Origin of the sequence: Paracoccus sp. Z118 (assembly GCF_019061185.1) — a bacterium.
GTDB lineage: Bacteria > Pseudomonadota > Alphaproteobacteria > Rhodobacterales > Rhodobacteraceae > Paracoccus.
Genome location: NZ_JAHQZU010000002.1, coordinates 1 through 109,450, shown reverse-complemented (window position 1 = coordinate 109,450; position 109,450 = coordinate 1). Strand labels below are relative to the sequence as shown.

118 protein-coding genes and 1 tRNA gene (1 of these 119 cut by a window edge) are annotated in these 109,450 nt (G+C 69.2%); 69 read left to right on the top strand and 50 right to left on the bottom strand.

Going from position 1 to position 109,450, the window contains the following annotated elements; genetic code table 11:
- The 3 genes in view from KTN05_RS02080 to KTN05_RS02070 are tightly spaced (at most 1 nt apart) and all read left to right on the top strand, a layout consistent with a single transcriptional unit that may run on beyond the window.
- Positions 1–86: the 3' portion of a PaaI family thioesterase gene (locus KTN05_RS02080; protein WP_254367914.1), read on the top strand. It extends 367 nt beyond the left edge of the window; the window shows 86 of its 453 coding nt (coding positions 368–453); the start codon falls outside the window, past its left edge; the stop codon is at positions 84–86.
- 1 nt (position 87) lies between these two features.
- On the top strand, positions 88–591 hold the full coding sequence (locus KTN05_RS02075; RefSeq protein ID WP_217327715.1) for a PaaI family thioesterase: 504 nt from the start codon (positions 88–90) through the stop codon (positions 589–591).
- Positions 584–1,915 carry an MATE family efflux transporter gene (locus KTN05_RS02070; RefSeq protein WP_371823251.1) on the top strand — a complete coding sequence of 444 codons (1,332 nt, stop codon included), beginning with the start codon at positions 584–586 and terminating at the stop codon, positions 1,913–1,915. The genes KTN05_RS02075 and KTN05_RS02070 overlap by 8 nt, the downstream gene beginning before the upstream one ends.
- Positions 1,916–1,935: 20 nt before the next feature.
- On the opposite strand, the gene KTN05_RS02065 is transcribed toward KTN05_RS02070, so the two are convergent.
- A complete protein-coding gene (locus tag KTN05_RS02065; RefSeq protein WP_217327714.1) occupies positions 1,936–2,250 on the bottom strand; it encodes a DUF1476 domain-containing protein in 315 nt (104 codons plus the stop codon).
- A gap of 167 nt (positions 2,251–2,417) precedes the next feature.
- Between KTN05_RS02065 and purC the strand changes: the two genes are divergently transcribed.
- The 5 genes from purC to ccrA all read left to right on the top strand — a co-directional run bounded on the left by purC (position 2,418) and on the right by ccrA (position 8,068).
- Positions 2,418–3,176, top strand: a complete 759-nt coding sequence (gene purC / locus KTN05_RS02060) for a phosphoribosylaminoimidazolesuccinocarboxamide synthase (protein ID WP_217327713.1) — start codon at positions 2,418–2,420, stop codon at positions 3,174–3,176.
- A gap of 10 nt (positions 3,177–3,186) precedes the next feature.
- Positions 3,187–3,426 (top strand): phosphoribosylformylglycinamidine synthase subunit PurS, encoded by a 240-nt coding sequence (gene purS / locus KTN05_RS02055; RefSeq protein ID WP_217327712.1) that lies wholly within the window; start codon positions 3,187–3,189, stop codon positions 3,424–3,426.
- Between the two features lie 60 nt (positions 3,427–3,486).
- Positions 3,487–4,311 (top strand): formate dehydrogenase accessory sulfurtransferase FdhD, encoded by an 825-nt coding sequence (gene fdhD, locus KTN05_RS02050; protein ID WP_217327711.1) that lies wholly within the window; start codon positions 3,487–3,489, stop codon positions 4,309–4,311.
- 57 nt (positions 4,312–4,368) lie between these two features.
- Entirely contained in the window at positions 4,369–6,651 is a 2,283-nt protein-coding gene (gene rnr / locus KTN05_RS02045; RefSeq protein ID WP_217327710.1) for a ribonuclease R, read from the top strand.
- A 127-nt stretch (positions 6,652–6,778) separates the two neighbouring features.
- The gene (gene ccrA / locus KTN05_RS02040; protein ID WP_217327709.1) at positions 6,779–8,068 is read left to right on the top strand and encodes a crotonyl-CoA carboxylase/reductase; all 1,290 of its coding nucleotides are present in this window, start codon (positions 6,779–6,781) and stop codon (positions 8,066–8,068) included.
- Positions 8,069–8,109: 41 nt separating this feature from the next.
- Here ccrA and KTN05_RS02035 read toward each other — a convergent pair whose 3' ends face one another.
- Positions 8,110–8,373: a hypothetical protein gene (locus KTN05_RS02035; RefSeq protein WP_217327708.1), complete on the bottom strand. Its 264-nt coding sequence runs from the start codon at positions 8,371–8,373 to the stop codon at positions 8,110–8,112.
- 120 nt (positions 8,374–8,493) lie between these two features.
- On the opposite strand from KTN05_RS02035, the gene KTN05_RS02030 reads away from it, so the two are divergent.
- Positions 8,494–10,053, top strand: a complete 1,560-nt coding sequence (locus tag KTN05_RS02030; protein WP_217327707.1) for an ATP-dependent RecD-like DNA helicase — start codon at positions 8,494–8,496, stop codon at positions 10,051–10,053.
- 80 nt (positions 10,054–10,133) lie between these two features.
- Here the strand turns inward: KTN05_RS02030 and KTN05_RS02025 are convergent, their stop codons facing one another.
- The 3 genes from KTN05_RS02025 to KTN05_RS02015 all read right to left on the bottom strand — a co-directional run bounded on the left by KTN05_RS02025 (position 10,134) and on the right by KTN05_RS02015 (position 13,409).
- A complete protein-coding gene (locus tag KTN05_RS02025; RefSeq protein ID WP_217327706.1) occupies positions 10,134–10,523 on the bottom strand; it encodes an SUF system Fe-S cluster assembly protein in 390 nt (129 codons plus the stop codon).
- 163 nt (positions 10,524–10,686) lie between these two features.
- Positions 10,687–11,442, bottom strand: a complete 756-nt coding sequence (locus tag KTN05_RS02020) for a MipA/OmpV family protein (RefSeq protein ID WP_217327705.1) — start codon at positions 11,440–11,442, stop codon at positions 10,687–10,689.
- A gap of 119 nt (positions 11,443–11,561) precedes the next feature.
- Complete coding sequence (locus KTN05_RS02015) at positions 11,562–13,409, bottom strand: ABC-F family ATP-binding cassette domain-containing protein (RefSeq protein ID WP_217327704.1); 1,848 nt, start codon at positions 13,407–13,409, stop codon at positions 11,562–11,564.
- 209 nt (positions 13,410–13,618) lie between these two features.
- Between KTN05_RS02015 and KTN05_RS02010 the strand changes: the two genes are divergently transcribed.
- The 8 genes from KTN05_RS02010 (at position 13,619) to KTN05_RS01975 (ending at position 21,316) form a co-directional block, all read left to right on the top strand.
- Positions 13,619–13,825, top strand: a complete 207-nt coding sequence (locus KTN05_RS02010; protein ID WP_217327703.1) for a cold-shock protein — start codon at positions 13,619–13,621, stop codon at positions 13,823–13,825.
- Between the two features lie 261 nt (positions 13,826–14,086).
- Positions 14,087–14,509 (top strand): nucleoside-diphosphate kinase, encoded by a 423-nt coding sequence (ndk, locus tag KTN05_RS02005; protein ID WP_217327702.1) that lies wholly within the window; start codon positions 14,087–14,089, stop codon positions 14,507–14,509.
- A 172-nt stretch (positions 14,510–14,681) separates the two neighbouring features.
- Complete coding sequence (fabD, locus tag KTN05_RS02000; protein ID WP_217327701.1) at positions 14,682–15,608, top strand: ACP S-malonyltransferase; 927 nt, start codon at positions 14,682–14,684, stop codon at positions 15,606–15,608.
- A 60-nt stretch (positions 15,609–15,668) separates the two neighbouring features.
- A complete protein-coding gene (gene fabG, locus KTN05_RS01995; protein WP_217327700.1) occupies positions 15,669–16,406 on the top strand; it encodes a 3-oxoacyl-[acyl-carrier-protein] reductase in 738 nt (245 codons plus the stop codon).
- Positions 16,407–16,579: 173 nt separating this feature from the next.
- Complete coding sequence (locus KTN05_RS01990) at positions 16,580–16,816, top strand: acyl carrier protein (RefSeq protein WP_217327699.1); 237 nt, start codon at positions 16,580–16,582, stop codon at positions 16,814–16,816.
- Between the two features lie 149 nt (positions 16,817–16,965).
- Positions 16,966–17,439, top strand: a complete 474-nt coding sequence (gene dps, locus KTN05_RS01985; protein ID WP_217327698.1) for a DNA starvation/stationary phase protection protein Dps — start codon at positions 16,966–16,968, stop codon at positions 17,437–17,439.
- Positions 17,440–17,498: 59 nt separating this feature from the next.
- Positions 17,499–20,969, top strand: a complete 3,471-nt coding sequence (gene dnaE / locus KTN05_RS01980) for a DNA polymerase III subunit alpha (protein WP_217327697.1) — start codon at positions 17,499–17,501, stop codon at positions 20,967–20,969.
- A gap of 71 nt (positions 20,970–21,040) precedes the next feature.
- Positions 21,041–21,316 (top strand): hypothetical protein, encoded by a 276-nt coding sequence (locus KTN05_RS01975; RefSeq protein ID WP_217327696.1) that lies wholly within the window; start codon positions 21,041–21,043, stop codon positions 21,314–21,316.
- 6 nt (positions 21,317–21,322) lie between these two features.
- On the opposite strand, the gene KTN05_RS01970 is transcribed toward KTN05_RS01975, so the two are convergent.
- The gene (locus KTN05_RS01970) at positions 21,323–22,570 is read right to left on the bottom strand and encodes an AI-2E family transporter (protein WP_217327695.1); all 1,248 of its coding nucleotides are present in this window, start codon (positions 22,568–22,570) and stop codon (positions 21,323–21,325) included.
- A 147-nt stretch (positions 22,571–22,717) separates the two neighbouring features.
- Complete coding sequence (gene ilvC, locus KTN05_RS01965; RefSeq protein WP_217327694.1) at positions 22,718–23,740, bottom strand: ketol-acid reductoisomerase; 1,023 nt, start codon at positions 23,738–23,740, stop codon at positions 22,718–22,720.
- 123 nt (positions 23,741–23,863) lie between these two features.
- Here ilvC and KTN05_RS01960 point away from each other — a divergent pair, with 123 nt between their 5' ends.
- Both KTN05_RS01960 and KTN05_RS01955 read left to right on the top strand, forming a co-directional pair.
- A complete protein-coding gene (locus KTN05_RS01960; protein WP_217327693.1) occupies positions 23,864–24,319 on the top strand; it encodes an Lrp/AsnC family transcriptional regulator in 456 nt (151 codons plus the stop codon).
- Positions 24,316–24,771 (top strand): Lrp/AsnC family transcriptional regulator, encoded by a 456-nt coding sequence (locus KTN05_RS01955; RefSeq protein ID WP_217327692.1) that lies wholly within the window; start codon positions 24,316–24,318, stop codon positions 24,769–24,771. The genes KTN05_RS01960 and KTN05_RS01955 overlap by 4 nt, the downstream gene beginning before the upstream one ends.
- Before the next feature lie 131 nt (positions 24,772–24,902).
- Here KTN05_RS01955 and KTN05_RS01950 read toward each other — a convergent pair whose 3' ends face one another.
- From KTN05_RS01950 to KTN05_RS01940, 3 genes are read right to left on the bottom strand one after another with little or no spacing between them, the layout of a single operon-like run.
- Positions 24,903–26,093: a UbiH/UbiF family hydroxylase gene (locus tag KTN05_RS01950; RefSeq protein WP_217327691.1), complete on the bottom strand. Its 1,191-nt coding sequence runs from the start codon at positions 26,091–26,093 to the stop codon at positions 24,903–24,905.
- Positions 26,094–26,099: 6 nt separating this feature from the next.
- Entirely contained in the window at positions 26,100–26,351 is a 252-nt protein-coding gene (locus KTN05_RS01945; RefSeq protein WP_217327690.1) for a hypothetical protein, read from the bottom strand.
- A gap of 29 nt (positions 26,352–26,380) precedes the next feature.
- The gene (locus KTN05_RS01940; RefSeq protein WP_217327689.1) at positions 26,381–27,103 is read right to left on the bottom strand and encodes a pyrimidine 5'-nucleotidase; all 723 of its coding nucleotides are present in this window, start codon (positions 27,101–27,103) and stop codon (positions 26,381–26,383) included.
- A 64-nt stretch (positions 27,104–27,167) separates the two neighbouring features.
- Here KTN05_RS01940 and KTN05_RS01935 point away from each other — a divergent pair, with 64 nt between their 5' ends.
- The 5 genes from KTN05_RS01935 (at position 27,168) to KTN05_RS01915 (ending at position 30,798) form a co-directional block, all read left to right on the top strand.
- Positions 27,168–27,818, top strand: a complete 651-nt coding sequence (locus KTN05_RS01935; protein ID WP_217327688.1) for a GntR family transcriptional regulator — start codon at positions 27,168–27,170, stop codon at positions 27,816–27,818.
- Positions 27,815–28,438: a DNA-3-methyladenine glycosylase 2 family protein gene (locus tag KTN05_RS01930; RefSeq protein WP_217327687.1), complete on the top strand. Its 624-nt coding sequence runs from the start codon at positions 27,815–27,817 to the stop codon at positions 28,436–28,438. Before KTN05_RS01935 ends, KTN05_RS01930 begins: the two co-directional genes overlap by 4 nt.
- A 31-nt stretch (positions 28,439–28,469) precedes the next feature.
- Positions 28,470–29,120 (top strand): alpha/beta hydrolase, encoded by a 651-nt coding sequence (locus KTN05_RS01925; protein ID WP_217327686.1) that lies wholly within the window; start codon positions 28,470–28,472, stop codon positions 29,118–29,120.
- Positions 29,108–30,043: a hypothetical protein gene (locus KTN05_RS01920; protein ID WP_217327685.1), complete on the top strand. Its 936-nt coding sequence runs from the start codon at positions 29,108–29,110 to the stop codon at positions 30,041–30,043. The genes KTN05_RS01925 and KTN05_RS01920 overlap by 13 nt, the downstream gene beginning before the upstream one ends.
- Positions 30,044–30,213: 170 nt before the next feature.
- Positions 30,214–30,798: an HNH endonuclease gene (locus tag KTN05_RS01915; RefSeq protein ID WP_217327876.1), complete on the top strand. Its 585-nt coding sequence runs from the start codon at positions 30,214–30,216 to the stop codon at positions 30,796–30,798.
- A 17-nt stretch (positions 30,799–30,815) separates the two neighbouring features.
- On the opposite strand, the gene KTN05_RS01910 is transcribed toward KTN05_RS01915, so the two are convergent.
- Positions 30,816–31,016 (bottom strand): hypothetical protein, encoded by a 201-nt coding sequence (locus KTN05_RS01910; RefSeq protein WP_217327684.1) that lies wholly within the window; start codon positions 31,014–31,016, stop codon positions 30,816–30,818.
- Positions 31,017–31,151: 135 nt separating this feature from the next.
- On the opposite strand from KTN05_RS01910, the gene KTN05_RS01905 reads away from it, so the two are divergent.
- The 7 genes from KTN05_RS01905 (at position 31,152) to glmM (ending at position 40,000) form a co-directional block, all read left to right on the top strand.
- A complete protein-coding gene (locus KTN05_RS01905) occupies positions 31,152–32,231 on the top strand; it encodes a PA0069 family radical SAM protein (protein WP_217327683.1) in 1,080 nt (359 codons plus the stop codon).
- A gap of 51 nt (positions 32,232–32,282) precedes the next feature.
- Entirely contained in the window at positions 32,283–33,071 is a 789-nt protein-coding gene (gene xth / locus KTN05_RS01900; protein WP_217327682.1) for an exodeoxyribonuclease III, read from the top strand.
- Between the two features lie 237 nt (positions 33,072–33,308).
- Positions 33,309–35,858, top strand: coding sequence for a putative PEP-binding protein (locus tag KTN05_RS01895; protein WP_217327681.1), 2,550 nt, complete (start codon positions 33,309–33,311; stop codon positions 35,856–35,858).
- Positions 35,859–36,074: 216 nt separating this feature from the next.
- Positions 36,075–36,683 (top strand): cell wall hydrolase, encoded by a 609-nt coding sequence (locus KTN05_RS01890; protein ID WP_217327680.1) that lies wholly within the window; start codon positions 36,075–36,077, stop codon positions 36,681–36,683.
- Positions 36,684–36,798: 115 nt separating this feature from the next.
- Positions 36,799–37,590, top strand: a complete 792-nt coding sequence (locus KTN05_RS01885) for a dihydroneopterin aldolase (RefSeq protein WP_217327679.1) — start codon at positions 36,799–36,801, stop codon at positions 37,588–37,590.
- A gap of 59 nt (positions 37,591–37,649) precedes the next feature.
- On the top strand, positions 37,650–38,657 hold the full coding sequence (gene folP, locus KTN05_RS01880; protein ID WP_217327678.1) for a dihydropteroate synthase: 1,008 nt from the start codon (positions 37,650–37,652) through the stop codon (positions 38,655–38,657).
- Positions 38,654–40,000, top strand: coding sequence for a phosphoglucosamine mutase (glmM, locus tag KTN05_RS01875; RefSeq protein ID WP_217327677.1), 1,347 nt, complete (start codon positions 38,654–38,656; stop codon positions 39,998–40,000). Before folP ends, glmM begins: the two co-directional genes overlap by 4 nt.
- Before the next feature lie 71 nt (positions 40,001–40,071).
- Here the strand turns inward: glmM and KTN05_RS01870 are convergent, their stop codons facing one another.
- Positions 40,072–41,205 (bottom strand): FAD-dependent oxidoreductase, encoded by a 1,134-nt coding sequence (locus KTN05_RS01870; protein ID WP_371823258.1) that lies wholly within the window; start codon positions 41,203–41,205, stop codon positions 40,072–40,074.
- Positions 41,206–41,224: 19 nt separating this feature from the next.
- Positions 41,225–41,647, bottom strand: coding sequence for an RNA polymerase-binding protein DksA (gene dksA, locus KTN05_RS01865; protein ID WP_217327676.1), 423 nt, complete (start codon positions 41,645–41,647; stop codon positions 41,225–41,227).
- A 160-nt stretch (positions 41,648–41,807) separates the two neighbouring features.
- Between dksA and KTN05_RS01860 the strand changes: the two genes are divergently transcribed.
- Both KTN05_RS01860 and KTN05_RS01855 read left to right on the top strand, forming a co-directional pair.
- Entirely contained in the window at positions 41,808–42,650 is an 843-nt protein-coding gene (locus KTN05_RS01860; protein ID WP_217327675.1) for a MoxR family ATPase, read from the top strand.
- Between the two features lie 76 nt (positions 42,651–42,726).
- Entirely contained in the window at positions 42,727–43,161 is a 435-nt protein-coding gene (locus KTN05_RS01855; RefSeq protein ID WP_217327874.1) for a GNAT family N-acetyltransferase, read from the top strand.
- An 18-nt stretch (positions 43,162–43,179) separates the two neighbouring features.
- On the opposite strand, the gene KTN05_RS01850 is transcribed toward KTN05_RS01855, so the two are convergent.
- The 6 genes from KTN05_RS01850 to pyrC all read right to left on the bottom strand — a co-directional run bounded on the left by KTN05_RS01850 (position 43,180) and on the right by pyrC (position 48,613).
- Positions 43,180–43,662, bottom strand: a complete 483-nt coding sequence (locus KTN05_RS01850; protein ID WP_217327674.1) for a lytic transglycosylase domain-containing protein — start codon at positions 43,660–43,662, stop codon at positions 43,180–43,182.
- Positions 43,663–43,773: 111 nt separating this feature from the next.
- Entirely contained in the window at positions 43,774–44,982 is a 1,209-nt protein-coding gene (locus KTN05_RS01845) for a multidrug effflux MFS transporter (RefSeq protein WP_254367913.1), read from the bottom strand.
- Positions 44,960–45,316, bottom strand: coding sequence for a DMT family protein (locus KTN05_RS01840; protein ID WP_217327673.1), 357 nt, complete (start codon positions 45,314–45,316; stop codon positions 44,960–44,962). Before KTN05_RS01840 ends, KTN05_RS01845 begins: the two co-directional genes overlap by 23 nt.
- Positions 45,307–46,797, bottom strand: coding sequence for a replicative DNA helicase (locus KTN05_RS01835; protein ID WP_217327672.1), 1,491 nt, complete (start codon positions 46,795–46,797; stop codon positions 45,307–45,309). The genes KTN05_RS01840 and KTN05_RS01835 overlap by 10 nt, the downstream gene beginning before the upstream one ends.
- Positions 46,798–46,901: 104 nt before the next feature.
- A complete protein-coding gene (locus KTN05_RS01830; RefSeq protein WP_217327671.1) occupies positions 46,902–47,573 on the bottom strand; it encodes an orotate phosphoribosyltransferase in 672 nt (223 codons plus the stop codon).
- Positions 47,570–48,613, bottom strand: a complete 1,044-nt coding sequence (gene pyrC / locus KTN05_RS01825) for a dihydroorotase (RefSeq protein ID WP_217327670.1) — start codon at positions 48,611–48,613, stop codon at positions 47,570–47,572. The genes KTN05_RS01830 and pyrC overlap by 4 nt, the downstream gene beginning before the upstream one ends.
- Before the next feature lie 152 nt (positions 48,614–48,765).
- Between pyrC and KTN05_RS01820 the strand changes: the two genes are divergently transcribed.
- Positions 48,766–49,071: an antibiotic ABC transporter gene (locus tag KTN05_RS01820; RefSeq protein WP_254367912.1), complete on the top strand. Its 306-nt coding sequence runs from the start codon at positions 48,766–48,768 to the stop codon at positions 49,069–49,071.
- A 93-nt stretch (positions 49,072–49,164) separates the two neighbouring features.
- Here the strand turns inward: KTN05_RS01820 and gap are convergent, their stop codons facing one another.
- The 4 genes from gap to purB form a co-directional block, all read right to left on the bottom strand.
- The gene (gene gap, locus KTN05_RS01815) at positions 49,165–50,184 is read right to left on the bottom strand and encodes a type I glyceraldehyde-3-phosphate dehydrogenase (protein ID WP_217327669.1); all 1,020 of its coding nucleotides are present in this window, start codon (positions 50,182–50,184) and stop codon (positions 49,165–49,167) included.
- An 85-nt stretch (positions 50,185–50,269) separates the two neighbouring features.
- On the bottom strand, positions 50,270–50,413 hold the full coding sequence (locus KTN05_RS01810; protein ID WP_217327668.1) for a hypothetical protein: 144 nt from the start codon (positions 50,411–50,413) through the stop codon (positions 50,270–50,272).
- Between the two features lie 90 nt (positions 50,414–50,503).
- Positions 50,504–51,535 carry a flagellar motor switch protein FliG gene (locus KTN05_RS01805; protein ID WP_217327667.1) on the bottom strand — a complete coding sequence of 344 codons (1,032 nt, stop codon included), beginning with the start codon at positions 51,533–51,535 and terminating at the stop codon, positions 50,504–50,506.
- 60 nt (positions 51,536–51,595) lie between these two features.
- The gene (gene purB, locus KTN05_RS01800) at positions 51,596–52,912 is read right to left on the bottom strand and encodes an adenylosuccinate lyase (RefSeq protein ID WP_217327666.1); all 1,317 of its coding nucleotides are present in this window, start codon (positions 52,910–52,912) and stop codon (positions 51,596–51,598) included.
- A 125-nt stretch (positions 52,913–53,037) separates the two neighbouring features.
- Here purB and KTN05_RS01795 point away from each other — a divergent pair, with 125 nt between their 5' ends.
- Positions 53,038–54,423 (top strand): GntP family permease, encoded by a 1,386-nt coding sequence (locus KTN05_RS01795; protein WP_217327665.1) that lies wholly within the window; start codon positions 53,038–53,040, stop codon positions 54,421–54,423.
- Positions 54,424–54,503: 80 nt separating this feature from the next.
- Here the strand turns inward: KTN05_RS01795 and glnA are convergent, their stop codons facing one another.
- Positions 54,504–55,910 (bottom strand): type I glutamate--ammonia ligase, encoded by a 1,407-nt coding sequence (gene glnA, locus KTN05_RS01790; RefSeq protein WP_217327664.1) that lies wholly within the window; start codon positions 55,908–55,910, stop codon positions 54,504–54,506.
- 55 nt (positions 55,911–55,965) lie between these two features.
- Positions 55,966–56,304, bottom strand: a complete 339-nt coding sequence (locus KTN05_RS01785) for a P-II family nitrogen regulator (protein ID WP_217327663.1) — start codon at positions 56,302–56,304, stop codon at positions 55,966–55,968.
- Positions 56,305–56,457: 153 nt separating this feature from the next.
- On the opposite strand from KTN05_RS01785, the gene KTN05_RS01780 reads away from it, so the two are divergent.
- The 3 genes from KTN05_RS01780 (at position 56,458) to tig (ending at position 59,718) form a co-directional block, all read left to right on the top strand.
- The gene (locus KTN05_RS01780) at positions 56,458–58,032 is read left to right on the top strand and encodes an NAD(P)H-hydrate dehydratase (protein WP_217327662.1); all 1,575 of its coding nucleotides are present in this window, start codon (positions 56,458–56,460) and stop codon (positions 58,030–58,032) included.
- Positions 58,033–58,188: 156 nt separating this feature from the next.
- Positions 58,189–58,273: transfer RNA gene (locus tag KTN05_RS01775), tRNA-Leu, on the top strand.
- Between the two features lie 110 nt (positions 58,274–58,383).
- Positions 58,384–59,718 (top strand): trigger factor, encoded by a 1,335-nt coding sequence (gene tig / locus KTN05_RS01770; RefSeq protein WP_217327661.1) that lies wholly within the window; start codon positions 58,384–58,386, stop codon positions 59,716–59,718.
- A gap of 45 nt (positions 59,719–59,763) precedes the next feature.
- On the opposite strand, the gene KTN05_RS01765 is transcribed toward tig, so the two are convergent.
- From KTN05_RS01765 to rpsF, 6 genes are all read right to left on the bottom strand, one after another.
- Positions 59,764–60,861 (bottom strand): YihY/virulence factor BrkB family protein, encoded by a 1,098-nt coding sequence (locus KTN05_RS01765; protein WP_217327660.1) that lies wholly within the window; start codon positions 60,859–60,861, stop codon positions 59,764–59,766.
- 63 nt (positions 60,862–60,924) lie between these two features.
- Positions 60,925–61,785, bottom strand: a complete 861-nt coding sequence (locus KTN05_RS01760; protein WP_217327659.1) for a hypothetical protein — start codon at positions 61,783–61,785, stop codon at positions 60,925–60,927.
- A 117-nt stretch (positions 61,786–61,902) separates the two neighbouring features.
- Entirely contained in the window at positions 61,903–62,106 is a 204-nt protein-coding gene (locus KTN05_RS01755; RefSeq protein WP_217327658.1) for a hypothetical protein, read from the bottom strand.
- A gap of 167 nt (positions 62,107–62,273) precedes the next feature.
- On the bottom strand, positions 62,274–62,861 hold the full coding sequence (gene rplI / locus KTN05_RS01750) for a 50S ribosomal protein L9 (RefSeq protein WP_217327657.1): 588 nt from the start codon (positions 62,859–62,861) through the stop codon (positions 62,274–62,276).
- Positions 62,862–62,871: 10 nt separating this feature from the next.
- Complete coding sequence (rpsR, locus tag KTN05_RS01745; protein ID WP_217327656.1) at positions 62,872–63,099, bottom strand: 30S ribosomal protein S18; 228 nt, start codon at positions 63,097–63,099, stop codon at positions 62,872–62,874.
- Between the two features lie 17 nt (positions 63,100–63,116).
- The gene (gene rpsF, locus KTN05_RS01740; protein WP_217327871.1) at positions 63,117–63,569 is read right to left on the bottom strand and encodes a 30S ribosomal protein S6; all 453 of its coding nucleotides are present in this window, start codon (positions 63,567–63,569) and stop codon (positions 63,117–63,119) included.
- Positions 63,570–63,786: 217 nt separating this feature from the next.
- On the opposite strand from rpsF, the gene KTN05_RS01735 reads away from it, so the two are divergent.
- From KTN05_RS01735 to KTN05_RS01720, 4 genes are all read left to right on the top strand, one after another.
- Positions 63,787–64,479, top strand: coding sequence for a YceI family protein (locus KTN05_RS01735; RefSeq protein ID WP_217327655.1), 693 nt, complete (start codon positions 63,787–63,789; stop codon positions 64,477–64,479).
- A 71-nt stretch (positions 64,480–64,550) separates the two neighbouring features.
- Positions 64,551–65,606, top strand: coding sequence for a peptide chain release factor 1 (gene prfA / locus KTN05_RS01730; protein WP_217327654.1), 1,056 nt, complete (start codon positions 64,551–64,553; stop codon positions 65,604–65,606).
- A complete protein-coding gene (gene prmC, locus KTN05_RS01725) occupies positions 65,603–66,430 on the top strand; it encodes a peptide chain release factor N(5)-glutamine methyltransferase (RefSeq protein ID WP_217327653.1) in 828 nt (275 codons plus the stop codon). Before prfA ends, prmC begins: the two co-directional genes overlap by 4 nt.
- Positions 66,431–66,667: 237 nt before the next feature.
- Entirely contained in the window at positions 66,668–67,555 is an 888-nt protein-coding gene (locus KTN05_RS01720) for a DUF4167 domain-containing protein (RefSeq protein WP_217327652.1), read from the top strand.
- A gap of 62 nt (positions 67,556–67,617) precedes the next feature.
- Here the strand turns inward: KTN05_RS01720 and rsmA are convergent, their stop codons facing one another.
- The 6 genes from rsmA to lptF all read right to left on the bottom strand — a co-directional run bounded on the left by rsmA (position 67,618) and on the right by lptF (position 75,612).
- Positions 67,618–68,472: a 16S rRNA (adenine(1518)-N(6)/adenine(1519)-N(6))-dimethyltransferase RsmA gene (rsmA, locus tag KTN05_RS01715; protein WP_217327651.1), complete on the bottom strand. Its 855-nt coding sequence runs from the start codon at positions 68,470–68,472 to the stop codon at positions 67,618–67,620.
- 64 nt (positions 68,473–68,536) lie between these two features.
- Positions 68,537–69,505 (bottom strand): 4-hydroxythreonine-4-phosphate dehydrogenase PdxA, encoded by a 969-nt coding sequence (gene pdxA, locus KTN05_RS01710; RefSeq protein ID WP_217327650.1) that lies wholly within the window; start codon positions 69,503–69,505, stop codon positions 68,537–68,539.
- A 17-nt stretch (positions 69,506–69,522) separates the two neighbouring features.
- Entirely contained in the window at positions 69,523–70,848 is a 1,326-nt protein-coding gene (locus KTN05_RS01705; RefSeq protein ID WP_217327649.1) for a peptidylprolyl isomerase, read from the bottom strand.
- A gap of 29 nt (positions 70,849–70,877) precedes the next feature.
- On the bottom strand, positions 70,878–73,325 hold the full coding sequence (locus KTN05_RS01700) for an LPS-assembly protein LptD (protein WP_254367911.1): 2,448 nt from the start codon (positions 73,323–73,325) through the stop codon (positions 70,878–70,880).
- Positions 73,322–74,467, bottom strand: a complete 1,146-nt coding sequence (lptG, locus tag KTN05_RS01695) for an LPS export ABC transporter permease LptG (RefSeq protein ID WP_217327648.1) — start codon at positions 74,465–74,467, stop codon at positions 73,322–73,324. Before lptG ends, KTN05_RS01700 begins: the two co-directional genes overlap by 4 nt.
- Positions 74,464–75,612 carry an LPS export ABC transporter permease LptF gene (gene lptF, locus KTN05_RS01690; protein WP_217327647.1) on the bottom strand — a complete coding sequence of 383 codons (1,149 nt, stop codon included), beginning with the start codon at positions 75,610–75,612 and terminating at the stop codon, positions 74,464–74,466. The genes lptG and lptF overlap by 4 nt, the downstream gene beginning before the upstream one ends.
- 162 nt (positions 75,613–75,774) lie before the next feature.
- On the opposite strand from lptF, the gene KTN05_RS01685 reads away from it, so the two are divergent.
- Positions 75,775–77,424 (top strand): leucyl aminopeptidase, encoded by a 1,650-nt coding sequence (locus KTN05_RS01685; protein WP_217327646.1) that lies wholly within the window; start codon positions 75,775–75,777, stop codon positions 77,422–77,424.
- 4 nt (positions 77,425–77,428) lie between these two features.
- A complete protein-coding gene (locus KTN05_RS01680; protein ID WP_217327645.1) occupies positions 77,429–77,881 on the top strand; it encodes a DNA polymerase III subunit chi in 453 nt (150 codons plus the stop codon).
- A 1-nt stretch (position 77,882) separates the two neighbouring features.
- Here the strand turns inward: KTN05_RS01680 and KTN05_RS01675 are convergent, their stop codons facing one another.
- Positions 77,883–78,461, bottom strand: coding sequence for a TIGR02281 family clan AA aspartic protease (locus tag KTN05_RS01675; protein ID WP_371823250.1), 579 nt, complete (start codon positions 78,459–78,461; stop codon positions 77,883–77,885).
- 203 nt (positions 78,462–78,664) lie between these two features.
- Here KTN05_RS01675 and KTN05_RS01670 point away from each other — a divergent pair, with 203 nt between their 5' ends.
- From KTN05_RS01670 to KTN05_RS01650, 5 genes are all read left to right on the top strand, one after another.
- Positions 78,665–78,967: a twin-arginine translocase TatA/TatE family subunit gene (locus KTN05_RS01670; RefSeq protein ID WP_217327644.1), complete on the top strand. Its 303-nt coding sequence runs from the start codon at positions 78,665–78,667 to the stop codon at positions 78,965–78,967.
- Between the two features lie 13 nt (positions 78,968–78,980).
- Complete coding sequence (tatB, locus tag KTN05_RS01665; RefSeq protein ID WP_217327643.1) at positions 78,981–79,514, top strand: Sec-independent protein translocase protein TatB; 534 nt, start codon at positions 78,981–78,983, stop codon at positions 79,512–79,514.
- Positions 79,515–80,360, top strand: a complete 846-nt coding sequence (gene tatC / locus KTN05_RS01660; protein ID WP_217327642.1) for a twin-arginine translocase subunit TatC — start codon at positions 79,515–79,517, stop codon at positions 80,358–80,360.
- Positions 80,353–81,213 (top strand): ATP-binding protein, encoded by an 861-nt coding sequence (locus KTN05_RS01655; protein WP_217327641.1) that lies wholly within the window; start codon positions 80,353–80,355, stop codon positions 81,211–81,213. The genes tatC and KTN05_RS01655 overlap by 8 nt, the downstream gene beginning before the upstream one ends.
- Before the next feature lie 76 nt (positions 81,214–81,289).
- On the top strand, positions 81,290–82,471 hold the full coding sequence (locus KTN05_RS01650) for a FliM/FliN family flagellar motor switch protein (RefSeq protein ID WP_217327640.1): 1,182 nt from the start codon (positions 81,290–81,292) through the stop codon (positions 82,469–82,471).
- Positions 82,472–82,978: 507 nt separating this feature from the next.
- Here the strand turns inward: KTN05_RS01650 and dprA are convergent.
- Positions 82,979–84,349, bottom strand: a complete 1,371-nt coding sequence (gene dprA, locus KTN05_RS01645) for a DNA-processing protein DprA (protein ID WP_217327639.1) — start codon at positions 84,347–84,349, stop codon at positions 82,979–82,981.
- Between the two features lie 73 nt (positions 84,350–84,422).
- Positions 84,423–85,841, bottom strand: a complete 1,419-nt coding sequence (gene tldD, locus KTN05_RS01640; RefSeq protein WP_254367909.1) for a metalloprotease TldD — start codon at positions 85,839–85,841, stop codon at positions 84,423–84,425.
- A gap of 176 nt (positions 85,842–86,017) precedes the next feature.
- Here tldD and coxB point away from each other — a divergent pair, with 176 nt between their 5' ends.
- From coxB to KTN05_RS01585, 11 genes are all read left to right on the top strand, one after another.
- The gene (coxB, locus tag KTN05_RS01635; RefSeq protein ID WP_217327638.1) at positions 86,018–86,905 is read left to right on the top strand and encodes a cytochrome c oxidase subunit II; all 888 of its coding nucleotides are present in this window, start codon (positions 86,018–86,020) and stop codon (positions 86,903–86,905) included.
- Positions 86,906–86,921: 16 nt separating this feature from the next.
- Complete coding sequence (gene cyoE, locus KTN05_RS01630) at positions 86,922–87,839, top strand: heme o synthase (RefSeq protein ID WP_217327637.1); 918 nt, start codon at positions 86,922–86,924, stop codon at positions 87,837–87,839.
- Entirely contained in the window at positions 87,839–88,087 is a 249-nt protein-coding gene (locus KTN05_RS01625; RefSeq protein WP_254367908.1) for a hypothetical protein, read from the top strand. Before cyoE ends, KTN05_RS01625 begins: the two co-directional genes overlap by 1 nt.
- Positions 88,084–88,662 (top strand): cytochrome c oxidase assembly protein, encoded by a 579-nt coding sequence (locus KTN05_RS01620; RefSeq protein WP_217327636.1) that lies wholly within the window; start codon positions 88,084–88,086, stop codon positions 88,660–88,662. Before KTN05_RS01625 ends, KTN05_RS01620 begins: the two co-directional genes overlap by 4 nt.
- Positions 88,663–88,691: 29 nt before the next feature.
- The gene (locus tag KTN05_RS01615; RefSeq protein WP_217327635.1) at positions 88,692–89,513 is read left to right on the top strand and encodes a cytochrome c oxidase subunit 3; all 822 of its coding nucleotides are present in this window, start codon (positions 88,692–88,694) and stop codon (positions 89,511–89,513) included.
- Positions 89,514–89,578: 65 nt separating this feature from the next.
- Entirely contained in the window at positions 89,579–90,271 is a 693-nt protein-coding gene (locus tag KTN05_RS01610) for an SURF1 family protein (protein WP_217327634.1), read from the top strand.
- A 44-nt stretch (positions 90,272–90,315) separates the two neighbouring features.
- Positions 90,316–91,707, top strand: a complete 1,392-nt coding sequence (thrC, locus tag KTN05_RS01605; RefSeq protein ID WP_217327633.1) for a threonine synthase — start codon at positions 90,316–90,318, stop codon at positions 91,705–91,707.
- Complete coding sequence (locus KTN05_RS01600; protein ID WP_217327632.1) at positions 91,704–92,969, top strand: pitrilysin family protein; 1,266 nt, start codon at positions 91,704–91,706, stop codon at positions 92,967–92,969. Before thrC ends, KTN05_RS01600 begins: the two co-directional genes overlap by 4 nt.
- Entirely contained in the window at positions 92,969–93,553 is a 585-nt protein-coding gene (locus tag KTN05_RS01595; protein WP_217327631.1) for a GNAT family N-acetyltransferase, read from the top strand. Before KTN05_RS01600 ends, KTN05_RS01595 begins: the two co-directional genes overlap by 1 nt.
- Positions 93,554–93,648: 95 nt before the next feature.
- Positions 93,649–95,043, top strand: a complete 1,395-nt coding sequence (locus tag KTN05_RS01590) for an FAD-binding oxidoreductase (RefSeq protein ID WP_217327630.1) — start codon at positions 93,649–93,651, stop codon at positions 95,041–95,043.
- Between the two features lie 113 nt (positions 95,044–95,156).
- Positions 95,157–95,582 carry a PACE efflux transporter gene (locus tag KTN05_RS01585; RefSeq protein ID WP_217327629.1) on the top strand — a complete coding sequence of 142 codons (426 nt, stop codon included), beginning with the start codon at positions 95,157–95,159 and terminating at the stop codon, positions 95,580–95,582.
- On the opposite strand, the gene KTN05_RS01580 is transcribed toward KTN05_RS01585, so the two are convergent.
- Together KTN05_RS01580 and KTN05_RS01575 are read right to left on the bottom strand one after the other, a co-directional pair.
- Positions 95,583–96,137 carry an adenine phosphoribosyltransferase gene (locus KTN05_RS01580; RefSeq protein ID WP_217327628.1) on the bottom strand — a complete coding sequence of 185 codons (555 nt, stop codon included), beginning with the start codon at positions 96,135–96,137 and terminating at the stop codon, positions 95,583–95,585.
- Between the two features lie 21 nt (positions 96,138–96,158).
- Complete coding sequence (locus KTN05_RS01575; RefSeq protein ID WP_217327627.1) at positions 96,159–96,761, bottom strand: flavin reductase family protein; 603 nt, start codon at positions 96,759–96,761, stop codon at positions 96,159–96,161.
- 159 nt (positions 96,762–96,920) lie between these two features.
- On the opposite strand from KTN05_RS01575, the gene KTN05_RS01570 reads away from it, so the two are divergent.
- Positions 96,921–97,502, top strand: coding sequence for a GNAT family N-acetyltransferase (locus KTN05_RS01570; protein WP_217327626.1), 582 nt, complete (start codon positions 96,921–96,923; stop codon positions 97,500–97,502).
- Positions 97,499–98,317 carry an EcsC family protein gene (locus KTN05_RS01565; protein WP_217327625.1) on the top strand — a complete coding sequence of 273 codons (819 nt, stop codon included), beginning with the start codon at positions 97,499–97,501 and terminating at the stop codon, positions 98,315–98,317. The genes KTN05_RS01570 and KTN05_RS01565 overlap by 4 nt, the downstream gene beginning before the upstream one ends.
- 7 nt (positions 98,318–98,324) lie before the next feature.
- Here KTN05_RS01565 and KTN05_RS01560 read toward each other — a convergent pair whose 3' ends face one another.
- Genes KTN05_RS01560 through KTN05_RS01550 form a run of 3 tightly spaced genes read right to left on the bottom strand, consistent with a single transcriptional unit; the run spans position 98,325 to position 99,447 of the window.
- Positions 98,325–98,957, bottom strand: a complete 633-nt coding sequence (locus KTN05_RS01560; protein ID WP_217327624.1) for a DUF1523 family protein — start codon at positions 98,955–98,957, stop codon at positions 98,325–98,327.
- A 12-nt stretch (positions 98,958–98,969) separates the two neighbouring features.
- Positions 98,970–99,242, bottom strand: a complete 273-nt coding sequence (locus KTN05_RS01555) for a hypothetical protein (RefSeq protein WP_217327623.1) — start codon at positions 99,240–99,242, stop codon at positions 98,970–98,972.
- Between the two features lie 4 nt (positions 99,243–99,246).
- A complete protein-coding gene (locus tag KTN05_RS01550) occupies positions 99,247–99,447 on the bottom strand; it encodes a SlyX family protein (RefSeq protein ID WP_217327622.1) in 201 nt (66 codons plus the stop codon).
- 48 nt (positions 99,448–99,495) lie between these two features.
- Here KTN05_RS01550 and hisS point away from each other — a divergent pair, with 48 nt between their 5' ends.
- From hisS to KTN05_RS01525, 5 genes are all read left to right on the top strand, one after another.
- Complete coding sequence (hisS, locus tag KTN05_RS01545) at positions 99,496–100,977, top strand: histidine--tRNA ligase (RefSeq protein WP_217327621.1); 1,482 nt, start codon at positions 99,496–99,498, stop codon at positions 100,975–100,977.
- Positions 100,974–102,035, top strand: a complete 1,062-nt coding sequence (locus KTN05_RS01540) for an ATP phosphoribosyltransferase regulatory subunit (protein WP_217327620.1) — start codon at positions 100,974–100,976, stop codon at positions 102,033–102,035. The genes hisS and KTN05_RS01540 overlap by 4 nt, the downstream gene beginning before the upstream one ends.
- Positions 102,029–102,715 (top strand): ATP phosphoribosyltransferase, encoded by a 687-nt coding sequence (gene hisG, locus KTN05_RS01535; protein WP_217327619.1) that lies wholly within the window; start codon positions 102,029–102,031, stop codon positions 102,713–102,715. The genes KTN05_RS01540 and hisG overlap by 7 nt, the downstream gene beginning before the upstream one ends.
- A 70-nt stretch (positions 102,716–102,785) precedes the next feature.
- Positions 102,786–103,067: a hypothetical protein gene (locus KTN05_RS01530; RefSeq protein WP_217327618.1), complete on the top strand. Its 282-nt coding sequence runs from the start codon at positions 102,786–102,788 to the stop codon at positions 103,065–103,067.
- Positions 103,068–103,129: 62 nt separating this feature from the next.
- Positions 103,130–103,396, top strand: coding sequence for a DUF2171 domain-containing protein (locus KTN05_RS01525; protein WP_217327617.1), 267 nt, complete (start codon positions 103,130–103,132; stop codon positions 103,394–103,396).
- 39 nt (positions 103,397–103,435) lie between these two features.
- Here KTN05_RS01525 and ftsY read toward each other — a convergent pair whose 3' ends face one another.
- The 3 genes from ftsY to KTN05_RS01510 form a co-directional block, all read right to left on the bottom strand.
- Positions 103,436–104,509, bottom strand: a complete 1,074-nt coding sequence (gene ftsY, locus KTN05_RS01520) for a signal recognition particle-docking protein FtsY (RefSeq protein ID WP_217327616.1) — start codon at positions 104,507–104,509, stop codon at positions 103,436–103,438.
- A gap of 68 nt (positions 104,510–104,577) precedes the next feature.
- Entirely contained in the window at positions 104,578–105,288 is a 711-nt protein-coding gene (locus KTN05_RS01515; RefSeq protein WP_217327615.1) for an MOSC domain-containing protein, read from the bottom strand.
- A gap of 72 nt (positions 105,289–105,360) precedes the next feature.
- On the bottom strand, positions 105,361–106,290 hold the full coding sequence (locus KTN05_RS01510; protein WP_217327614.1) for a class I fructose-bisphosphate aldolase: 930 nt from the start codon (positions 106,288–106,290) through the stop codon (positions 105,361–105,363).
- A gap of 148 nt (positions 106,291–106,438) precedes the next feature.
- Here KTN05_RS01510 and KTN05_RS01505 point away from each other — a divergent pair, with 148 nt between their 5' ends.
- Positions 106,439–106,792, top strand: a complete 354-nt coding sequence (locus KTN05_RS01505) for a hexameric tyrosine-coordinated heme protein (protein ID WP_254367907.1) — start codon at positions 106,439–106,441, stop codon at positions 106,790–106,792.
- A 15-nt stretch (positions 106,793–106,807) separates the two neighbouring features.
- On the opposite strand, the gene KTN05_RS01500 is transcribed toward KTN05_RS01505, so the two are convergent.
- Positions 106,808–106,996 (bottom strand): heavy-metal-associated domain-containing protein, encoded by a 189-nt coding sequence (locus KTN05_RS01500; protein WP_217327613.1) that lies wholly within the window; start codon positions 106,994–106,996, stop codon positions 106,808–106,810.
- A gap of 54 nt (positions 106,997–107,050) precedes the next feature.
- Between KTN05_RS01500 and lepA the strand changes: the two genes are divergently transcribed.
- A complete protein-coding gene (gene lepA, locus KTN05_RS01495) occupies positions 107,051–108,850 on the top strand; it encodes a translation elongation factor 4 (RefSeq protein WP_217327612.1) in 1,800 nt (599 codons plus the stop codon).
- A 5-nt stretch (positions 108,851–108,855) separates the two neighbouring features.
- Here lepA and KTN05_RS01490 read toward each other — a convergent pair whose 3' ends face one another.
- On the bottom strand, positions 108,856–109,323 hold the full coding sequence (locus KTN05_RS01490; RefSeq protein ID WP_217327611.1) for a hypothetical protein: 468 nt from the start codon (positions 109,321–109,323) through the stop codon (positions 108,856–108,858).
- Positions 109,324–109,450 lie beyond the last annotated feature (127 nt).

Genomic DNA, 109,450 nt, shown 5'->3' with positions numbered 1-109,450 from the left:
TCGCCTTCGTGCGGGCCGTGGCGCTGGACGATGACGATGAGCGGCCCGTCGCGACGGCGACCGGGTCCTTTACGGTGGAGCGCTGAGATGTCGGGCCGCAACGAGCCGCTGGAGCGGATCAAGTCGCGCCGCGATGCCGCGGTGGCGGCGATCGTCGCCGGGGTGCCCTATGTCGCCTGGCTGGGCATCTGCTTCGACCGGCGCGGGGACGAGCTGACCGCCGTGCTGCCGTTTTCCGACAAGCTGATCGGCAACCCGGTGCTGCCCGCCATCCACGGCGGGGTGACGGCGGCGTTTCTGGAGATCGCGGCAACGGTGGAGCTCACCTGGGCCTCGATCTGGGACGAGGTGGAATCGGGCCGGATGACGCCCGACGCCTCGGTGCCCTCGCCGGGGCCGCGGCTTGCGAAGACGATCGATTTCTCGGTCGATTACCTGCGTTCGGGCCTCCCGCGCGACAGCTATGCCCGCGCGCGGGTGGTGCGGCTGGGGCGGCGCTATTCCAGCGTGCAGGTCGAGGCGTGGCAGGACAACCGCGCCCGTCCCTTCGCGATGGCGAACGGCCATTTCCTGATGCCGCAGGGTGGCTGAAAGCCGGACGGTCCTGCTGGACGAGGGCAGCCTGACGCATCGCCGCGTGCTGGCGATCGCGCTGCCGATCGTGCTGGCGAACGTCACCATCCCGATCCTCGGGATGGTCGATACCGGCGTCGTCGGCCAGTTGGGCGAAGCCGCCCCGATCGGCGCGGTGGGGATCGGGGCGGTGATCCTGACCTCGCTCTACTGGATCTTCGGGTTCCTGCGGATGGGCACGTCGGGGCTGGTGGCGCAGGCGCATGGCGCGCGCGACCATGCCGAGTCGGGGGCGCATCTGCTGCGGGCGCTGGTGATCGGGCTGGGCGCCGGGGTGGCACTCATCCTGCTTCAGGCGCCGCTTTTCGCGCTGGCCTTCCGGCTTGCCCCGGCCTCGGCCGAGGTCGAGGCGATGGCGCGGCAGTATCTGTCGATCCGCATCTGGGGGGCGCCCGCCACCATCGGCATGTATGCGCTGACCGGCTGGCTGATCGCGGTCGAGCGGACGCGGGCGATCCTCGCCGTGCAGATGCTCATCAACCTCGTCAATATCGGGCTGGATCTGTGGTTCGTGCTGGGACTGGGCCTCGGGGTTCCCGGCGTCGCATGGGCCACGCTGGCGGCCGAATGGTCGGGGTTCGCGCTGGCGCTGTGGCTCGCGCGCGAAGCGATCCGGGACGGGTTGGCGGCGGGCGGGCTGTGGGCGAAGGACCGGGTGAGCCGGCTGGTCCGCGTCAACGGCGATATCATGATCCGTTCGGTGCTGATCCAGGGGTCGATGACGGCGTTCCTGTTCCTCGGCGCGGGGCAGGGGGATGTGCCGCTGGCCGCCAATCAGGTGCTGCTGCAATTCCTGCAATTCACCGGCAACGCGCTGGACGGGCTGGCCTTCGCCGCCGAGGCGCTGGTCGGGCAGGCGGTCGGCGCGCGCCGGCCCGCCTCGGTCCGCCGGGCGTCGGGGCTGACGACGAGATGGGCCGCGGGCTTTGCGCTGCTGCTGGCCTTGGCCTTCGCGCTGGGCGGGGGCGCGATCATCGACCTGCTGACGACCTCGCCCGAGGTGCGGCAGGTCGCCCGCATCTACCTGCCGTGGATGGCGCTGATGCCGGTCGTCGGCGTCGCAAGCTGGATGCTGGACGGCATCTTCATCGGCGCGACGCTGACGCGCGAGATGCGGAACGTGATGATCCTGTCGGTGGGGATCTATGTCGCGGCGCTCGCGATCCTCGTGCCGGGCTTCGGCAATCACGGGCTCTGGGCCGCGCTGATGATCCTGAACGGGGTCCGCGCCGTGGGAATGGCGCGGCTCTATCTCCGCGCCGAAGCCGCGGCCAGCGCCTGAGGGCCCGGCCGCGCGAAAGCTCAGCCCTCGTCCGCGACCTGCTGGCGGGCGACGGCGCGCAGTTCGGCCATCTTCGTGCGGATCGTCGTCTCGTCCGCCTTGCCGTCCAGATCGGCGGCGATCTTGCGGAACACGTCATCCTCGCCCGGCTCCTCGAAGTCCGAGGTCACGACCGTCAGCGCATAGGCGCGGGCGTCGTCGCCGGTCTTGCCCAGCAGCCCGGCCGCCCATTCGCCCAGCAGGCGGTTGCGCCGCGCCTCGGCCTTGAAGCGCAGGTCGGCGTCATGGGCGAACTTCGCCTCGTAAGAGCGTTCGCGGTCGTCGAAGGTGGTCATCATGGCCTCCTGTTCAGGGCGGGCGTCGGGGGTCGGGCCAGATATGACCAGACAGGCGGCTGCCCGCAACCCCGCGCAGGCCCGGCGGCCTTTCCGTGCCGCCGCGCGGCCATTGCCCCGGCGTGGCATTCTGGCCTATAGCGCGCATGTAAAGGAGGGCCAGCGCCATGGCACCACGCCGCAAGAAAATCTACGAAGGCAAGGCCAAGATCCTTTACGAGGGGACCGAGCCGGGCACCCTCATCCAGTATTTCAAGGATGACGCCACCGCCTTCAACGCGCAGAAGAAGGCCGTGATCGAGGGCAAGGGCGTCCTGAACAACCGCCTCAGCGAGTTCTTCATGCAGGGACTCACCAATATCGGCGTGCCCAACCATTTCATCCGCCGCATCAACATGCGCGAGCAGCTGATCCGGCAGGTCGAGATCATCCCGCTGGAAGTGATCGTCCGCAACTTCGCCGCCGGCTCCATCGCCAAGCGGCTCGGGCTGGAAGAAGGCATGCCGCTGCCGCGCCCGATCGTCGAATACAGCTACAAGAACGACGAGCTGGGCGATCCGATGGTGTCCGAGGAATACATCATCGCCTTCGGCTGGGCCCAGCAGCAGGATCTGGACGACATCGTATCGCTCGCGCTGCGCGTCAACGACTTCCTCTCGGGCGTGTTCTACGGCGTCGGCATCAAGCTGATCGACTTCAAGATCGAGATCGGCCGCATCTGGGACGGTGACTTCATGCGCCTGATCGTCGCGGATGAAATCAGCCCCGACAGCTGCCGCCTGTGGGATGTGAAAACCGACCAGAAGCTCGACAAGGACGTGTTCCGCCGCGATCTGGGCAGCCTGACCGACGCCTATACCGAGGTCGCGCGCCGGCTCGGCGTCATGCCCGCCGCGCCCGGACCCAAGCCCACGCTCATCAACTGAGGGACCGCCGATGAAAGCCCGCGTCACCATCATGCCCAAGACCGGCGTTCTCGACCCGCAGGGCGAGGCGATCCGCCACGCGCTGACCGGCCTCGGCTTTTCCGGCGTCGCCGAGGTGCGTCAGGGCAAGGTGATCGACCTGGAGCTGGAGGCGACCGACGAGGAAGCCGCCCGCGCCGAGGTCGGCCGCATGTGCGAGAAGCTGCTGGCGAACACCGTCATCGAAAGCTGGCGGGTCGAGCTGGTGTGACCGGCGGCGGGTCTGATCTTCGGGCCCGCCCAGCCGTGGCCCCAATGTTCCACGATCCGCATGGCCGCTGACCTGACCACGCCGCTGCGCCGCTGGCGGGACGGCGGCTGGGCCGATGACGCCGCGCCCGCCGCGCCGACCCCCGAGGAGGCCGCCGTCGCCATCGTCATCGACGGCGCCTCGCAGGCGGTGCTGATGGCGACCCCGCACGAGCTTGAGGATTTCGCCACCGGATTCGCCCTGACCGAAGGGCTGATCGCCACCCCCGCCGACATCACCGGCTTCGAGGAGGTCGCGGTCGCGCCGGACGCCCCCGGCCTCGGGCCGCTGCCGGCGGTCGAGGCGCGGTTGTGGCTGCGCCCCGGTCTCGCGGCGGGACTGGCCGAGCGGCGGCGCGCGATGGTGGGGCCGGTGGGCTGCGGCCTGTGCGGCGTGGACAGCATTGCGGCGGCGCTGCCTGCCGTGCGGCCGGTTGCGTCAAAGGCTCGCTTCAGCCCGCAGGACGCGCTGGCCGCGATGGAGGCGCTTTCCGCCGGGCAGCGGCGCTGGCGCGACACGCCCTCGATCCACGCGGCGGGGCTGTGGTGGCCGGGCGGGTCGCTGGTGCGCGAGGATGTGGGCCGGCACAACGCATTGGACAAGCTGGCCGGGGCCGCGGCGCGGGCGGGGATCGGCGCTGATGCGGGGATCGTCGCCATGACCTCGCGCCTGTCGGTGGATCTCGTGCAGAAGGCCGCGCGGATGGGTGCGCCGGTGCTGATCGGCGCGGGCGTGCCGACGCGGCTTGCGGCGGCCTGGGCGCAGGCGTCGGGGATCACGCTGATCGGCCGGGCGCGCGGCGGCAGCTTCGATCTTTACACGCATCCCTATCGCATTGAACCATAAGGGCGTCGGCGCGGTTTTGCCTCTGCCCCGCAGCGCCTGGGCATGATAGGAAGCGCCATGAAGCAACTGCCCTCACGCCAGCAGATCCTCGAATGGATCGCCGAAAACCCCGACGCCACCGCCAAGCGCGACATCGCCAAGGCGTTCGACATCAAGGGCGACGCCCGGATCGAGCTCAAGCGCCTTCTGAAGGAGCTTGAGGCCGAGGGGCTGCTGGAACGCCGCCGCCGCACCTACCGCGACGCCGAGAAGCTGCCACCGGTCACAGTGCTGGAAATCCTGCCGCCCGACGCCGACGGCGACATCTTCGCCCGGCCGCTGGAATGGCAGGGGACCGCGCCCGTTCCCCGCGTCCTGTTCGCGCCGCGCCAGTCCGATCCGGCGGTGGGCGCGGGCGAGCGCATCCTTGCCCGGCTGATCGAGACGGGGGGCGCGACAGGAGAGGGGGATCACCAGTATCAGGCGCGGCTGATCCGCCGCATCGGCACCGCCCCGCACAAGGTCTTCGGCATCTTCCGCAAGGAAACCCAGGGCGGGCGCATCATGCCCATCGACAAGGGCGCGGACCGGCAATGGCGCGTGCGCGCCGATGCCACGCTGGAGGCGAAGGACGGCGAGCTGGTCGAGGCCGAGCAGGCCGGGCCCAAGGACCGGTTGGGCATGCCCTGGGCGCGGATCACCGACCGGCTGGGCGATCCGTCCGCCCCCCGCGCCGTCAGCCTGATCGCCATTCACCAGCACGGCATCCCGGACGATTTCCCGGACGAGGTGATCGCCGAGGCCGACGCCGCCCGCCCCGCTTCGATGGACGGGCGCGAGGATCTGCGAGACCTGCCGCTGGTCACGATCGACCCGGCGGACGCGCGCGACCATGACGACGCCGTGGCCGCGATGCCCGACGACGATCCGAGGAACCCGGACGGCATGGTGATCTGGGTCGCCATCGCCGACGTGGCTTCCTACGTGCGCCCCGGCTCCGCGCTGGACCGCGAGGCGCGGCATCGGGGGAATTCGACCTATTTCCCCGACCGGGTCGTGCCGATGCTGCCCGACGTGCTGTCGGGCGATCTCTGCTCGCTGCACGAGGGCGTGGACCGGCCGGTGATCGCCGTGCGGATGCGGCTGGATTCCAGCGGCGAGAAGATCGGCCACGACTTCCATCGCGGGATGATGCGCAGCGCCGCCTCGCTGTCCTACGAGCAGGCGCAGGCGGCGGCGGATGGCAATCCCGATGATGCCGCCGCGCCGCTGATGGATGACGTGATCCGACCGCTGTTCGCGGCCTATGAACTGCTGAAGAAGGCCCGCGCCCGGCGGCAGCCGCTGGATCTCGACCTGCCGGAGCGGAAGATCGAACTCACCGACGATGGCCGCGTCAAGTCCGTCAACTTCCGCGACCGCTTCGACGCCCATCGGCTGATCGAGGAATACATGATCCTCGCCAACGTCGCCGCCGCCGAGGAACTGACCCGCCTGCGCCGCCCGCTGCTGTTCCGCGTCCATGAGGAACCCAGCCCCGAAAAGCTGGACGCGCTGCGGCAGGTGGCCGAGGCGTCCGGTTTCTCGCTGGCCAAGGGGCAGGTGCTTCAGACCAGCCAGCTGAACCGGCTGCTGGGGCAGGCCGAGGGGACGGATTTCGACGAGCTCATCAACATCTCGACGCTGCGGTCGATGACGCAGGCCTACTACCACCCCGCAAATTACGGCCATTTCGGGCTGGCGCTGAAAAGCTACGCGCATTTCACCAGTCCCATCCGCCGCTATTCGGACCTGATCGTGCATCGGGCGCTCATCTCGGGCCACGGCTGGGGCGGGGCCGGGAAGAAGGGGGATGGTCTTTCACCCGCCGACATCGACACGCTGGAACAGACCGCCGAGCATATCAGCGAGACCGAGCGCCGCAGCATGACGGCGGAACGGGACACGACCGACCGCTATCTCGCCGCCTTCCTGTCGGAGCGGATCGGGTCCGAATTCACCGGCCGCATCAGCGGCATTCAGCGCTTCGGCGCCTTCGTGAAGCTGGACGAGACCGGCGCCGACGGGCTGCTGCCGATCCGCGAGATCGGCAACGAGTATTTCCATTTCGACCGCGACGCGCAGACGCTGGTCGGCTCGGAAACGGGCATCCGGCTGGGCGTCGGCCAGCGCGTCACCGTGCGTCTGTCCGAGGCGGTGCCGCTGACCGGCGGGCTGACGCTGGAACTGGTGGAGCTTGACGGCAAAGGCGTTCCCGCCGGACCCAAGGGCAAACGCGGCAAGGCCCCGCGCCGCAAGCCGGCAAAGGCGGCCAAGGCGGGCGAGGCGAAGGCCCGCAAGCTGCGACGCATCCGGCACTGACAAACGGACGGGACACAATCTTACGATTTGTCCTCGCAGCTTGTTGCATTGTTGCGTGAAAGAATTTACCTCGGGGCAGGAAGGTGCTATTCTGCACCGCAGCATTACCTGTGCAAGGACGACTTCCATGGCCCTCGACCTTCGTGATTCGATCGCTCCCTATGATGCCCCGCAGAAGGATCTGTATGAGATCGGCGAGATGCCGCCCCTCGGGCATGTGCCGAAGCAGATGTATGCGTGGTCCATCCGCCGCGAGCGTCACGGCGAGCCGGACACCGCCATGCAGATCGAGGTCGTGGACACGTGGGAGATCGACAGCAACGAGGTGCTGGTCCTCGTGATGGCCGCGGGGGTCAACTACAACGGCATCTGGGCCGGTCTCGGCCAGCCGATCAGCCCGTTCGACGGGCACAAGGCGGCCTATCACATCGCCGGATCGGACGCCTCGGGGATCGTCTGGGCGGTGGGCGACAAGGTGCGCAACTGGAAGGTGGGCGATCAGGTCGTGATCCACTGCAACCAGGACGACGGCAACGACGAGGAATGCAACGGCGGCGATCCGATGTTCAGCCCCACCCAGCGGATCTGGGGCTACGAGACGCCCGACGGCAGCTTCGCCCAGTTCACCCGCGTGCAGGCGCAGCAGCTGATGCCGCGCCCGCGCCATCTGACCTGGGAGGAATCGGCCTGCTACACGCTGACGCTGGCCACCGCCTACCGGATGCTGTTCGGGCATGAGCCGCACGAGCTGAAGCCGGGCATGAACGTGCTGGTCTGGGGCGCGTCGGGGGGCCTCGGCTCCTTCGCGATCCAGCTCATCAACGCGGCGGGCGCGAACGCCGTCGGCGTGATCTCGGACGAGGACAAGCGCGAGTTCGTCATGGGGATGGGCGCCAAGGGCGTGCTGAACCGCAGGGACTTCAACTGCTGGGGCGCGCTGCCCAAGGTCGGCAGCGAGGAATACAAGCAGTGGTTCAACGAGGTCCGCAAGTTCGGCAAGGCGATCTGGGACATCACCGGCAAGGGCAACAACGTCGATATCGTGTTCGAACATCCGGGCGAGGCGACCTTCCCGGTCAGCACCTTCGTCTGCAAGAAGGGCGGCATGGTGGTGATCTGCGCCGGCACCTCGGGGTTCAACTGCACCTTCGACGTGCGCTACATGTGGATGCACCAGAAGCGCCTGCAGGGATCGCACTTCGCCCATCTCAAGCAGGCCGCTGCCGCCAACCGCCTGATGCTGGAGCGCCGGATCGACCCCGCCATGTCCGAGGTCTTCCCCTGGGCCGAGATCCCGCAGGCGCATGTGAAGATGCTGCGGAACCAGCACAAGCCGGGCAACATGGCCGTGCTGGTGCAGGCCCCGACAAGCGGGCTGCGCACGTTCGAGGATGCGCTGGAGGCGGGGCGGCGCTGAGCCTTCTCCGAGAGGGGGCGCGGTCACGCGCCCCTGCGGATTCAGTAGTTTCCGGGCGGGTCGCTCGCCGGGAACGACTCGTCGCTCTGCTCGTCCTCCAGCGTCCAGCGGCGGGGCGGATCGCGCATCTCCCTGCGGCCCGCGGTGCGGACGTAGCAGTCCGGGTGCTCGCCGCTCTCACGGCTCAGGGCGGCGCGGGGCGAGCCGCCGCCATCGCGGCGGGTGAGCAGATAGGTGATCGCGCCCCCGACGGCTGCGCTGAGCGCGATCTGGCAGAGAAGTGTTCCGGGTCCGTGACGTGACATGATGGCGCCTTTCGGGTTGGGCTGATCGTGCGGGTATTCCCGCTCCGCCCCTCTAACGCCGGGACCGCGCGGAATGATCCCGCGGGTTGCGGGCGCCGCCCGGCAGGGTAGGATGCGGCGATGCAGCAATCCCTGACCGCCCCCGCGCCCGCCGACGCGCCCGACCTGTCCCCCGACCAGTCGGCCGCGTGGGAGGCGCTGACCGATCTGCTGGCCCTGTCGGGCATCGACATCGACGCGCAGGAGATCGCGCCCGCCCAGCCCGGCAAGGGGCGGGTGATGGCGGTGCTGGGCAAGGCGGGCTCGGGCAAGACGCTGATCCTGTCGGAACTGACCCGCGCGCTGGTCGCGGCCGGGGTCCATGTCGTCAGCGGCGATTACGAAGGCAAGCGCCGCAAGGACGCGCGCACGGTCGCGGTGCTGGCGCCGACCAACAAGGCGGCCTTCGTGCTGCGGATGCGCGGGGTGCCGGCGACGACGATCCACCGCATCCTCTACACGCCCGTCTATGACCCCGAATACGAGCGGCTGGCCGACTGGCTGGCGGGCAACGGCGACCGCCCGACGATCGAGGGTCTGTCCGACGAGGCGCTGGACCGCGCCTTCGCGTTCTACCAGCAGCACGGCTCCATTCCCGGCGCGCTGGCGGCGGCGGGGCTGCGCGGGTCGGATTTCATCCAGGGCTGGAAGCGGCGCGACGATGCGCTGGACATCGGCCTGATCGACGAGGCCTCGATGCTGGACGAGCGCCAGTTCGACGACCTGCGTGAGATATTTCCGCTGCTGGTGCTGTTCGGCGATCCGGCGCAGCTTGCCCCAGTCGGGCTGTCCGGCGACATGGTGTTCGACCGGCTGGCCGCGCCGCAGAAGCTGACGCTGAGCCGCATCCACCGGCAGGCCGAGGGGAACCCGATCCTCGACCTCGCGCACGCGCTGGGCGATCCGGCAGTGGATTTCGCCGCGTTCGAGCGGCGGGTGCGCCAGGCGGCCGAGCAGGACGAGCGCGTCGTCTGGGCCGAGCGGGTGGAAAGCGACCTGATGGCCCGCTCGCCGGTGCTGGTCTGGCGCAACGCGACGCGGGTGCGGCTCATCAGCGCCTTCCGGGCCGCGCATGGCGCGCCGGGCGATGCGCTGCTGCCGGGCGAGCCGCTGGTCTGCGACGGGATCGAACTGCCGCTGAAGCACCGCAAGAAGCGCATCGACCTCGAGGCGCGGGGCCTCATCAAGGGGGCGCAGGTGGTCTATCTGGGGCCGGGCAAGAAACCCGGCTTCGCGCGGCTGCACGTCATCGGCGCGCCGGAGCCGCGGCTTTCCGCCGCCTCGATCATCAAGATCGAGACGCCCGACGTGGACGAGCCGTTCATCCCGTCGGCGGCGCGGATGGGCGCGACCTTCCTGCACGGCGCGGCGGTGACGATCCACAAGGCGCAGGGAAGCCAGTGGCCCGATGTGCAGGTCTTCGCGCCGGACATCTCGGCCGCCGCCTGGTCCAACCGAACCGAGGCCGGGCTGCCGTTGTGGAAGCGCCTCGCTTATGTGGCGATCACGCGGGCGCAGGACCGGCTGCTGTGGGTGACGAAAGCGCGTCTGGCGCGGCCGCATCTCGGGCTGTCAACGGACGATCTGACCGTCGAGGCCGCGCCGCTGGCGCTGGAAACCGCGCCGGAGGATGCGGCCTAGACAGCGGTGGCGCAACGGCAAGACTTGCGCCGTTCGGCGGTGAGATACGAGGCGGGACAGGTGCCCGCCCGATCTGAGCGCTAGATGAACCCCAGCTCCAGCCGGGCCTCGTCGGACATCATGTCCATGCCCCATTGCGGCTGGAAGGTCATTTCCACGTCCACCTGACGCACGCCCGGCAGCGGCTCGACCGCGTCGGCGACCCAGCCCGGCATCTCGCCCGCGACGGGGCAGCCGGGCGCGGTCAGCGTCATGATGATGCGGACGGCGTTCTCGGCGTCGATCTGGATGGTGTAGATCAGCCCGAGGTCGTAGATGTTGACCGGAATCTCGGGATCGTAAACGGATTTGCAGGCTTCGACCACGCTGTCATACAGCGGGTGATCGACCGTCGAAGGCGCGATCAGGGGCGCGCCTTCGGCCTGATCCAGGGCCGATCCGGCCTGCGGGGCAGTAGTCGCGTTGTCCATGTGAAAGCCGCTCCGTCCAGAAATGCTGGTCATCATATAGGTGGAGAGGGGCGGCGGGAAAAGGCCGCACCGACGAGGCTCGGCCCTTCAGCGTCGCCGCCACAGACGCGGGCCGGTGCTGATCGGCGCTGGCACCCAGCCGGATCGCATCGGCGGCAGCGGCTCAGAAGCGGAAGTTGAAGCGATGCACGATGCCCAGCCGAACCGAGGACTGGGTCGTGTCTTCGATGAACGGGGAATCGGCGGCGTCGCCGGTCAGCTTGGTGTAACGGGCCTCGCCCAGCAGCGCGAGGCTGTCGGTCAGGGCGTAGCGCCACTCCAGCGACAGCGAATGCGAGTAGATGCCGCCGCCCGGCGAATATGCCTCGTGACCGCTGGCCGCCGATTCGGCGGCGGTGACGCCGAAATAGGTGTCCACGAACTCATCGTCGCCGAAATCGGCCTTGGCCCCGGCCCAGAGGGTCAGGCGCTCGGACGGCTTGATGCGGTATTTCGCGCCGAACTCGCCCGCGATGCCGTCATGCCCGCCGAAGCCCTTGCGCGCGGCGACATAGCCGAAGGCATCGCCCACCGAATATTTCAGCCGCACCCCGATCTCGCCCGACGCGTCGATATCGTCCAGCCCGGCCAGCGCGTCGCCGTCATCCGCATCGCGCCCGCCACGATAGTTGAACGAGGGCAGGACCGCGAATCCATCGGCCGAGCCGTCGGAGGTCGTCGCCTGTCCCGGCCGCACGAGGTCGAAATTGCGCAGGATGACCCAGGGCGAGGTTTCCATATCCTCGGACCCCATCCAGTCGGGCGCGTATTTTGCCCCAAGCCCGACATCGGCGGCAACGCCCCAGCCGTCCTGCGCCTGCGCGGGCGCCGAAATCAGCGCGGCGGCAACGGCAGCGAGGGCGAGGGGCAGGGCTTTCATCCGGGCAGTCCTTTCTGGCGGGTCGTCCAGCCCTGATGAACGCAGCGCGCCGCCTTGGCAAGCGGCGGTTGCGTCGAATGATCATCAGTTGATCGGCAGGCGTTGCCGATCCGCCGCGCTCAGCCCTTTTCGGCAGATTCCAGCCGCTCCAGCGCATCCATCCACAGCGCCTCGGCGCGGGGCAGGGCCGCGGTCGCCTCGGCGTGCTTGCGGCCCCATTTCTCGGCCTCGTGCGGGTCGTTGTAGAGCGCGGGGTCGGCCATCTTCTCGCTGATCTTCTTCAGCATGGCGGTCAGCTTCTCCACCCGCTCCTCGCCGCGCCGCACCTCGGCGCGCAGGTCCAGGATCTCGTCGCGGCCGGCCTTCTTCGGCGCGGGCTTGGGCGCCTCGCGCGGGCGCTCGGGCTCGTCGGCGGTCAGCAGCGACCTGCGGTAGGTTTCCAGATCATGCGGATAGGGCGAAACGCCGCCATCCGCGACCAGCCACAGCCGGTCGGCGACCAGTTCCAGCAGGTGCATGTCGTGGCTGACCAGCACCACCGCGCCGGTATAGTCGTTCAGCGCCTCGGTCAGCGCCTCGCGCGATTCGATGTCGAGGTGGTTGGTCGGCTCGTCCAGCACCAGCAGATGCGGCGCGTCGATGGTCGCGAGCAGCAGCGACAGCCGCGCCTTCTGCCCGCCGGACAGCGCGGCGACCCTGGTTCCCGCCTGCGCCTCCATCAGCCCGAAACCGGCCAGCCGGGCGCGCAGCCGGGCCGGGGCCTCGTCCGGGCGCAGGCGGCGGACGTGGTCCAGCGGCGTTTCGTCCAGATGCAGCTCGTCCACCTGATGCTGGGCGAAATACCCCACGCGCAGCTTCGACGAGCGGACGACCTTGCCGTCCATCGCGGGCAGCCGGCCCGACAGCAGCTTCGACAGCGTCGATTTCCCCTGACCGTTGCGGCCCAGCAGCGCGATCCGGTCGTCCTGGTCGATCCGCAGGCTCAGCCGCCGCAGCACCGCCCGGTCGCCATAGCCGACCGAGACATTCTCCAGCGCGAGAATCGGCGGGGAAAGCTGGTCCGGCTGGGGGAAGGTGAAGCGGTGGAACTTCGCCTCCTCGGGCGCAGTGATCGGCTCCATCTTCGCCAGCGCCTTCAGGCGCGACTGCGCCTGCGCGGCCTTGGTCGCCTTGGCGCGGAAGCGGTCCACGAAACTTTGCAGATGGGCGCGGCGGGCGTCCTGCTTCTTCGCCTCGGCGGCCTGCAACGCCCGACGCTCGGCGCGGATGCGGGCGAAGCTGTCATAGCCGCCGGAATAAAGCGTCAGCTTGCGGCTATCGAGATGCAGGATCGAGCCGACCGCCCGGTTCAGCAGGTCGCGGTCGTGGCTGATGACGATGACCGTATGCGGGTAGCGGGCCAGATACCCCTCCAGCCACAGCGCGCCTTCGAGGTCGAGATAGTTCGTCGGCTCGTCCAGCAGCAGCAGGTCGGGCTGCGCGAACAGCACCCCCGCCAAGGCCATCCGCATCCGCCAGCCGCCCGAGAAATCGCCGGTGGGCCGGGCCTGATCGGCGGTGGAAAATCCCAGCCCCTGGAGGATGGCGCTGGCCCGCCCCTCGGCGGACCATGCGTCGATGTCGGCGAGCCGGGTCTGGACCTCGGCGATTCGGTGCGGATCGGTCGCCGTCTCGGCCTCGGCCAGCAGCGCGTGACGCTCGGTATCTGCGGCAAGGACCGTGTTCAGGACGCTGGTGAAGGTCGCGGGGCTTTCCTGCGCGACGCCGCCGATCCGCGCGCGGGAGGGCAGGCCGATCGAGCCGCCGTCCAGCGCCAGCTCGCCCCGGATCAGCCGGAACAGCGTCGTCTTGCCGGCCCCGTTGGGACCGACGAGCCCGACCTTGTGGCCTTCCGGGATCGCCGCCGAGGCGTTCTCGAACAGAGGCCGTCCGGCGATGGAATAGGAGATGTCGTCGATGCGCAGCATGGGTCGCGCTTGCCTGATCGGCGGGGCAGGGTCAATCGCGGCCGGGTCCTGGGGAACGGCCTTGAACCGAATCGCGAAATGCCCTATCTGGTTCGGGCAACGTTTTTCTATCTGCTCTCTGTCTCCGTCACCGGCTTCAGTATGCTGCTATGACTGACTGCGCCGGGCCATCGCATGTCGCGGATGGCGCTTCTGAAGGAGATCTCACGATGGCTAATGGCACCGTGAAATGGTTCAACGCAACCAAAGGCTTCGGCTTCATCCAGCCGGAAAACGGCAACCGCGACGTGTTCCTGCACGTCTCGGCGCTTGAGCGCGCGGGCCTGCAGGCCCCGGCCGACGGCCAGAAGGTCACCTATGACCTCGAGTCCGGCCGTGACGGCCGCGAATCGGCCGCGAACATCAAGTTCGTCTGATAAGACGGCGCGCGGACTTCGCCCGCGCCGCGCTTTCACGGAAAGGGCAGCCCGAGTGGCTGCCCTTTCTGCGTTTTACCGACCCATGCCGTCGCCGTAACAGGTCACGGACGCCGCCCAGTCCGGGACGATGCCCTTTCACGGCTACTTCCTGCGCCCGCGATCTCGCGACGGGCGGCTTTGCCGCCGGGGTTTCCTTCGGACGGGGCGCATGTTACCGCGCCGGCCAATCGCAACCTTCCGCACCCAGACGAGGACATCATGGCCGTCGAACGCACGCTGTCGATCATCAAGCCCGACGCGACCCGCCGCAACCTGACCGGCAAGATCAACCAGAAATTCGAGGATGCGGGCCTGCGCATCGTCGCGCAGAAGCGCATCCATCTGTCGCCCGCCCAGGCCGGCAAGTTCTACGAGGTCCACAAGGACCGTCCCTTCTACGGCGAACTGGTCGAGTCCATGGTTTCCGCGCCGGTCGTCGTGCAGGTGCTGGAAGGCGAGGGCGCCATCGCCAAGAACCGCGAAGTGATGGGCGCGACCAACCCGTCCAACGCCGACGAGGGCACGATCCGCAAGGAATTCGCGCTGTCGGTGGGCGAGAACTCGGTCCACGGCTCGGACGCGCCGGAAACCGCGAAAGAGGAAATCGCCTTCTTCTTCTCGGGTCTCGAACTGGTCGGCTGAACCCGGACAGGCCAGAGGACGAGGGCCGCTCCGATCAGGGCGGCCCTCTTGCTTTCTTCTTCGCCTGAAATATCCCGCGGGGGTGTGGGGGCGCGAAGCCCCCACTCGCGGCGTCGGTTGCCTGACGCCGCGCCAGAAGCTATTGCCTGCATGAACCATCGAGGATGACATCATGCGGGCATTCGTCTTTCCGGGTCAGGGCGCCCAGACCATCGGCATGGGCCGCGAGCTCGCCGAATCCTATCCCGCCGCGAAGGCCGTCTTCGACGAGGTGGACGAGGCGCTGGGTGAGAATCTGTCGGCGCTGATCTGGGACGGCGACATCGAGACGCTGACCCTCACCCGCAATGCGCAGCCGGCGCTGATGGCGACCTCGATCGCCGCGCTGCGCGCGCTGGAGGCCGAGGGCTTTTCCATCACCGACGCGGGTTTCGTCGCGGGCCACAGCCTCGGGGAATACTCGGCGCTCTGCGCGGCGGGGGCGATCAGCCTGTCGGACACCGCCCGGCTGCTCTGCATCCGCGGCACGGCCATGCAGGAGGCGGTTCCCGTCGGGCAGGGCGCGATGGCCGCGATCCTCGGCCTCGACTTCGCCGCAGTGGACGAGATCGCCCGCGAGGCGGCGGGCGACGAGGTCTGCCAGGCTGCCAACGACAACGATCCCGCGCAGGTGGTGATCTCGGGCCACAGGGAGGCGGTGGAACGCGCCGCCGCGCTGGCCAAGGAACGCGGCGCCAAGCGGGCGCTGATGCTGCCGGTCTCAGCCCCGTTCCACAGCGCGCTGATGCAGCCCGCCGCGGCCGCCATGTCCGACGCGCTGGCCGGGGTCGATATCCATGAACCCGCCGTCCCGGTAATCGCCAACGTCTCGGCCGAGCCCGTCACCATGCCCGGCGCGATCCGCCGGCTGCTGGTCGATCAGGTGACGGGAATCGTCCGGTGGCGCGAGTCGGTGGCCTTCATGGCCGAACAGGGCGTGACCGAATTCTGGGAGATCGGCGCGGGCAAGGCGCTGTCGGGGATGATCAAGCGCATCGCGCCTGATGTCACGACGCGGGCGATCGGCGCGCCGAAGGATATCGCGGCGCTGAAGGGCTGAGGCCGGACCGGGGCTCTGCCCCGGACCCCGGGATATTTGCAGACAGAAGATGAGGCTTTGATGTTCGACCTGACAGGCAGGACTGCGCTGATCACCGGCGCTTCGGGGGGGATCGGCGGGGCCGTCGCGGCCGCGCTGCACGCGGCGGGGGCCAGCGTGACCCTTTCGGGCACGCGCGAGGCGCCGCTGCGGGAACTGGCCGAACGGCTGGGCGAGCGGGCGCATGTCGTCACCGCCAATCTGGGCGATGCGGCCGAGGTCGAGGCGCTGCCGAAGAAGGCGGCGGAGGCGATGGGGTCCGTCGATATCCTCGTCAACAATGCCGGGATCACGCGGGACAACCTGTTCATGCGCATGTCCGACGAGGAATGGGCGCAGGTGCTGGAGGTGAACCTCACTTCGTCCTTCCGGCTGGCGCGCGGGGTGCTGCGCGGGATGATGAAGGCCCGCTGGGGGCGGATCGTGTCGATCACCTCGGTCGTCGGGACCACCGGCAATCCGGGGCAGGGCAACTATGCCGCCGCCAAGGCCGGGCTGGTGGGGATGTCGAAGAGCCTCGCCTATGAGGTCGCCTCGCGCGGGATCACGGTCAATTGCGTGGCGCCGGGGTTCATCGAGACGGCGATGACGGGCAAGCTGAATGACGAGCAGAAGGGCCGCATCCTGACGCAGATTCCCGCCGGGCGGATGGGCTCGGCCGATGAGGTCGCGGCGGCGGTGCTGTTCCTTTCCAGCGCCGAGGCGGGCTATGTCACCGGCGCCACGTTGCACGTCAATGGCGGCATGGCCATGATCTGATTGGGGAAGGGCCTGCGCCTCAGGGGCGGGAACCGGATGGCTGGAAAGCTGTTGCAGATAATGCGGCCGCTGCTATATCCCCGGACCAAGGCCGCAGGGGAACCGCCCGCGGCTGTCGTCGGCCGCTTGCCGGCAACATCTCGGGCGGAAGGCCCGCAACTGAGGAATGAGACATGAGCGATATCGCTGATCGCGTGAAGAAGATCGTTGTCGAGCATCTGGGCGTCGATGAGGAGAAGGTGACCGAAAGCGCGTCGTTCATCGACGATCTCGGCGCCGACTCGCTCGACACCGTCGAGCTGGTGATGGCGTTCGAGGAAGAGTTCGGGATCGAGATCCCGGACGACGCCGCCGAGACGATTCAGACCTTCGGCGACGCGGTGAAGTTCATCGACGGCGCGACCGCCTGATCGGGCGCGATCCCTGCTGATCCCATGCGGCGCCCCATGCGGGCGCCGTTTTTCGTTGCGTTGCGTCGTTTTGCCTCACGCGAAGCGTGGAACGGAGCGCCGCCTCGCCCGTTGTCCTGACAAGCGAGACAGCAGAAGGAGACGCACTCATGCCCGTGAAGCTTCAGGGTCTGGAAGACAACGCCCGCAAGACCTCTATTTCCGAACTTCAGGCCTGCATGACCGATGGGCTGTCCCTGTCGATGGCGCTGAAGCAGGCGCACTGGAACCTCAGGGGCGCGAATTTCATCGCCGTGCATGAGCTGCTGGACGCGGTCAAGGCGCGGCTGGACCCGAATGTGGACGAGTTGGCCGAGCGTATCCAGCAACTCGACGGCGCGGCCGTGGGGACGGTCGAGGAGGTGGCGGGTTCCACGTCGCTGAAGCCCTATCCCACCGACCTGACGAAATCCGCGGACCATATCCGCGAGATCTCGGACCGGATGCGCAACTATGGCGAGCGGGTGCGCGCGGCCATCGACGCGACCGAGAAGGCCGGGGACGCCACGACGGCGGACATCCTGACCGCCGCCTCGGGGCAGGCCGACAAGGATCTGTGGTTCCTTGCGTCTCATCTGGAATAATCGCGGCATAGCCCTTCGGTGCGATTGCGCCGGGGGGCGGGGCGGCTATCTTGCCGCCCATGAGCACCCCCCGATTCATCCATCTCCGCTGCCATTCCGAACATTCGCTTCTGGAAGGCGCGATCCCCGTCAAGAAGCTGCCCGGTCTGGCGGCCAAGCACGGCATGCCCGCCGTCGCGCTGACCGACACCAACGCGCTGTTCGCGGCGCTGGAGTTTTCCGTCAAGGCGCTGGACGAGGGCGTGCAGCCTATCGTCGGCTGCCAGGTCACGCTGGACGCCGGGGCCGTCAGCGGCCCGGTGGTGCTGCTGGCGCAGGACCAGAGCGGGTGGATGAACCTGATGGCGCTGTCCACCTGCCTTTACGTGACGCCCGGCAAGGCATCGCCCCATGTCACGATGGACGAGCTTGTCAGCCATGCCGCCGGGCTGATCTGCCTGTCCGGCGGGGCAGGCGGGCCGCTGGGGCAGTTGGTCGCCGCGGGCAAGCTGGATGATGCCCGCGCCCACGCGCAGGCGCTGCACGGGATGTTCGGGGATCGGCTTTATGTCGAACTGCAGCGCCACACGCAGGACAACGGCGCGCCGATGCCGGCCGAGGCCGCGTCCGAAGGCGGGATGATCGACATCGCCTATGACCTCGGCCTGCCGCTGGTCGCCACGAACGACGTGTATTTCCCCGCGCCCGACATGTTCGGCGCCCATGACGCGCTGATCTGCATCCGCGAGCGGGCGATGGTCGATCAGCCCGGCCCCCGCCGCCGCCTGACCGCGCAGCACCACTTCAAGTCGCCCGCCGAGATGGCGGCCCTGTTCGCGGACCTGCCCGAAGCCATCGAGAACACGGTGGAAATCGCCCGCCGCTGTGCTTTCGCCGTCGCCAAGCACAAGCCGATCCTGCCCCGCTTCGCGGACGACGAGGTCGAGGAACTGCGCCGTCAGGCCAAGGGCGGCCTTGCCGCGCGGCTGGCCGTCATCCCCCATGCGGTCAGCGTGGACGACTATAACGCCCGGCTGGATTTCGAGCTGGGCATCATCGAGCAGATGGGGTTCCCCGGCTATTTCCTGATCGTCGCTGACTTCATCAAATGGGCCAAGACGAACGGGATTCCGGTGGGGCCGGGGCGCGGCTCGGGGGCGGGTAGCCTCGTGGCCTATGCGCTGACGATCACGGACCTTGACCCGCTGCGCTACTCGCTGCTGTTCGAGCGGTTCCTGAACCCTGAGCGCGTCTCGATGCCCGACTTCGATATCGACTTCTGCATGGACCGGCGGGAAGAAGTGATCGACTACGTTTGCCAGAAATACGGGCGCGAGAAGGTGGGGCAGATCATCACCTTCGGCGCTTTGCTGTCGAAGGCGGCCGTGCATGACGTGGGCCGGGTGCTGGGCATGGGCTTCACCCAGCGGGACAAGCTGTCAAAGATGATCCCGGTCGAGGGCGTGAAGCCGGTCTCCATCACCAAGGCGCTGGCCGACGAGCCGCGCCTGCGCGAGGCCCGCGACGCCGAGGAAAACGTGGCGCGGATGCTGGAATACGCCGCACAGGTCGAGGGGCTTTACCGCAACGCCTCGACCCACGCGGCGGGGGTCGTGATCGGGGACCGCCCGCTGGATCAGCTTGTGCCGCTTTACCGCGATCCGGGCTCGGACATGCCGGCCACCCAGTTCAACATGAAATGGGTCGAACAGGCCGGGCTGGTGAAGTTCGACTTCCTCGGCCTGAAGACGCTGACCGTGATCCAGAACGCCGTGGACCTGATCCGCGCGGGCGGGCGGCACCTGCATATCGCGGCGGACGGGCGGCAGCTTTACGACCCGCCGCCCGGCGCGGTGGACGAGATCAACCTGATCCCGCTGGACGACGAGGCGACCTATCGCCTGTTCGCCAGCGCCCGCACCGTCGCGGTGTTCCAGGTCGAAAGCAGCGGCATGATGGACGCGTTGCGGCAGATGCGCCCGACCTGCATCGAGGACATCGTGGCGCTGGTGGCGCTGTATCGGCCGGGGCCGATGGAGAACATCCCGACCTACTGCAAGGTCAAGAACGGCTTGCAGCCGCTTGAATCGATCCATCCCAGCATCGACCACATCCTCGCGGAAACGCAGGGCATCATCGTCTATCAGGAACAGGTGATGCAGATCGCGCAGGTCATGGGGGGCTATTCGCTCGGCGGCGCCGACCTGCTGCGCCGGGCGATGGGCAAGAAGATCGCCGAGGAGATGGCGAAGGAGCGGCCCAAGTTCGTCCAAGGCTCCAAGGCGCAGGGGGTGGACGAGAAGAAGGCCGGCGAGGTCTTCGACCTGCTGGAGAAATTCGCCAATTACGGCTTCAACAAGTCGCACGCCGCGGCTTATGCGGTGGTCAGCTACCAGACCGCATGGCTCAAGGCGAACCACCCGGTCGAGTTCATGGCCGCGGTGATGAACTGCGACATCCACCTGACCGACAAGCTGGCGATCTACCGCCGCGAGGTGGACCGCATGGGGATCGAGGTGATCCCGCCATGCGTCAACCGCTCGCAGCCGCGCTTCAGCGTCGATCAGGGCCGGATCGTCTATGCGCTCGGGGCGCTGAAGAACGTGGGCGTCGAGGCGATGCGGACGCTGGTGGTGGCGCGGGGCGACAAGCCGTTCCGCGACCTCAACGACTTCGCCCGCCGCGTGCCGATGCGGCAGGTCGGCAAGCGGGCGCTGGAGATGCTGGCCCGCGCCGGGGCGTTCGACGAGCTGGATGCCAACCGGGCGCGGGTGCTGAAATCGCTGGACGGGCTGGTGGCCTGGTCCTCGGCGGTGCAGGAGGCCTCCACCTCCAACCAGTCGTCGCTGTTCGGGGGCGGCGAGGATCTGCCGCCGCCGCGCCCCGCGCTCGCGTCCGTCTGGATGCCCGCCGAGAAGCTGGCCGAGGAACGCACGGCGATCGGCTTCTACCTGTCCGGCCATCCGCTGGACGACTACCTGCCCGCCCTGCGCCGCAAGGGGGCGATGACGCTGGCCGAGGTGCAGGCGGCCTCGCTCGACGGGCCGCTGGTCGCGCAGCTTGCGGGCACGGTCGCGGCTCGGGCCGAGAAGAAATCGGCCAAGGGCACGCGCTATGCCTTCGTCACCCTGTCGGACCCGACCGGGCTTTACGAGGCGACGGTGTTCTCGGACGTGCTGGACGCGAGCCGCCATCATCTGGAACCGGGATCGAACGTGCTGCTGACGGTGAACGTGGAACCCTCGGGCGATCAGGTCAAGCTGCTGGCGCGCGGCGTGGTCCCGTTGGAGGATGCGGTGGCCGACGCGGGCTCCGGCAAGCTGGCGGTGGAGATCGCGGACCCCCAGACGGCGGTCGCGGTGCTGGACCGGCTGCGCGTGGTCAGCGGCGAGATCGCGGCATCGTCGCGCGGGCGCGGCCCGCTGCTGATGCGGGTGCGCGAGGGGACGGCGGTCTATGACATCGAGGTGGGGCAGAACGTCCCCGTGACGCCGAAGATGCGGCAGGCGCTTCGCGCCGTCGAAGGCGTGATCGACGTGACCGAGGAATAGCTCGGCGGAAGGTTGCTCAGCCTGCCCGCAATTGGCAGGGTCGAACCAGATCCCACCCAGAAGGACCACCCATGATCCGCCGCCCGATTCCGACCGCTCTTCGCGCTGCCATTCCGGCCACCATCCTGCTGCTCGCGGCCTGCGGCGATCCCCAACCCGCGCGTAGAACGACAACCACCACGCAGCCGCCGGTCGCGCTGGTCGATCCGGCGGCGCTCTATTGCGCGGGCACCGGCGGCACGGTGATCCAGCGGATCGAAAACGGGCGTCGCGCCGATCTGTGCCGGCAGTCCAATGGCAGGACCGTCCGCACGGCCGACCTCATCAACGCCCATAACGACCTGTAGCGCGGCTCACTTGGGGCTGGTCGCGTCCTCCAGCCCCTCCATGTCGGTGCGGTCCGACAGCAGCAGCGCCCAGGGGCGCAGGACCGGGACATGCGCGCCCAGAACGATCAGCGACACCGTGACCGGCCCGGCCAGCAGCGCGCCGGGAATCCCCCAGATCCACGCCCAGAACAGCAGCGCCACCAGAATGACCAGCGGCGACACCGCGATGCGGTTCCCCGAGACCTTCGGATCGACATAGTTGCCCATCACCTGCTCGATCGCCAGAAGGCCCAGCCCCACGGCCACGGACGTGCCGAAATCCTGCGTCACGAACACATACATGACCGGCAGCAGGCCGGCGATGATCGACCCGACCGTGGGGATGAAGTTCAGCAGCAGGGTCAGAAGCGCCCAGACGAAGATCAGCCCCGCCCCGAAGAACCACAGCCACAGCCCGTAAAGCGCGGCGGTGACGAGCCCGAGCACCGCCCGGATCAGCAGATAGGCGCGGACCTTCTGCGCGATCACCTCGGCCGATTCGGTCAGCCGCCATTCGTCGCGCCCGTTCGTGATCGCGGCGATCTTCCGCCGCCAGTCGCCGCTTTCGATCAGGGTCAGCAGGACGAGGAAGAAGATCACCACCAGCGCCGAGACGATCGCCACCGCCGAGTTGAGGACCGTGCCCGCGACACTGGCCAGGACACCGATGATCGTATCGCTGAACCGCGTGGCGAGATCGCCGGCCGAACCCGACAGCAACCCGCCGGAGCCCTCGTCAGAGGCTCCGCCGCCGGCGGACGATGCGCCCGCGTCGTCGGCGGGCTCGGCCACGCCGGACGGCAGGCCCAGCGGCATCGCCTGTCCGGTCGTGTCGCCGTTCGGCGGGCCGCTTTGCGGCAGCAGTTCCGCGGCCTGTTCAGTGCCGCCGGGGAACTGCGCGACCACCTGCTGCGCGCCGAGCCACAGCGCCCCGAAGAACACAGCGACGACCGCGACCAACAGCGCCATCGCGGCGGTGGTGCCCAGCCAGCCCAGCTTGCGGGGAAGTTTCCGCCGGACCCAGTCGCGCACCGGCATCACCGCCAGCGCGATCAGGATCGAGGCCACCACCGGCACGGCCACGCTGGCCATCGCCCGCAGGGCCCAGCCGGCCAGCACCAGCGCGATGAGGACCAGAAGGATCGTGCGGATGTTCGGACTGGCCCCCGCAACCGATTGCCGGCCGCCATCTCCGCCAGCGCCTGGCCCGGTGAACTCGCCTCGTCTGGCCATGATGCGCTCCCTCGATCCGTGCCGGGAACAAGCCGGACCTCGGGGCGAAGGTTCCCGCGCCGGTGCCGAACGGAGCCCATGCGAAAGGGCGCCCGGTGGGGCGCCCTTTGCATGGATGGGGGCGGGCGCGAGGCCCCGGTGCCGCGATCAGTTGCGGGCGCGGTCCACCATCTTGCCCTTGGAGATCCACGGCATCATCTCGCGCAGTTTCGCGCCGACCTGCTCGATCTGGTGCTCGTCGTTGATCCGGCGGGTCGCCTTGAAGGACGGCTGGCCGACGGCATTTTCGGTCATGAAGTCGCGCACGAACTTGCCGGTCTGGATGTCGCGCAGGACTTCCTTCATCCGCGCCTTGGTTTCCTCGTAGGGCAGGATGCGCGGACCGCTGACATACTCGCCATACTCGGCGGTGTTGCTGATCGAGTAGTTCATGTTGGCGATGCCGCCCTCGTAGATCAGGTCCACGATCAGCTTCACCTCGTGCAGGCACTCGAAATAGGCCATCTCGGGCTCGTAGCCCGCCTCGACCAGCGTCTCGAAGCCCATGCGGATCAGCTCGACCAGCCCGCCGCACAGCACCGCCTGCTCGCCGAACAGGTCGGTCTCGCATTCCTCGCGGAAGTCGGTCTCGATGATGCCCGAGCGGCCGCCGCCGATGGCCGAGCAGTAGCTGAGCGCGAGGTCCAGCGCCTTGCCCGAGGCGTCGTTGTCCACCGCGACGAGGCACGGCACGCCGCCGCCCTTGACGTATTCGCCGCGAACCGTGTGGCCGGGGCCCTTGGGCGCCATCATGATGACATCGACACCCTTCTTCGGCTCGATCAGGCCGAAATGCACGTTGAGGCCGTGGGCGAACGCGATGGCGGCGCCTTCGCGCAGGTTGTCATGGACGTATTTGCGATAGGTTTCGGCCTGAAGCTCGTCGGGCATGGTGAACATGATGAGATCGGCCCATTTCGCGGCTTCCGCGATGCCCATCACCTGCAATCCTTCGCCTTCGGCCTTGGCGCGGCTGGGCGAGCCTTCGCGCAGCGCGACGACCAGGTTCTTGGCGCCCGAGTCGCGCAGGTTCAGCGCGTGGGCGTGCCCTTGGCTGCCATAGCCGAGGATGGCGATGTTCTTGTCCTTGATGAGGTTCACGTCGCAGTCGCGGTCATAGTAAACGCGCATGGCATATCTCCTTGTGATGAGAGAGGGATAGCGCGGGCCGGGCGGGTGGACTCTGCAAACTCGTCGTGTCATCGGCCGAAGCAGAGAAGATCATGCCTCTGAGTGGACGAACGCGGAAAAATCATGCTCGACGACACCGACCGCCGCATCCTGCGGCAGATGCTGGCCGATCCCGCCGCCGACAATGCCGCGCTGGCCGAACGGGCCGGCGTCACCCCCGCGACACTCTGGCGGCGGCTCGACCGGATGCGCGAACACGGCATCCTTCAGGGGATCGAGGCGCGCATCGACTGGCGCGCGCTCGGGTATGAGGTCGAGGTCAGCCTGCGCTTCACCCTCGACAAGACCGAACCCCGCGCCTTCGATGCCTTCACCGCCGCCGCGCGCGAGGTGCCGGAGGTGATCGAGATCCAGACCTTCCTCGGCTCGGTCGATATCCGCCTGTCGGTGATCGCCCGCGACATGGCGCACTGGCAGGAGATCTACCGCAGCCGCATCCTGCCGCTGCCGCATGTGACGGATATCGAGCCGCTGATGCTGGTGGCGACCCTCAAGGACAGCGCGGAGCTGCCGCTGTGAGCCTGGACACCACCGACACCGCCATCCTGCGGCTGCTCGCCCGCGACGCGACGCTGGGCGCGGCGGAAATCGGCCGCGCCGTCGGCCTCACCCAGCCGGCGGCATGGCGGCGGATCAGGCGGCTGACGGATGCGGGCGTGATCGCCGGCCGGCGGATCGTCGTGGACCGCGCGGCGCTGGGGTTCGGGGTGACGGTGTTCCTCGGCATCCGCCTTGCCGCCCGCGGCCGCCCCGCGCTGGAGGATTTCGAGCGCGCCGCCATCGCCATCCCCGAGGTGCAGACGGTGCAGCACGTCCTCGGGCGTTTCGACTACCGCCTGCGGATCGTCGCCCGCGACATCGCCGATTTCGAGCGGGTTCTGCGGCGGCGGATCATGACGCTGCCGGGCGTGGGGCAGGTGGAGGCGAACGTGGTGCTGTCGGAAGAGCGCAGGCCCGGTCCACTTGGATAGGCCGACTGGGGGTTTCACACCCCCAGACCCCCGTGGGATATTTCGGGCCGCCCGAATGGCAGGCGTGTCTCTCGGGCGGCCCGAAATATCCTCGGGGGTTCGGGGGCAGACAGCCCCCGGCTTCGGGCGGGTCAGTGCGTCCCGAGACCGGCGCGCATCAGGGTGCGCCGCACCGGACCCAGCGCATAGAGCCCGCCGAGCGCCGCTGCGCGCAGGTCGCGCAGGGGGCGCAGGCCGACCATGCTGGCGCGGTTCAGCGCGTCGATGCCCATGACGCGGGCCAGCGCATCGGCGCGGCGCGTGCGGGCGTAACGGGCCAGCGCCGCCGGGTCGCCGGGGCGTTCGCGCATCAGGTCCAGCAGCGCGGCGAGGTCGGCGAGGCTCATGTTCAGCCCCTGCGCGCCGATGGGCGGGACGACATGGGCCGCCTCGGCGATCAGGGCGGTGCGCGGGCCGGAGAAGCGCTGGGCGATCTGGCTGATGATCGGCCATTCGGTCAGCCCGGTCGCCTGTGTCAGATGCCCCAGCACCCCGGCCGAACGGGCGTTGAGTTCCTGCTCGAACGCCTCGCGTGGCAGGGCGCGGAGGCTGGCGATTTCGGGCGCGCGCTCCATCCAGATCACGGCGGAGGCGGGCTTGCCGTCGCGGTCGGGCAGGGGGACCAGCGTGAACGGCCCGCCCGAGCGATGGATCTCGGTCGAGACATTGCCGTGCGGCATCTCGTGGGTGACGGCGAAGGCCAGCGCCCTCTGGCCGTAGCGGATCGTGCGGACGCCGATCCCCAGCGCCTCGCGCACCGGCGAGTTGCGGCCGTCCGCGGCCACAACCAGCTGCGCGGCGATGGTCTGACCGTCGCTCAGCCGCACGATGGCGGCGTCGTCGCGGGGGGTCAGCCCGGCGGTTCCGGTGCCGGGGCGGAACTCCACCCCCGGCAGGTCGGCGAGCCGGGCGGAGATCTCGCGCCGCAGCAGCCAGTTGGGCAGGTTCCAGCCGAACGGCCGGTCGGAAATGTCGGCGGCGTCGAAGGATCGCGTCAGCCGCGCAACCGGCTCGGCGCCGCCCGCATCGACGATCCGCATGATCTGCAGGGGCGTTGCGTGGGGCGCCAGCCGGTCCCAGAGGCCGATCCGTGCCAGCAGATCGACCGCGGGTTGCAGGAACGCCGTGGTCCGCAGGTCGGCGCCCGCCGCCGCTTCCTCGGTCACGGGCGGGGCGGGATCGACGCAGAGGACGCGCCGCCCCTCGGCCCCGAAGGCCGCGGCGGCGATCAGCCCGGCGATCCCGCCGCCCGAGACCAGCACATCGACGCTGCGCGGCTCCATCGGAGGTCAGAACCCGGCGGCGTAGGCGGTGAGGATGGCGAACACCAGGACGGTCGCGATCAGGCCGACGATCCCCAGCACCGGCAGGCCGAACAGCCACACCAGCACGGCGATGAAGACGACCAGCATCGCCACGCCGACGAGCAGCCAGGTCGCGATCTCGAGCTCGCGGCGGCTCTGCAGGTCGGCATCGGGGCTGACCGCCTCGCCGATCGCATCGACCGCCGAGTGGTCGGCCGCATGGGTTTGAGTGGACATGGAAACCTCGATCCTTGGGTTTTCGCCCCTCACCTTGCCATGGCCGAGGGCGCCGGGGCAAGCTGCGCGAGGAAGCCCGAAAGGTCGGCCGTGCGGTGCTGGACATGCGGTCCATGCGCGTGACCAACGTCCAGCTCGTCGGGTCCGTGGCGGCCGGAACCCACGAGAATCGTTCGCATTCCCAGCGAATACGGCACTTCCAGATTGCGCGGGTCATCCTCGAACATCGCCGCCGCCTGCGGGTCGATGCCGTGCGCGTCCAGCACTGCGGCAAAGGAGCGCGGGTCGGGCTTGGGGTGGAAGCCGCATTCCTCGATCCCGTAAACCGCCTCGAAGCAGGCGAGGCCGCGACGGGCCAGCACCTTGCCCGCGTAATGGGCGTCGGCGTTGGTGTGGACGATCTTGCGGCCGGGCAGGGCGGTGATGGCGGCGGCCAGCGACTCGTCCGGCGTCAGGGCCGAGAAGTCGATGTCGTGAACATCCAGCAGATAGGCGGCCGGGTCGATCCTGTGCTCGGCCATCAGCCCGGCCAGCGTGGTGCCGTGGTCGCGCCAGTATTGCGCGCGCAGGGTGTCGGCGGCTGCCTGTTCCAGCCCGAGTTCGCGTGCGACCCAGGCGGTCATGCGGCCTTGGATCTGGTCGAAAAGCCGGATCTCGGGCGGGTAGAGCGTGTTGTCCAGATCGAAGATCCAGACATTCACACCGGCAAAGGCGGAGCGAAGTTCGGGCGTGGCGGGGCGATGATGGGTCATGCCTTCGGCCTAGCCGCGCGCGCCCGCGCTTGCAATCGCCGCGGCGGGCTGGAAACTGCGCGCCATGAAGGACGCATATTCCCTGATCCTGTCGGCCATCGACAACGGCACCTATCGCCCCGGCGACCGGCTGGTCGAATCCGAGCTGGCCGAGCGGTTCGGCGTCAGCCGCACCCCCGTTCGCGAGGCGCTGCAGCGGCTGGAAACGCAGTCGATGCTGACCCGCGACGGGCGCAGCCTGATCGTGGCCGCGCTGGACCACAATCAGTTGACCGAGCTTTACGCCGTCCGCACGGAACTCGAGGCGCTGGCCGCCCGGCTCGCCGCCCGCCACGCCAGCCGCGAGGAGGTGCGGGTTCTGGGCGCGATGATCGAGGAGGATCGCGCAATTCTCGACGACGCGCAGGCGCTGGCGCGGGCGAACCGGCGGTTCCACCACCAGATCCACCTGGCTTCGCACAACCGCTATCTGGTGCAGCAGCTCGACATCGTTCACCGCACGATGGCGCTGATGGCGCATTCCTCGCTGGCCGTGCCGGGGCGGGGCGAGGATTCGCTGGCCGAGCACCGCGCCATCGTGGACGCCATCGCCGCGGGCGATCCCGATGCCGCTGACGCCGCGCTGCGGGCCCATATCTCCCTCGCCTACGAGACTCGGCTGCGGCAGGGGGCGATGGACTGGGCCGCCACGGTCGAGCAGGAGCGCAAGCGGTGAGAGTGATCGCCACCGCCGCCGATCTGGAGGAGGGGGCCGCGCATCTGGCCCAGGTCAGCCCGATCTGGGCGCGGGTGCTGCCCGAGATCGGGCCGCTGCCGCTGCGGCGGCGTGAGGACGGGTTCGCGGCGATCCTGAGTGCGGTCGTCTCGCAGCAGCTTTCGACCCACGCGGCGGAGGCCATTGCGGCGCGGCTGGCCGAGGCGGGGCTGACCGAGGCGGGGTCCATCGCCTCGGCCGCCGACGAGGCGCTGCGGGCCTGCGGGCTGTCGGGGCCGAAGATCCGCTATCTGCGCGGCATCGCCGAGGCCGCGCCCGATTGGCACAGGCTGCGCGCCTTGCCCGACGACGAGGCGGCGGCGCTGCTGGTTGCGCTGCCAGGCATCGGGCAGTGGACGGCGGACATCTATCTGATGTTCGCGCTCGGCCGGGCCGACGCCTTCGCGGCGGGCGATCTTGCGCTGCAGGAATCGGCGCGGTTGCTGTTCGACCTGCCGGCGCGGCCCAGACCGGCGGCGCTGGTCGAACTGGCCGAGCCGTGGCGGCCGTGGCGCTCGGTCGCGGCGCGGGCGCTCTGGGCTTATTACCGGGTGGCCAAGGGGCGCGAAGGTATCCGATAAGACCGCCGAGTGAAGCGAGGGAACGGAAGACATGGTGCGCAAGCTGCAATCCGACCGGCGCGGGCCGGAAAAGGCGAGTTCGGTGGTGGTGCTGCTGCACGGCTATGGGGCGGACGGGGCCGACCTTCTGGGACTGGCCGACCCGCTGTCGCCGCATCTGCCGGGGACCGCCTTCCACGCCCCCGACGCGCCCGAGCCCAGCATCAACAATCCGATGGGCCGGCAGTGGTTTCCGATTCCGTGGCTGGACGGCTCGACCGAGGCGCAGGCGCGGGAAGCGATGGGCCGTTCGGTCGAGGACCTGAACCACTATCTCGACGAGGTGCTGAAGGCCGAGGGGCTGACGGCGGACCGCATGGTCGTCGTCGGCTTCTCGCAGGGCACGATGATGGCGCTGCATGTGGTGCCGCGCCGGGCCGAGGCGGTCGCGGGGATCGTCGGCTTCTCGGGGCGGCTGCTGGCGCCGGAACTGCTGGACGAGGTGACGGTGAAGCCGCCGGTCCTGCTGGTCCACGGCGATCAGGACCAGATGGTGCCGTTCGCCGACATGGGACTGGCGGGCGACGCGCTGACCGGGGCGGGCTTTACCGTTTACAGCCACGTGATGAAGAACACCGGCCACGGCATCTCGCCCGACGGCCTCGGCGTCGCGCTGGCGTTCATCCGCCAATGCCTGGGCTGAGTCGCGACCGGCTGATCCTGCATGTCGGGCTGCCCAAGGCGGCAAGCTCGGCCCTTCAGTTCTGGTGCGACGGACAGCGGGAGCGGCTGGCCGCCGAGGGCGTGGATTATCCCGATCCCCGGTCCGAGCATCCGATGAAGAAGCACCACGCGCTGGTGCCCGAATTGCTGAAGGGCCGTGCCGATACGCTGGCCCGCGATGTGGCGGAAAGCCGCGCGCCGACGATGCTGGTCTCGAACGAGGGATTCGCCCCGCGCTATCGGCAGTTTCCCCGCGCGGCGGCCGATGCGCTCGCCGGGGCGGCGGGTGGTCGGGCCGTCACGCTTTTCCTGCTGACGCGCAGCGAAGAAGGGTGGCTGCGATCGATCTGGGCGCAGCGCATCATCAACCCCAGCATCCAGCGGGCGCCGCTGATATTCGACACGTTCGATGATTTCGTCAGAAGGTCGGACGCCCGCTGGCTGCTGGATGTCGAGGCGAGGGGCGCCGAGATGCAGGCGATCGCGCAGGCGGATCAGGTCGTCCGGGCCAGCGTCGAGGAAGACTGGTTCGGCGCGCTGCTGACCCTGCTGGGCGTGGCCCGGCGCCCCGGCGACGCGCCGCCCCGCATTCACGGGGCCGCGCCGCCCCACGCGATCGAACTGGTGCGCCGCGTCAACGCGTTGCCGACCGACCAACCCAACCTCGTCCGGTCGGCGCTGCTCGCGGGCCTTCAGGCGGAACTGGGCACGTCGAACGTGACGCTTGCCAACACCGCCCGCGTCTTTGCAACCCATCCGAACGAGAAGCGGAAGCAAAGCTCATCGCTTCTCGCCACTGCCCTTCGTGACGTCGATCCCGATCCGGGGCCGATGGCCGAGCTTCACGCCGCGATCTCGGCCTGGGCGGAACGGGGCAGTCCTGATCCCCCGCGCCTCGGCTGAGAAGTCATCGCAGCGTCGTCCCTTCGCTATCCCGATGTCGTGGTTCGGGCGCAAGGCAACATGCAGGGGGTTGCCGTATCTCTGCTACCGGAAGTAGGCTGCACCGCAGCACTGAGTCCGGCACCGGACCCGTCCACTTCGGGGAGGCGCGAATGCTCGACAACCACAGTCTGGATAATGACTTCCGCACCCACTTCGTGCGTGAGCCCGGCTCGCTCAGGCGCAACCCGGCGCTGGTGCTGAACGCGGATTTCCGGCCGCTATCCTACTATCCCCTGTCGCTCTGGCCGTGGCAGGAGGCGATCAAGGCCGTCTTCCTGGACCGGGTGACGATCATCGCCGAATATGACGAGGTGGTGCGCAGTCAGCGCGCCGCGATCCGAATACCCTCGGTCGTGGTGCTGAAAGAGTTCGTCAAACCCCAGAAGCGCGTGGCATTCACGCGCTTCAATCTTTTTCTGAGGGACGAATTCTGTTGCCAGTATTGCGGGGCGCGAGGGGATCTGACCTTCGACCATGTGGTGCCCCGCTCGCGCGGCGGCGTGACCAGTTGGGAGAACGTGGTCGCCGCCTGCTCGCCCTGCAACCTGAGGAAGGCGAACAAGAGCCTGCGGAACTCGGGGCTGAAGCTGCGCCGCCCGCCCGCCCGGCCCACGGCCGAGGACATGCACACCGTCGGCCGGCGCTTTCCGCCGAACCACCTGCATCATAGCTGGATGGATTTTCTCTACTGGGACGCCGAGCTGGAAAGCTGAGGCGTCCCGCGCCCGCGTCAGTGCGCGCCGTCGTGCCGGTGATCGGGGCCGTCATCGCTGCGGGCGAACGCGCCGGAAAGATGCACGACCACCGCGCCGACCAGCGCCCCCAGCAGCACCGCCTTGAACGGCAGCCCGACAGCGACCGCCAGCCAGATCGTGGCGCCCACGGCAAGGATCACGGCAGCGAGCGTGATCAGGAAATGGGGCAGGGGCATCGCTTCCTCCTGTGGCGGCAGGATCAATATGGAGCCGGTGGCGTCAGGTTGAAAGACCAACCTGTGAACAGGGTGAATGTTCCGGCGAACTGTTGCCGCTTGCAGGGTGTTCCCTGAATGTTCTAGCATGGCCCCATGCTTCCGCCCCGCGATCCCGACGAAGTCCTCAAAGCCCGCGGCGCCGCCCATCGCCCGGCGGGGCGGTTCGAGCCGTATCAGCCCGTGCGCGAGGATGACGGCTGGGACAGCCCGCCCGACGAGCATCTGCTGCGGACCGAGGTGACGACCGAGCAGCCGCGCCGGATCATCACCCGCAACCAGTCGCCCGACGTGCCGTTCGACCGCTCGGTGAACCCCTATCGCGGCTGCGAGCATGGCTGCATCTACTGCTTCGCGCGGCCGAGCCACGCCTATCTGGGCCTTTCCCCCGGTCTGGATTTCGAGACGCGGATCACCGCCAAGCCGGATGCCGCCCGGCTGCTGGAAGCCGAGATCGGGCGGCCCGGCTATGCCGTCGGGCCGATCGCCTTCGGCACCAACACCGATCCCTATCAGCCCGCCGAGGCGCGGTTCGGCATCATGCGGTCCTGCCTTCAGGTGCTGCACGACTGGAACCATCCGGTCAGCATCGTGACGCGCGGGCGCACGATCCTGCGCGATCTGGACCTGATCGGCGCGATGGCGGTGCGGCAGCAGGTCTTCGTCGGCGTGTCGGTGACGACGCTGGACGCGAAGCTGGCCCGACAGATGGAGCCGCGCGCGCCCGCCCCCGCGACCCGGCTGGCGATGATCCGGGGTCTGGCGGAGGCAGGCGTCTCGGTGCGCGTCATGGTCGCGCCGATCATTCCGGTGCTGACCGCCCATGAGGTCGAATCGATCCTGACCGCCGCGCGCGAGGCGGGCGCCGCCACCGCCAGCATGATCCCGATCCGCCTGCCGCATGAGGTCGCGCCGCTGTTCCGCGACTGGCTGCAACGCCATCACCCCGGCAAGGCCGATCACGTCATGGCGCGGATTCAGGCGATCCGCGGCGGGCGCGACAACGATCCCCGCTTCGGCACCCGCATGAAGGGCGAGGGGATCGAGGCGGAACTGCTGCACCAGCGTTTCCGCCTTGCCCGCAAGCGGCTGGGCTATGCGACGGAAAGCCCGCCGCTGGACGCCAGCCGCTTCGCGCCGCCGCCGCGCTCGGGCGATCAGCTTTCGCTGTTCTGACGCCCCAAGCCCGCTCTTGCCGCTGCCCGCTCGCCTGCTAGGGTCGCCGCCATGAAAATCGCCAGTTTCAACATCAACGGCATCAAGGCGCGGCTGCACCAGCTGACCGCCTGGCTGCCCGAGGCGCAGCCCGATGTCGTGGTCCTGCAGGAGATCAAGTCGCAGGACGAGGGCTTCCCGTCCGAGGTGATCGAGGATCTGGGCTGGACCGTCTGGACCCACGGCCAGAAAAGCTGGAACGGCGTTGCCATCCTCTCGCGCCTGCCGGTCGAGGATGTGACCCGCGGCCTGCCCGGCGACGATGCGGACGAGCAGGCCCGGTTCATCGAAGGCACGGTGATCGGGGAACGCCATGCGGTGCGGGTCGCGGGGCTCTACCTGCCCAACGGCAACCCGGTGCCGGGGCCGAAATACGACTACAAGCTGGCGTGGATGGAACGGCTGCGGCTGCACGCGGCGGACATGCTCGCGGCCGAGCAGCCGGCGGTGATGCTGGGCGATTACAACGTCATCCCCGAGCCGCGCGACGCCGCCCACCCGGAACGCTGGACCGATGACGCGCTGTTCCTGCCCGAAAGCCGCGCGGCGTTCCGCCGGATCGTCCATCAGGGCTGGACCGACGCGATCCGCATCCGCGCCCCGCAGGCCACGCGCGGGCCGTTCACCTTCTGGGACTATCAGCGGCAGGCATGGGACCGCGACAACGGCATCCGCATCGACCACGCGCTGCTCTCGCCGCAGGCCGCCGACCTGCTGAAGGACGCCGGCATCGACCGCGACCAGCGGGCGACCGAGAAGCCGAGCGATCACGTTCCGGTCTGGGTGGAACTGGACGCCTGACGCAGTGACGGGCCGCCAACCGGCTCGTCGGGCGGGGCGACCGAGAAGCCGAGCGGCCGTCCCGGTCCGGCTGAAACTGGACGCCCGACGCAGCGACCAACCGGCCTTTCGGTCGGGCAAGGATCCCGCGCGCCCGTCCTGCCTCGTGACGAACGGGCCGCCCGACGCAGCGGCGGCACCGTTGCGCGGCCTTTCTCCCTTGCGGCGTTGGGCGGCACCTGCATAGGCTCTCCCATCATGGATCAGCCTGCCTCCTCCGCGCCCGAAATCGTCGAGATCACCCCCTCCGCCCCGGTCAGCACCGAGCGGCATGGCTGGCGGGCGAAATGCCTGCAGCGCCTGATCCGCATGGACCTGCCGGTGCCGCGCAGCTTCGCCGTCTCGACCGAGGCGGTGCGGGGCATCGCGGCGGGACGGATGCTCGACCGCGCGGCGCTGGACCGGCTGATCGGCGAAGGGGCGGGGCTGGTCGGGGTGCGCCCCTCGGCCGTCGATCCCGAATGGGGCGGGCCGGGCACGGTGCTGAATGTCGGCATCAACGACGCCTGCCACGAACGCCTTGCCCAGACGCGCGGGCGCGAGGCGGCGGACGCCATCTATCGCGGCTTCGTGCAGTCCTACGCGGTCCATGTCGCGCGGCTGGACCCGGACATGTTCTCGGACCCCGATGCCAGCCTTGCCGACGCGCTGGCCGCCTATCGCAACGAGACCGACGACGAGTTCCCCCAGGACCCCGCCCGCCAGCTGGCCGAGGTGCTGCGGTCGATGGCGCGGGCGTGGGACGGCCCCACCGCGCGGCTGCTGCGGCAGGCCAAGGGGGCCCCGCCCGACGCGCCGCTGGGGCTGGTCGTGCAGGACATGGCGCTGGCGCTCGGCCCCGGCGTCACCGGATCGGGGACGATCCAGTATGTGGACAGCGTGACCGGCGATGCGCGGATCACCGGGCGTTTCCGCGGGCAGACGCAGGGTAAATCCCGCGGCAGGAATCACGAGACGCTGTATCTCACCTGCGACCCGCGCGGCCCCTCGCTGCAGGAGGCGGCGCCGGGCGTCTTCGCCGACCTGATCCGCTTCGGCGAGGCCGCCCGCTGCCGCCTGCGCGAGGAGATGCGGATCGAGTTCGTCGTCTCGGACAGCCAGCTCACGCTGATCGACGCGAACATGGTCGCCCGCTCGTCCCGCGCGTCGGTGCGGATCGCCGTCGCGTTGGTCCGCGACGGCATCATTTCGCCGGACGAGGCGGTGATGCGGATCCAGCCGCGCACGCTTTACGACCTGCTGCACCGGCAGGTGGACCCGCGCAGTCCGCGCGACGTGATCGTGCGCGGCATCCCCGCCAGCCCCGGCGCGGCCACCGGCAGGATCGTCTTTTCCACGCCCGCCGCGCAGGCCAGCACCGCGCGAGGCGAGCCTTGCGTGCTGGTGCGCCGCGAGACGGTGCCCGAGGATGTGCGCGGGATGCATGCCGCCGTCGCCGTCCTGACCGAGCGCGGCGGCACCACCAGCCACGCCGCCGTGATCGCGCGGGGGCTTGGCCTGCCCTGCATCGTCGGCGCCTCGCAGATCGCCATTGATGGCCGGGCCGGAACGCTGCGCGTCGGTCAGCGAATCCTGCACGAGGGCGACCAGATCACCGTGGACGGCAGCTCCGGCGAGGTGCTGGCCGGCGCCCCCGACATGCTGGAGCCCGCGCTGGACGACAGCTTCCACCAGCTTCTCACCTGGGCCGACGAGGCCAGCACCATCGCCGTGCGCGCCAACGCCGACACGCCCGAGGACGCGCTGACCGCCCGCCGATTCCACGCGCAGGGCATCGGCCTGTGCCGGACCGAGCATATGTTCTTCGACGATTCGCGCCTGCCCGCCATGCGCGAGATGATCTTCGCCGACCGGCCCGAAGACCGGCGCCTCTCGCTCGACCGGCTGCTGCCGATGCAGCGGGCCGACTTCACGGCGCTGTTCCGGCTGATGGACGGGCTGCCGGTGACGATCCGCCTGTTCGACCCGCCGCTGCACGAATTCCTGCCCCATGACCGCGAGGGGATGCGCGAATTGGCGGAGACGCTGGACCTGCCCCTGTCCGACATCGTGCGCCGGATCGAGGCGCTGGACGAGTTCAACCCGATGCTGGGGATGCGCGGCGTCCGGCTGGGCATCGTGGTGCCGGAAATCTACGACATGCAGGCCCGCGCGATCTTCGAGGCGACGATCGCCGCCGCGCGCCACGGCACCGGCGTCGTGCCTGAGATCATGATCCCGCTGGTCAGCGCCATGCGCGAGGTCGAGCTGGTCCGCAACCGCATCGAAGCCGTCGCCGCCGCCGTGCGGACCGAGACGCGGGCCGATTTCACCTATCGGCTGGGCGTCATGGTCGAGACCCCGCGCGCCGCGCTGCGGGCGGGCGACATCGCCGAGCATTGCGCCTTCCTGTCCTTCGGCACCAACGACCTGACGCAGATGACCTTCGGCCTGTCGCGCGACGACGCGGGCCGCTTCATGGGCAGCTATGTCGCGCAGGGGGTCTTCCCCGAGGACCCGTTCCACATCCTCGACCAGGAGGGCGTGGGCGAGCTGCTGCTGATCGGCGTCCAGCGCGCCCGAGAGCGCAAGCCGGACATCACCATCTCCGTCTGCGGCGAGCATGGCGGCAACCCCGATTCCATCGCCTTCTGCATGCGGGCGGGGGTGGATTATGTGTCCTGCTCGCCCTTCCGCGTGCCGCTGGCGCGGCTTGCTGCGGCGCGCGAATCGATTCTGCTGCGGGGCAGCGACCCGACTCGCGTCTGACGGGAAAGTCACGCGTTTCTCACAACTAAGCGCGGCCCGACTTGGGCCGGAATCTGCCGACAGCAACTAACAGCCTCGGCGGGTTCCGGCCCAAACATGGCGTTTTCATGACCGGACGGGCGACTCGGCGCTTGGGCACTGGCGCGGCGCGGGGGGCATCGGTCATCCAACCTGCATCGGCCCGGCCCGCTCGGGTTTACGAGTTACAGGAACACCATGCCCAAGTTCGTTTCGTGGCTGGCGCGCCTTTGTGTGTGTGCTGCCATTGCCGCCCCGGTTCTCTCTACCCCCGTCAACGCGGAAAGCGGCGACGGGGTTTCATATCAGGAACGCGTCCAGCAGTATCAGCGCCGCAATGCCGAGCGGTTGCAGCAGAACCGCGCGGCCGCAACCGGCCCGGAGCGGCTGATCCAGGCCAAGGCCGCCCCCGGCATCGACAGCCGCGAACTGGGCTGCATGACCGAGGCGATCTATTTCGAATCGCGCGGCGAGCCGGTGTCCGGCCAGCGCGCCGTCGCCGAGGTCATCCTGAACCGCGTGGACGATCCGCGCTTTCCGCGCTCGGTCTGCGGGGTGGTGAACCAGAAGGGCCAGTTCAGCTACAAGGGCAATGTCGGCAAGATCCGCAAGGGCGCGGCCTACAACACCGCCCTGCACATCGCGACCGAGGCGCTGTCGGGCGCCCCGCGCGTCCTGACCGACGGCGCGACCTATTTCCACACCCACCGGGTCAACCCCTCCTGGTCGCGGAAATTCACCCGCACCACCCGCATTGGCGCGCATATCTTCTATCGTCAGGGCGCCCGCCGCGTCGCATCGAACTGACCCGCGCCTTCCTCTGCCTCTCGGCCCGACTGGCCCCGCCGCAAGCGGGGCCATTTTTCATTCCGGCTCGGGTCAGGGGATTGCGGGGCAGGGGATTCCCACCCATGAGGGGCGCATGGACCAGCCCGACCGCATCCACCTGCGCGATCACGTCATCTCGGCCGAGATCGGCGCATTCCAGACCGAGCGCGGCACCCGGCAGCGCCTGCGCTTCAACGTGACCGCCGATCTGGCCGAGCCCGTCAGCGGCGCGGCCGATGAGGTGGACCGCATCCTCAGCTACGACGTGCTGACCGGGGCGGTGGCGACGGCGCTGGCCGAGCAACGCTACGACCTGCTGGAGACACTGGCCGAACGCATCGCCGCCGAGGTGTTGGCCCATCCCGCCGCCGCGCGGGTCGAGGTTTCGGTGGAAAAGCTGGACCGGGTGCCGGGCGCGCTGGGGATCACCATCGCCCGCCGGGCAGGGCGGGTCGGGGCGGAGGCCGCACGGCCGCGCCCGGCCGTCGTGCTGCGGCAGGACGGCGGCGCGCCCGATCTTTCCGGCGGCGCGGTCATCCTGGTGCCGGGCGCGCCCGGCCTGCCGCTGCCGCAAGGGGGGCATGCGCGCCGCGTGGCGCTGCTGGCGCTGGATCAGGCGGCTTGGGCCGCCGCAGGACCGCTCGGCGTCACCGTCGCGGACAGCCGGACGGAACTCGACTGGGCCGCCGAGCAGGGGCAGGCGGTCGTCTGGGCCCCCGCGCGGATGGTCGCGGACGATCCGTCGCTGCCCGCCGATCCGCTGGCGCTGGCGCTGTGGCTGGCCGAACGGATGCGGGCGAGCCGGCTGGACCTCGCGCCGCCCGCCGGAACGCGCCCGGCGATCCCGGCGAATTTCCCCATCCCGGTGCGCTGGCTCGACGGCTGAGCCTTGCCTCGCCGCCGGCCCGGCCCGACATTCCCCGCCATGATGAACCGCGATCCGCTATGACCCCGACCATCTATTACCGCCCGATCCCCGAGCTTCAGGGCGGCCGCTGGCAACTCGCCGGTGGCTGGACCCGTTTCTCGCGGCTCGAACGCCTCGCGCGGGGCGAGGCGCCGCGCATCGTGACGGAGGCCCCGGCCGAGGTGATGGAGGCGCTGACCGCGCCGCGCCCCGATGTGCTGGGCCTCTCGATGGATCGCCCGCGGCTGATGGGGATCGTCAACGTGACGCCGGACAGCTTCTCGGATGGCGGCCGCCACGATAGCACGCCGGCCGCCGTCGCGCATGGGCTCGCGCTGGCGGCAGCGGGCGCGGACATGCTGGACGTGGGCGGCGAGTCCACCCGCCCCGGCGCGGCCGAGGTGCCCGGACCCGAGGAAACCGCCCGCGTCGTCTCGGTGATCGAAGGGCTGCGCGGCACGCCCGTCAGCATCGACACCCGCAAGGCCGCCGTCGCAGGCGCGGCGGTTCAGGCCGGGGCGGGGCTGGTCAACGATGTCTCCGGCCTTGATTTCGACCCGCGGATGGCGACCGAGGTCGCCCGCTCGGGCGCGGCGGTCTGCGTCATGCACGCGCAGGGCCTGCCCGAGAACATGCAGGACGATCCCCGCTATGGCGACGTGCTGCTGGATGTCTATGACGCGCTGGCCGAGCGGATCGCCCGCGCCGTCGCCGCCGGCATCCCGAAGGGGCGGATCGTCGTCGATCCCGGCGTCGGCTTCGGCAAGACGACAGAGCACAACCTCGCCATCCTGCGGCGCATCTCGATCTATCACGCGCTCGGCTGCCCGGTGCTGCTGGGCGTCTCGCGCAAGCGCTTCATCGGCACCATCGGCGGGACCGAGGCGCCGGACGCCCGCGATCCCGGCACGCTGGCGCTGACGCTGGCCGGGGTGTTACAGGGCATCCAGATTCATCGCGTTCACGATGTGGCGGGCGTGGCGCAGGGATTGCGCCTCTGGCGCGCGGCCGAGGGAACAGGCGAGACAGACGGGGCAGAGACATGACCAGAAAGCTTTTCGGAACCGACGGCGTGCGCGGCCGCGCCAACACCTACCCGATGACGGCGGACATGGCGCTGCGGCTGGGGGCGGCGGCGGGGCAGTATTTCGGCCGCACCGGCAAGAACGGCCACCGCGTCGTGATCGGCAAGGACACCCGGCTGTCGGGCTACATGCTGGAGAACGCGCTGACGGCGGGGCTGACCTCGACCGGCATGAACGTCCTGCTGCTCGGCCCGGTGCCGACCCCGGCGGTGGGCTACCTGACGCGCTCGATGCGGGCCGATCTGGGCATCATGATCTCGGCCAGCCACAACCCGGCCGAGGATAACGGCATCAAGTTCTTCGGCCCCGACGGCTTCAAGCTGTCCGACGAGGCCGAGGCCGAGATCGAGGCGCTTGCCGGGGCCGAGCCGGCGCTGGTGCCCCCCGCGCGGATCGGCCGCGCGCGGCGGATCGACGACGGGCGGGGGCGCTATGTGGAATACGCCAAGACCACCTTCCCGCAGGGGCAGCGGCTCGACGGGATGAAGGTCGTGATCGACTGCGCGAACGGCGCCGCCTATCGCGCCGCGCCGGACGTGCTGTGGGAGCTTGGGGCCGACGTGATCCCGCTGGGCGTGGACCCGGACGGCTTCAACATCAACGCGGGCGTCGGCTCGACCCACCCGGAGGCCTGCGCGGCGGCGGTGCGCGAGCATGGCGCGGATCTGGGCATCAGCCTCGACGGCGATGCCGACCGGGTGATGATCATCGACGAGAACGGCGCGGTGGCGGATGGCGACCAGCTGATGGCGCTGCTGGCGGGCCGCTGGGCCGCCGCCGGTCGCCTGCGCGGGGGGGCGCTGGTGGCGACGGTGATGTCCAATCTGGGGCTGGAACGCTATCTGACCGACCGCGGGCTGCGGCTGGAGCGGACCGCCGTGGGCGACCGCTATGTCGTCGAGAAGATGCGCGGCGAGGGGTTCAACCTCGGCGGCGAGCAGTCGGGCCATATCGTGATGACCGACTACGCCACCACCGGCGACGGGCTGATCGCCGGGTTGCAGTTCCTTGCCGCGCTGGCCGATACCGGCAAACCCGCGAGCGATCTGCTGCGCCAGTTCACGCCGGTCCCGCAGATGCTGAAGAACGTGCGCTACGGCGCGGGCGCGGACCCGCTGTCCACCGACGCGGTGCGGGCCGAGATCGCCGCTGCCGAAACGCGGCTGGCGGGCAATGGCCGGGTGCTGATCCGCAAGTCCGGCACCGAGCCGCTGATCCGCGTCATGGCCGAGGCCGAGGACGAGGGCGTGCTGCGCGAGGTCGTGGACGGGATCGTCGCGGCGGTCGAGCGGGCGGCGGCGTAGGCAGGGGGCTCTGCCCCCGCCGCGCAGGCGCGGCTCCCCCGGGATATTTGGGGCCGCCCGAGCGGCTGGCCTCAGCTGAGCCGGGTGGGGTCGTGATCGAAGACCCAGGCGACGCGGTGGAACAGCACGCCCGGCGCGGCGGCCGACGCGAGCCGCAGCGCCGCGTGGGCGGCGTGTTTCGGCAGGCCGTCCAGGTGGTAGTTCCGGGCGTTCGCCGTGGCCGCGTCCACGACCCGCACCGCGCGCGGGCGGCGCAGCGCCTGATAACGGGCGAGCGCGGTTTCCTGCTCCGGTTCCGCATCGAGGCAGGCGGCCAGCACCCAGGCATCCTCGATCGCCATGCAGGCGCCCTGCGCGAGGAACGGCAGCGTCGGATGCGCGGCGTCGCCGAGGATCGCGCGGGTGCCGTCGTGCCAGCGGCCGGCGACCTCGTGTCGGAAGAGGCCCCAGATGCCGCATGTCTCGACCTGTTCCAGCCAGCCGGGCACCGGACCGCCGAACCCCGCGAAGGCGGCGTGGAGATTGGCGGGATCGTCGGGCTGCGACCAGTCCTCGGCGGCCCACGCCTCCCGCTCCTCGACCGCGACGATGTTGCGCAGGCGGCCGGCCAGCGGGTAGCTGACCAGATGCCGCCCCGGTCCCATGAAAAGCTGCGACAGGGGGGCTCCGCCATCCTCGAGCGGGATCAGCGCCCGCCAGGCGACCTGCCGGGTGAAGAAGGGCCGCTCGGGCCCGTTCAGGGCGGTGCGGACGCGCGAATGCAGGCCGTCAGCGCCGATCAGCAGCGGCGCATCGGGCAGGTCGGTGACGTGTTCGCCAAGCCGGATCGTCGCCCCGGCCTTGCGGGCGGCGGCTTCCAGAACGTCCAGCAGGCGGGCGCGGTGAACGGCGCGGAACCGGGCGTCCGGGCGGTGGCGGGTGTAGTCGAGCCGCGCCACCAGCGCGCCGCCGGAGCCGTCGCGCAGTTCGACCCCGTGGGAGGGGGCGGAGATGGCGGCGAAGGCGGCGCCTACGTCCAGAGCATCCAGCACGCGGCCTGCGTTGGGGCTGACCTGGATGCCTGCGCCGACCTCGCGGAAGGCTCCGGCGCGTTCCAGCACCGTGACCTGCGCCCCCCGGCGGGCCAGCGCCAGCGCGGCGGTCAGCCCGCCGATGCCCGCTCCGATGATGGTGACGGGGCGGCCTGCCAGTGCGCCGGTCCGCAGGGTGCCGATGGCTGCGGCCTTATTCGTCGCGGTGGACGCGCTCGCGGCGCTCGTGCCGTTCCTGGGCTTCCAGCGTCATGGTCGCGATGGGACGGGCGTCCAGACGCTTGAGGCTGATCGGCTCGCCGGTCATCTCGCAATAGCCGTATTCGCCCGTCTCGATCCGGCGCAGCGCGGAATCGATCTTGCTGACGAGCTTGCGCTGGCGGTCGCGGGTGCGCAGCTCGATCGAGCGGTCGGTTTCTTCGGACGCGCGGTCGGCGATGTCGGGGACGTTGCGGGCGCTGCCCTGAAGCACCTCCAGCGTCTCGGCCGACTGGTCCAGAAGTTCCTGCTTCCAGGCGACGAGCTTGCGGCGGAAATATTCCAGCTGGCGGTCGTTCATGAAGGGCTCGTCCTCGGCGGGACGGTAATCTTCGGGCAGGAAAGTCTGGCGCTTCATGGCTCCTCCAGCCTTGGCAGGGCAGAGCCCCGTCCAGTTGGCCGTGCAATAAAGGAGATGGCCGCGGATGGGAAGGCCCCCGCGCGCTTTTGGCCGGTCACAAACTTGCGGCGCCGCCGCAGCGGGCCTAGGTTGCGCGGTGCCAACGAAGGAGGCGTGCATGCAGTTCCGGTCCACCGACACCTATGTGGCGCCGCCCGACCTGGCGCTGGCAGTCAACGCCGCCGTCACGCTGGAACGTCCTCTGCTGGTCAAGGGCGAGCCGGGCACCGGCAAGACCGAGCTTGCGCGGCAGGTCGCGGCCAGCCTCGGCCTGCCGATCATCGAGTGGAACGTGAAGTCCACCACCAAGGCGCAGCAGGGGCTTTACGAATACGACGCCGTCAGCCGCCTGCGCGACAGCCAGCTTGGCGACGAGCGGGTGCATAACGTCGCCAACTACATCCGCCGCGGCAAGCTGTGGCAGGCGTTCACCGCCCCCGGCAAGGTCGTGCTGCTGATCGACGAGGTGGACAAGGCCGACATCGAGTTCCCGAACGACCTGCTGCAGGAGCTCGACCGGATGGAGTTCCATGTCTACGAGACCGGCGAGACGGTCGTGGCCGCCCATCGGCCCGTCGTCATCATCACCTCGAACAACGAGAAGGAGCTGCCCGACGCCTTCCTGCGGCGCTGCTTCTTCCACTATATCCGCTTCCCCGACGCCGACACCTTGAAGCAGATCGTCGGCGTCCATTATCCGGGGCTGAAGCAGCGGCTGCTGGACGAGGCGCTGACGCAGTTCTTCGAGCTGCGCGAGGCGCCGGGGCTGAAGAAGAAGCCCTCGACCAGCGAGCTGCTGGACTGGCTGAAGCTGATCCTGGCGGAGGATATGACGCCCGAGGATCTGAAGCGCCCGGCGGGGGAGATGCTGCCGAAGCTGCACGGGGCGCTGCTGAAGAACGAGCAGGACGTGGCGCTGTTCGAGCGGCTGGCCTTCATGGCGCGGCGGCAGGCGCGGTAAGAAGGGGGCGCTGCCCCCGCCGCGCTTCGCGCGACTCCCCCGGGATATTTTGGCAAAGGAGAATGGCATGAGCGTGATGATCCGGCCGGTGGAGGCGGGGGACCGCGAAGGCTGGCAGCAGCTTTATGACGGCTATCATCAATATTATGAGCGGCCGGATCTGCCGCAGTCGTTCTTCGATACCGCCTTCGACCGGCTGATGTCGGGCGATGCGGGCGAGTTCCGGGGGCTGGTGGCCGAGGATGACGGGCAGCTTGTCGGGCTGGTGCATTACGTCTTCCATCCGAGCCTCTGGCGGCCCGAAGGCGTGTGCTATCTGCAGGACCTGTTCACCGATTCGCGGACGCGCGGGCGCGGGGTCGGACGGGCGCTGATCGGCGCGGTCTATGAGGCTGCCGATGCGGCGGGGGTTCCGTCGGTCTATTGGCTGACGCAGGAATTCAACTACGCCGGCCGGATGCTGTATGACCGGGTGGCGACCCGGACGCCGTTCATCCGTTACAGCCGCTGAGGTCAGGGATTCGGCCGGTCAGCGCAGGCCGGTGGCCTCCAGCATGCCCTTGCGCTTGGCCTCGTAGTAGTAGCCGCGCGAATACCACTTCACCGCGTCGTCATGGCTGCCGCCCGCCACCATATAGGCGCCGCGCAGATACTTGACGCCGTAGTTCAGGTTCGTCTCGGCATCCAGCAGCCCCTCGGCCGGGCCGCGATAGCCCATGCCGCGGGCGGTCGCGGGCAGGATCTGCATCAGCCCGTAATACGGGCCGTTGCGGGCGCCGGGGCGGTGGCGGCTTTCGCGGATCACGACGCGGTGGACGAGATCCTCGGGAACGCCGTGGACGGCGGCGTATTTCTGGATCAACCGGCGCAGCTCCGGCGTCTCGTTGGGGTGCAGCGCGGCCTGGCTGGCGCGGGGCTGCGTCAGATACATCTTGTCGGCGGAATTGCCGCCGCAGGCAGCGAGCGCGGACAGCAGGGCCAGCGCGGACAGGCGCGGAAGGGCGGGAATCATCACTGCCTCGTTCGGTTTATCGTTCTGCTTGGCGGGCACGGTAGTTCAACCCGATGTTCCGCGTCATCGCAGGCGTGGTGCCGCGCCTCCGCATCGGCGGATCATTGCCGATCAGCGCCGTGTGCGCCTGACGGCGAGGGCGGCGACCAGCGATCCGACCGCCGAGGCGAACATGATGACCAGCAGCGGCGTCGCGCCCACGCCGGGCACAAGCCAGATACCGGCGAGTGCGGCGAGCGCGGCGCCGCCGGTCACGGCCATCGCGCCGCCCAGACCGCTCGCCGTGCCGGCGAGTTCGGGGACCACGCCCATCAGCCCGGCATTCGCGTTGGGCATCACCAACCCGTTGCTGAGCCCCATCACCGAGATCGCGCCGAAGAAGGTCAGCGGGTGGATCAGCCCGGCGAGGTCCACCAGCAGCGCCCCGCCGAGTGCGATCACCGCCAGCACCGTGCCGCTCAGGATCAGCCGGTCCATGCCGAGGCGCACCGTCCAGCGGGCCGAGATGAAATTCCCCAGCATGTAGCCGATCGAGGGCGCGGCGAACCAGTAGCCGACCTCGGCCGGGCGCAGGTGGAACACCTGCTCGCCCACGAAGGGCGCGCCGCCGATATAGGCGAAGAACGTGCCCGAGGTGAGCGTCGCCGCCATGGCATAGGCCCAGAACCGGCCGGATCGCGCGAGGACGGGATAGCTTGCCACCTGGCGGCGCAGGCTCACGCCGCCGCCGGGCGCGGTCTCGCCCATGTCGAACCAGGCCAGCGCGATCATGCCGGCCCCGGCGATACCCAGCAGCACGAAGACGGCCCGCCAGCCGAGCGCCTCGTCGATCAGCCCGCCGAGAATCGGGGCGAACATCGGCACCACCGACATGCCCATGGTGACATAGCCGATCCTGCTCGCCGCCTCGTCGCCGGCCACGAGGTCGCGGACCACCGCCCGCGACAGCACCATCCCGGTCATCACCGTCGCCTGCGCCATGCGAAAGGCGAGGAACCAGCCCGCCGTGGGGGCCATCACCGTCCCGACCGTCGCCAGCAGAAAGATCGCCAGCGCCCACAGCGACACCCGCCGCCGCCCCCAGCGGTCGCTGAGCGGGCCGGCGACGAGTTGCACCACCGCCGAGGCGGCAAGGTAGGCCGATACCGACAGCTGCATCACGCCGTATTCCACGCCGAAATCGCGGGCCATGCCCGGCAGCGACGGCAGGAAGATGTTCATCGACAGCGCGCCGACTCCGGCCAGCAGGATCAGCGTGCCGATATGCGGCGGCGTCCGGCCCGCGGGCGGTGCGAACCTAGCTCCAGTCGTGGAAGACAAACCAGGCCCCCATGCAGATCAGCCCGAACCCGACCGCGTGCTGCCAGCCGAGCCGCTCGCCGAGATAGAGCCAGGAAAAACCGGCGAACACGGTCAGGCTGATGACCTCCTGGATCGTCTTCAGCTGGGCGGCGGTGAAATACCCGTGGCCGGTGCGGTTCGCGGGCACTTGCAGTGCGTATTCCGGCAGGGCGATCAGCCAGCTGACGGCGATCACCAGCGCCAGCGGCGCTGCCTTGAAGCGCAGATGCCCATACCAGGCCAGCGTCATGAACAGGTTGGAACAGATCAGCAGCCCGATGGTGACGGCGGGAACCGGAAGATTCAGCCCCATTGCTGCGTGTGATGCGTTTCGAGGTTGCCGAACCGGGTGAAGCGCCCCTCGAAGCTGAGCTCGACCGTGCCGATGGGGCCGTGGCGCTGCTTGCCGATGATGACCTCGGCCTTGCCGTGGACCTGTTCCATCACCTGCTGCCACGTCGCCATCTTGTCCAGCTCGTGGTCGGCCGGCTTTTCGCGTTCCTTGTAGTATTCCTCGCGGAACACGAACATCACGATGTCGGCGTCCTGCTCGATCGAGCCGGATTCGCGCAGGTCGGACAGCTGCGGGCGCTTGTCCTCGCGGTTCTCGACCTGACGGGAAAGCTGCGAGAGGGCGATGACCGGGATGTTGAGCTCCTTGGCGATGGCCTTCAGGCCCTGCGTGATCTCGCTGACCTCGTTCACGCGGCTGTCCTTGGCCGAGGCGGCGCGCAGAAGCTGCAGGTAGTCCACGATCAGCAGGTCCAGCCCCCGCGTGCGCTTGAGCTTGCGGGCGCGGGCGGCAAGCTGGTTGATCGGCAGCGCGGGCGTGTCGTCGATGTAAAGCGGGCAGTTCTGCAGATCCTGCGCGGCGGTGACGAAGCGGCGGAACTCCTCCTCGCTCATGTCGCCGCGGCGGATCAGTTCGCTGGGAACTTCCGAGGCTTCGGACAGGATCCGGGCGGCCAGCTGCTCGGCCGACATCTCCAGCGAGAAGAAGCCGACGATGCCGCCATTGACGGTGCCGTGGGTGCCGTCGGGCAATTCGCCCATCCTGTGTGCCTTGGCGATGTTGAAGGCGATGTTGGTCGCCAGCGAGGTCTTGCCCATCGACGGGCGCCCGGCGAGGATGATGAGGTCGGACTTGTTCAGCCCGCCCATCTTCTCGTCCAGCCGCGTGAGGCCGCTGGAGATGCCGGACAGCTTCCCGTCGCGCTGATAGGCGGCGTTGGCGACGTTCAGCGCCCCGGTCACTGCCTGCAGGAAGGACTGGAAGCCGCGCTCGGCCACGCCCTGCTCGCCCAGCTTGTAGAGCGTCTGCTCCGCCGCCTTGATCTGTTCCTCGGCGTCGTCGTCGATGGCGACGGTCGCGGCGCGGCCGGAGATGTCGTTGCCCAGCGTGATGAGCTCGCGCCGCAGGGCGAATTCGCGGATCATCCTTGCATAGTCGCGGGCCGCATAGGACGAGACCGCCGCCCCGGCCAGCCGCGCCAGATAGGCGGGGCCGCCCAGATCCTTGAGGCCCGCGTCCTGTTCCATGAACGCCTTGATCGTCACCGGGCTGGCGAGCGCGTTGCGGGTGATGCGCTCGGCGCAGAGCTCGTAGATGCGGCGATGGACCGGATCGAAGAAATGGTCGGGCTTGATGATCCGCGTGACCGAATCGAACACGTCGTTGTTGGTCAGCAGCGCGCCCAGCAATTGCTGCTCGGCTTCGATCGAGAAGGGGACGGAGGGCGTGTCGGCATCGGCCCCCGCAGCGGCGTGGGGGGCGAGCGCGCGAAGCTCGTTCATGGCAGGGGTTCCGATTCTGGTCCGGCGGCGACTATCTCACGACCTCGGCGGTGGGTCCATCGGGATATCCTGTGGATAACCCGGCCGCGGCCGCTCGTCGCCGATCAGGGATGCGCCGCCTGCCAACCGCGCGGATCGGTGAGGAAGCTTTCCACCTCGGCCAGCGTGCCGGGATCGAAACTGCCCTGCGCCCGCGCCTCGGCCAGCACGTCCCACCAGGTGCAGAGGTGATGCAGGCTGACGCCATGCTCGGCCAGGCGCTGCGTGGTGCCGGGGAAGATGCCGTAATAGAAGATCACCGCCGTATGGGCGCAGGTCGCGCCGGTCTCGCGGATCGCGTCCACGAAGCTCAGCTTGCTGCCGCCGTCGGTGGTCAGATCCTCGACCAGCAGGACGCGCTGACCCTCGGTCATCTCGCCCTCGATCCGGGCGTTGCGGCCGTAGCCCTTCGGCTTCTTGCGCACATAGGTCATCGGCAAGCCCATCCGCTCGGCCATCAGCGCGGCGAAAGGGATGCCTGCCGTCTCGCCGCCGGCGACATTGTCGAACGCCTCGAACCCCGCATTGCGCATCACCGTCGCCGCCAGGAAATCCATCAGCGTCGCGCGGATGCGCGGGTAGGAGATCAGCTTGCGGCAGTCGATATAGGTCGGCCCCTTGGCGCCCGAGGCGTAGATATAGGGATCGGCGGCGTTGAAGTGGACGGCCCTGATTTCCAGCAGCATCCGGGCGGTCAGCCGGGCGATCTCGTCGGCCGGGGGGAAGGGCAGGGTCATGCGTCGTCCTCGACATGCCAGTGAAGCGGGAAGCCGGGGTCGAAGACGGTCACGGTTTCGCCGCCGGCGGTGATGTGGGTGGGGAAGGCTGCGGCCCTGTCGCGGCGGCGAAGCGTGATCCGGTCCTCGTTCGGCGGCATTCCGTAGAAGGCCGGGCCGTTCAGGCTGACGAAGCCCTCCAGCCGGTCCAGCGCGCCCTCGTCCTGGAACACCTGCGCGACGATCGGCAGCCAGTTCGGCGCGGTGAAGCAGCCCGCGCAGCCGCAGGCGCTTTCCTTGGCGCTGTCGGGATGCGGGGCGCTGTCGGTGCCGGAGAAGAAGCGCGGATCGCCGCTGGTCGCGGCCTCGACCAGCGCCAGCCGGTGGGATTCGCGCTTGGCGACCGGCAGGCAGTAGTAATGCGGGCGGATGCCCCCGGCGAGGATCGCGTTGCGGTTGATGACGAGGTGGTGGGTCGTGATCGTGGCGCCGATGCCCTCGTTCGCGCGGACGTAATCCACCCCGTCGCTGGTCGTGACATGCTCCAGCACCACCCGCAGCCCCGGCGTCGCGCGGCGCACCGGGTCCAGCACGCGGTCGATGAACACCGCCTCGCGGTCGAAGATGTCCACCTGCGGGTCGGTGACCTCGCCGTGGAGGCAGAGGGGGATGCCGGCTTCTGCCATCGCCTCAAGCACCGGGCGCACGCGGTCGAAATCGCGCACTCCGCTGGCCGAGTTCGTCGTCGCGCCGGCGGGATACAGCTTCACCGCCGCGATGATGCCCGCGCTGTGGGCGGCGACCACGTCGGCGGGATCGGTCGTCTCGGTCAGATACAGCGTCATCAGCGGCCTGAGCGTCGCGCCGTCCGGCAGGGCCGCGCGGATGCGGCCCCGATAGGCTTCCGCCTCGGCGCCCGTCACCACCGGCGGCACGAGGTTCGGCATGATGATCGCGCGGCCCAGGCGGGCCGAGGCCGGCGCGACCGCTGTCAGCATCTCGCCGTCGCGCAGATGCAGATGCCAGTCGTCCGGGCGGCGGAGGGTCAGATATTCGCTCATGGCATGCGTCTATACCGGGCGCGGCGGCGTTGACCAGAGCTGCGTCACCTCGCCGCGAGGGTGCGGCAAGTGACGCGACGGAGCGGTTGCATGCAAATTTCGCGCGTGCATTTTAGGCGGGATGCGCTTTTGGCGCGAAAGGAAGAAGAAACATGATCAACCCAACCTTCGACATCGCCTCCGGTATGCGTCTGTGGACCGATTTCATCCGCATGGGGGCTGAGGCGCAGCTTGTGATGGGCATGCGGATGGCGGGCATGATGGGAATGCTGCCGCATCATTCGGCCGAGAACATGCGCATGGTCACCGAAAAGGGCGACGCCGCCCGCGAGTCGATCTCTGCCGCGCTGACGCAGGTGGCGCGGGGCGCGCGCCCGGATCAGGTGATGGCGGCGGCGCTCAAGCCCTATGGCAGGCGGACCCGCGCCAACGCGTCGCGGCTGTATCGCGCCTGCTGAGGTTGGACGGCCCGGGCCGCGGACGGCACGCTCCGCCGCCTCGATGAAAAAGGCCCGGCAATGCCGGGCCTTTCGCGTGCCGCGTCGGCAGCGTCAGATCAGCTTGCCCATCGCGACGGCCGTGTCGGCCATGCGGTTCGAGAAGCCCCATTCGTTGTCATACCAGGACAGGATGCGGACCAGCGTGCCGCCCATGACCTTGGTCTGGTCCATGTGGAACACGGACGAATGCGGGTCGTGGTTGAAGTCGATGGACACCAGCTTTTCCTCGGTGAAGCCGAGAACGCCGCGCAGCTTGCCCTGCGCCGCGCCGCGGATCGCCTCGTTGATCTCCTCGACCGAGGTCTCGCGCTTGGCCACGAACTTGAAATCCACGACCGAGACGTTCGGCGTCGGCACGCGGATCGACACGCCGTCCAGCTTGCCGTTCAGTTCCGGCAGCACCTTGCCCACGGCTTTCGCCGCGCCGGTCGAGGTCGGGATCATCGACAGCGCCGCGGCGCGGGCGCGATACAGATCCTTGTGCATCGTGTCCAGCGTCGGCTGGTCGCCGGTATAGCTGTGGATGGTGGTCATGAAGCCCTGCTCGATCCCCACCGCCTCGTTCAGCACATGGGCGACCGGCGCCAGGCAGTTGGTGGTGCAGGATGCGTTCGAGACGACGTGATCTTCGGATTCCAGCGTGTCGTCGTTGACGCCGAAGACGATGGTCTTGAGCGCGCGGTCCGTGCTCCATTCCCCCGACACCGGGGCCGAGACGAGCACCCGCTTGGAGCCGTTCTGCAGGTGGATGGCCGCCTTGGCGCCGTCGGCGAAGATGCCGGTGCATTCCAGCGCCACGTCCACGTCGCCCCACGGCAGCTTGGCCGGATCGCGTTCGGCCGTGACCCTGATCGGCCCGCGGCCCACGTCGATGCTGTCGCCGTTCACCTTGACCTCGGCCGGGAAGCGGCCGTGGACGGAATCGTAGCGCAGCAGATGGGCGTTGGTCTCGACCGGGCCCAGATCGTTGATCGCCACAACCTCGATGTCGGTGCGCCCCGATTCGATGATCGCGCGCAGCACGTTCCGTCCGATCCGCCCGAAGCCGTTGATCGCAACCTTCACAACCATCTTCATTCTCCTGCAAGGAAACCCGCATGTTCCATGCCGGATATCGGCGCGAACTGCAAACGGAACAAGGCGCGGCAGGAAGGGGCTATCGCCAGAAGCTGACCCATTCGATCAGCTCGGCGGTGCCCTTGGCGGCCATCAGCGGCAGGCCGAGATGCAGGACCGTGGCGTCCAGCACGAACAGGCCGAGGATCAGCAGCACCAGTGTCAGGGTGATCGCGTTCGTCATCGGCCCGGCCTTCCTCATCGGGGGCCGCGCCCCCGGCCGGTGCCGGATAGTCAAGCCGGGCCACGGGGGCAAGTGCGGCGGGGGCGGCGCTCATCGGATCGTCACCGGCGCATCCTCGTCGGCCTCGGCGGCGATCAGGAACAGATCGCCCGCGGCCTCCATCCGGCGGATGGCGGCCACCACCTCGTTCATCGCGTCCTCGGCATCCTTCGCCGTGATCTTGCCGATGCCCGCGATCTCCTCGCGCATCGACTCGGCAAGACGCGAGGAAATCCCCGCCAGCAGGAATTCCACCGTCTCGGCGCTTTCCCCGCGCGAGCCCGCCATCGCCTTGACGACCACCGCGCCGTCCACCTCGCGCAGGATGCGCGGCACGTCGCGCGGATCGATGCGGCGGGGAATATTGGCCCAGGTGAAGATCGCCCGCCGCACCTCGCCCGCGAAGGCGGCGTCATCCTCGTCGAGCCCCGCCAGCACCGTGTCGCGCGTCGCGGCCGGCGAGAAGTTGAGGATCGCGCCCACCCGCTCGACCGGCGCGGAATCGATGGCCGGTTTCGGCAGCGCGTCCATCGCCCGCATCATCGCCAGCCCGATCCGTCGCAGGGCGGGCGCCTCGATCGCGCCGGTCATCGACATGGCATAGGCGATGCGCCGCGCCAGACCGGGATCGAGCAGGCCGAACACCTCGGCCGCGCGGGGCACCGGCAGGCGCGAGAACATGACGGCCGCAATCTCCACCGCCTCGGTCCGGGCCAGTTCGGCGAGCTGCTGCGGCGGCAGGGCGATCACGCGGTCCCAGGGGTCGGCGGCCCCGGACAGCGCGGCCATGCGGCGCAGGCGGTTGGTGGTGTCGTGCGACAGATGCGCGCCGAGGATGTCCAGCGCGCCATCCATGCTGCCGGGAAAGGTCAGCCCCAGCGCCTCCAGCCGGTCGCAGAATTCGCCGATCACCGCGTCGCGCGTGTCGCGGTCGATCAGGTCCATGCTCGCCATATCCTGCGCCAGCCGCGCCTGCGCATCGGGAGGCAGCGTGGAAAGGTCAAGCTCCGCCCCCTCGGCCAGCATCAGCCGCACGATGACCGCTGCCTTCTGCCGTGCCGTCAGCCCCGACGTCATCAACATCCGCCGCCCCCGAATCGCCGCTTTCCCGTGCGACTATGGGGCGGATGGATTAAGGCGCGGTTAGCGCGCGCCGCCTTCGCCGAAGACGCGGGCGAAGATCGTGTCCACATGCTTGGTGTGATAGCCCAGATCGAACTTGTCCTCGATCTCGGCCGGGGTCAGCGCCGCCGTCACCTCGGGGTCGGCCAGCAGTTCCTCGCGGAAATCCGCGCCCTGTTCCCAGACCTTCATCGCGTTGCGCTGCACCAGCCGGTAGGCGTCCTCGCGCGACACGCCGGCCTGCGTCAGCGCCAGCAGAACCCGCTGGCTCATCACCAGACCTTTGAACTGGTTCATGTTCTTCAGCATGTTCTCGGGATAGACGACCAGCCTGTCGATCACCCCTGCCAGCCGGTTCAGCGCGAAGTCCAGCGTCACCGTCGCATCCGGCGCGATCCCGCGCTCGACCGAACTGTGCGAGATGTCGCGCTCATGCCACAGCGCCACGTTCTCCAGCGCCGGGATCACGGCCGAGCGCACCAGCCGCGCGAGGCCGGTCAGGTTCTCGGTCAGCACCGGGTTGCGCTTGTGCGGCATCGCCGACGAGCCCTTCTGGCCGGGCGAGAAATACTCCTCGGCTTCCAGCACCTCGGTGCGCTGCATGTGGCGGATCTCGAGGGCGACGTTCTCGACGCTGCTGGCGATCACGCCGAGGGTTGCGAAGAACATCGCGTGGCGGTCGCGCGGGATGACCTGCGTGCTGATCGGCTCGGGGCGCAGGCCCATCTTCGCGCAGACATGCTCCTCGACCGCAGGGTCGATATTGGCGAAGGTGCCGACCGCGCCCGAGATCGCGCCGGTCGCGATCTCGTCCCGCGCGGCTTCCAGGCGGCGGCGGCCGCGGGCCATTTCGGCGTAGAAGCGGGCGAAGGTCAGGCCCATCGTCGTCGGCTCGGCATGGATGCCGTGGCTGCGGCCGATCCGCACGGTGTCCTTGTGCTCATGGGCGCGGCGCTTCAGCGCATCCAGCAGCTTGTCCATGTCGGCCAGCAGGATGTCGGCGGCGCGGACCAGCTGGATGTTCAGCGTGGTGTCCAGCACGTCGGAACTGGTCATGCCCTGATGCACGAACCGCGCCTGATCCGCGCCGACATGCTCGGCCAGATGGGTGAGGAAGGCGATCACGTCGTGCTTGGTCACCGTCTCGATCTCGTCGATGCGGGCGACGTCGAACTCCACGTCCTTGGCGCGCCTGACGGCCTCGGCGTTCTCGCGCGGGATCACGCCCAGATCGGCCTGCGCGTCGCAGGCATGGGCCTCGATTTCATACCAGATGCGGAACTTCGTCTCGGGCGACCAGATGGCGACCATTTCGGGACGGGAATAGCGGGGGATCATGGCGGTACCTCTGGTTTTCGCGAGGTCAATAGCCCCGATCGGTCCCGCGCCGCAAGTTTGCTGCGGTTGCAGCCTAGGGCCGCCCGCCCTACGAGGGGCCGGTCATTTGCGGGAGAGGTTCTCAAATGGGACTGGCAGGTATTCTGATTTCGCTCGGACTGTTGATGTATCTCGCCTATCGCGGCATCAACGTCCTGATTCTCGCGCCTCTGCTGGCGCTGCTGGCCGTGATCATGCAAGGCGGCCTGCCCATCGTCGCCACCTATACCCAGGTCTTCATGCCGGCGCTCGGCGGGTATGTCATCACGTATTTCCCGCTGTTCCTGCTGGGCGCGATCTTCGGCAAGCTCATGGCCGACGGCGGCGCCGCCCGCGCGATCGCCGAGTTCATCGTCGAGAAGGTCGGGACGGAGCGGGCGATCCTTGCCGTGGTGCTCGCCTGCGGCGTGCTGACCTATGGCGGCGTGTCGCTGTTCGTCGTGGCCTTCGCGATCTATCCGATCGCCAACGCGCTCTTCCGGCGGTCCGATGTTCCCAAGCGGCTGCTGCCGGCGGCCATCGCGCTGGGGTCGTTCACCTTCACCATGACCGCGTTCCCCGGCACGCCGGCGATCCAGAACGCGATCCCGATCCCGTTCTTCGGGACCAACGTCTTTGCCGCGCCGGTCCTCGGCACGCTGGCCGGGCTCATCATGCTCGGCGGCGGCACGCTGTGGCTGAACCGCCGCGCCGCCGCCGCCGCGGCCCGGTCCGAAGGCTATGGCCAGCACGCCGCGACCGGCGCCGACAGCACCCTGGCCAAGGATGCGGCCCTTCCCAGCTTCGCCGTCGCCATCGCGCCGGTGGTCGCGGTGATCGTGCTGAACGTGATCTTCACCTATCTCGTGTTCCCCCGGATCGGGGCCGCCTATCTGAGCCAGCCGGAATATGGCGCAACGACGCTGGCCCGCGTCGCGGGACTGTGGGCGATCATCCTGTCGCTGACGATTTCCATCGTGCTGGCGCTGGCGCTGAACTGGAAGCGCTTTACGGACGCGAAGGAGACGGTGAACGCCGGCACGATGGGATCGCTGCTGCCGATCTTCAACACGGCGTCCGAGGTCGGCTACGGCGCGGTGATCGCCTCGCTGCCCGCCTTCGCCATCGTGCGGGACGCGGTGCTGGGGTTGTTCCCCCATAATCCGGTGGCGTCGCTCGCCGTGGCGGTGAACGTGCTGGCCGGGATCACCGGCTCGGCCTCGGGCGGGCTGTCCATCGCGCTGAACACGCTGGGCGAGCAACTGGCCGCGATGGGCCGCGAGCAGGGCATCAGCATGGAACTGATGCACCGGGTCTCCTCGCTCTCGTCCGGCGGCTTCGATGCGTTGCCGCATAACGGCGCGGTCATCACGCTGCTGGCGATCACGGGCCTGACCCACAAGAAAAGCTACGGCGACATCTTCGTGGTGTCGGTCGCGATCCCGGTCCTCGCGACGATCACGGTTATCCTGCTGGGTTCGGTCCTGGGCTGAACCGTCAGGGGCCGCGTTCATCGACGATGAACGGAGAAGGGCGCCCAGCGGGCGCCCTTCTGCATCGTTCCGGCTGCGGGTCAGCAGCTGTAATACATCGCATATTCGATGGGATGGGGCGTATGCTCGAAGGCATGGACCTCCTCCCACTTCAGGCGGATATAGCTCAGCAGCTGGTCGCGGGTGAAGACGTCGCCGTGGAGCAGGAAGTCCATGTCCTTCTCCAACTCCTCCAGCGCCTCGCGCAGACTGCCGCAGACGGTCGGGATGCCGGCCAGCTCCTCGGGCGGCAGGTCGTAGAGGTCCTTGTCAGAAGCCGGACCGGGGTCGATCTTGTTGCGGATGCCGTCCAGCCCGGCCATCAGCAGCGCGGCGAAGCACAGATAGGGGTTCGCGGACGGATCGGGGAAGCGGGCTTCGACGCGCTTGGCTTTCGGCGACTCGGTCCACGGGATCCGCACGCAGCCCGAGCGGTTGCGCGCCGAATAGGCCCGCAGCACCGGCGCCTCGAAGCCGGGGATCAGCCGCTTGTAGCTGTTGGTCGAGGGGTTGGTCAGCGCGTTCAGCGCCTTGGCGTGCCTCAGGATGCCGCCGATGAACCACAGCGCCTCCTGGCTCAGATCGGCGTATTTGTCGCCCGCGAAAAGCGGTTTGCCGTCCTTCCAGATCGACATGTTGACGTGCATGCCGCTGCCGTTGTCGCCCTTCATCGGCTTGGGCATGAAGGTCGCCGACTTGCCGTAGGCGTGGGCCACGTTGTGGATCACGTATTTGTATTTCTGCATGTTGTCGGCCTGCTCGACCAGCCCGCCGAAGATCAGGCCAAGCTCGTGCTGGGCCGTCGCCACCTCATGGTGGTGCTTGTCGGTCTTCATCCCCATGCGTTTCATGGTGGTCAGCATCTCGCCGCGCAGATCCTGGCCGGCGTCGATAGGGTTGACCGGGAAATACGCGCCCTTGTGGCCGGCGCGATGGGCGGTGTTGCCCATCTCGTATTCGGTGTCGGTGTTCCAGGCGGCATCGACCGAGTCGATCTGGAAGCTGACCTTCTGCGGCGTCACCGAATAGCGCACGTCGTCGAAGACGAAGAACTCGGCTTCCGGGCCGCAGTAAAAGGCGTCGCCGATGCCGGTCGATTTCAGATAAGCCTCGGCCTTGACGGCGGTGCCGCGGGGGTCTCGGTCATAGGGCTCGCCGGTGTCGGGCTCGACCACGTTGCAATGCACGCACAGCGTCTTTTCGGCGTAGAACGGGTCCAGATAGACCGACGCCGGGTCGGGCATCAGCTTCATGTCGGACTGGTCGATCGACTTCCACCCGGCGATGGACGAGCCGTCGAACATGAAGCCTTCCTCGAAGAAATCCTCGTCGATCAGGTCCACGTCCAGCGTGACGTGCTGCAGCTTGCCTTTCGGATCGGTGAAGCGGACATCGACATAGGCGACCTCTTCCGTCTTCAGCAGGTCCAGAACTTCGTTGACCGTCATGGTCGCTCCTTCGTTCGGGCCGGTCTAGCGGCCAATCGTTGCTATCGGGTTAAGGTCAAAGGGCGTCGTCGCCGGTCTCGCCCGTGCGGATGCGGATCGCCTGCTCGACCGGGCTGACGAAGATCTTGCCGTCGCCGATCTTGTCGGTGCGGGCGGCCGAGATGATCGCCTCGATCGCGGCCTCCACCATGTCGTCGGGCAGCACCGTCTCGATCTTCACCTTGGGCAGGAAATCCACGACGTATTCGGCGCCGCGGTAAAGCTCCGTATGGCCCTTCTGACGGCCGAAGCCCTTGACCTCGATCACCGACAGGCCCTGCACGCCCACTTCCTGAAGCGCCTCCTTCACGTCGTCCAGCTTGAACGGCTTGATGATTGCCTCGATCTTCTTCATCGCGCGGTGCCTCCTCGTGCGGCTTGCCTTGTCCTGTAGGTGGCGGGTCTGATGGGCCGGGTAAACGATGCGGCGGGCGATGAGCGGGCCCCAGGCGGGATTGCCGCCAAAATTGCCTAAAATTTGTGCAATCTGCGCGGGAGAGAGGCAGGAATGAAACCGGAGACGCTGCTGACAGCCGCCCAGATGCGCGCGGTCGAGGCCGCCGCCATCGCGAGCTGCCATGCGACCGGCGCCGAGCTGATGGAGCGCGCCGGTCGCGGCGTGGTCGGGGCGATGCTGGTCGAGTTTCCCGAACTCGGCCTCGGCCGCCATCACGCGCTGGTGCTGTGCGGGCCCGGCAACAACGGCGGCGACGGCTTCGTCGTGGCGCGGCTGCTGCTGGAACGCGGGTGGAACGTCACTGCATGGTTTCTCGGCACGCCGGCTGCGCTGCCGCCCGATGCGAAGCTGATGCACGGGCAGTTCGCCGCCATGGGCGGAAACATCCAGCCGATGCCGCAGGGTGGGTTCGATCCGCAGGCGCCGTTCCGGGGCGACGCGAAGCCGGGCTGGCGGGTGATCGTCGATGCGCTGTTCGGGACCGGACTGACCCGGCCGCTGGACGCGCCGCTGCTGGAGGTGCTGGGAGAGTTGGGCCGGGCAGCCCCCGAAGGCACCGCGCACCGGATCGCGGTGGACGCGCCGTCCGGCCTCTGCCTCGATTCGGGGCGGGTGCTGGGCGAGGGGGGCGGGCTCCCCTCGCGTCAGGATCTGACGGTGACGTTCCACGCGATGAAGCGCGGGCATCTGCTGGCCGAAGGGCCGGAGTGGTGCGGAAAGCTGCGGGTCGTCGATATCGGCCTGAGCGGCGGCCCGCCCGAGGATCGGCTGGACCTCACGACGCCGGGGCGGTGCTGGGCCAAGAAGGCCGGGCACAAATACGACCACGGTCACTGCCTCGTCATCGGCGGCGGGCCGGGGCAGGCGGGGGCGGCGCGGCTCGCCGCAAAGGCGGCGCTGCGGGTCGGGGCGGGGCTGGTGACGCTGGCACTGCCCTCGGCGGCGCTGCCGGACGCGGGGCGGCTGCCCGATGCGGTCATCCGGCGGCCCGTCGATACACCCGCCGATCTGCGCGCGCTGCTGCAGGACGGGCGGATCACGTCGATCTGCCTCGGGCCGGGGCTGGGACACCAGCGCGCCCGCGACCTGCTCCCCGTGGTGCTGGCGGCAGACCGCAACACCGTGCTGGACGCCGACGCCCTGACCTCCTTCGCGGATGACCCCGAGGCGCTGCTCGCGATGCTGCACGCGCGTTGCCTGCTCACCCCGCATGGCGGAGAATTCGCCCGCGTCTTCCCCCACATCGCCGCCCGCCTCGCCGCGCCGCCGCGCAGCGGCCCCGCTTATTCCCGCGCCGATACGGTCCGCGACGCCGTCGCCCGCGCCGGCTGCGCCGTGCTGCTGAAAGGCCCGGATACGGTGATCGGATGGCCCGGCGGGCACGGGCCGCAACTGGCGCTCAATGCCGCTGTCGGCCCAAACGCCGCGCCGTGGCTCGCGACAGCAGGGGCGGGCGACGTGCTCGCCGGGATGATCGCCGGCCTTGCGGCACGCGGTCCCCTCGCGCCCGCCGCCTGCTCAGCCGCATGGCTGCACGCCGCGGCCGCCCGGCGTTTCGGCCCCGGCCTGATAGCGGACGACCTGCCCGAACAGCTTCCCGCGCTCTTGCGGGACCTGACGCTCTGACCCGTCTTTGGTGCCAAAATATCCTGGATGAATGGGGCTTCTGCCCCATTCATGGGCAGCGCCCCGGTCCGGCGGCGCAAAGAATCCCCTCGCGCGCCCACGCCCTCTTTGCTAACAGGGCAAGGCTTTCAGGGCGGCCCCGGCCGCCCGAGCAATGCGGGTGTGGCGAAACTGGTAGACGCACCAGATTTAGGTTCTGGCGCCGCAAGGCGTGGGGGTTCGAGTCCCTTCACCCGCACCAATCTCTCCCTTGCCGCCGCTTGCGCGTCGCCGCCCCGGTGCATAGAAGGGCGGACAAACTGCACGGTCGCCCCCGACGCGGCCCCTTCGGACATGACAAAAGGAACTCCAATGCAGGTCAAGGAAACCCTGAACGAAGGTCTCAAGCGCGGCTATCAGTTCACGCTGCCCGCCGCGGATCTCGCGGCCGAGGTCGATCGCCAACTGGCCGAAGCGCAGCCGAACGTCGAGATGAAGGGCTTCCGCAAGGGCAAGGTGCCGATGGCGCTGCTGAAGAAGCAGTTCGGCCAGCGCATCCTGGGTGACGCGATGCAGAAATCCATCGACGACGCGCTGCGCAGCCATCTCGACGAATCCAAGGCGCGTCCCGCGACCCAGCCGCAGATCGAGATGGAGAACGGCGAGACCTGGAAGGAAGGCGACGATGTCGTCGTCAACGTCTCCTACGAGAACCTGCCCGAGATCCCGGAAGCCGACCTGTCGGGCCTGCAACTGGAACGCCTGACCGTCCGCGCCGAGGATGCGGCCGTGAACGAGGCGCTGGAAAGCCTCGCCAAGAACGCCCAGTCCTTCGAGGATCGGGCCGAGGGCGCGGCTGCCGAAAGCGGCGATCAGGTCACGATCGACTTCAAGGGCTTCGTGGACGGCGAGGCGTTCGAGGGCGGCGAGGCCGAGGGCTATCCGCTGGTCATCGGCTCGGGCAGCTTCATCCCCGGTTTCGAGGAGCAGCTGACCGGCGCGAAGGCCGGGGATCAGGTCAAGGTCAACGTGACCTTCCCGGAGGATTACGGCGCCCCGCATCTGAAGGGCAAGGAAGCCGTGTTCGAGACCACCGTCCATTCCGTCAAGTCGCCCAAGGCGGCCGAGTTGGATGACGAGCTGGCCAAGCGTTTCGGCGCGGACGATCTGGAAGCCCTCAAGGGTCAGATCCGCGAGCGGCTGGAAGCCGAATACAAGGGCGCCGGCCGCGCGATCATGAAGCGCGCGCTGCTGGACCGACTGGACGAGCAGGTGAAGTTCGAGCTGCCGCAGTCGCTGGTCGATGCCGAGGCGGCGCAGATCGCGCACCAGCTCTACCACGAGGAGCATCCGGACGATCACGGCCACAACCACGGCCATATCGAGCCGACCGACGAGCATCGCAGCCTTGCCGAGCGCCGCGTGCGTCTTGGCCTGCTGCTGGCCGAGATCGGCCAGAAGAACGAGGTGACGGTCTCGGACCAGGAAATGACGCAGGCCGTGCTGCAGCAGGCCCGCCAGTTCCCCGGCCAGGAAAAGGCGTTCTTCGAGTTCATCCAGCAGAACCCGCAGGCGCAGCAGCAGCTGCGCGCGCCCATCTTCGAGGACAAGGTCGTCGATTACATCTTCGATCAGGCGCAGGTGACCGAGCGCGAAGTCTCCAAGGAAGAGCTGGAGCAGGCGATCGAAAAGCTCGACGAACTCTGATCGGCCCGCAGTGAAATCGAAAGGCCGCCCCGAGGGCGGCCTTTTTCATTTCTGCATTTCGATGGAATCGGCCTGCTCGTCCTGTGGGGCCACGCCGTTCTCGATCTTGATCCGTCGCTCGGTTTCCGAGTTCAGCTCGGCCCCCACCAGCACCACGATGGCGGCGATCCATAGCCAGAGCATCAGCACGACCACGGCGCCGAGCGAGCCGTAGGTCTCGTTGTAGTTGCCGAAATTGGCGACATACCAGGAAAACAGCACCGAGGCGATGATGAGCCCCACGGCGGCCAGCAGCGCGCCGGGGCTGATCCACTGCCATTTGGGATCGTTCTTGCTGGGTCCGAACCGATACAGCACCGCCAGCGCCAGCAGCAGGGCCCCGAACATGAGCGGCCAGCGCAGCAGCGTGACCAGCCCCTCGACCATGGAGCCGGGGGCGAAGACGCGGACCAGCGTCGGCAGGATCGTGATGGCGACGATCATCACGATGATCAGCAGGATCGCCCCCAGCGTCATCGCCAGCGAGACGACGTTGAGCATGATGAAGCCGCGCTTCTCGGTCTCGTACCAGGCGACGTTCAGCGCTTGGAGTAGCGCCTTCATGCCGCCGTTGGTGGTCCACAGCGCCAGAAGGATGCTGACGATACCCGCCAGCGACAGCGCCGTGGCGGGGGCCGAGGCGATGGCGACGATCTGGCCCGCGACCAGTTCGACCGCGCCGGGCGGCAGGAAGCGGCTCAGCAGATCGACGCTTTCGATGATGGTATCGCGGTCGGCGACCCAGCCATAGATCGACACCAGCGCGGTGATCGCCGGAAACAGCGCCAGCAGGGCGAAATAGACCACGCCCCCCGCGACCGAGGTGACGCGATCCTCGCCGATCTGCTTCACCGTGTTCTTGAGGATCGTGAACCAGCTTGCTCGGCTGAGATGCCAGGGCGAGGCCGGGGCGCCCGGCATCCGCGGCGGGCTGCCGGGGGTGTCGGGCGCGTCCTTCCCGTCCTGGCGGTCCTGCTCGTCCGCGTCCGCCGCATCGTCCGCCCTCTGCCCCTCGGGCGGCAGCCCCTTCCGCTCGCGCCACCCCTCGGGCAGTTCACCGAACAGCGCGTCATAGACATCGGGTGCGGGCGGGCGTTGCGGCATGAGGCGGTCCTTTCGGGTCGGAAGCCCCGCGCGTCGAGACAGGCGCGGGGAACGGAGCGGCGGTCAGAGCCGGTGGGTGCGGGCGCTGTCGTCCGTATGTTCAGGGGGCGTCTCGTCCTCGCGCATGTCCACCACCTCGCGCCGCAGCGGCTTGGCGTAGGGATCGGCCGCACGGCGGGCGCGCGAGGCATCGTCCGCCCAGCGTTCCGTCCGCGACCGGCCCGGATCGCCGCTGCTGCTGCCCCCGCTGCCGGTGCCGAGTAGTGAGCGGATATCGTCCGCAGTCTGGTGGAACTCGCGGATGACATGCTCGGCCTGCCCCGCGACCTGCCGGAACCCGGCCATCGCGGCGCTCAGCGAGCCGACCAGCCCTTCGGCGCTGCGGCTCATCCGCTGGGCGGTATTCTCGATATCGCCAAGCAGGTTGGCCTGGGGCTTGCGCCGCCGCCGCTGCGGCCGCTGCTGCTGGGCCGCGTCGGCACGGATATCGCGGGTGTGACGCTCCATCTCGGCCTCGCGGGCGCGCTGGCGGGCCCGCATCCGGCTGCGGGCTTCCTCATTCAGGTCAGCGAAGCGGGGCGCGAGATTGCTGCGGTTGCGCGAGCGTGAGGCGGCATAGACCCGCTCGCGCGCCTTCTCGGCTTCGCGGTCGGCGTCGCGTTCCATCTCGTCGTCGCCGGTGACCAGATCGGCCACCTTGCGCACCGCCAGAACCGCCCCGGCGGTCAGCGCGGCGGCGACGATGCCGGTGCCGCCCCAGACGACGATGCGGGAGGTGAGCGAGGGCTCGGGCCAGGCGCTTTTCCCGTCAAGCGAGACGTCGCCATGCGGCAGCGGCTTCTGCGAGGGATAGGGCGAGGGGCGATAGGTTTCCTGGCTGCGGTCGATCGGGGCGCCGAACACGGGGCGGTCGGACTGTGGCATCGAAGTTCCTTTCAGATGGCGGCGGCGGGCGCGTCGCGCGTGGATCGGACGGGAAACCCGGCTGGGCCGGTGAATGTTCCACGCTCCTGTGATCGTTGCCGAATATCGGTTGCGCGCTCAGCGTCCCGAATCATTCGGCTCGCGCCCGCGGGCCGGGTTCTTCGAGGGCGGGATCGCCAGATCCTCCTCGTGATCGGTGGTCGAGGATTGCGGATCGGGGATGCCCAGATCCTTCTCGACATCCAGCGAGGTCTTGTCGTCGGGGCTGTCCGTCATCTCCTCGCTGATGACGTTCTTCAATATGCGGGGATCGGTCGCCATCGGCGCATCCTCTCGGGCAGGGGCTGTCGCGGATCAACCCGCAGCCCGCGCCGCGCGTTCCCGATCCGTGCAAAGGAAAGGGCCGCGCGACAGGATAGGACCGCGCAAAAGGAAAGGGCCGCGCCGGAAACCCGGCGCGGCCCTGAATGTGGTGCGATGCGGGGCGATCAGCCGCGCGGCGCTTCGTCCTCGTCGCGACCGGCCGAGCCGATGTCGTCGAAGAGTTCCGCGATCTCGAACTCGGCGGCGGCTTCTTCTTCCGCGGCCAGTTCCTGGATCGACTTGCCCGACGCCTGCAGTTCGGCTTCCTCGGCCGAGCGGGCGACGTTCAGGGTGATCCGGGCTTCCACCTCGGGGTGCAGGTGCACATAGACCGTGTGCAGGCCCAGATCCTTGATCGGGGCGGTCAGCACGATCTGGCGGCGTTCGACCTTGAACCCTTCGGCTTCGGCGGCTTCGGCGGCGTCACGCGGGGTGACCGAGCCATACAGCGCGCCGGCGTCCGAGGCCGAGCGGATGATGACGAAGGACTGGCCGTCCAGACGCTCGGCGAGCTTCTGGGCGTCGGCACGGCTTTCGTCGTTGCGGGTGGCGAGTTCGGCCTTGCGGGCTTCGAAGGCGGCGATGTTCGCCTCGTTCGCGCGCATCGCCTTGCCTTGCGGCAGAAGGTAGTTGCGGGCGAACCCTTCCTTGACCTTCACGACTTCGCCCATCTGGCCAAGCTTGGCCACGCGTTCCAGCAGGATGACTTGCATCGGTCTCTCCTTACTTCACGGCATAGGGCAGCAGGGCCAGGAAGCGCGCGCGCTTGATGGCCTGCGACAGCTTGCGCTGGTTCTTTGCCGACACCGCGGTGATGCGCGACGGCACGATCTTGCCGCGTTCGCTGATATAGCGCTGCAGCAGGCGGGTGTCCTTGTAGTCGATCGCCGGGGCGTTATCGCTCCCGAAGGGATCGACCTTCCGGCGGCGGAAAAACGGTTTGGTCGCCATGAATGCTCTCCTTCGCCTCAGTTCCGCTCTTCGCGGCGCTCGCCGCCACGGTCACCACCACGGTCACCGCGGTCGTCGCGGTCACGGCGCTCGCCGCCCCGGTCGTCGCGGTCGCGGCGCGGGCCGCGGTCGCGGCTGTCACGCTCGTCGCGCTTCTGCATCTGGATGGACGGGCCTTCCTGATGCGCATCGACCTTGATGGTCAGAACGCGCATGACGTCGTCATGCAGGCGGGCGAGACGCTCCATCTCCTGCACGGCGGCCGAGGGCGCGTCGGTGCGCAGGAAGGCGTAATGGCCCTTGCGGTTCTTGTTGATCTTGTAGGCGAGCGTGCGCACGCCCCAGTATTCGCTTTCCTTGACCGTTCCGCCGTTGTCGGCGAGCACGGTCGAGAAATGTTCGATCAGCCCTTCGGCCTGCGTGTTCGACAGGTCCTGGCGGGCGATCAGCACATGCTCGTAAAGCGGCATGGCATCCCTTTCGTCTCGGGCGCGCTTCATAGGCGGGTAAGACCCTCCGCGCCCCGCCACGAGAGGCTGCGCCGGTTTCGCAATTTGCGGAAGGATGGGGTCTTATACAGGCGCGCCCCGTGTCCGCAAGGCGATTCGGGGGCGGGATGCGGCCGGGAACCCGGCGCATCGCCGCAGGGTTATCGCCCATGAGACCGAGCTTTGCAAAGGATTGCCCATGACCCGGATCGTTCCCGTGATCCTGCTGGCCGCCGGCCTCGCCGCCCCGGCCTTCGCGCAGACAGCGCCGGCCCCGGCTGACGCCCCCGTATCTGCAGAGGCGGCCGCCGCAGCCCCGGCCGCGGATGCGGCCGCGGGGCAGGCCGGCGCGACCATCGACCCCTCGGCTCCGGCCGGGGAATACATGTTCGATCAGGAACATAGCGCCGTCGCCTTCACCTATGACCACAACGGCATGTCCACCAGCCCCGGCCTCATCCGCGGCGTGTCGGGCAGCGTGACGCTGGACCCGGCGAACCCGGAGAACAGCCGTGTCGAGGCGATGTTCCCGCTTTCCCGGATCCAGACCGTCTCGGCGATGCTGGACGAGCATCTGGGCGGCGAGGATTTCTTTGCCGGGGCCGCGCCCGCGACCGCCGTCACCTTCACCTCGACCAGCGTCGAGCAGACCGGCCCGGACACCGCCCGCGTGACCGGCGATCTGCTGCTGAACGACGTCACCGCGCCTGTCACGCTGGACGTGACGCTGCGCTTTCTCGGCCCGAACCCGATGACCCAGCAGCCCGCGGTGGGCTTCGACGCCACCGGCACGCTGCTGCGGTCGGACTTCAACCTCGGCGCCTTCGCCCCGGCGGTCAGCGACGAGGTGACGTTCAATATCGCGGTGGAAGCCGCGCGCCCCGCCTCCTGACCCCGAAAGGGCCGCCTTCACCGGCGGCCCTTTCGCTTGCCGTGCCCGATGGGCGCCGCTAATGCCCGCCCATGCTGCCAGCCGATCGCCTTGCCCAGATCACCCAGCGCTTCGAGTTCATCGAGGCGCGGCTCAACGCCGGCCCCGCGCCGGACGAGATCGCCCGCATCAGCCGCGAATATGCCGAGCTGAAACCGGTCGTCGCCCAGATCGACGCCTGGCGCGCCGCGCAGGCGGACTTGACCGAGGCGCAGGCGATGCTGGCCGACCCCGAGATGCGCGAACTGGCCGAGGACGAGCTTGCGCGCCTCCGCGCCGCCCTGCCCGAACTGGAGCAGGCGCTGCGGCTCGCCCTGCTGCCGCGCGATGCCGCCGACGCCCGCCCGGCGATCATCGAGATCCGCCCCGGCACCGGCGGCGATGAGGCGGCGCTGTTCGCCGCCGACCTGCTGCGGATGTATCAGCGCCACGCCGAATCGCAGGGCTGGTCCTTCCAGACCCTCGAACTCGCGCAGTCCGAGCTGGGCGGCGTCCGCGAGGCGATGGCGCGGATCGAAGGGGAGGGCGTCTTCGCCCGGCTGAAATACGAATCCGGCGTCCACCGCGTCCAGCGCGTGCCGGAAACCGAATCCGGCGGCCGCATCCACACCAGCGCCGCGACGGTGGCCGTGCTGCCCGAGGCCGAGGATGTGGACATCGACATCCCCGCCGCCGACATCCGCATCGACACCATGCGATCCTCCGGCGCGGGCGGGCAGCATGTCAACACCACCGATTCGGCGGTGCGGATCACCCACCTGCCGACCGGGATCGTCGTGATCTCGTCCGAGAAGTCGCAGCACCAGAACCGCGCCAACGCCATGGCGGTGCTGCGCGCGCGGCTTTACGACATGGAACGCGCCCGCGCTGACGCCGCCCGCTCGGCCGACCGCAAAAGCCAGGTCGGCAGCGGCGACCGGAGCGAGCGCATCCGCACCTACAACTTTCCGCAGGGCCGGGTGACGGATCACCGCATCAACCTGACGCTCTATTCGCTGGACCGGGTGATGCAGGGCGACCTGACGGAAATCATCGACGCGCTGACCGCCCACGATCAGGCCGCGAAGCTGGCCGAGGCCGAGGGGTGAGCGTCACCGCCCTGCTGAACGCCGCCGCCGCGAGGCTGGCGTCGGCCGGCATCCCCGATCCGCAGGCCGACGCACGGCGGCTGGTCGCCTTCGCCCTAGACGTCCCGCCCGAACGGCTGCGGCTGGGCGAGACGACCCCGACCGAGGCCCAGCTTGCCGCGCTGGACGCGGCGCTCGCCGCCCGCGCCGCACGGCAGCCGGTGTCGCAGATCGTCGGCTGGCGCGACTTCTGGAAGCAACGTTTCCGGGTGACGCGCGACACGCTCGACCCGCGCCCCGAAACCGAAACGCTCGTCGCGGCGGCGCTGGAACTGCCGTGGCGGACGGTGCTGGACCTCGGCACCGGAACGGGGGCGATCCTGCTGTCCCTGCTGGCCGACCGGCCCGGCGCAAACGGCGTCGGCACCGACATCTCCGAAGCGGCGCTGACGGTGGCGCGGGACAACGCCGCGCGGCTGGGGGTGGAGGCGGCGTTCCTGCGCTCGGACTGGTTCGCGCAGGTGGACGGGCGCTTCGACCTGATCGTGTCGAACCCGCCCTATATCGCGGCGGAGGAAATGGCCGCCCTTTTGCCGGACGTGCGCGAGTGGGAACCGCGCGGCGCCCTGACCGACGAGGGCGACGGGCTTGCCGCCTATCGCGCGATCACGGCGGGCGCCGGGGCGCATCTGACGCCCGGCGGCTGGCTGCTGGTCGAGATCGGGTGGGCGCAAGGGGCCGCGGTGGCGGCGCTGATGGGCGCGGCGGGCTTTGGGGAAATTCGCGTTCTGCCCGACCTCGACGGGCGCGACCGGGTGGTTGCGGGGCAGGTTTCTGCCCTATGATCACTTGAAATTTTGCGCGGCAATCCCTTTTTTGACTTGTAAGCCCGTCCGCCGCGTGTTTATTCGCCCTTGTGACGGGTGAACGACACCCGCACGGGTCACCCGAACAGCGTTTGCATGACCGGCGCCACACGCGCCCTCTCTGGAAACAGTTTCCACTCTGGCACGCTGCAATCCTGACTCGAACCCCATCGACGCGCCAACAGGCCGGGTCGGTCCTATAACCGAAAAAAGCTGATGAGATCATCCAAATCCCGTTCGCGTAACAAATCCCGCGGCCAGCGCACGACGCTTGGCAACGTCGTCAACCGCGTGTTCGACAGCTCGGGCCCCGAAGGCAAAGTCCGCGGCACCCCCCAGCAGATCATCGAGAAATACCTCGCCCTCGCGCGCGACGCGCAGCTTTCGGGCGACCGCGTGGCCGAGCAGAGCTTCTTCCAGCACGCCGAACACTACACCCGCATGCTGGGCGAGGCGCAGCGCGAACAGGCCGAACGCCAGCAGCAGTCGGGTCAGCAAGGCCAGGGCGGCTCGGATGGCGAAGACCGCCAGCAGGGCGGCAATCAGGGCCAGAACGGCAATGGCGGCAGCCATGATCGCCGCCCGGATCAGCGCGCAGAGCAGCGTTCCGACCAGCGCCGCGACGACCGCGACGGCGAACGCCGCGAGAACCGGCGTGACGACCGCCGCGATGGCCGCCGGGACGATGGCCGCGATGCGCGGGCCGAAGCGCGGGCGGATGCGACCCACAGCGGTCAGGCGGGCGATGAGCAATCGTCGGCCGATCCCGCGCTGAACGAATACGCCCCCGGCGACACCGCGCAGAACGAACTGCGTATCGGCAACGAGGATTCGGCCCCGGCCTTCCTGCGCTCCAGCCCCGAGGCGGAGGCGCCGGACGACGCGGCGGACACGCCTGCGACGGCCGACGCGATCCCCGAGGCGATCTCCACCGCTTCGGACGATTCCGAGGGTCCGGTGGCAACCCCGGAAGCCGCGGCCGAGACCGCGCCCACGCCCCGCGCCACCCGTGCGCGCGCGCCGCGCGCGGCCAGCAGCACGCCCCGCGCGCCCCGGCGCAAGAAGACCGAGCCGCCCGCCACGGGCACCGCCGCCGAGGAATGATCGGTCCGCGGCGGGGCTGACGCTTCAGCCCTGCCGCCGTGCCGCCCTTCCGAGGCGCGGCTTCAGCCCTGCCGACGTGCGGCTTCGAGATTGCGGGCGAGGGTGCAGAACGCCTCCAGCCCGATCTCCTCGGCCCGCGCGGTGGGCGGGATGCCCGACTGCGTCAGCAGCGACTCGATCTCGGGGTGGACGCCGCGCAGCGATGCCCGCAGCATCTTGCGGCGCTGGTTGAAGGCGCTCGCGGTCAGTTCCGACAGGATCTTCGCATCCGCCGGAAAGCGCGGCTCGGGCAGGGCGGTCAGCTGCACCACGGCCGACTCGACCTTGGGCGCGGGCACGAATGCCTGCGGCGGCAGGGTCAGCACGATCTGCACCTCGCACCGCCATTGCGCCAGCAGGGCCAGCCGCCCATAGGCCTTGCCGCCCGGTTTCGCCACGATGCGCTGCGCGACCTCCTTCTGGAACATCAGCGTCAGCGACTGCCAGAAAGGCGGCCAGTCAGGCGGGGTCAGCCAGCGGATCAGCAACTCCGTCCCGATGTTGTAGGGCAGGTTCGCCGCCACCCGGATCGGCGACGTCAGATGGGCCAGCGGATCGACCTGAAGCGCGTCGCCGTGGATGATCGTCAGCCGGCCGGGATAGGCGGCCGCGATCTCCTCCAGCGCGGGGATCGCGCGGGCGTCCTTTTCGATCGCCAGCACATGCCGCGCGCCCTCGGCCAGCAGCCCGCGCGTGAGGCCACCGGGGCCGGGGCCGATCTCCAGCACGTCGCATTGCGTCAGGTCGCCCGCCGCGCGGGCGATGCGGGCGGTGAGGTTCAGGTCCAGCAGGAAATTCTGGCCGAGCTGCTTCTTCGCCCGCAGGTCGTGGCGGGCGATGACCTCACGCAGCGGGGGGAGGTCGTCGATGGCGGTCATGCCGCGACCGGGGGCATTCTGCCCCCGGACCCCCGGAGGATATTTGCGGACAGAAGATTCCGCCTCATGCCGCCCGCGCCCTGGCCATCTGCCACGCCAGCCTGAGCGCGGCGATGGTGCTGGAGGGATCGGCGCGGCCCGTCCCGGCGATGTCGAAGGCGGTGCCGTGGTCCGGCGAGGTGCGCACGAAGGGCAGGCCGAGTGTCACGTTCACCCCGCCCGCGAAGTCCAGCGTCTTGATCGGGATCAGCGCCTGATCGTGATAGGCGCAGACCGCCGCGTCGTATCGCGCGCGGGCCGGGGCGTGGAACATCGTGTCGGCGGGCAGGGGGCCGAGCAGGGTCATGCCGCGCCCGCGCAGTCGGTCCAGCAGCGGGGTCATCCAGTCGATCTCGGCCCGGCCCATCGCGCCGCCTTCGCCCGCATGGGGGTTCAGCCCGGCGACCGCGATCCGGGGCGAGGCGATGCCGAAATCCCGCACCAGCGCCGCGTGGGTGATGGCGATGGCGCGTTCCAGCGCCTCGGGGGTGAAGGCGGCGGGCACGGCCTCCAACGCCAAGTGGATCGTCGCGGGGACCACGCGGCAGGGCGGATCGACGGTGGTGGAAGCGAGCATCATCGCCACCTCCGCGTCGCCCGCCAGATGGGCGAGATATTCGGTGTGCCCCGGAAAGGCGAAGCCCGCGCCTTCGATCAGCGCCTGCTTGCTGATCGGCAGGGTGCAGATGCCGCCGGCCTGCCCCGACATCGCAATGCGGGCGGCGCGGGCGATGACCTCGACCACGGCCCCGGCATTGGCGGGATCGGGCTTGCCCGGTATCGCGCGGGCCGGGAACGGGTGGGGCAGCACGGCGAGGGTTCCCTCGGGCACCCTGTCCGCCGGGCTTTCCACCGCCTGCCATGCCGTGCCTGCCGGCAGATGCGACGGATCGCCGATCCAGACCATCGGCACCCCTGCGGCCAGCGCGAGCGGCGCGAGTTCGGGGCCGATGCCGGCCGGCTCGCCGCAGGTCAGGATGATGGGTTCGGGCATCATGCCGCCTCGGGCGCTTACGGAGTGCGGATCAGCGCGTCGGCGCGCAGTTCGGCCAGATACGCCTCGGCGGCCGCGTTGATCTTGGTGTTGAAGATCTGGTCGCGCATCTGTGCGGGCGAGGGCAGCCCCGCCAGCGGGTCTTCTGCCGCAACCTCGCCTTCGGCCGCGGGCGGTGCGGGCGCGCGGACCGGCGGAACCTCCATCTGCACGCCGGGCGGCAGCGTGTCGGCGGGGGCGGCATGGGCCAGCAGCGTCGGGGTGCGGTCGCACAGCATCACCAGCGTCGCCCCGGCGCCGTAGTCGATCACCGAACCCTCGTTCTCGTCCAGCGTGGCAAGGCGCTGCGCGACATCGCCCGGCACCGCGCCCAAGGGGGCGGTCTGGCGGCTGACCGGATCGGGGGCGAAGCGGTTCGCCTCGACATGCACGTCGGCGCAGTTGCGGGCGACGGCAAGGATGCGCGCGCCTTCCGCCGCCGAGGGCAGGGCCATGGTCAGATATTCCACCGTCTGGTCGGTCGCGCCGGGGCGCAGGTGGCCGCGCGTGTCGCGCAGGTGGAACAGCACCACCGCGCCCGGCACCTGCAACGGCGCCGTGACCTGGCCCGGCTGCAGCGACAGGACGATCTGCTGCAGGGCCGGCGGCATGTTGTCGAGCGGCATCCAGTCCAGCGCACCGCCACGCTCGGCCGTGGGTGTCGCCGACCAGCGGCGGGCTGCGGCGGCGAAGGCGGCGGTCGAGGTCGCGCCCGCGGCGATATCCTCGGCGCGGGACAGGGCCTCGCCCTCGGACCCCGGCGGGGCGGGGATGACGATTTCGGACAGCAGCACCGCGCTGACGATCGGGGTCTGCAACTCGCGGGTCAGCGCCTGCTCGACCTCGCGTTCCGACATGCCGACGCCGGGGATGATGCGCTGGCGCACGACCTCGCGCCAGACGAGGCCCGCATGGACGAAGTCGCGGAACGTCTCGGGGGCGATTCCGTCCTGCGCCAGCGCCTGCGTGAACTCGTCCACGCCCAGATTGGCGCGGCCGGCGAACTCGGCAAGGCCGTTCTGAAGCCCCTCGTCCGTCGCCCGGATCCCGATCTGCTCGGCGGCCTGCATCTTCAGCCGGTCGTTGATCAGCTCGCGCAGCACGCTCTCGCGGTCGGATTGCGGCGCGCGCAGAAGCTGGAGGAAGCGGACCCGCTGGTCGATCTCGTATTCCGTCACCGCCGCGTTGTTGATGTAGATGACGGGGGCGAACATCCCCTGCGCGAGGGCGGGCACCGCCGCGCTGCCCAGCACCGCCGCCAGCGCCGCCGCCCGAATGATCCGCGTCCCGATGATCTGCCGCATTGTCCGTTCCCTTGAATTCGTGCGTGAGACTAGCGCAGGCATGTCCGCCGCGCCACCTGTCCCGGCGTGTCCGTCGGCCGGCCGAAGCCGCCAAGCTGCACCGACAGGCCGAAGCTGGTGTCGGGCGAGACGGTGTCGGACGAGGTGAAGCGCCGTTTGACCGACAGATCGACGGTGATGCATTCGTTGCGGTATTGCAGCGCCAGTTCGGTCTTCTGCGCGCGGTCGGCGGCGAAGTCGTAGCGGGTCTCGGTGGTCGCCCACCAGCCCGGCGCAAGCTGGAAGCCGGTGGCGGCCGACAGCTCGGATACATCGTCGTCGGCCCCCGGCAGCACGTCGCCGTCGATCCACAGATAGCCCGCGCTGACCTGCATGTTGGGCCGGGCAAGGCCCAGCCGCAGCTCGTCGCTGGACAGGTTGAAGTTGTCGTCGAACAGCGCCCGGTTGGACACGGCCAGCCCGCGCGGATGCGCGTAATGCGCCGCCAGCAGCCAGTCGGAGCGTTTGCCCCCCAGCGGACCGGCCAGCCCGCTATCCGCGCTGGAACGCAGCACGCGGCCCGCCGTCAGCCCCAGCGACCAGCCGGCCGGATCGATCCGCGTCCATGCGACGCCGAGATTGGCCCGCAGCCCCCCCTCGCGCCGGTCCCAGCCGGGCGAGCGGTTGAGGGAGAACAGGTTGCCCTCGTCGAACTCGACCAGCGGGCTGTCCTCGTTCGGAACCTCGTCCTCGTCGGGCTCGGGCGACCAGACGAGTTGCGCGACCGGCTCCAGCATGTGCGTGGCGCCGCCCCCGCGGGCGATCAGCGGCCAGCGCAGCTCGACCCCGAGGGTCGGATCGGCGCGGGCGACGGTGTCGTCATAGCGGCTGTCCTGGCCGATGTGATAGATGTCGCCGTCCAGCCGCGCCTGCGCCGCCGCGACGAAGCCGCCGGCCAGCAGCTCCTGCCGGCGCCAGTCCACGGCCAGCGAGGCGCGCGCCATGTCGCGGCCGATCACGTCCTCGTCCGAGCTGCGCCGATGCGCGTGGACCGACCATTCCAGCCAGCCGCGCCCGCCGATCGGCTCGGGCAGGCGAAAGGCCCGCTGCCACAGCGCGTTCGCGACGAGGCCGGGCGAGGTCGAATCGTCCTCGTCGTCGCGCAGCGTCTGATAGTTGCCCAGCCGCGCGCTCAGCATCCCGTCGCGGCGATAGCGTTCCAGCGTCACCCCGCTCCACAGCCGGTCGGCGTCGGTGATGTCGTAGTCGAGCAGATAGGCCCGGTCCGTCGCGGTCTGGATCTGCGCGGTCAGCGTGTAGTCGCGCGGCAGCAGGAAGCGGGCGGCGCCGAACAGGTAGCCGCGGGTGCCGTCCTCGATGTCGTCGCGGCTGAGGGCGCCGTTCCATTCCATCGCGCCGTTGGTGAAGGCCTGCCGGTAGCGCAGCTCGACCGTCGCGGTGCGGTTCACCGCGACATAGGGCGTGACGGTGAGATCGGCATGATCGCCGAGGGTGATGAAATAGGGCAGCTTGATCCCGAACCCCAGCCCCGAGGTGGTGCGGAAGCGCGGGCGCAGGAAGCCCGTCATCCGGTCCACGGTCGGATCGGGCGCGGTCAGCACCGGCAGCACCGCGATGGGCAGGCCGAAGGCGCGGAACTGCGGGCGGTCGAAATGCAGGCGGTTGGTCTCGGCGTCGTGGGTGATGCTGCGGGCGCGGATTTCCCACAGCGGCGTCGGATCGCTGGCGCAGACCTGACAGGACGAGGCGACGACATGGGTCAGCGTCGTCATCCGTCCCTGGCCCGTGCGGCGCACCTCCTGCGCGGCGAACTGGATCTCGCGCGCCAGCACCAGCCGGGCGCCGCGCAGGATGCCGTCCTGCAGGTCCTCGTCCAGCTGCGCCTGATCGGCAATCAGGATCGTGTCCTCGTCGGTTCCGGCAAGGGCGGGGCGGGTCAGATGGATCGGCCCCTCGATCGTGACCTGTCCCGAGCCGCCGTCATAGATCACCCGCGAGGCGATCAGCCGCGCCCCGTCATACCAGACCACCACCCCGCCCGAGGCGGTCAGCACCCGCTCGCCCGACAGGTCGATCCGGTCGGCCAGCAGCGTCGCCGCGCCATCCTCGCTGGCCGGTCCGGCGGGCGGCGCGTCGGGCGTGATGGTGACGCGTCGGGGCGCCCGGATCGTGGGAAGGATGGCCGCCGCCGTGCCGTCCGCCAGCGGGGCGTCGCTGACATCCTCTTCGGTCGGGGCGAGGGCGGGGCCGTCTGCCCAGCCGAGCATCGGCTCCTCCGCGCTCAGGATCGTCTGGGCAGAGGCGGGCTGCGGCACGAGCGCGGGCGCAAGCGCGGCCGCGGCGGCGGCCAGCGCGGCCCCTGCGAGTGCGCTCAGCCTGCGGCGCGCGCGCGTTCCCGCGCCTGCCGCAGCAGAGGGGTGGGGGCCTTCTGCGGCCCCGGCCAGCGCGGTCGGGGTTCGGCGGGTGCGAATCGTCATCCTTCCTCCAGCCGCAACAGCAGGGCGAGGGCCAGCAGCGCCGCGGCGGTGGGCGGCGCGAAGGCCGCCATCACCGGGGGCACCTGACCCGTTTCCCCCAGCACCTGCGCCAGATTGCGCAGGAAGAACAGCCCCAGCCCGGCGGCGAACGCGCCCAGCACCAGCAGGCTGACACGGCGGCCACGCACCGGGCGCATGGTGAAGGCGGCGGCGATCAGGATCATCGCCGCCATCAGGAACGGAAGCGACAGCTCCATCTGGAACCACACCTGATGGCGCAGCGCCGAAAACCCCGCCGATTCCAGCCCCGCGATGAACTCCGGCAACTGCCAGATCGGCACCGCGGCGGGAGAGCCGAAACCGTCGCGGATGCGGGCCGCGGTCAGTTCCGTCGGCAGGCGCAAGGTCGGCAGCGCCTGCGCGGCGGCTTCGGGGTTGGCGACGTCCAGCGGCCATTCCTTCACCCCGGTCAGCTGCCAGGCGCCCGGCTCCAGCCGCGCCGCCTCGGCCTCGATCCGGTGGGTGGGGCCGAGATCGGGGGAGAAGATGATGAAGGTGGGGTTGTAAAGCGTCGTGGCGTCCGGGCTGGCGCGTGAGGCGCGGATCACGACCTGCCCGCCGGCCGCGCGCGCGATCCGCCCCTCGGCCGGGGCGGTGCCGGCGGGCAGGGGCGGCAGACCCTGCCGCAGCCACAGCCCGCCTTCGCCGAGGCTCACTGTCTGCTGCCCTTCGGACCCGATCCGCGCCACCGCGGCGTCGTAACGCTTTTCGGTGCCCGCCACGACAGGGTTCAGCACCGCGACCGCCGCCGCCCCGAACAGCGCCGCCGTGATCGCCGGCGCCATCACCGCCCTGAGGCCCGAGCGGCCCGAGGCGCGGATCGCCACCATCTCGGAGCTGCGGGACATCGCCAGGAACAGCGCGATCCCCGCCAGCAGCACGATCAGCGGCATGATGGAATAGTAGCTGCCGGCGATGTTCAGCGCCGCCAGCGCGGCGGTGCCGCCAAGGCCGATGCCCTCATCCCCGAACCGCCGGATCTGCTCCACCAGGTCGATCAGGAACAGGATCGCGAGGAACGCGCCGCCGACGATGGCGAGTTGCCGCAGCCATCTGCGCGACAGGTAGAGTTGCAGGATCATGCCGCGCCCTTCCGGCCAAGCGGCAGGCTGCGGAAGAAGGCACGGCGTCTGGGCCGCGCCGCCACCGTCAGCACCAGTGCCACGATCGCCGCCCCCGCGACGGGCGGCAGGTAGAGCAGCGGCCAGCGCTCGGGCGTGTCGGCGGTCAGGCTGGCGGCGGCGGTGGACAGCATCTGCACGAAGATCAGCGCGACCACCGCCGCCATCACCTGCCGCCACACCCCGAATCGCGAATATCCCCCCAGCAGCAGGATCGAGAATCCCAGCAGCGCTGCGACCGGGGCCATGAAGGGCTGGGCGATCCGCTCGTGCCCCTCGGCCCGCGCGCGGGGGGCGGCGGCGCCAGTCGCCTCCAGCAGCTCGGGATCGGGCGACAGCAGCCGCGCGGTGGAATAGGTGCGCAGGTCGCGGCTTTTCCGGCCGGTCGAGATCAGGTTGCCCATGTCGTAGGTCAGGTCCTCGAACCGGGTGACGGTGAGGCGCGGCGGCCCGCTCAGGCTGGGGCGCAGGCTCTGCGCCATGCCCTGAAGCATGACGATGCGCGGGCCGTTCTCGCCGCGCAGGACCAGCGCCTGTTCGGCGGAATAGTCGGTCACATCGGCCGGATCGCGCGCGTCCTGCAGGAAGACGCCGAGCAGGCGACCGTCATCGGCGATATCCTCGATGAAGACGGTGATGCCGCTGCCCGGATACTGGAACTGCCCGGCCCGCAGGAAGCGCGCGGTGATGTCCTCGGCCACCTCGGCCTGCCGCTCGGCCAGCTGGGCGCGGGCGGCGGGCACCAGCCCGTGCACCAGCGCGGCGACCATCGCCCCGGCGATCAGCCCGAAGACCAGCACCCCGCGCGACAGCCGCCACGGCGACATGCCGGTCGCCTGCATCGCCACCAGCTCCGATTCCGAGGCGAGCCGGTTGGTGCCGTAGGCCGAGGCCGCGAAGGCCGCGACGGGCAGGACGACCGAGATCACCAGCGGCAGCGTCAGAGCGGTGAACTCCAGCACCACCAGCGCGGTCTGGCCGTCCTGGATCAGCTGCTCGAACAGGCTGACGGCGCGGTTGATCCAGTAAACCGACACCAGCACCAGCCCGAAGAAGCCGAAAAGCCCCAGGAACTGCGTCAGGATGTATTTGTCGATGCGCGTCATGGCGCCCCTGAGTGCCCGGCCGTTCGGCCTTCTTCCTTGATTAGCGGCAGATTCCCGGTGGCGAAAGCCCGCGCTGCGGCTTGCAGGCCGCGCAGCGCCGCTATGGTCAAGCCGTCCGGCCGCCGCTAGGCTTCGCCGGTTTCCAAACCGAAGGTCCGAACCATGTCCCATCCCGTCGAAATCCGCTTCGTTCCGACCGCCGACGCGCCCGAGCTGAAATCCGCCCGCGGGCGGATCGTGCTGCTGGTCGGGGAACAGGCGCGGCCGCCCGCCGGGCTTCCTTCGGCAGCGCGGCAGGCGGTGACGCGGGCGCTCGGCTCGGATGCGTGGCGCAAGGTCAAGCCGGGCGACGGGATCGAGCTGGCCTATCCTGCGGGGCTTGAGGCCGAGGCGATCCAGATCGTTCACCTGCCGGGCCGCGCCGATGCGCTGATCGCCCGCAAGGCGGGGGCCGCGATCGGGGCGCGGATGGGCAAGTCCGAGGTGACGGTGATCGCCGGCAGCCATCCCCGCGCCGCCGAGGTCGCGCTGGGGATCGCCCTGCGCGGCTACGACTTTTCGGTCCACAAGACCAAGCGCGAGGACGAGGCGGCGGAGCCTTCGGGCGACACGCCGAAACAGCCGCCGCAGGCGGTCAGCCGCACCGGCGCGGCGGACGACGCGATGCTGGCTGATCCGGCCGGCAACGGTGCCGCCGCCACCGGCGAGGGCGAGGACCTGCCCACCGCGCAGCCCCAGCGGGCCAGCGTCACGATGATCGTCGCGGACGCCGAGGCCACCGCCCGCGCCGCGCGGAACGGCGCCGCAGTGGCTGAGGGCGTGTTCTTCACCCGCGATCTGATCAACGAGCCGGCCAACATCCTCACCACCTCGGACTTCGCCGACCGCCTGCTGGCGATGCGCGAACTGGGGCTTGAGGTCGAGGTGCTGGACGAGGACGAGCTTGCCGGCCTCGGCCTGCGCGCGCTGCTGGCCGTGGGGCAGGGCAGCGAATCGCCCAGCAAGGTCGTCGTCATGCGCTGGCAGGGCGGCGGGGACGAGCCGCCGCTGGCGCTGGTCGGCAAGGGCGTCGTCTTCGACACCGGCGGGATCTCCATCAAGCCCTCGTCGGGGATGGAGGAGATGACGATGGACATGGGCGGCGCGGGCGTCGTCTCGGGCGTCATGCGGACGCTGGCGCTGCGCGGGGCGAAAGCGAACGTCGTCGGGCTTGTCGGGCTGGTCGAGAACATGCCCGACGGCCGCGCCCAGCGTCCCGGCGATATCGTGCGGTCCATGAAGGGCGACACGATCGAGGTCATCAACACCGACGCCGAGGGGCGCTTGGTGCTGGCCGATGTGCTGTGGTACACGCAGGACCGCTTCAAGCCTGCGGCGGTGATCGACCTTGCGACGCTGACCGGGGCGGTGATCGTGGCGCTGGGGCATGAGCATGCGGGCGTCTTCGCCAATGACGACAAGCTGGCCGACCAGCTGCTGAAGGCCGCCGCGGCGGAAGGCGAGGGGGCGTGGCGGTTGCCGCTGGCGCCCGCTTATGACGAGATGATCAACTCGCGGCTGGCGGATGTGAAGAACTCGGCGGGACGTCCGGCGGGGTCGATCACGGCGGCGCAGTTCCTGCAGCGCTTCATCCGCAAGGGCACGCAGTGGGCGCATATCGACATCGCCGGCGTGGCGCTGCCGCCGGGGGCGACAACGCTGGCGCCCAAAGGGGCGACCGGCTGGGGCGTGATGACGCTGGACCGCCTGATCCGCGACGGGTTCGAGAAGGCCGGAGCCGAGGGCGGGACCGACAACGGCAAGCAGGGCTGACGGCTTGGGATCGGCGCTGTTCTACCACCTGACCCGCTCGCCGGCCGAGGCGCTGGTGCCGGTGCTGGTCGGCAAGTCCCGCGCCGCGGGCTGGCGGATCGAACTGCGCGGCACCGAAGCCGGCCGGATGCAGCGACTGGACGAGCTGCTGTGGCAGGGCGACGGCTTCCTGCCGCACGGAATCGCGGGCGGCCCGCACGACGCGCGCCAGCCCGTGCTGCTGACGGTCGGCGGGGCGCAGACGGCGGCGAACGGTCCCGCCTGCCTGATCGCCGTGGACGGGGCCGAGGTCGAGGCCGCGGAATGCGCCGCGCTCGAACGGACCTGCATCCTTTTCGACGGTAACGACCCTGCGGCGCTGGAACATGCGCGCGGCCAGTGGCGCGGGCTGACGAAAGCCGGGGTCGCGGCGGAATACTGGTCCGAAGGCGGCGGAAGGTGGGAACGGAAGGCCTGACTCAGCGCTCCAGCACCAAAGTATTCCCCTCGAACCCGACGCGGGCGAACCGGCGCAGATAGCTCATCCCCAGCAGCGAGCGGTCGAGATCGCTGCGGATCACGATGGCGGGCACGTCCTCATCGGTGAAATCGCCCAGGTCGATGCGGTCGATGATGACCGACGCGGTGTCCACCATGCCGTTCGCCGTCTGCGCGTAGCCTGCGTAAACCAGCGCTTCCGTGTCGATGCCGATCCGCTCGGCGTCACGCTGCGACAGCGCGACCGACGATGCGCCGGTATCGACGATGAAGCGCACCCGCTCGCCGTTCAGCTCGGCCGTCAGGTGGAAATGCCCGTCGATGCTGGCGGGCACCTCGATCCGGCCGGGCGATACCATCTCCTGCCGGGGGGCGAGATCGCCCCGCACATCCTGCCACAGCCCGGCGGCGGCGATCACGGCGACGAAGATCAGCCCCCAGGCGAGCGCCTGCCGCGTGGTCTGTCCCGGCCGGTGCCGGAAGTCGGTGACGAGGAATCCGCCGATCGCGACCACCAGCACGACCAGATAGGCCAGCCGCATGAAATGATCGTCCATCATGCGGGTGTCCCGCAGCGGCGGGGCGGGCGGCAGCCAGCGGAATGGCCGGCGGAACGGGTCGCATGGGTCATGCCCGCTATATGGCGCGGATACCCTCTGCGGCCAAGCGTCGCTCACGGGGTTGGGACTATGCAAAGGCCCCGCGGTTCACTAGATGTATTGCGTTCAAGGGGGGCCTTCGCGCCCCACAGAGGAGCTTCGTGATGCTGAACAACATCGGCCTGCCCGGCCTCCTGCTCATCGCGGTCGTCGTTCTCGTCCTGTTCGGACGGGGCAAGGTCTCGTCGCTGATGGGTGAAGTCGGGAAAGGGATCACCGCCTTCAAGCGGGGCGTGAATGATGGCGAGGAAGAGGTCCGCGCGGCGTCCGCCGAGGCGCGGCTGAGCGCCGACCGTTCGCTGGACCGCACCGCCGACGAGGTGCAGGCCGCCGCCGACCGGGCCCGCGTCCGCGCCGACGAATCGCTGCGCGACGTGACGCCGCGCGACACCACCCCGCGCAGCTGAGCCGCGACAGGCCATGCTCGACGTCGGGTGGAGCGAACTGCTGCTGATCGGCATCGTCGCGCTGATCGTCATCGGCCCCGAGGATCTGCCGCGGATGTTCCGCGCGCTCGGCCGCATCACGGCCCGCGCGCGGTCGATGGCGCGCGAGTTCAGCATGGCGATGGACGACGCGGCGAAATCCAGCGGCATCGAGGATGCCGCGGGCTCGCTGCGCGAGGTGAAGAACCTCACCTCGAAAAAGGCGCTGGGTCTGGACGCGCTGGACAAGGCCGCCGAGAAATTCGAGAAATGGGACCCCAAGCTGCCGCGCAATGACGGCGGCCTGCGCGCCGATCCGGCGGCGTCGGCCCCGCCCGCCGCGCCTTCTGCGGCGGCGGGTCACACCGTTGCGACCTTGCAGGCGGCACCCCAGCCCGCAGCGCCCGCGCCGCAGCCTGCAGCCAAGCCGCCCGTTCCGGGCAGCAGCCCCGCGACACCGCCCGCGGCCGAGGCGCCCGGCCCGCGTCGCCTTCACGCCGTGCGCCGCGCTGAACCGAAGGACCGCTGAGTGCCTGCCCAGAAGCCGCGTTCCGATGATCTCGAGGACAGCTCGGCCCCGCTGATCGAACATCTGCGCGAACTCCGCACCCGGCTGATCTGGTCGGTGCTGGCCTTCGTCGCGGCGATGGTGATCTGCTATGCCGTCTGGAACCCGATCTACAACTTCCTGACCCGCCCGATCTGCCACGCGCTGGAAGAGCGCGGGCAGGAATGCGGCCTGATCCTGCTGAAGCTTCAGGAAGGCTTCTTCGTCGCCATCCAGATCTCGTTCCTGGGCGGCTTCGTGCTGGCTTTCCCGGTAATCGCCTATCAGCTGTGGCGGTTCATCGCGCCGGGTCTGTATCGGTCTGAAAAGGCGGCGTTCGTGCCGTTCCTGATCGCTTCGCCGGTGATGTTCTTCCTGGGCGCGGCCTTCGCCTATTACATCATCCTGCCGATGGCCTACGACTTCTTCCTCGGCTTCCAGCAGGGGCCGCTGCGCCTGCCCGACGATCCCGACGCCGTGTCCGCGCCGATGGCCGGCATCGTCTTCCAGGGCTCGGTCAGCGAATATCTGGCGCTGACGAACAAGTTCATCCTCGCCTTCGGCCTGTCGTTCCAGCTGCCCGTGGCGATGACGCTGATGGGTCGCGCCGGGCTGGTCTCGGCCGACAGCCTCGCCAGCGTGCGGCGCTATGCGATGGTGGTGATCCTCATCATCGCCGCCATCGTCACGCCCCCCGACATCATGAGCCAGGCCGTGCTGTTCACGGTCATCTACGGCATGTACGAGATTTCCATCTGGCTGGTCCGCCGGATGGAGCGGCGGCGCGAGGCGCGGCTGCGGGCGGAAGGATTGTGGGTGGATGACTGAGCTTTTCTCCGAACCGGCCACCCGGCCGCTGTCCCGGATCGCCGAGGCGCTGGAGCGTCTGGCCCCGCCGCCCGCGCCCGCCCCGGACTTCACCGAGGCTGACGCCTTCGTCTGGCATCCCGATCCCGACCGGCTGGAGCCGGTGGCGCGCGTCGCCCGCGTCCCGCTGACCGCGCTGGTCGGCATCGACCGCTCGCGCGACACGCTGCTGGCGAACACGCTGCAATTCGCGCGCGGCTTTGCCGCGAACAACGCCCTGCTGTGGGGCGCGCGGGGGATGGGCAAGTCGTCGCTGGTCAAGGCCGTCCACGCCGAGGCGCTGGCGCAGGGCCTGCCGCTGGTGCTGGTCGAGATCGCCCGCGAGGACCTCGATTCGGTCGGGCGGCTGCTGGCGATCCTCGGCCGTTCCGACCGCCGATTCGTGCTGTTCGCGGACGATCTGTCCTTCAGCCATGATGACACGCAGTACAAGTCGCTGAAGGCGGTGCTGGATGGCGGCATCGCCGGGCGGCCGGCGAACGTGATCCTCTACGCGACCTCGAACCGGCGCCACCTGATGCCGCGCGACATGATCGAGAACGAGCGCTCCACCGCGATCAACCCCGGCGAGGCGGTCGAGGAGAAGGTCTCGCTTTCCGACCGATTCGGCCTGTGGCTGGGTTTCCACCCCTGCGGGCAGGACGAATACCTGGCGATGATCGACGGCTACTGCGCCGCTTACGACCTGCGGATCGATCCCGAGCTGCTGCGCGCCGAGGCGATCGAGTGGCAGGCGACCCGCGGCGCCCGCTCGGGCCGCGTGGCGTGGCAGTTCTTCACCGACCTTGCCGGGCGGCACGGGCTGGCGGTCTGACTTCGGGCTGTTCCGGCTAACGGTTTGGCAAGCATTCTCTGCGATGGTCGCCCCAGGGCGGCGATTCGGGCAGATCATGCAGCGCACGGCGGACATGGAACATGGCGGCAAGGCGGGCGCGGGATCGGTTCTGCGCCGCCGGCTGGTCGTGCTGGGGCGTGACGAAGCGCCCCCGCCGCCCGCACCGCCGCGCAGCCCGGAACGGGTGATCGCCGCCGCCGTCTCGCGGGCGGCGGATCGCGTCCACGGCCTGCCGATGTTCTTCGACCGGATCGAATCGGCGCACATGAACCTGGCCGAGATCGGCGAATACCTGCCCGAACACGCGCTGCTGTCGCTGGTCGCAGGACCGGGCGAGGCGATCGGCGTCGTGTCGATCTCGCCGGGGCTGCTCACCTCGCTGATCGAGATGCAGGCGATCGGCCGCGTTTCCTCGCGCAGCCTCGCGCCGCGCCGGCCCACCGTGACCGACGCGGCGGTCTGCGCCGATTTCGTCGATGCGTGCCTCGCGGAACTCGGGGCGGAGCTCGCCGCGATGCCGGGCCATGCGGCCGTGGCGGGCTATCGCTACGCCAGCTTCATCGGCGATCCCCGACCGCTGGACCTGCTGCTGGAGGACGTGCCCTATCGCCGGGTGCAGCTGGACCTGCGGGCAGGGGACGCCGGCCAGCGCGACGGGTCGCTGAGCTTCGTCCTGCCGCTGACGCAGGTGGAATCGCGCATGCCCGGCCGGGCGCTGCCTGCTTTGCCTGCGGTCGCGCCGGAACTCGCGCCGGACGCTCCGACGCCGGTTCCAGCCGCCCCGGTCACCGAGGCAGCGGACCTTGGCCGGGCCGTGCGGTCGTCGCGGGTCAGGCTCCACGGCGTCCTCGCCCGCCGCAAGCTGACGCTGGGCCAGCTCCGCAGCCTAGCGCCTGGCCAACTGCTGTCCCTGCCGCGCAGCTGCCTCGACAACGCGACGCTGGAAAGCTCGACCGGCCAGATCCTCGCACGCGGCAGGCTGGGCGAATCGGCCGGCTGTCACGCGCTCCGCCTGATGGGCGAGGGTGAGGCGGCGAGCGGCCAGCAGGAGGGCGCCCGTGCCGGGCAGCCAACCCCCGGCTTGGCCTCAGCCGATCGCGCCCGCACGTCTCCAGCGGTCGGAGCGTTTGCCGAAGCGCCGCCTCTGGACCTGGATGCGCCGGACCCGTTCCGCAGCACGGCGAGCGGTGAAGACGACATCCGGCGAGCGGTCCGACTCTCCGCCCAAAACCAGTGAGCGCCGCTTCTAAGGCGGCTGAGTGGCGGGCGATGCGCTGAAGGCCCCATGCATCCTCAGGGAGGGGCTTCGGCCGACTGATCTGCCCAACGGGACAAGGTGATCGTCACCACAGGCGCGGCGACGGTTCAGAGCCGTCGGGCGCGGCAAGGGCCTGCTGAACGGGCGTTTGGAGTGCCTGGTGACCGCCAACGGGTCTGCGCCGCCATCGTGACTTTACGAGGCCGGTTCAGGGCAAAGCGGGCGCGCGGCGGCATCACTGCGCTTCTCCGCTCTGCGTGAGCTGCACAAACTAGCCCTTTTGCTGCGGCCTTGATCGGCTGCCTGAGGCGTCTAATCGGCCGTCGGCGGTTCGGCTCGATTCATCGTCATCGTTATCGCCGACGTGGAAGTGGCCGTCTCACTCTCTTCTGAAGCGGGTGGGGGCTGCGTGGTTCTCTGCCGCAGCGGGCAGGGGTTGCGCGGGAAGCGAGGCCGCAGCCGACAGGCGGGCGGCTGGCTGAACCCTCACGTCAACGCGATTTTTCCACCGGGCACACGGATCACTTTTCCGGCGAGCTCCAGGTTCAACAGCGCGGCGCTGACGGCGGCCGAGGTCAGGCCGAGGTCGCGGATCAGCATGTTCTCGTCCGTGGGACTGGGGCCGAGCAGGGTCAGGATACGCTTCTCGACCGAGACCGGGCCGCCTGCGTCAGGCGCGCTGCGGGTCCGCTGGGCGTGTGCCCGCTGCAGCGCGGTGTCGCGCAACCGCGCCTGGTCGGCCGTGTCATGCGGGTAGGGCTGGTGCGAGGGAGGGGACTGCACGGGAGCAGGCGCTGGGCCAGGGGCGGCGGATGGGCCGGTGCCGCGAGACGGATTCGCCGCCACTTGCCGCTGCCCGTCCGCTGGCGCCACTTGCGTCTGCGTCTGCGTCTGCGTCTGCGTCTGCGTCTGCGTCTGCGTCTGCGCCTCCACCGCCACGTTGCGGGCCGAGGGCTCCCGTGCCGGCGCAGCCTCCAGCGCCGCCAGAACGTCCTCGGCGTTCCGCACCAGCGTCGCGCCGTCGCGGATCAGGGCGTTGCAGCCAGAGGCGCGGGCGTCCATCGGGTGGCCGGGAACCGCCATCACCTCGCGCCCCTGATCCAGCGCCTGCCGCGCGGTGATCATGCTGCCCGAGCGGTGCGCAGCCTCGACCACCACCACGCCGCGCGCGATTCCCGAGATGATGCGGTTGCGCAGCGGGAAATGGCGGGCGACCGGCTGAAGGCCGGGCGGCTGTTCGGAAATCAGAGCGCCGGTTTCGCAGATGCGCTCGGCGAGGCGGGCGTTCTCGGCCGGGTAGATCACGTCGATGCCACCCGCCATCACGGCGATGGTGCCGGGGGTGCAGGCGGCCTCGTGCGCCGCCGTGTCGATGCCGCGGGCGAGGCCGGCGACCACGACCTGTCCCGTTTCCGCCAGTGCCGCCGCCATGCCGCGGGCCATCCGCAGCCCGAGCGAGGAGGCGTTCCGCGCGCCGACCAGCGCGATTCGGGGGCGGGCAAGGCTTGCCACGTCGCCGCGCACCCAGATCACCGGCGGGGCGTCGTCGATCTGGCGCAGCAGATCGGGATAGGCCGGATCGTCGCAGCGGATCAGGCGGGCGCCCGCGCGTCGCCCGGCGCGCAGTTCCGATTCTGCCTGCGCCGCCGTGAAGCTGCTGTAGTCGTGCAGCCCGGCGGTGGCGGCGATGCGGGGCAGGGCGTCCAGCGCCGCCGCGGCGCTGCCATGTTCGTCCAAAAGCCGGTGGAACGTCGCCGGCCCCACCCGGCGCGAGCGGATCAGCCGCAGGAACGCAATGTCGTCATCGTCGCCGGATCGGCGAATCGCGGGTCGGGGGGACAACAATCCGGTCAGCATCGCCTGCCTCTGCCGTTCTCAGCAGGGGAGTTGTGCACCGGCAGGGGTTAACAGGCGGTTAGCGGCTGAAGATTCAGGTGGCCGAGCCGCCGACCGTCAGCCCGCCGATCCGCAGGGTGGGCAGGCCGACGCCGACCGGCACCCACTGGCCCTGCTTGCCGCAATTGCCGATGCCGGGGTCCAGCGCGAGGTCGTTGCCGATGGCGCGGACGTGCTGAAGCGCCGTCGCGCCGTCGCCGATCAGCGTGGCGCCGCGGATCGGATTGCCGACCACGCCGTTCTTCACGCGATACGCCTCGGTGCAGGAAAACACGAACTTTCCGCTTGTGATGTCCACCTGACCGCCGCCGAAGCCGACCGCGTGGATGCCGTCGTCAAGGCCCGACAGGATCGCGCCCGGATCGTCGCCGCCGCCCAGCATGAAGGTGTTGGTCATCCGCGGCATCGGCGCGTGGGCGAAGCTTTCGCGGCGACCGTTGCCGGTGGGCGAGACGCCCATCAGCCGGGCGTTCTGGCGATCCTGAAGATAGCCGATCAGGATGCCATCCTCGATCAGGATGTTGCGGGCGGGGGGCGTGCCCTCGTCATCGACGCTGATCGAGCCGCGCCGATCGGGAATCGTGCCGTCGTCGATCACGGTGACGCCCGGCGCGGCGACGCGCTGGCCGACCAGCCCGGCGAAGGCCGAGGCCTTCTTGCGGTTGAAATCCCCTTCCAGCCCGTGGCCCACGGCCTCGTGCAGCAGGATGCCGGGCCAGCCGGGGCCGAGCACCACGTCCATCACGCCGGCCGGGGCGGGCACCGCGCGCAGGTTGACCAGTGCGATCCGCAGCGACTCGCGCACGAGGCCCTGCCAGTGATCCGGCTCCATCAGCGCCGACAGGCCGAAGCGGCCGCCGCCGCCGGCGCTGCCGCTTTCGCGGCGGGCGTTGGATTCCACGATCACCGACACGTTCAGCCGCGCCATCGGGCGGATGTCCGAGACGATCCCGCCTTCGGGCCGCAGGATCGCGACCTCCTGCAAGGACGAGGCGAGCGAGGCCGTCACCTGCACCACGCGCGGGTCCAGATCGCGGGCGAAGCCGTCGATGTCGCGCAGGGTGGCGACGCGGCGCGAGAACTCGATCCCTTCGACCGGGTCGATCCCGTCGTAAAGCGCCGGGCCGGGACCGGGCGGGGGCGGCGCGAGCGTTCCGCCGCCGCTGCCCACCGCCAGCCGCGCCATGTCGGCGGCATCGCGCAGCGCCTCGTCGGTGATGCGGGTCGAATGGGCGTAGCCCGTCACCTCGCCCCGCACCGCGCGCAGGCCGAAGCCCTGCGCCGCGCCGTAGCCCGCGTTCCGCAGCCGGCCATCGTCGAAGACCAGCGACTCGGAGCGCATACGCTCCACAAACAGCTCGCCATCGTCGGCGCCGTCGGTCGCGCCGCGCAGGATCGCGAGCGCCCTGTCGGGATCGATCAACTGCTCGAAGGGCGAAAAAGGGTGTATCATGATCCTTCACGGCTATGAGGTTTCGGGATCGGAGTCGATAGGCGGAACACGCTCCAGCACACGCTCTATAGGTTTGCCTTGTTCCCTCGCGGCAAATATGCTTTCGGAGACAGTGAATTTGCGCTGGCTCAAACAGGGCCGCGCGGCCGAGGGGCGACAGGATACGAGGACGGACGATGGCAGGATGGGCTTTGGGCCGCAAAGCGGCGCTGGGTGCGGCGATCTCGGCATGGGCGGCGCTGCCGGCGGCGGCGCAGGACATGCTGGGCGATCTGCCCGTGATCGGCCGCCCGGTGGACGGCGGGATGAACTTCCAGCCGGCGGTCACCTCGATCGCGGTGGAGCAGCAGGCGCTGGACCTGATGGTGCTGTGGATCATCGGCCTCATCACGCTGTTCGTCTGCGTGCTGCTGGTCTGGTGCATGATCCGCTACAACGCGCGGACGAACCCGGTTCCGGCCCGCTTCAGCCACAACACCCCGGTCGAGATCCTGTGGACTCTGGTCCCGGTGCTGATCCTGATCGTGATCGGCGCCTATTCGCTGCCGGCGCTGTTCCGCTCGCAGGAGATGCCGAACAACCCGGATCTGGTCATCAAGGCCATCGGGCACCAGTGGTACTGGTCCTATGAATACCCGGACGACGGGGTCGTCTTCGACAGCCTGATGCTGGAGCGCGACCAGCTCGCCGAGGCGGGCTACGAGGATCAGGACTACCTGCTGGCGACCGATACCGCGATGGTCGTGCCGGTGGGGGCCACCGTGCTGATGCAGATCACCGCTTCGGACGTGATCCATTCCTGGGCCATGCCCGCCTTCGCCATCAAGCAGGACGCCGTGCCGGGGCGGATCGCGCAGGCCTGGTTCAAGGTCGATCAGGAAGGCGTCTATTTCGGCCAGTGCTCGGAGCTTTGCGGCATCAACCACGCCTACATGCCGATCACCGTGAAGGCCGTCAGCCAGGAGAAGTATGACGCATGGCTGGCCGAGGCGCAGGAAATCTTCGCCGCCGACGCCGCCGACCATCTGCCAGCCGCGCCGGTCCAGCTGGCGCTGGCGAACTGAGCCGGAAGGGAACGCCGTGTCGGATATCCGCGCATATGACGCCCGGCCCGAGGCAGAGTTCGGCGACTATGTCGCGCTGCTGAAGCCGCGCGTCATGTCGCTGGTGGTCTTCACCGCCTTCGTCGGGCTGGCCGTCGCGCCGGTGCATCTGAACCCGTTCGTCGCGGTCTGCTCGATCCTGTTCATCGCCCTGGGGGGCGGCGCCTCGGGCGCGCTGAACATGTGGTATGAATCCGACATCGACGCCGTCATGCGCCGCACGGCGCGCCGCCCGATCCCGTCGGGCCGCGTCAGCCGCGGCGAGGCGCTGGGGGTCGGGCTGTTCCTTGCCGGGCTGTCGGTGATGATGCTGGGGCTGGCGGCGAACTGGTTCGCGGCCGCGTTCCTGGCGTTCACCATCTTCTTCTATGCCGTGGTCTATACGATCTGGCTGAAACGCTCGACCCCGCAGAACATCGTCATCGGCGGCGCGGCGGGGGCGTTCCCGCCGATGATCGGCTGGGCCTGCGCCACCGGCGGGATCAGCACCGAATCGCTGCTGATGTTCGCGCTGGTCTTTTTCTGGACGCCGCCGCATTTCTGGGCGCTCGCGCTGTTCATGAAGGACGACTACTCCAAGGCCGGCGTTCCGATGCTGACGGTGACGCATGGCCGCGCCGCCACCCGGCGGCACATCCTCGCCTATACGCTGGTGCTGGCGCCCTTCGCGCTGTGGCTGGGGCTGACCTCGGTCGGCGGGCCGATCTACATGGCGGTCGCCGTGGTCATGAACGCGCTGTTCATCGCCGGCGGCTGGCGCATCCTGCACCGGTCCGAGGATGCGGCCGTTGCCGATGGCTACAAGGCCGAAAGATCGTTCTTCAAGTTGTCGCTCTATTACACCTTCCTGCATTTCGCCGCGCTGCTGGTCCAGCACGTCGCCGGGGGGATGTGATGGCGCTGCATGTCGAGCATGACCTTCACCGCCGCCGGCGGGGCCGTAATATCGGGCTCGCCGTGCTGCTGGTGCTGTTCGTCGCACTGGTCTTTGGCCTGTCGATCGCGAAGATCGGACAGGGCGACATGATGGAGGCGTTCGACCACCAGCCGCGCGCCTCGAAGCTGCCGCTCGATCCGGCGGCGACGCTGTCCGACCCCGGCCCCGCGCCGGTGCCGGCAGCTGAACCGGAGGTGATCCAATGAACCCGAATACCCGCGTCGTCATCCGCCTTGTCAGCGTCGTGCTGATCATGGGCGCTCTTGGCTGGGCGGCGGTCCCGTTCTATTCGTGGTTCTGCCGCGTGACCGGCTTTGCCGGCACCACCAGCGTCGCCGAGGCGGAATCCGACGTGGTTCTGGACGAGCTGGTCCGGGTGCGCTTCGATTCCAACATCGCCCCCAACCTCGACTGGACCTTCCGTCCGATGCAGCGCGAGATGACGATGAAAATCGGGGAAACCGGCCTCGCCTTCTACGAGGCGGTCAACAACTCCGACGAGACGATCATCGGCACCGCGACCTACAACGTCTCGCCCGATTCCGCCGGCTACTACTTCGAGAAGCTGGACTGCTTCTGCTTCACCGAGCAGGAGCTGAAGCCGGGCGAGCGGGTGGAAATGCCGATCACCTTCTTCGTCGATCCGGGGATCGTGACGGACCGCGACGCCAAGAAGGTGCGCGACATCACCCTGTCCTATACCTTCTTCCGCAAGGACGAGCCCGTGCGGCGGTCGGCAAGCGCCACCACCGCCCCGGCGCCCGCCCCATCCGTGAATTGAACCCACAGACCTAAAGACGGAGCCGTCGCATGGCGCACGCGAAAAACCACGATTACCACATCCTGCCGCCGTCCGTGTGGCCCTTCATCGCTGCGATCGGTGTCTTCGTCATGCTCACCGGGGCCGTGTTCTGGATGAAGGGCACGGCACTCATTCCGGGGCTGCCGGTCTGGATCGTCTTCGGCGCCGGGCTGCTGACGGTGCTCTACTGCATGTATGGCTGGTGGTCCGACGTCGTCCACGAGGGCAATACCGGCGATCACACCCCGGTCGTGCGGATCGGGCTGCAATACGGCATCATCCTGTTCATCATCTCGGAAGTGATGCTGTTCGCCGCCGCCTTCTGGGCCTTCTTCAAGCACGCCATGTATCCGATGGGCGAGCTGAGCCCGATCAAGGACGGCGTGTGGCCGCCGGAAGGCATCATCCCGTTCGATCCGTGGCATCTGCCGCTGATCAACACGCTGATCCTGCTGCTGTCGGGCGTCGCCGTGACCTGGGCGCACCATGCCTTCGTCCACGAAGGCGACCGGAAGACGACCATCCGCGGCCTCGCCGTCGCGGTGTTCCTGGGCATCGCCTTCACCTTCCTGCAAGCCTACGAATACAGCCATGCGGCGTTCGGCCTGTCGGACACCGCCTATGGCGGCGTGTTCTACCTGGCCACCGGCCTGCACGGCTTCCACGTCATCATCGGCACGATCTTCCTGACCGTCTGCCTGATCCGCTTCATGCGCGGGCAGATGACGCAGGAAAGCCATACCGGCTTCGAGGCGGCGGCCTGGTACTGGCACTTCGTGGACGTGGTCTGGCTGTTCCTGTTCGCCGTGATCTACGTCTGGGGCCGCTGATCCGGTCAGAGATTTACGGGGGCGCGCGGGGTCGATTCCGCGCGCCTCCTGCATTGGGGAAGGCGATGGACAGGGAACGGGGCACGCTGCGCCGGATCATCGGGCCGCTGCTGCTGGGCGTCGTCGGGACGGCGATCCTGCTGGCGCTCGGTTTCTGGCAGCTTCAGCGGATGGAGTGGAAAGAGGCGATGCTGGACCAGATCCGGCAGGGCATCGCCGCGCCGCCCGGCCCGCTTCCGGCCGGGATCGACCCGTCGATGAAATACCGCCCCGTCACCCTGACCGGCACCACCACGGGCGACGAGATCCTCGTGCTGTCCGGCACCAAGGAAGCGGGCGGGGGTTACAACGTCATCTCCGGCTTCGTCACCGATGACGGGCGGCGGATCATGCTGGATCGTGGCTTCGTCCCGCAGGACGACCGCCATGCCGAACGCCCGCCGGTGCGGCTGCGGGTGAACGGCAACCTGCACTGGCCGGATGAGAAGGGCAGCGCCACGCCCGACCCGAACCTGGCCGAGGGCATCTGGTTCGCCCGCGACGTGCCCGCGATGGCGGCCGTGCTGGACACCCAGCCGGTGCTGGTGGTCGTCGGCGCCGTGGGGGGCGACGCGCAGGGAGTCATGCCGATCCCGGTCTCGGTCGGCGGCATCCCGAACAATCACCTGTCCTATGCCGTGCAGTGGTTCCTGCTGGCGGCGGTCTGGGCAGGGATGACAGCGCTGCTGATCTGGCGTATCACTCGGCGCCGGTCGTGAAGGCCACCCGCAGCCGCAATTCCGACCGTTTTCAGGACCCCGCCATGCACTACATCTCCACCCGCGGCGCCGCGCCCGTCCTGAACTTCGCCGAGGCGATGATGACCGGGCTGGCGCGGGATGGCGGGCTCTATGTCCCGCAGACGATCCCGCAAATGACGCCCGAGGACATTGCGGCGCTGGAGGGCCTGTCCTACGAGGAAGCCGCCTTCCGCGTCATGCAGCCCTTTGTCGCGGAAAGCTTCACGGAAACCGAACTGCGCGAGGCCATCGCCCGCGCCTATGCCGGCTTCCGCCACGCCGCCCGCGCGCCGCTGGTGCAGCTTGCGCCGGGGCATTTCCTGCTGGAGCTGTTCCACGGGCCGACGCTGGCCTTCAAGGACTTCGCCATGCAGCTGATCGGGCAGCTGTTCCAGATCGCCCTTGCGCGCGAGGATCGCCGCATCACCATCGTCGGCGCGACCTCGGGCGACACCGGCTCCGCGGCGATCGAGGCGTTCCGCGGCCTGCCCAACGTGGACGTGTTCATCCTGTTCCCGCATGACCGCGTCAGCGAGGTGCAGCGTCGGCAGATGACCACGCCGGGCGAGGCGAATGTCCACGCGCTGGCCATCGACGGCACCTTCGACGACGGGCAGGCGCGGCTGAAGGATCTGTTCAACGACCACGCCTTCCGCGACGAGGTGGGTCTTGCCGGCGTCAACAGCATCAACTGGGCGCGGGTGCTGGCGCAGGTGGTCTATTACTTCACTTCGGCCGTGTCGCTGGGGGCACCGCACCGCAAGGTCAGCTTCACCGTCCCGACCGGCAATTTCGGCGACATCTTCGCGGGCACCATCGCGCGGGCGATGGGCCTGCCGGTGGATCGGCTGGTGGTTGCGACCAACCAGAACGACATTCTCGACCGGGCGCTTTCGGGCGGCGAATACCGCGTCGGACGGGTGCAGCCGTCGATCTCGCCCTCTATGGACATCCAGGTCAGTTCCAACTTCGAGCGGGCCTTGTTCTACGCCCATGACGGCGACGGGCGGGCGGTGGCGCAACTCATGGACGAGCTGAAGACCTCGGGCGGGTTCAACATCGCCCAAGGCGCGCTGGAGCATCTGCGCGAGATCTACGATTCGGGCCGGGTGTCCGAAACCGAGACGCTGGCCGCCATTGCACGCATCCGGGCCGAGACCGGCGAGATCGTCTGCCCCCACAGCGCCGTGGGGATCGACGTGGCGCAGCGGCACGTGAAGACCGGCACGCCGATGATCACCCTGGCCACCGCCCATCCCGCCAAGTTCCCCGACGCGGTCGAGCAGGCGATCGGGCTCCGCCCCGACCTGCCGCCCCACATGGCCCGGCTGTTCGACCTGCCCGAGCGCGTTACTCAGGTTGAAAATGACAACGAGGCGCTTAAATCCCTGATCCTGCAAAGGAGATCGGCTTGAGCGACATTCGGATCACGACCCTTCCCAACGGCCTGCGCATCGTCACCCGCGCGATGCCCGGCCTTCATTCGGCCAGCGTCGGCGTCTGGGTAGGGGCGGGCGGGCGCGACGAGCGGCCCGAACAGAACGGGATCGCGCATTTTCTGGAGCACATGGCCTTCAAGGGCACGGCGCGGCGCAACGCGTTGCAGATCGCGGAATCGATCGAGGATGTGGGGGGCTACATCAACGCCTATACCTCGCGCGACGTGACCGCCTATTACGCGCGGGTGCTGTCGGCGGACGTGCCGCTGGCGCTGGACGTGATCGGGGACATCCTGCTGAACTCGACCTTCGATCCGCGCGAGATCGAGGTCGAACGCGGCGTGATCCTGCAGGAGATCGGGCAGTCGCTGGACACGCCCGACGACGTGATCTTCGACTGGTTGCAGGAAGCGGCCTACCCGGACCAGCCGATGGGCCGCACGATCCTCGGCCCCGCCGAGCGGGTGGCGGGCTTTGCGCGCGAGGATCTGGCGGGGTTCGTCGCCGAGCATTACGGCCCCGGCCAGATGATCGTCGCGGCCGCGGGCGCGGTCGATCACGACCGGATCGTCGCGCAGGCCGAGGAGATCTTCGGCCATCTCAAGCCGGTGATCGGCAGCGTCCGCGAATCCGCCCGCTGGCAGGGCGCGGAATCGCGCCGCGTGAAGCGGCTGGAGCAGGCGCATTTTGCGATGGCCTTCGAGGGGCCGGGCTACCGCTCGGACGATTTCTACGCCGCGCAGATCTGGACGGCGGCGCTGGGGGGCGGCATGTCCTCGCGGCTGTTCCAGAAGATCCGCGAGGAACGCGGCCTCTGCTACACGATCTTCGCCCAGTCCGGGTTCCACGACGACACCGGCATGACGACGATCTATGCCGGCACCTCGGGCGATCAGGTCGCCGACCTCGCGCATCTGACCATCGACGAACTGCGCCGCTCGGCCGATGACCTGACCGAGGCCGAGGTCGCCCGCGCCCGCGCCCAGTTGAAAGCCGGGCTGCTGATGGGGCTGGAAAGCCCGTCCTCGCAGGCCGAGCGGATGGCGCGGTCGCTGTCGATCTGGGGCCGTGTGCCCGACCCGGCCGAGGTCGCCGCCCGCATCGACGCGGTGACGGCGGCCGAGGTGCGCGCCCATGCGGCCCGCGCCATCTCCGGGGCCCGTCCCGCGCTGGCGCTTTACGGCCCTGTCCGCAAGGCCCCGCCGCTGGAGGCGCTGGCGGAACGGCTCGCCGCCTGATGTTCCGGTGGCCCCGCGCAGCACCGCGTCTGGTCACCGAACGCATGGTGCTGCGGCTGCCGGCGCATGGCGATTTCAGCGCCTGGTCCGCGCTGCGCGAGGAAAGCCGCGCATTCCTCACCCCGTGGGAGCCGATCTGGCACCACGATCACCTGACGCGCAAATCCTTCACCAACCGCGTCTATTGGGCGCAGCGGGCGAGCCGGGCCACGACCTCGCTGCCGCTGTTCCTGGTGCGGCATGACGGGGTGCTGCTGGGCGCGATCACGCTGGACAACATCCGCCGGGGTCCGGCGCAGATGGGAACGCTGGGCTACTGGATCGGCGCGCCCTTCGCCCGGCAGGGCTACATGGCCGAGGCGATCGGCGCGATGGTCGATCACGCTTTCGGCCCGCTGGATCTCAGCCGGATTGAGGCGGCCTGCCTGCCCGAGAACGCGCCCTCGCGCGGGGTGCTGGAGAAATCGGGATTCAAGTATGAGGGCGTCGCGCAGAGCTATCTGCAGATCGATGGCCGCTGGCGCAATCACGTCCTCTACGCCATCCTCCGCCGGGACCGCCGCGGGCGGACCGGGGCGGGGTAAAGGCGGGGGCTGCGCGCCCCCTGAATGGGGCCGGGGCCCCATTCATCCCCGCGGGATATTTGACCACCAAAGACCAGAAAGCCGGACCCGACGACATGCTTCACCCCGCCGACGACCGCCTTGCCGCGACCATGCCCGACGGCGTGCTGCGCCCGCTGGAAGCGCGTCACCTGGACGACCCGCGCGGCTATTATCGTGGGCAGGGCGGCCTTCTGGCCGCGCCCCGGACGGTCGAGGAGGTGTCGGCCGTCGTCCGCGCCTGCGCGGCGGCCCGCGTCGGGATCGTGACGCGCGGCGGCGGGACGGGGCTGGTCGGGGGCTCGGTCATGCCGGACGGCCCCGCGCCGCTGATCCTGTCGCTGGAGCGGATGACCGCGATCCGCGACATCTGGCCGGCCGAGGATGCGATGGTGGCCGAGGCGGGCGCGACATTGCAGCAGGTCCGCGATGCCGCCGAAGGCGCGGGGCGGCTGTTTCCGCTGTCGCTGGCGAGCCAGGGAACGGCGCAGATCGGCGGCGTGCTTGCCGCCAATGCGGGTGGGGTCAATGTGCTGCGCTGGGGCAATGCGCGGGCGCTGTGCCTCGGGATCGAGGCGGTGCTGCCCGATGGCAGCATCATCCGCGACCTCAAGCGGCTCAGGAAGGACAATACCGGCTACGACCTGCGCGACCTGCTGATCGGGGCGGAAGGAACGCTGGGCATCATCACCGCCGCCTCGCTGCGGCTGGTGGCGCGCCCGGTCGAGGTGGCGACGGCGATGCTGGCCGTGCCGGACCCGGCGGCGGCGCTGGCGCTGCTGAACCTTGCCAATTCGCGTCTGGCCGGCGGGGTATGGGCGTTCGAGTTGATCTCGGGTCAGGCGCTGGCCTTCATGGCCGAGACCCTGCCGGCCATCCGCCAGCCGCTGCCCGGCGCGCCGTGGTCGGTGCTGATTGACGTGTCGTTGCCCGAGGGCCTGCCCGCCGGCGTGGCGATCGAGGGGCTGCTGGAAGAAGCGATGGAGCAGGGCTTCGTCACCGACGGCGCGCTGGCGCAGTCGGGCGCGCAGGCGGCCGAGTTCTGGAACCTGCGCGAGCATCTGCCCGAGGCGAACCGCCGCATCGGCGCCATCGTCAGCCACGACATCAGCCTGCCCTTGTCGAAAATTCCCCGCTTCATCGACGATGCGGGGGCGATGCTGGCGCGGATGGGCGACATGCGGATCAACTGCTTCGGCCATCTGGGCGACGGCAATCTGCATTACAACGTCTTCCCCGCCGCGGGGCGCGTGCGCGACGAATATGCCCCGTTGCGCCCCGCCATTCAGGAGGCGGTTCACCAGATGGTCGTGGACCGGGGCGGCTCGTTCTCGGCCGAGCATGGGGTGGGGCGGATGAAGGTCGCCGATCTCGCCCGCTGGGGCGATCCGGCCAAGCTTGCCGCGATGCGGGCGGTCAAGGCGGCGCTGGACCCGTTGGGGATCATGAATCCCGGCGCGGTGCTGGCTTGAAGCGGCGGGCTTGAAGCGAAGGCGGGCGGGCGCTATCTGACAGCGCGAAAGGACGACCTTTCCCCATTTCGGGCGCAGCGATCGGGACGGCCCGCCAGCTACGGACATCCCTAATGCGCACCACCCGCGACCGTATCCGCCACGCGATCCTGTTCGAGGCCATCGGCCTGGTCTTTCTGATCGGCGGCGGCGCGCTGCTGACCGGCTTCGACGTGCAGGCCCTCGGCGTGATCGGCGTCGTCTCGTCGCTCGTCGCGACGGCTTGGGTCTTCGTCTATAACTGGCTGTTCGACCGGGCGATGCTGCGGATCCGGGGCAGCGTGGTGAAGACACATCCGATCCGCGCCCTGCACGCCCTGCTGTTCGAGGTGGGGCTGCTGGTCATCCTGCTGCCGTTCATCGCATGGATGCTGAACGCGACGCTGTGGCAGGCGTTCCTGTTCGATATCGGGATCGTGATCTTCTACCTGGTCTACGGCTACGTCTTCAACTGGACCTATGACCGTATCTTCCCGCTGCCTGAGGCGCGGGCAGCGTAGTCAATCGCCCTCGAACTCGCAGAGGACATGCACGTCCACCCCGGCAGCTTCCAGCACCCGCCGGCCGCCGAGTTCGGGCAGGTCCACGACGAAAGCGGTTCCCACCACCTCGGCCCCCAGACGGCGGCAGAGGGTGATCCCGGCCTCGGCGGTGCCGCCGGTCGCCAGCAGGTCGTCCACGATCAGCACCCGTTCGCCGGGCGCGATGGCGTTGTCGTGGATCTCCATCACCGCCTCGCCGTATTCCAGCGAGTAGGCCTGGCTCAGCACCGCGCCGGGCAGCTTGCCCCTCTTGCGGATCGGCACGAAACCGGTCGAAAGCTGGTGCGCCACCGCGCCGCCGAGGATGAAGCCCCGCGCCTCAAGCCCCACGACCTTGTCGATCCGCATCCCGGCATAGGGGGCGAGCAGCTGGTCCACCGCCATGCGGAAGCCGCGCGCGTCGGCGAACAGCGTCGTCACGTCGCGGAAGATGATCCCCTCGTGCGGGAAATCGGGGATGCTGCGGATGTAATCCTTGACGGTCTTCCGCACGGGGCGGGGGGCTACGCTCATGGGCGCTCCTGCATACGGCTTTCAGGGCCGGATCATCTCGAAGGTTTCGGTGACGTGGGCGTAATCGCCGCGATAGCCCATCCGGCCGATCCAGCCGGTGGCACGCAGATCGAACAGCCCCTGCTCGTTGATGCAGTCGTCGCGGATATGAATGCCGGTGACGACACCCAGCACCAGCCAGTTCGCCTCGCCCGCCTGCCGCATGACCCGTGTCGCGCGGCATTCGAGGGCGGCGGCGGCGCCCGCCACGCGCGGGCAGTCGATCGTGTCGCATTCGGCCGCCGCGATCCCGGCGGCCTCGAACTCGTTCACCCCCGCGGGATAGATCTTGGTGGATGCGTTCATCGCGTCCTTCAGCCCGTAATCGGCGATGTTGACGCAGAAGACGCGCGATTCCGCGATCTGCGCCACGCTGTCCTTGGTGCTTCCCCGGTCGTCCTTGGAGCCGGTCGAGGCGAACATCACCTGCGGCGGGACATAGGCGGTGGCGTTGAAGAAGGAATAGGGGGCGAGGTTGTCGCCCTGCCGGCCGCGGGTGGAGATCCAGCCGATCGGGCGCGGGGCGACGATGGCGTTCCACGGGTTATGCGGCAGGCCGTGGCCGTTTTCGGGTCGGTAGAACATGGCGCGGCCCTTCCTTCTGTGCGCTGTCCGGCATACTTGCCGCGCGCGCGTCCTGCAACAACCGCCCGCGCGGGCGCCCCCGATTTTACCCGTTCAAACCGCTGCCCACGGGTGTTAACCACCCGTGGACCCGTGACGATCTGTCCGCCAAGAGGTCCGATGTACGAGCTCTGCCCCGAAACCGACGCCGACACGCCCGAGATCGAGGCGCTGCTGGACCTGTGTTTCGCGCCGGGCCGGTCCGCGCTCAGCTCCTATCGGCTGCGCGAAGGGGTGCCGAAGGTCGCGCAGCTCTGCCTCTGCCTGCGGAACGGTGCCGATGCGGTGGTGGCCGCGATCCGCTTCTGGCCGGTGCGGGTGGGGGGCAAGCCGGTCCTGCTGCTGGGTCCGGTCGCCGTCCACCCCACGGCGCAGGGCGAGGGGCTGGGCGGGATGCTGATGCGCGAAAGCCTGTCCCGCGCCGAGGCGATGGGCTGGTCGCGGGTGATGCTGGTGGGCGACGCGCCCTATTATTCCCGCTTCGGCTTCAGCAGGCTGGACGAGGTCGAGATGCCGCCCCCGACCAACCCCGACCGGGTGCTGGGGCTGGAACTTGTGCCCGGCGCATGGGTTGACGTGCGCGGCCCCGTGACGCGCGAGACCACGCCCGAGGTTCACGCGGCGCTGGCCGAAATCGAAAGCACCGCCGACCTGAGCGAGGCCTGCATCGAGGTCGAGCCGTTGAAGGAGTCCCGCCGATGACCGCGTCCGACGTGCCCCGCCGCGCCCCCGCCCGTGCCGAGGTGCTGCCGCCGATCACCGACCCGTCGGTCCATGCCGAGATCGATCGGCTTGCCCGCCGCTATGTCGATGCGGGCGGGCTGGGGATGGACATCCTGTCCGCGGTCGGGGGCGGCGCGCAGACGGTGATCGAGAAGCTGCCGGGCTTCGTGCGGGGCCGGCTGGACCATGTGACCATGTCGGGGCTGACCCGCGCGGTGCGGGTCGCGGGCCGGTCGCGCCGGGTGGTGCGGGACCGGGGCGACTGGTTCAACCGCCTCGCCTCCAGCGTGACCGGCGCGGCGGGGGGCGTCGCCGGGCTGCCGGGGGCGATGGTGGAACTGCCGCTGACGATCACCATGCTGCTGCGGTCCATCCTCGACATCGCGGCCGAGCATGGGTTCGACCCCGACGACGACGATATCCGCATGGAGGCGCTGCGCGTCTTCGCCGCCGCCGGGCCGATGGCGGATGACGACGGCACCGATCTGGGGCTGCTCGCTGCCAAGATGTCGATCACCGGCCAGACCGTGCAGGGGCTGATCGCCCGCATCGCCCCGCGCCTGTCGGCGGTGCTGGGGCAGAAGCTGGCCGCGCAGGCGACGCCCGTCTTCGGGGCGCTGGCCGGGGCCACGATCAACTACACCTTCGCGCGCTACTATCAGGAACTCGCCCGCGTCCAGTTCGGCCTGCTGCGGCTGTCGCAGGAATCCGGCACCCCACGCGAGGCGCTGCTGGAGGCGATCCGCCGCCGGATCGAGCAGCTGCGGGCCGAACGCCCCCTGCGGCGCGGCTGACGCCGGCTCAGCGCCGGGCGGCCCACCAGCGCCGGATGCGCGAGACCCCGCCGCCCTTCGCGGCGGGCACACGCTGCTCGACCCGGACCAGCCGCCCCTCGCGCCGGTCGATGAAGCGGTTCCACGCCCGCCAGACCACCGCCAGCAGCACGCCGATGATCCCGAGGATCAGCATGGCGGGCCAGTTCATCGGCTGCACGTCCGGCCCGGCGACCGGGCGGATGCCGATGGCGTTCGGATAGACCGACCACCACGGAATCCGCCAGCCATAGGCCGAGACGCTGACCCATTTCGGGCTCTCGGCCGTCGAGACCTGATCCGAGGCGACCGCGTGCAGGTTGGCGCTGTCGTATTTGAAATAGGGCGGCCAGATCAGCCCCGTATCCTCGTTGCGATAGACGAAGGGCTTTCCGTTCGGCCGCACCGCCGCGATGAAGCGCACGTCGCGCCGCCCGTCCGAGGTCTCGACCGCGCCGGTGTCGGGCGAGGCGTAGAAGATCGCGTTCGTGCCGTTCAGGTCGATCAGCTGGTTGTAGACGTTGGTGATCCGCACCGTGTTGCGCGACGGCAGGATGTAGTCGAGCGACAGGAACACCGCGACGCCGAACAGCACCCCGATGACGACCTGGAAAATGCGCATGAACGGTCCCCTTCAGGTATGGTTCACCAGATAGATGATCGTCAGGATCGCCGCCAGTGGCACGATCATCACCAGCCAGACCAGCCGCGCCCGCCATGTCCGCTCGAACCCCGCCATCGCGCGCTGGACGAACAGGCGGCGCACCTCGCTGTCGCCGCGCGGGTGACGCTCGTCCCATTCGCGTTCCAGCCGAATGATCTCGGTGGTGCGCAGCCAGCGGCGGATGATGACGAAGATCGCCGCCTCGAACAGCAGGATGATGGCGACGAAGCGCAGCAGGGCCACGGGATCACCAGTGCGGCGGGCGCTGGTCGGCCAGCGGGATCGCGCCCTCGGCGGCCTCGCGGTCGGCCTCGCGCTCCATCAGCAGGCCGACATGGCGGCCAATGCGCCGGAGCTCGGCATCCTGCCGGGCGATCACGTCCGACAGATCCTCGACCACGCGCTGCAGATGCGCGATCCGCTCTTCCACCGCCTGCAACTTGTCCATGCCGCCCCCTTCCGTTAAGCGGTCCCCGCGACCTACAGGATATCCCCAATGGCCAAGGAACAGAAACCGCGCCGCCCGCGCGCCGAGACGCCCAAGGGCTTTCGTGACTACTTCGGCGCAGCGGTCACGGAACGCAACCGGATGCTGGAGAAGATCGCCGAGATCTATCGGCTTCACGGCTTCGACGCGCTCGAAACCAGCGGTGTGGAGACGGTCGAGGCGCTGGGGAAGTTCCTGCCCGACGTGGACCGGCCCAACGCGGGCGTCTTCGCGTGGCAGGAGGAGGCGGTTCCGGGCGGCGGCTCGGGCGACTGGCTGGCGCTGCGCTATGACCTGACGGCGCCGCTGGCGCGGGTCGCGGCGCAGTATCGCAACGATCTGCCGAGCCCTTATCGGCGCTATGCGATGGGCCCGGTCTGGCGCAACGAGAAGCCGGGGCCGGGGCGGTTCAGGCAGTTCTATCAGTGCGATGCGGATACGGTGGGCGCTGCGAGCGTCGCGGCGGATGCCGAGATCATCGCCATGCTGGCTGATGCGCTGGAGGCGGCGGGGATCGCCCGCGGCGACTATCTGGTGCGCGTGAACAACCGCAAGGTGCTGAACGGTGTGCTGGAAGCCGCGCGGGTCGAGCCTGGCCAGGCGGCGGACGTGCTGCGCCAGATCGACAAGTTCGACAAGGTCGGCGAGGCGGGTGTGCGCGAGCTGCTGACCACAGGACGCACGGATGCATCCGGCGCGGAAATCCCCGGCGTGGGGCTGGAGCCGGCGCAGGCTGATCCGGTGATCGCGTTCCTGACCTCGAAGGGCGACACGAATGACGAGACGCTTTCCAATCTCCGCTCGGCGGTGGGAGTCTCTGCCATCGGCGCGGAAGGGGTGGAAGAACTGGCGCAGATCGCCGCGATGCTGGACGCGACGGGGATGGATGCGGACCGCGTCGTGATCGACCCTTCGGTCGTGCGCGGCCTTGGATACTACACCGGCCCGGTGTTCGAGGCGGAACTGACCTTCGAGATTCTCGACGACAAGGGCCGCAAGCGGCAGTTCGGCTCGGTCGCGGGCGGCGGGCGGTATGACGATCTGGTGGAGCGCTTCACTGGGCAGAAGGTGCCCGCGACCGGCGTTTCCATCGGCGTGGACCGGCTGCTCGCGGCGCTGCGCGAGAAGGGGCTGGCCGGGGCCGAGGCGCAGGGGCCGGTGGTCGTCACCGTCATGGACCGCGACCGGATGGCCGATTATCAGGCCATGGCGGCGGAACTGCGGGCAGCCGGTATCCGGGCCGAGGTTTATCTCGGCAATCCCAAGAACTTCGGCAACCAGTTGAAATACGCTGACAAGCGCGGTGCGCCGGTTGCGATCATTCAGGGCGGGGACGAGGCGGCGCGCGGGGTCGTGCAGGTGAAAGACCTCATCCTCGGCGCGAAGATTGCTGCCGAAGCCTCGGTCGAGGAATGGAAATCGCAGCCCGCGCAGGTCGAGGCCACGCGCGAGGCGCTGGTCGCCACCGTCCGCGAGATGCTGGCCAGATGATCCCGCGCACCGCCAAGGCGGCGGTGGGTCGCCGCATCCTCGACGCCTTTCTCGCCGCCGGCGCGGTCGAGGTCGCGCCGGACATCCTGCTGCCCGCCGACACCCTGCTGGATCTTTACGGCGAGGACATCCGCGCCCGCGCCTATCTCTCCACCGACCCGATCCGGGGCGAGGTCGTGCTGCGTCCCGACTTCACGGTGCCGGTCGTGCAGATGCACATGGCCCAGGGGGCGGAACCCGCGCGCTACTGCTATCTGGGCGAGGTGTTCCGCAAGCAGGACCACGGCGACACCCGGCCCGCGAACCCGCGCGACAACGAATATCTGCAGGCGGGGTTCGAGATGTTCTCGCGCGACGCGGGCGCCGATGCCGAGGTCTTCGCGCTGTTCCACGGCATCCTCGCCCCGCAGCGGCTGACGGCGACCATCGGCGACATGGACCTGATCCTTGACGCGGTCCGGGGCCTGCCGCTGTCGCAGGCCCGCTGCGCGATGCTCTCGCATCACATCTGGCGCCCCGCCCGGTTCGAGCGGCTGCTGGACCGTTTCTCGGCCCCCGCAAAACCTCGCGTCTTCGCCGTGAACGGCGCGCCGTGGACCGGCCTCCGCTCGGAAGCGGAGATGGCGGCCCGGATCGAGCGGCTGGAAACCGCGCGGGCCGAGCCGGTCCTGCCGCCGGAATGGCGCGAGCGGCTGGCGCGGCTGTTCGCCGTTGCGGGCCCCGCGCCCGAGGCGCTGGACGAGCTGCGCGTGCTGTCCGACCACATGCCCGCGATCGCCGAAGCGACCGAGCGGCTGGCCGCCCGGCTGGACGCGATCGCGGCGCGCGGGATCGACCCCGGAACGATCCTGTTCGACGCAAGCCACGGGCGGCGCACGATGGAATATTACGATGGCTTCACCTTCAGCTTCACCGCGCCGGGGCGCGAGGGCTGGCCGCCGGTCGCCTCGGGCGGGCGCTACGACGCGCTCACGAAGGTCCTGGGGCAGGGGGAGGCGATCCCCGCCGTGGGCGGCATCATCCGTCCCGGCCTGCTGACCGAGCTGGAACGATGCTGAAGCTGGGCGTGCCGTCCAAGGGGCGGCTGATGGAGCAGAGCTTCGACTGGTTCGCGGCCCGCGGCGTGCGGCTGGCCCGCAGCGGTTCGGGCCGGGAATATGCGGGCAGCGTGGACGGGGTGGACGGCGTTTCGCTGGTGCTGCTGTCGGCGGGCGAGATCCCGCGCGAGCTTGCGGCGGGCCGCATCCAGCTTGGCGTGACCGGCACCGATCTGGTGCGCGAGAAGCTGGCCGGCTGGCGCTCGGACGTGGTCGAGCTGGCGGCGATGGGTTTCGGCCATGCCGATCTGGTGCTGGCCGTGCCCGCCTGCTGGCGCGACTGCGAGGATCTGGACGACTTCGCCAGCATCGCGCGCGAGTTCCGGTTGGCGCACGGGTTCCGGCTGCGGATCGCCACCAAGTATCACCGGCTGGTCCGCGCCTTCCTGTCGGCGCATGAGGTCGCCGATTACCAGCTGGTGGACAGCCAGGGCGCGACCGAGGGAACCGTCGCCAATCTCACCGCCGAGGCGATCGCCGACATCACCTCGTCCGGCGAGACGCTGCGGGCGAACCACCTCAAGATCCTGCCCGACGCGCTGATCCACTCCAGCCAGGCGACGCTGCTTGCGAACCGGACGGCGGCCGAGGCGGCCTCTGTGCGCGAGCTCCTGCTGCGGCTGGGCGTTCACGCCGGCTGAGCGCCCTCACGCCGTCGTGGCGCAACCGGAGCGGCGCGTGCGGAGTTGCCGTGTGACAAAAGGATCTCCCATGCGCCTCCTCATCCTGCTCGCCAGCCTGCTTGCCACCCCCGCACTCGCCGCCACCCCCGAGGCGTGGGACGAGTTCCGCGCCGATGTTGCGGCCAAGTGCGGCGCCCTCGCGCCCGAAGGCGCGGCAGCGACGGTCGAGGTCAACCCGTTCGGATCGGAACGCTTCGGCGCCGCCATCGTCACCGTGCAGGCGGATGGCGGCGTGGTGGAGCGGATGGTCTGCATCTACGACAAGCAGTCCCGCGCCGCCGAACTCACCACACCCTTCGCGCCCGGCTGAGCGGGACCGATTTCCGCTCTCGTGCGTTGGGCCGGAGCTTTTTCGCTGAAAGGGAGACTGTCATGGTCAGTGCGAGCGAGATCAAGGAACACATGGAGATCGTCGGCGCCGATGGCGTCCACGTGGGCAAGGTGGATCATGTCCGGAGCGAGCGGATCAAGATGACCCGCAAGGACGAGGAGCACGGCCAGAAGGACGAGCATCACCATTATGTGCCGCTGTCGGCGGTCGCGTCCTGCGACGGCGGCAAGGTGTGGCTGTCTGCCGATGCCGCCAACGCCCGGCAGCTTTTTCAGGAGGAGGACGGCTCGCCCGTCGAGCATTCCTGACCTGACGTTTCCGGCCTGCCGCTACCGCGACGGGCCGGTTCAGATGCCGACCAGCGCGCGGGCGAATTCGCCCGGCTCGAAGGCGTCGAGGTCGTCGATCTGCTCTCCCACGCCGATCGCGTGGATCGGCAGGCCGAACCTGTCCGCCAGCGCCACCAGCACGCCGCCCCGCGCGGTGCCGTCGAGCTTGGTCATCACCAGCCCCGACACATCCGCCAGCTTGCGGAAGGTTTCCACCTGGCTCAGCGCGTTCTGGCCGGTGGTGGCGTCCAGCACCAGCAGGGTGTTGTGCGGGGCGCTGGGGTCCTTCTTGCGGATCACGCGGACGATCTTGGCCAGCTCCTCCATGAGATCCGCGCGGTTCTGAAGCCGCCCGGCGGTGTCGATCAGCAGCAGGTCCGCGCCCTCGGCCTCGGCCCGCGTCATCGCGTCATAGGCGAGGCTGGCGGGGTCGGACCCCTGCGGCGCGACCATGACGGGAACGCCGGCGCGCTGGCCCCAGACCTGCAACTGCTCGACCGCCGCAGCGCGGAAGGTGTCGCCGGCGGCGATCACCACCTTCTTGCCGGCGGCGCGGAACTGGCTGGCGAGCTTGCCGATGGTCGTGGTCTTGCCCGAGCCGTTCACGCCCACCACCAGCACCACCTGCGGCTTCTTCGGGTAAAGCGGCAGCGGGCGGGCGACCGGGGTCATGATCCGCGTGATCTCGCCCGCCAGCGCCTGCTTGAGTTCGGTCGCGCTGATGCGGCGGCCCATGCGGCCCTCGGCGATGTTCGCCGTCACCCGCAGGGCGGTGTCGGTGCCCATGTCGGCGGCGACGAGCATGTCCTCAAGCTCTTCCAGCATCTCGTCGTCGAGTTCGCGGCGCGGCTCGGCCGGGGCAGCGTCGCGGCCGAAGATGCGGCCCATCAGGCCGGGGCGGGCCTCAGCGGGCGGGGCGGGGGCTGCGGGCGGGGGGACCGGCGCGGGGGCGGGCTGAATGGCGCGGGGGGCGGGTTGTTCCGCCGGGGGGGGCGCCGGGTCGGCATGCTCCGCCACGAGGCTGTCGAGGCCCCCGCCGATCTTCGACGAGGACTTGGTCAGACGCTCGCGCAGCTTGGAAAAGAACGACATGCCGGGCCACCTTTCGTTATCCAGCGGAAACTAGGGGCTTGAGGGGGAAAGGGGAAGGGCGGGCGCCGTCAGGGGTTCGAGCGGCCGTTCAGCCGCGCGTTCCAGTCCTCGACGGAGGCGTTGTCCAGCCGCCGCCGGGCCAGTTTGCGCCAGCTTTCCGACAGCACCTCCAGTTCTGCCATGGCGGCAAGCTCGGCGCGGTTCAGCCGGTCCACGTAGAGGTTGCGCCAGAGCCGATCCAGCGTCCAGTCGGGGGCGCGGCGGTCAAGAAGCTCCAGCGCGTCGCCGGGGGCGACCGGCCCCGGTTCGATCACGCGGTAATACCAGCCGGTGCGGCCGCTGTCCTGCACGCGGCGGGCCATGTCGGCCACGCCGAAGCGGAGGTTCAGCTTCCAGCAGGGCTGGCGGGCCTGGCTGACCTCGACCAGCGCCCTGCCCAGACGGAAGCGGTCGCCGACGGCGACGTCCCTTTCCGTCAGGCCCTCGCTCGACAGGTTCTCGCCGAAGCCGCCGGGTTGCAGGGCGGACAGGTCGCCCAGCTCAGCGCGCCATGCCGGGTAGTGACTGGCGTTGTAGTGGTGGACCGCCTTTTCCGGCCCGCCGTGATGGCGGCGGTCGGCCTGTTGGTCGCCCTCGAACCCCTCGGGGCTGAGCCGCAGGGCGCGGTCCACCGGGTGCTTGCCGATCGCGCTGAGGACGCCGGGGGCGATTTCGGCGGCGGGCCCGATGCGGATGGGCCCGATGCGGATGGTGGCGAGCGGGATCATGGCGGGACTCATGCGAAAGGGGCGACGCATCGCGCCGCCCCTTCATGCCGCAACCCACGCGCGAGGCAAAGCCCCGCAGGGGCATCAGGCCTCGTTCTTGTAGATGTCCACCAGCTTGCCCAGCATCGCCAGCGCATCCTCGCGGCTCCGCTGGAAGCTGTTGCGGCCGATGATCGAGCCGTTGCCGCCGCCGTCGCGGATCGCGCGGGCGTCCTCATAGACCGCGTCAGCGCCCTTGGCCGCCCCGCCCGAGAACACCACGATCCGGCGGCCGCCGAACGCGGCTTCCATGCAGTGCTTCACCCGCGCCGCCTGGGTCGAGATGTCGATGCCCTGCTCTTCATAGACCTTTCTGGCGTCCTTGTTTTCCAGATGGTCGGTCGAGAGCTTGATCTTGATGACATGCGCGCCCAGCAGCGCCGCGATCTGGGCGGCGTAGGCTGCGATGTCGATGGCGGTCTCGCCGTCCTTGCTGATCGCCTCGCCGCGCGGATAGGACCAGATCACCGTCGGGATGCCGACCGAGGCGGCCTCGGCGCGCATTTCGGAAATCTCCTCGAACATGTCGAGCGCCATGTCCGAGCCGGGGTAGATGGTGAAGCCGATGGCCGCGCAGCCGAGCCGCAGCGCGTCCTGCACGGTCGCGGTCACGGCCTGGTTCTTGCCCGCCGTGTCGCTCATCAGCGAGTTGGCACTGTTGCACTTGAGGATGGTGGGGATCTGACCGGCGAAGCTGTCCGCGCCCGCCTCGATCATGCCCAGCGGCGAGGCAAAGGCGTTCAGCCCGGCGTCAATCGCCAGTTGATAGTGATAGTGGGGGTCATAGCCCAGCGGGTTCTTGGCGAAGCTGCGCGCGGGGCCGTGTTCGAAGCCCTGATCGACCGGCAGGATGATCATCTTGCCGGTGCCGCCCAGCTTGCCGTTCATCAGCATGCGGGCCAGATTGCCCTTCACGCCGGGGTTCTCGCCTTCGTAGTTGGCGAGGATCTTCTTGACGGTATCGGTCATCTGCATGGAATACACGCTCCGCAACTGGAAAGAGGGATGCCGCTCACTTACCAGACCGTGCCTTGGGCGAAAGGCCGGTTGCGCTAACGGGCGGGGCGGGGCGGAACGGATCGGAGACGGCCGCGTTGACCCGGTTGCAACGGAGGAGAGCGTCATGATCCCGAGATCGTTCGTTCCCGTGGTGCTGGCCGCAAGCCTCGGCTTCGGCGCCCCGGTCCTGGCCCAGCAATCCGGCGCCCCGCCGGCGGAAGGCGAAGCCGCGGGGATGGCCCCGGCCAGTGCGGAAGCCTGGCTGCCCAGCCTCATCACCGACACGCCCGAGGCCGGATTCGATCTGGCGATCACCATGGCCCGCAAGGCGGTCACGACCACCCAGACCGAGCGCACCAACCTGCACGCGCTGCGTCCCGCCTATGCACACGACCCGGACAGCCTGATCCAGGTGTCGGGTGTGGTGGCCCGCTACTTCGCCACCATCGCCGAAGCGAACGACTACTGGCGGGAATAGGGCCGGGACGCCCCGTCAGTCCAGCGGCTGGGCCGTATAGCCCGCCTCGCGAATCGCGGCGATGGCGGGCTGGGTGCCGAGGTTCTCGACCGTGACCACCTTGGACGGCAGATCGGCCTTCGCGCTGCCACCCGCCGCCTCGATCGCCTTCTCGACGGCCTTCGTGCAGTGGCCGCAGGTCATGTCGTTCACCTGAAAGCGCATCGGACTTCCTTTCAAATTGACCGGAGCGGGTTTCCCGCGCATATCCGCGCTATCATGACCGACCTGAACCTCATCCGCAATTTCTCCATCGTGGCGCATATCGACCACGGTAAATCCACGCTTGCCGACCGGCTGATCCAGCTGACCGGCACAGTCGCCGAGCGCGACATGAAGGCGCAGATGCTCGACAGCATGGATATCGAGCGCGAGCGTGGCATCACCATCAAGGCCAACACCGTCCGCATCGCCTATCCGGCGAAGGACGGGCAGACCTATGTGCTGAACCTGATCGACACCCCCGGCCATGTGGACTTCGCCTATGAGGTCAGCCGGTCCATGCGCGCGGTCGAAGGCTCGCTGCTGGTCGTGGACGCGACCCAGGGGGTCGAGGCGCAGACCCTCGCCAACGTCTATCAGGCGATCGACGCGGGGCATGAGATCGTGCCGGTGCTGAACAAGATCGACCTGCCCGCCGCCGAGCCCGAGCAGGTCAAGGCGCAGATCGAGGACGTGATCGGCATCGACGCGGCGGACGCGGTGATGATCTCGGCCAAGACGGGCCTCGGGATTCCCGACGTGCTGGAAGCCATCGTCCACCGCCTGCCCGCGCCCAAGGGCACGCGCGATGCGCCGCTCAAGGCGATGCTGGTCGATTCGTGGTATGACGCCTATCTCGGCGTCGTGGTGATGATCCGCGTGATGGACGGCGTGATCCGCAAGGGCGACCGCGTCCGCATGATGCAGACCGACGCGGTTTATGGCATCGACAAGCTGGCCGTGCTGACCCCCGCCATGAAGGACATCGCCGAGCTTGGGCCGGGAGAGATCGGCGTCTTCACCGCCTCGATCAAGCAGGTCCGCGACACCCGCGTCGGCGACACCATCACGCACGAGCGCAAGGGCACCGATACCCCGCTGCCCGGCTTCAAGCCCGCTCAGCCGGTGGTGTTCTGCGGGTTGTTCCCCGTTGACGCCGCCGATTTCGACGCCCTGCGCGACGCGATCGAGAAGCTGGCCCTGAACGATGCGAGCTTCAGCTATGAGATGGAGACCTCGGCCGCGCTCGGCTTCGGCTTCCGCTGCGGCTTCCTCGGGCTGCTGCATCTGGAGGTCATCCGCGACCGGCTGGAACGGGAATACGACCTCGACCTCATCACCACCGCGCCGAGCGTCGTCTTCCGCCTGCACATGAAGGACGGCGAGGTGCGCGAATTGCACAACCCCGCCGACATGCCCGACCCGATGGAGATCGACCATATCGAGGAGCCGCGCATCAAGGCCACGATCATGGTCCCCGACGACTATCTGGGCGACGTGCTCAAGCTTTGCCAGGACCGCCGAGGCATCCAGCTGGATCTGACCTATGCCGGCAGCCGCGCGATGGTCGTCTATGACCTGCCGCTGGCCGAGGTGGTGTTCGACTTCTACGACCGGCTGAAATCGGTGACCAAGGGTTATGCCAGCTTCGACTACCAGATCTCGGAATACCGCGAGGATTATCTGGTCAAGATGTCGATCCTGGTGAACGACGAGCCGGTGGACGCGCTGTCGATCATGGTCCACCGCGACCGCGCCGAGGCGCGCGGCCGGGTGATGGTGGAAAAGCTCAAGGACCTGATCCCCCGCCACATGTTCAAGATCCCGATCCAGGCGGCGATCGGCGGCCGCGTGATCGCCCGCGAGACGCTGGCCGCGCTGCGCAAGGACGTGACGGCCAAGTGCTACGGCGGGGATGCGACGCGGAAGAAGAAGCTGCTGGAGAAGCAGAAGGCCGGGAAGAAGAAAATGCGCCAGTTCGGGAAGGTGGAAATCCCGCAGTCGGCGTTTATCTCGGCGTTGAAGATGGATGGGTGATGGCGCTACGCCTCACCCTCTAGTCCCTCGTCGCCCAGTTCATTGATGATCTCCTCCCACGGCCAATTTGCAGTTGCATATTTCCGATAGAACAAGACCGCGCGGTCAACAACGGCGACAGCATTTGATTGTTCTATGAACGTTAAAACCAATCCTTTTCCTCTGTCGTCGATCTGCAGGCGATCAAGGTTCCGAAGGATGGACTTTAGATTTCCCTGTTGAACGCGAGGCTGACGTGCGTGTGCGCGAGAGTAGATAGTTTGAAAAGGAACCCCTTGGATGAGTTCGTCATCTGAAGACTCGAAGCACGCCAACATCGCGTGAGCGTAGATGTTCGTGGAGCCCCTCCTGTTTCTAATGCCAGACGATACACGTCTGGAAAATTCCAGGTAAACCGCTTCGAGTTGCTCCGCATAGTTCATAGCTGCGCTTTCGTGAGCGTCAAATCTAGTGCAGAACTGTTTATCGGTCATCTTCTCAAATATTTGCGACTCATCTAGCGTCTCTAGGCTCCAGACTCATTGATTTCAGAGCCAGAAGAGGACGGTAGCGGCGAGAGCGACGGCGGACAGGAAGACGATGGGGCATCTGTCGTAGCGC

Bases quoted from the DNA above. Each gene is read 5' to 3' on its own strand.
- KTN05_RS02075 (WP_217327715.1), top strand. From the start codon at position 88: ATGTCGGGCCGCAACGAGCCGCTGGAGCGGATCAAGTCGCGCCGCGAT.
- KTN05_RS02065 (WP_217327714.1), bottom strand. From the start codon at position 2,250: ATGACCACCTTCGACGACCGCGAACGCTCTTACGAGGCGAAGTTCGCC.
- purC (WP_217327713.1), top strand. From the start codon at position 2,418: ATGGCACCACGCCGCAAGAAAATCTACGAAGGCAAGGCCAAGATCCTT.
- purS (WP_217327712.1), top strand. From the start codon at position 3,187: ATGAAAGCCCGCGTCACCATCATGCCCAAGACCGGCGTTCTCGACCCG.
- fdhD (WP_217327711.1), top strand. From the start codon at position 3,487: ATGGCCGCTGACCTGACCACGCCGCTGCGCCGCTGGCGGGACGGCGGC.
- rnr (WP_217327710.1), top strand. From the start codon at position 4,369: ATGAAGCAACTGCCCTCACGCCAGCAGATCCTCGAATGGATCGCCGAA.
- ccrA (WP_217327709.1), top strand. From the start codon at position 6,779: ATGGCCCTCGACCTTCGTGATTCGATCGCTCCCTATGATGCCCCGCAG.
- KTN05_RS02035 (WP_217327708.1), bottom strand. From the start codon at position 8,373: ATGTCACGTCACGGACCCGGAACACTTCTCTGCCAGATCGCGCTCAGC.
- KTN05_RS02030 (WP_217327707.1), top strand. From the start codon at position 8,494: ATGCAGCAATCCCTGACCGCCCCCGCGCCCGCCGACGCGCCCGACCTG.
- KTN05_RS02025 (WP_217327706.1), bottom strand. From the start codon at position 10,523: ATGGACAACGCGACTACTGCCCCGCAGGCCGGATCGGCCCTGGATCAG.
- KTN05_RS02020 (WP_217327705.1), bottom strand. From the start codon at position 11,442: ATGAAAGCCCTGCCCCTCGCCCTCGCTGCCGTTGCCGCCGCGCTGATT.
- KTN05_RS02015 (WP_217327704.1), bottom strand. From the start codon at position 13,409: ATGCTGCGCATCGACGACATCTCCTATTCCATCGCCGGACGGCCTCTG.
- KTN05_RS02010 (WP_217327703.1), top strand. From the start codon at position 13,619: ATGGCTAATGGCACCGTGAAATGGTTCAACGCAACCAAAGGCTTCGGC.
- ndk (WP_217327702.1), top strand. From the start codon at position 14,087: ATGGCCGTCGAACGCACGCTGTCGATCATCAAGCCCGACGCGACCCGC.
- fabD (WP_217327701.1), top strand. From the start codon at position 14,682: ATGCGGGCATTCGTCTTTCCGGGTCAGGGCGCCCAGACCATCGGCATG.
- fabG (WP_217327700.1), top strand. From the start codon at position 15,669: ATGTTCGACCTGACAGGCAGGACTGCGCTGATCACCGGCGCTTCGGGG.
- KTN05_RS01990 (WP_217327699.1), top strand. From the start codon at position 16,580: ATGAGCGATATCGCTGATCGCGTGAAGAAGATCGTTGTCGAGCATCTG.
- dps (WP_217327698.1), top strand. From the start codon at position 16,966: ATGCCCGTGAAGCTTCAGGGTCTGGAAGACAACGCCCGCAAGACCTCT.
- dnaE (WP_217327697.1), top strand. From the start codon at position 17,499: ATGAGCACCCCCCGATTCATCCATCTCCGCTGCCATTCCGAACATTCG.
- KTN05_RS01975 (WP_217327696.1), top strand. From the start codon at position 21,041: ATGATCCGCCGCCCGATTCCGACCGCTCTTCGCGCTGCCATTCCGGCC.
- KTN05_RS01970 (WP_217327695.1), bottom strand. From the start codon at position 22,570: ATGGCCAGACGAGGCGAGTTCACCGGGCCAGGCGCTGGCGGAGATGGC.
- ilvC (WP_217327694.1), bottom strand. From the start codon at position 23,740: ATGCGCGTTTACTATGACCGCGACTGCGACGTGAACCTCATCAAGGAC.
- KTN05_RS01960 (WP_217327693.1), top strand. From the start codon at position 23,864: ATGCTCGACGACACCGACCGCCGCATCCTGCGGCAGATGCTGGCCGAT.
- KTN05_RS01950 (WP_217327691.1), bottom strand. From the start codon at position 26,093: ATGGAGCCGCGCAGCGTCGATGTGCTGGTCTCGGGCGGCGGGATCGCC.
- KTN05_RS01945 (WP_217327690.1), bottom strand. From the start codon at position 26,351: ATGTCCACTCAAACCCATGCGGCCGACCACTCGGCGGTCGATGCGATC.
- KTN05_RS01940 (WP_217327689.1), bottom strand. From the start codon at position 27,103: ATGACCCATCATCGCCCCGCCACGCCCGAACTTCGCTCCGCCTTTGCC.
- KTN05_RS01935 (WP_217327688.1), top strand. From the start codon at position 27,168: ATGAAGGACGCATATTCCCTGATCCTGTCGGCCATCGACAACGGCACC.
- KTN05_RS01925 (WP_217327686.1), top strand. From the start codon at position 28,470: ATGGTGCGCAAGCTGCAATCCGACCGGCGCGGGCCGGAAAAGGCGAGT.
- KTN05_RS01920 (WP_217327685.1), top strand. From the start codon at position 29,108: ATGCCTGGGCTGAGTCGCGACCGGCTGATCCTGCATGTCGGGCTGCCC.
- KTN05_RS01910 (WP_217327684.1), bottom strand. From the start codon at position 31,016: ATGCCCCTGCCCCATTTCCTGATCACGCTCGCTGCCGTGATCCTTGCC.
- KTN05_RS01905 (WP_217327683.1), top strand. From the start codon at position 31,152: ATGCTTCCGCCCCGCGATCCCGACGAAGTCCTCAAAGCCCGCGGCGCC.
- xth (WP_217327682.1), top strand. From the start codon at position 32,283: ATGAAAATCGCCAGTTTCAACATCAACGGCATCAAGGCGCGGCTGCAC.
- KTN05_RS01895 (WP_217327681.1), top strand. From the start codon at position 33,309: ATGGATCAGCCTGCCTCCTCCGCGCCCGAAATCGTCGAGATCACCCCC.
- KTN05_RS01890 (WP_217327680.1), top strand. From the start codon at position 36,075: ATGCCCAAGTTCGTTTCGTGGCTGGCGCGCCTTTGTGTGTGTGCTGCC.
- KTN05_RS01885 (WP_217327679.1), top strand. From the start codon at position 36,799: ATGGACCAGCCCGACCGCATCCACCTGCGCGATCACGTCATCTCGGCC.
- folP (WP_217327678.1), top strand. From the start codon at position 37,650: ATGACCCCGACCATCTATTACCGCCCGATCCCCGAGCTTCAGGGCGGC.
- glmM (WP_217327677.1), top strand. From the start codon at position 38,654: ATGACCAGAAAGCTTTTCGGAACCGACGGCGTGCGCGGCCGCGCCAAC.
- dksA (WP_217327676.1), bottom strand. From the start codon at position 41,647: ATGAAGCGCCAGACTTTCCTGCCCGAAGATTACCGTCCCGCCGAGGAC.
- KTN05_RS01860 (WP_217327675.1), top strand. From the start codon at position 41,808: ATGCAGTTCCGGTCCACCGACACCTATGTGGCGCCGCCCGACCTGGCG.
- KTN05_RS01855 (WP_217327874.1), top strand. From the start codon at position 42,727: ATGATCCGGCCGGTGGAGGCGGGGGACCGCGAAGGCTGGCAGCAGCTT.
- KTN05_RS01850 (WP_217327674.1), bottom strand. From the start codon at position 43,662: ATGATTCCCGCCCTTCCGCGCCTGTCCGCGCTGGCCCTGCTGTCCGCG.
- KTN05_RS01840 (WP_217327673.1), bottom strand. From the start codon at position 45,316: ATGGGGCTGAATCTTCCGGTTCCCGCCGTCACCATCGGGCTGCTGATC.
- KTN05_RS01835 (WP_217327672.1), bottom strand. From the start codon at position 46,797: ATGAACGAGCTTCGCGCGCTCGCCCCCCACGCCGCTGCGGGGGCCGAT.
- KTN05_RS01830 (WP_217327671.1), bottom strand. From the start codon at position 47,573: ATGACCCTGCCCTTCCCCCCGGCCGACGAGATCGCCCGGCTGACCGCC.
- pyrC (WP_217327670.1), bottom strand. From the start codon at position 48,613: ATGAGCGAATATCTGACCCTCCGCCGCCCGGACGACTGGCATCTGCAT.
- KTN05_RS01820 (WP_254367912.1), top strand. From the start codon at position 48,766: ATGATCAACCCAACCTTCGACATCGCCTCCGGTATGCGTCTGTGGACC.
- gap (WP_217327669.1), bottom strand. From the start codon at position 50,184: ATGGTTGTGAAGGTTGCGATCAACGGCTTCGGGCGGATCGGACGGAAC.
- KTN05_RS01810 (WP_217327668.1), bottom strand. From the start codon at position 50,413: ATGACGAACGCGATCACCCTGACACTGGTGCTGCTGATCCTCGGCCTG.
- KTN05_RS01805 (WP_217327667.1), bottom strand. From the start codon at position 51,535: ATGTTGATGACGTCGGGGCTGACGGCACGGCAGAAGGCAGCGGTCATC.
- purB (WP_217327666.1), bottom strand. From the start codon at position 52,912: ATGATCCCCCGCTATTCCCGTCCCGAAATGGTCGCCATCTGGTCGCCC.
- KTN05_RS01795 (WP_217327665.1), top strand. From the start codon at position 53,038: ATGGGACTGGCAGGTATTCTGATTTCGCTCGGACTGTTGATGTATCTC.
- glnA (WP_217327664.1), bottom strand. From the start codon at position 55,910: ATGACGGTCAACGAAGTTCTGGACCTGCTGAAGACGGAAGAGGTCGCC.
- KTN05_RS01785 (WP_217327663.1), bottom strand. From the start codon at position 56,304: ATGAAGAAGATCGAGGCAATCATCAAGCCGTTCAAGCTGGACGACGTG.
- KTN05_RS01780 (WP_217327662.1), top strand. From the start codon at position 56,458: ATGAAACCGGAGACGCTGCTGACAGCCGCCCAGATGCGCGCGGTCGAG.
- tig (WP_217327661.1), top strand. From the start codon at position 58,384: ATGCAGGTCAAGGAAACCCTGAACGAAGGTCTCAAGCGCGGCTATCAG.
- KTN05_RS01765 (WP_217327660.1), bottom strand. From the start codon at position 60,861: ATGCCGCAACGCCCGCCCGCACCCGATGTCTATGACGCGCTGTTCGGT.
- KTN05_RS01760 (WP_217327659.1), bottom strand. From the start codon at position 61,785: ATGCCACAGTCCGACCGCCCCGTGTTCGGCGCCCCGATCGACCGCAGC.
- KTN05_RS01755 (WP_217327658.1), bottom strand. From the start codon at position 62,106: ATGGCGACCGATCCCCGCATATTGAAGAACGTCATCAGCGAGGAGATG.
- rplI (WP_217327657.1), bottom strand. From the start codon at position 62,861: ATGCAAGTCATCCTGCTGGAACGCGTGGCCAAGCTTGGCCAGATGGGC.
- rpsR (WP_217327656.1), bottom strand. From the start codon at position 63,099: ATGGCGACCAAACCGTTTTTCCGCCGCCGGAAGGTCGATCCCTTCGGG.
- rpsF (WP_217327871.1), bottom strand. From the start codon at position 63,569: ATGCCGCTTTACGAGCATGTGCTGATCGCCCGCCAGGACCTGTCGAAC.
- KTN05_RS01735 (WP_217327655.1), top strand. From the start codon at position 63,787: ATGACCCGGATCGTTCCCGTGATCCTGCTGGCCGCCGGCCTCGCCGCC.
- prfA (WP_217327654.1), top strand. From the start codon at position 64,551: ATGCTGCCAGCCGATCGCCTTGCCCAGATCACCCAGCGCTTCGAGTTC.
- KTN05_RS01720 (WP_217327652.1), top strand. From the start codon at position 66,668: ATGAGATCATCCAAATCCCGTTCGCGTAACAAATCCCGCGGCCAGCGC.
- rsmA (WP_217327651.1), bottom strand. From the start codon at position 68,472: ATGACCGCCATCGACGACCTCCCCCCGCTGCGTGAGGTCATCGCCCGC.
- pdxA (WP_217327650.1), bottom strand. From the start codon at position 69,505: ATGCCCGAACCCATCATCCTGACCTGCGGCGAGCCGGCCGGCATCGGC.
- KTN05_RS01705 (WP_217327649.1), bottom strand. From the start codon at position 70,848: ATGCGGCAGATCATCGGGACGCGGATCATTCGGGCGGCGGCGCTGGCG.
- KTN05_RS01700 (WP_254367911.1), bottom strand. From the start codon at position 73,325: ATGACGATTCGCACCCGCCGAACCCCGACCGCGCTGGCCGGGGCCGCA.
- lptG (WP_217327648.1), bottom strand. From the start codon at position 74,467: ATGATCCTGCAACTCTACCTGTCGCGCAGATGGCTGCGGCAACTCGCC.
- lptF (WP_217327647.1), bottom strand. From the start codon at position 75,612: ATGACGCGCATCGACAAATACATCCTGACGCAGTTCCTGGGGCTTTTC.
- KTN05_RS01685 (WP_217327646.1), top strand. From the start codon at position 75,775: ATGTCCCATCCCGTCGAAATCCGCTTCGTTCCGACCGCCGACGCGCCC.
- KTN05_RS01675 (WP_371823250.1), bottom strand. From the start codon at position 78,461: ATGATGGACGATCATTTCATGCGGCTGGCCTATCTGGTCGTGCTGGTG.
- KTN05_RS01670 (WP_217327644.1), top strand. From the start codon at position 78,665: ATGCTGAACAACATCGGCCTGCCCGGCCTCCTGCTCATCGCGGTCGTC.
- tatB (WP_217327643.1), top strand. From the start codon at position 78,981: ATGCTCGACGTCGGGTGGAGCGAACTGCTGCTGATCGGCATCGTCGCG.
- KTN05_RS01655 (WP_217327641.1), top strand. From the start codon at position 80,353: ATGACTGAGCTTTTCTCCGAACCGGCCACCCGGCCGCTGTCCCGGATC.
- KTN05_RS01650 (WP_217327640.1), top strand. From the start codon at position 81,290: ATGCAGCGCACGGCGGACATGGAACATGGCGGCAAGGCGGGCGCGGGA.
- dprA (WP_217327639.1), bottom strand. From the start codon at position 84,349: ATGCTGACCGGATTGTTGTCCCCCCGACCCGCGATTCGCCGATCCGGC.
- tldD (WP_254367909.1), bottom strand. From the start codon at position 85,841: ATGATACACCCTTTTTCGCCCTTCGAGCAGTTGATCGATCCCGACAGG.
- coxB (WP_217327638.1), top strand. From the start codon at position 86,018: ATGGCAGGATGGGCTTTGGGCCGCAAAGCGGCGCTGGGTGCGGCGATC.
- KTN05_RS01625 (WP_254367908.1), top strand. From the start codon at position 87,839: ATGGCGCTGCATGTCGAGCATGACCTTCACCGCCGCCGGCGGGGCCGT.
- KTN05_RS01620 (WP_217327636.1), top strand. From the start codon at position 88,084: ATGAACCCGAATACCCGCGTCGTCATCCGCCTTGTCAGCGTCGTGCTG.
- KTN05_RS01615 (WP_217327635.1), top strand. From the start codon at position 88,692: ATGGCGCACGCGAAAAACCACGATTACCACATCCTGCCGCCGTCCGTG.
- KTN05_RS01610 (WP_217327634.1), top strand. From the start codon at position 89,579: ATGGACAGGGAACGGGGCACGCTGCGCCGGATCATCGGGCCGCTGCTG.
- thrC (WP_217327633.1), top strand. From the start codon at position 90,316: ATGCACTACATCTCCACCCGCGGCGCCGCGCCCGTCCTGAACTTCGCC.
- KTN05_RS01595 (WP_217327631.1), top strand. From the start codon at position 92,969: ATGTTCCGGTGGCCCCGCGCAGCACCGCGTCTGGTCACCGAACGCATG.
- KTN05_RS01590 (WP_217327630.1), top strand. From the start codon at position 93,649: ATGCTTCACCCCGCCGACGACCGCCTTGCCGCGACCATGCCCGACGGC.
- KTN05_RS01585 (WP_217327629.1), top strand. From the start codon at position 95,157: ATGCGCACCACCCGCGACCGTATCCGCCACGCGATCCTGTTCGAGGCC.
- KTN05_RS01580 (WP_217327628.1), bottom strand. From the start codon at position 96,137: ATGAGCGTAGCCCCCCGCCCCGTGCGGAAGACCGTCAAGGATTACATC.
- KTN05_RS01575 (WP_217327627.1), bottom strand. From the start codon at position 96,761: ATGTTCTACCGACCCGAAAACGGCCACGGCCTGCCGCATAACCCGTGG.
- KTN05_RS01570 (WP_217327626.1), top strand. From the start codon at position 96,921: ATGTACGAGCTCTGCCCCGAAACCGACGCCGACACGCCCGAGATCGAG.
- KTN05_RS01565 (WP_217327625.1), top strand. From the start codon at position 97,499: ATGACCGCGTCCGACGTGCCCCGCCGCGCCCCCGCCCGTGCCGAGGTG.
- KTN05_RS01560 (WP_217327624.1), bottom strand. From the start codon at position 98,957: ATGCGCATTTTCCAGGTCGTCATCGGGGTGCTGTTCGGCGTCGCGGTG.
- KTN05_RS01550 (WP_217327622.1), bottom strand. From the start codon at position 99,447: ATGGACAAGTTGCAGGCGGTGGAAGAGCGGATCGCGCATCTGCAGCGC.
- hisS (WP_217327621.1), top strand. From the start codon at position 99,496: ATGGCCAAGGAACAGAAACCGCGCCGCCCGCGCGCCGAGACGCCCAAG.
- KTN05_RS01540 (WP_217327620.1), top strand. From the start codon at position 100,974: ATGATCCCGCGCACCGCCAAGGCGGCGGTGGGTCGCCGCATCCTCGAC.
- hisG (WP_217327619.1), top strand. From the start codon at position 102,029: ATGCTGAAGCTGGGCGTGCCGTCCAAGGGGCGGCTGATGGAGCAGAGC.
- KTN05_RS01530 (WP_217327618.1), top strand. From the start codon at position 102,786: ATGCGCCTCCTCATCCTGCTCGCCAGCCTGCTTGCCACCCCCGCACTC.
- KTN05_RS01525 (WP_217327617.1), top strand. From the start codon at position 103,130: ATGGTCAGTGCGAGCGAGATCAAGGAACACATGGAGATCGTCGGCGCC.
- ftsY (WP_217327616.1), bottom strand. From the start codon at position 104,509: ATGTCGTTCTTTTCCAAGCTGCGCGAGCGTCTGACCAAGTCCTCGTCG.
- KTN05_RS01515 (WP_217327615.1), bottom strand. From the start codon at position 105,288: ATGAGTCCCGCCATGATCCCGCTCGCCACCATCCGCATCGGGCCCATC.
- KTN05_RS01510 (WP_217327614.1), bottom strand. From the start codon at position 106,290: ATGCAGATGACCGATACCGTCAAGAAGATCCTCGCCAACTACGAAGGC.
- KTN05_RS01505 (WP_254367907.1), top strand. From the start codon at position 106,439: ATGATCCCGAGATCGTTCGTTCCCGTGGTGCTGGCCGCAAGCCTCGGC.
- KTN05_RS01500 (WP_217327613.1), bottom strand. From the start codon at position 106,996: ATGCGCTTTCAGGTGAACGACATGACCTGCGGCCACTGCACGAAGGCC.
- lepA (WP_217327612.1), top strand. From the start codon at position 107,051: ATGACCGACCTGAACCTCATCCGCAATTTCTCCATCGTGGCGCATATC.
- KTN05_RS01490 (WP_217327611.1), bottom strand. From the start codon at position 109,323: ATGACCGATAAACAGTTCTGCACTAGATTTGACGCTCACGAAAGCGCA.